The organism is Cloacibacterium normanense (genome assembly GCF_002943105.1).
Taxonomy (GTDB): domain Bacteria; phylum Bacteroidota; class Bacteroidia; order Flavobacteriales; family Weeksellaceae; genus Cloacibacterium.
Genome location: NZ_PTPZ01000001.1, coordinates 230,686 through 346,028 on the forward strand (window position 1 = coordinate 230,686; position 115,343 = coordinate 346,028).

General features: G+C 33.2%; 107 protein-coding genes and 1 tRNA gene (2 of these 108 only partly in view). 54 read left to right on the forward strand and 54 right to left on the reverse strand.

From position 1 onward, the window contains the following. On the reverse strand, positions 1-1,407 hold the 5' portion of the coding sequence (gene ligA, locus C3729_RS01055; RefSeq protein ID WP_104792441.1) for an NAD-dependent DNA ligase LigA. It extends 600 nt beyond the left edge of the window; only the first 1,407 of its 2,007 coding nucleotides appear in the window; the start codon lies at positions 1,405-1,407; the stop codon falls past the left edge of the window. 487 nt (positions 1,408-1,894) lie between these two features. Here ligA and C3729_RS01060 point away from each other — a divergent pair, with 487 nt between their 5' ends. Further along, complete coding sequence (locus C3729_RS01060) at positions 1,895-3,235, forward strand: ammonium transporter (RefSeq protein WP_104792782.1); 1,341 nt, start codon at positions 1,895-1,897, stop codon at positions 3,233-3,235. A 119-nt stretch (positions 3,236-3,354) separates the two neighbouring features. Here the strand turns inward: C3729_RS01060 and C3729_RS01065 are convergent, their stop codons facing one another. The 3 genes from C3729_RS01065 to C3729_RS01075 all read right to left on the reverse strand — a co-directional run bounded on the left by C3729_RS01065 (position 3,355) and on the right by C3729_RS01075 (position 8,242). Continuing rightward, the gene (locus C3729_RS01065; RefSeq protein ID WP_104792442.1) at positions 3,355-3,930 is read right to left on the reverse strand and encodes a Crp/Fnr family transcriptional regulator; all 576 of its coding nucleotides are present in this window, start codon (positions 3,928-3,930) and stop codon (positions 3,355-3,357) included. A 3-nt stretch (positions 3,931-3,933) separates the two neighbouring features. After that, positions 3,934-6,012 (reverse strand): thiamine pyrophosphate-dependent enzyme, encoded by a 2,079-nt coding sequence (locus tag C3729_RS01070; RefSeq protein ID WP_104792443.1) that lies wholly within the window; start codon positions 6,010-6,012, stop codon positions 3,934-3,936. A 100-nt stretch (positions 6,013-6,112) separates the two neighbouring features. Next, positions 6,113-8,242 carry a S8 family peptidase gene (locus C3729_RS01075; RefSeq protein ID WP_104792444.1) on the reverse strand — a complete coding sequence of 710 codons (2,130 nt, stop codon included), beginning with the start codon at positions 8,240-8,242 and terminating at the stop codon, positions 6,113-6,115. A 125-nt stretch (positions 8,243-8,367) separates the two neighbouring features. Here C3729_RS01075 and dnaE point away from each other — a divergent pair, with 125 nt between their 5' ends. The 8 genes from dnaE (at position 8,368) to C3729_RS01115 (ending at position 22,840) form a co-directional block, all read left to right on the forward strand. Then, complete coding sequence (dnaE, locus tag C3729_RS01080; protein ID WP_104792445.1) at positions 8,368-12,972, forward strand: DNA polymerase III subunit alpha; 4,605 nt, start codon at positions 8,368-8,370, stop codon at positions 12,970-12,972. A 121-nt stretch (positions 12,973-13,093) separates the two neighbouring features. Beyond that, on the forward strand, positions 13,094-13,708 hold the full coding sequence (locus C3729_RS01085; protein WP_104792446.1) for a TetR/AcrR family transcriptional regulator: 615 nt from the start codon (positions 13,094-13,096) through the stop codon (positions 13,706-13,708). Beyond that, the gene (locus C3729_RS01090; RefSeq protein ID WP_104792447.1) at positions 13,692-15,014 is read left to right on the forward strand and encodes a TolC family protein; all 1,323 of its coding nucleotides are present in this window, start codon (positions 13,692-13,694) and stop codon (positions 15,012-15,014) included. Before C3729_RS01085 ends, C3729_RS01090 begins: the two co-directional genes overlap by 17 nt. A gap of 42 nt (positions 15,015-15,056) precedes the next feature. Continuing rightward, on the forward strand, positions 15,057-16,298 hold the full coding sequence (locus C3729_RS01095; RefSeq protein ID WP_104792448.1) for an efflux RND transporter periplasmic adaptor subunit: 1,242 nt from the start codon (positions 15,057-15,059) through the stop codon (positions 16,296-16,298). Between the two features lie 85 nt (positions 16,299-16,383). Beyond that, positions 16,384-19,869 (forward strand): efflux RND transporter permease subunit, encoded by a 3,486-nt coding sequence (locus tag C3729_RS01100; RefSeq protein WP_104792449.1) that lies wholly within the window; start codon positions 16,384-16,386, stop codon positions 19,867-19,869. A gap of 122 nt (positions 19,870-19,991) precedes the next feature. Further along, complete coding sequence (locus tag C3729_RS01105; protein WP_104792450.1) at positions 19,992-21,410, forward strand: hypothetical protein; 1,419 nt, start codon at positions 19,992-19,994, stop codon at positions 21,408-21,410. Positions 21,411-21,531: 121 nt separating this feature from the next. After that, positions 21,532-22,326 carry a threonine/serine exporter ThrE family protein gene (locus C3729_RS01110; RefSeq protein ID WP_104792451.1) on the forward strand — a complete coding sequence of 265 codons (795 nt, stop codon included), beginning with the start codon at positions 21,532-21,534 and terminating at the stop codon, positions 22,324-22,326. Between the two features lies 1 nt (position 22,327). After that, a complete protein-coding gene (locus C3729_RS01115) occupies positions 22,328-22,840 on the forward strand; it encodes a threonine/serine exporter family protein (RefSeq protein ID WP_104792783.1) in 513 nt (170 codons plus the stop codon). Here C3729_RS01115 and C3729_RS01120 read toward each other — a convergent pair. After that, positions 22,837-23,547: an ABC transporter ATP-binding protein gene (locus tag C3729_RS01120; RefSeq protein WP_104792452.1), complete on the reverse strand. Its 711-nt coding sequence runs from the start codon at positions 23,545-23,547 to the stop codon at positions 22,837-22,839. The genes C3729_RS01115 and C3729_RS01120 overlap by 4 nt on opposite strands. 144 nt (positions 23,548-23,691) lie before the next feature. Continuing rightward, positions 23,692-23,765, reverse strand: a tRNA-Arg gene (locus C3729_RS01125). A 45-nt stretch (positions 23,766-23,810) separates the two neighbouring features. On the opposite strand from C3729_RS01125, the gene C3729_RS01130 reads away from it, so the two are divergent. The 3 genes from C3729_RS01130 to C3729_RS01140 are packed head-to-tail and all read left to right on the forward strand — an operon-like array spanning position 23,811 to position 27,588. After that, on the forward strand, positions 23,811-24,857 hold the full coding sequence (locus C3729_RS01130) for an ABC transporter substrate-binding protein (RefSeq protein ID WP_104792453.1): 1,047 nt from the start codon (positions 23,811-23,813) through the stop codon (positions 24,855-24,857). A gap of 45 nt (positions 24,858-24,902) precedes the next feature. After that, the gene (gene mtgA, locus C3729_RS01135; protein WP_104792454.1) at positions 24,903-25,547 is read left to right on the forward strand and encodes a monofunctional biosynthetic peptidoglycan transglycosylase; all 645 of its coding nucleotides are present in this window, start codon (positions 24,903-24,905) and stop codon (positions 25,545-25,547) included. Positions 25,548-25,560: 13 nt separating this feature from the next. Further along, positions 25,561-27,588, forward strand: a complete 2,028-nt coding sequence (locus tag C3729_RS01140) for a recombinase (protein WP_104792455.1) — start codon at positions 25,561-25,563, stop codon at positions 27,586-27,588. Here C3729_RS01140 and C3729_RS01145 read toward each other — a convergent pair. The 4 genes from C3729_RS01145 to C3729_RS01160 all read right to left on the reverse strand — a co-directional run bounded on the left by C3729_RS01145 (position 27,566) and on the right by C3729_RS01160 (position 30,199). Then, a complete protein-coding gene (locus tag C3729_RS01145) occupies positions 27,566-27,856 on the reverse strand; it encodes a hypothetical protein (protein ID WP_104792456.1) in 291 nt (96 codons plus the stop codon). The genes C3729_RS01140 and C3729_RS01145 overlap by 23 nt on opposite strands. Before the next feature lie 58 nt (positions 27,857-27,914). Then, on the reverse strand, positions 27,915-28,205 hold the full coding sequence (locus C3729_RS01150; RefSeq protein ID WP_260204292.1) for a four helix bundle protein: 291 nt from the start codon (positions 28,203-28,205) through the stop codon (positions 27,915-27,917). 164 nt (positions 28,206-28,369) lie between these two features. Then, positions 28,370-29,449, reverse strand: a complete 1,080-nt coding sequence (recF, locus tag C3729_RS01155) for a DNA replication/repair protein RecF (RefSeq protein WP_104792457.1) — start codon at positions 29,447-29,449, stop codon at positions 28,370-28,372. A gap of 9 nt (positions 29,450-29,458) precedes the next feature. Next, complete coding sequence (locus C3729_RS01160) at positions 29,459-30,199, reverse strand: hypothetical protein (protein WP_104792458.1); 741 nt, start codon at positions 30,197-30,199, stop codon at positions 29,459-29,461. Between the two features lie 113 nt (positions 30,200-30,312). On the opposite strand from C3729_RS01160, the gene C3729_RS01165 reads away from it, so the two are divergent. The 11 genes from C3729_RS01165 (at position 30,313) to C3729_RS01215 (ending at position 44,879) form a co-directional block, all read left to right on the forward strand. Then, entirely contained in the window at positions 30,313-36,318 is a 6,006-nt protein-coding gene (locus C3729_RS01165) for an alpha-2-macroglobulin family protein (protein ID WP_104792459.1), read from the forward strand. Positions 36,319-36,430: 112 nt separating this feature from the next. Continuing rightward, on the forward strand, positions 36,431-37,837 hold the full coding sequence (locus tag C3729_RS01170) for a TolC family protein (RefSeq protein WP_104792460.1): 1,407 nt from the start codon (positions 36,431-36,433) through the stop codon (positions 37,835-37,837). A 36-nt stretch (positions 37,838-37,873) separates the two neighbouring features. Continuing rightward, positions 37,874-38,833, forward strand: a complete 960-nt coding sequence (locus C3729_RS01175; RefSeq protein ID WP_104792461.1) for an HlyD family secretion protein — start codon at positions 37,874-37,876, stop codon at positions 38,831-38,833. Between the two features lie 149 nt (positions 38,834-38,982). Further along, complete coding sequence (locus C3729_RS01180) at positions 38,983-40,179, forward strand: ABC transporter permease (RefSeq protein WP_104792462.1); 1,197 nt, start codon at positions 38,983-38,985, stop codon at positions 40,177-40,179. 91 nt (positions 40,180-40,270) lie between these two features. Further along, on the forward strand, positions 40,271-40,831 hold the full coding sequence (locus C3729_RS01185) for a Crp/Fnr family transcriptional regulator (protein WP_165785696.1): 561 nt from the start codon (positions 40,271-40,273) through the stop codon (positions 40,829-40,831). Between the two features lie 107 nt (positions 40,832-40,938). Beyond that, the gene (locus tag C3729_RS01190) at positions 40,939-41,394 is read left to right on the forward strand and encodes a DUF1569 domain-containing protein (RefSeq protein ID WP_104792464.1); all 456 of its coding nucleotides are present in this window, start codon (positions 40,939-40,941) and stop codon (positions 41,392-41,394) included. Between the two features lie 98 nt (positions 41,395-41,492). Continuing rightward, positions 41,493-41,915 carry an SRPBCC domain-containing protein gene (locus C3729_RS01195; protein WP_104792784.1) on the forward strand — a complete coding sequence of 141 codons (423 nt, stop codon included), beginning with the start codon at positions 41,493-41,495 and terminating at the stop codon, positions 41,913-41,915. Between the two features lie 83 nt (positions 41,916-41,998). Further along, on the forward strand, positions 41,999-43,018 hold the full coding sequence (locus tag C3729_RS01200) for a glutaminyl-peptide cyclotransferase (RefSeq protein ID WP_104792465.1): 1,020 nt from the start codon (positions 41,999-42,001) through the stop codon (positions 43,016-43,018). A gap of 59 nt (positions 43,019-43,077) precedes the next feature. Further along, positions 43,078-43,839, forward strand: coding sequence for a hypothetical protein (locus C3729_RS01205; protein ID WP_104792466.1), 762 nt, complete (start codon positions 43,078-43,080; stop codon positions 43,837-43,839). 5 nt (positions 43,840-43,844) lie between these two features. Next, positions 43,845-44,459, forward strand: a complete 615-nt coding sequence (locus tag C3729_RS01210) for a deoxynucleoside kinase (RefSeq protein ID WP_069796688.1) — start codon at positions 43,845-43,847, stop codon at positions 44,457-44,459. A gap of 78 nt (positions 44,460-44,537) precedes the next feature. Further along, on the forward strand, positions 44,538-44,879 hold the full coding sequence (locus C3729_RS01215; RefSeq protein WP_104792467.1) for an ArsC/Spx/MgsR family protein: 342 nt from the start codon (positions 44,538-44,540) through the stop codon (positions 44,877-44,879). Between the two features lie 51 nt (positions 44,880-44,930). On the opposite strand, the gene C3729_RS01220 is transcribed toward C3729_RS01215, so the two are convergent. From C3729_RS01220 to C3729_RS01275, 12 genes are all read right to left on the reverse strand, one after another. Further along, positions 44,931-45,830 (reverse strand): TIGR01777 family oxidoreductase, encoded by a 900-nt coding sequence (locus tag C3729_RS01220; RefSeq protein ID WP_104792468.1) that lies wholly within the window; start codon positions 45,828-45,830, stop codon positions 44,931-44,933. A gap of 79 nt (positions 45,831-45,909) precedes the next feature. Beyond that, positions 45,910-46,218 carry a DUF493 domain-containing protein gene (locus tag C3729_RS01225; protein WP_104792469.1) on the reverse strand — a complete coding sequence of 103 codons (309 nt, stop codon included), beginning with the start codon at positions 46,216-46,218 and terminating at the stop codon, positions 45,910-45,912. Then, entirely contained in the window at positions 46,215-47,612 is a 1,398-nt protein-coding gene (locus C3729_RS01230; RefSeq protein ID WP_104792470.1) for a TolC family protein, read from the reverse strand. The genes C3729_RS01225 and C3729_RS01230 overlap by 4 nt, the downstream gene beginning before the upstream one ends. Next, the gene (locus C3729_RS01235) at positions 47,599-48,900 is read right to left on the reverse strand and encodes an HlyD family secretion protein (protein ID WP_104792471.1); all 1,302 of its coding nucleotides are present in this window, start codon (positions 48,898-48,900) and stop codon (positions 47,599-47,601) included. The genes C3729_RS01230 and C3729_RS01235 overlap by 14 nt, the downstream gene beginning before the upstream one ends. Before the next feature lie 4 nt (positions 48,901-48,904). Beyond that, positions 48,905-50,560, reverse strand: coding sequence for a peptidase domain-containing ABC transporter (locus C3729_RS01240; RefSeq protein ID WP_104792472.1), 1,656 nt, complete (start codon positions 50,558-50,560; stop codon positions 48,905-48,907). 89 nt (positions 50,561-50,649) lie between these two features. Continuing rightward, on the reverse strand, positions 50,650-51,327 hold the full coding sequence (locus tag C3729_RS01245; protein WP_104792473.1) for a DUF4197 family protein: 678 nt from the start codon (positions 51,325-51,327) through the stop codon (positions 50,650-50,652). 276 nt (positions 51,328-51,603) lie between these two features. Beyond that, positions 51,604-53,583: a thiamine pyrophosphate-dependent enzyme gene (locus tag C3729_RS01250; RefSeq protein ID WP_104792474.1), complete on the reverse strand. Its 1,980-nt coding sequence runs from the start codon at positions 53,581-53,583 to the stop codon at positions 51,604-51,606. A 165-nt stretch (positions 53,584-53,748) separates the two neighbouring features. Next, positions 53,749-54,225: a 50S ribosomal protein L9 gene (gene rplI, locus C3729_RS01255; protein ID WP_104792475.1), complete on the reverse strand. Its 477-nt coding sequence runs from the start codon at positions 54,223-54,225 to the stop codon at positions 53,749-53,751. A gap of 73 nt (positions 54,226-54,298) precedes the next feature. Then, positions 54,299-54,601, reverse strand: a complete 303-nt coding sequence (gene rpsR / locus C3729_RS01260; protein ID WP_069796669.1) for a 30S ribosomal protein S18 — start codon at positions 54,599-54,601, stop codon at positions 54,299-54,301. A 27-nt stretch (positions 54,602-54,628) separates the two neighbouring features. Beyond that, positions 54,629-54,970: a 30S ribosomal protein S6 gene (gene rpsF, locus C3729_RS01265; RefSeq protein WP_069796667.1), complete on the reverse strand. Its 342-nt coding sequence runs from the start codon at positions 54,968-54,970 to the stop codon at positions 54,629-54,631. A gap of 118 nt (positions 54,971-55,088) precedes the next feature. Next, entirely contained in the window at positions 55,089-55,565 is a 477-nt protein-coding gene (locus C3729_RS01270) for a GNAT family N-acetyltransferase (protein ID WP_185117720.1), read from the reverse strand. Between the two features lie 364 nt (positions 55,566-55,929). Then, positions 55,930-57,237, reverse strand: coding sequence for a dihydrolipoamide acetyltransferase family protein (locus C3729_RS01275; RefSeq protein ID WP_104792477.1), 1,308 nt, complete (start codon positions 57,235-57,237; stop codon positions 55,930-55,932). 179 nt (positions 57,238-57,416) lie between these two features. Here C3729_RS01275 and C3729_RS01280 point away from each other — a divergent pair, with 179 nt between their 5' ends. After that, on the forward strand, positions 57,417-57,707 hold the full coding sequence (locus tag C3729_RS01280; protein WP_104792478.1) for a putative quinol monooxygenase: 291 nt from the start codon (positions 57,417-57,419) through the stop codon (positions 57,705-57,707). 16 nt (positions 57,708-57,723) lie between these two features. Here C3729_RS01280 and lipB read toward each other — a convergent pair whose 3' ends face one another. Then, positions 57,724-58,437: a lipoyl(octanoyl) transferase LipB gene (gene lipB / locus C3729_RS01285; RefSeq protein ID WP_104792479.1), complete on the reverse strand. Its 714-nt coding sequence runs from the start codon at positions 58,435-58,437 to the stop codon at positions 57,724-57,726. 156 nt (positions 58,438-58,593) lie between these two features. Here lipB and C3729_RS01290 point away from each other — a divergent pair, with 156 nt between their 5' ends. The 5 genes from C3729_RS01290 (at position 58,594) to C3729_RS01310 (ending at position 64,777) form a co-directional block, all read left to right on the forward strand. Beyond that, positions 58,594-58,986, forward strand: a complete 393-nt coding sequence (locus C3729_RS01290) for a c-type cytochrome (RefSeq protein WP_104792480.1) — start codon at positions 58,594-58,596, stop codon at positions 58,984-58,986. Between the two features lie 134 nt (positions 58,987-59,120). After that, entirely contained in the window at positions 59,121-60,818 is a 1,698-nt protein-coding gene (lysS, locus tag C3729_RS01295; RefSeq protein WP_104792481.1) for a lysine--tRNA ligase, read from the forward strand. A gap of 273 nt (positions 60,819-61,091) precedes the next feature. Continuing rightward, positions 61,092-63,026, forward strand: coding sequence for a DNA topoisomerase (ATP-hydrolyzing) subunit B (gyrB, locus tag C3729_RS01300; protein ID WP_069796649.1), 1,935 nt, complete (start codon positions 61,092-61,094; stop codon positions 63,024-63,026). A gap of 83 nt (positions 63,027-63,109) precedes the next feature. Then, a complete protein-coding gene (locus C3729_RS01305) occupies positions 63,110-63,910 on the forward strand; it encodes a DUF3298 and DUF4163 domain-containing protein (protein ID WP_165785698.1) in 801 nt (266 codons plus the stop codon). An 18-nt stretch (positions 63,911-63,928) separates the two neighbouring features. Then, a complete protein-coding gene (locus tag C3729_RS01310; protein WP_104792483.1) occupies positions 63,929-64,777 on the forward strand; it encodes a diacylglycerol/lipid kinase family protein in 849 nt (282 codons plus the stop codon). Here C3729_RS01310 and C3729_RS01315 read toward each other — a convergent pair. The 9 genes from C3729_RS01315 to C3729_RS01355 form a co-directional block, all read right to left on the reverse strand. Beyond that, positions 64,769-66,073: a cryptochrome/photolyase family protein gene (locus tag C3729_RS01315; RefSeq protein WP_104792484.1), complete on the reverse strand. Its 1,305-nt coding sequence runs from the start codon at positions 66,071-66,073 to the stop codon at positions 64,769-64,771. The two genes, C3729_RS01310 and C3729_RS01315, sit on opposite strands and share 9 nt — an antisense overlap. Positions 66,074-66,075: 2 nt before the next feature. Further along, positions 66,076-66,723 carry a MarR family winged helix-turn-helix transcriptional regulator gene (locus C3729_RS01320; protein ID WP_104792485.1) on the reverse strand — a complete coding sequence of 216 codons (648 nt, stop codon included), beginning with the start codon at positions 66,721-66,723 and terminating at the stop codon, positions 66,076-66,078. Between the two features lie 5 nt (positions 66,724-66,728). Beyond that, positions 66,729-67,427, reverse strand: coding sequence for an SDR family NAD(P)-dependent oxidoreductase (locus C3729_RS01325; protein WP_104792486.1), 699 nt, complete (start codon positions 67,425-67,427; stop codon positions 66,729-66,731). 70 nt (positions 67,428-67,497) lie between these two features. After that, entirely contained in the window at positions 67,498-67,779 is a 282-nt protein-coding gene (locus C3729_RS01330) for a TIGR03643 family protein (protein WP_104792785.1), read from the reverse strand. Continuing rightward, positions 67,779-69,260, reverse strand: a complete 1,482-nt coding sequence (locus C3729_RS01335; RefSeq protein WP_104792487.1) for a cryptochrome/photolyase family protein — start codon at positions 69,258-69,260, stop codon at positions 67,779-67,781. Before C3729_RS01335 ends, C3729_RS01330 begins: the two co-directional genes overlap by 1 nt. Further along, positions 69,242-70,543: a DASH family cryptochrome gene (locus C3729_RS01340; protein ID WP_104792488.1), complete on the reverse strand. Its 1,302-nt coding sequence runs from the start codon at positions 70,541-70,543 to the stop codon at positions 69,242-69,244. The genes C3729_RS01335 and C3729_RS01340 overlap by 19 nt, the downstream gene beginning before the upstream one ends. Continuing rightward, the gene (locus tag C3729_RS01345) at positions 70,495-70,650 is read right to left on the reverse strand and encodes a DUF2256 domain-containing protein (protein ID WP_104792489.1); all 156 of its coding nucleotides are present in this window, start codon (positions 70,648-70,650) and stop codon (positions 70,495-70,497) included. The genes C3729_RS01340 and C3729_RS01345 overlap by 49 nt, the downstream gene beginning before the upstream one ends. Further along, the gene (locus tag C3729_RS01350) at positions 70,643-71,968 is read right to left on the reverse strand and encodes an ABC1 kinase family protein (protein WP_104792490.1); all 1,326 of its coding nucleotides are present in this window, start codon (positions 71,966-71,968) and stop codon (positions 70,643-70,645) included. Before C3729_RS01350 ends, C3729_RS01345 begins: the two co-directional genes overlap by 8 nt. A gap of 3 nt (positions 71,969-71,971) precedes the next feature. Next, positions 71,972-72,628, reverse strand: a complete 657-nt coding sequence (locus C3729_RS01355) for a TetR family transcriptional regulator C-terminal domain-containing protein (protein ID WP_104792491.1) — start codon at positions 72,626-72,628, stop codon at positions 71,972-71,974. 176 nt (positions 72,629-72,804) lie between these two features. Here C3729_RS01355 and ribA point away from each other — a divergent pair, with 176 nt between their 5' ends. Genes ribA through C3729_RS01395 form a run of 8 tightly spaced genes read left to right on the forward strand, consistent with a single transcriptional unit; the run spans position 72,805 to position 79,390 of the window. Then, positions 72,805-73,407, forward strand: a complete 603-nt coding sequence (gene ribA, locus C3729_RS01360; RefSeq protein ID WP_104792492.1) for a GTP cyclohydrolase II — start codon at positions 72,805-72,807, stop codon at positions 73,405-73,407. 14 nt (positions 73,408-73,421) lie between these two features. After that, positions 73,422-74,882, forward strand: coding sequence for a phytoene desaturase family protein (locus C3729_RS01365; RefSeq protein WP_104792493.1), 1,461 nt, complete (start codon positions 73,422-73,424; stop codon positions 74,880-74,882). A 7-nt stretch (positions 74,883-74,889) separates the two neighbouring features. Further along, complete coding sequence (locus C3729_RS01370) at positions 74,890-75,738, forward strand: phytoene/squalene synthase family protein (RefSeq protein WP_104792494.1); 849 nt, start codon at positions 74,890-74,892, stop codon at positions 75,736-75,738. An 11-nt stretch (positions 75,739-75,749) separates the two neighbouring features. Continuing rightward, entirely contained in the window at positions 75,750-76,205 is a 456-nt protein-coding gene (locus tag C3729_RS01375) for a hypothetical protein (protein WP_104792495.1), read from the forward strand. Between the two features lie 9 nt (positions 76,206-76,214). Next, positions 76,215-76,685 (forward strand): sterol desaturase family protein, encoded by a 471-nt coding sequence (locus C3729_RS01380; protein WP_185117721.1) that lies wholly within the window; start codon positions 76,215-76,217, stop codon positions 76,683-76,685. A gap of 56 nt (positions 76,686-76,741) precedes the next feature. After that, on the forward strand, positions 76,742-77,461 hold the full coding sequence (locus tag C3729_RS01385; RefSeq protein ID WP_069796622.1) for a lycopene cyclase domain-containing protein: 720 nt from the start codon (positions 76,742-76,744) through the stop codon (positions 77,459-77,461). 19 nt (positions 77,462-77,480) lie between these two features. Then, complete coding sequence (locus C3729_RS01390; RefSeq protein WP_104792496.1) at positions 77,481-77,966, forward strand: SRPBCC family protein; 486 nt, start codon at positions 77,481-77,483, stop codon at positions 77,964-77,966. Further along, positions 77,963-79,390 (forward strand): SDR family oxidoreductase, encoded by a 1,428-nt coding sequence (locus tag C3729_RS01395; protein ID WP_104792497.1) that lies wholly within the window; start codon positions 77,963-77,965, stop codon positions 79,388-79,390. The genes C3729_RS01390 and C3729_RS01395 overlap by 4 nt, the downstream gene beginning before the upstream one ends. On the opposite strand, the gene ggt is transcribed toward C3729_RS01395, so the two are convergent. After that, the gene (ggt, locus tag C3729_RS01400; protein ID WP_104792498.1) at positions 79,391-81,079 is read right to left on the reverse strand and encodes a gamma-glutamyltransferase; all 1,689 of its coding nucleotides are present in this window, start codon (positions 81,077-81,079) and stop codon (positions 79,391-79,393) included. Between the two features lie 144 nt (positions 81,080-81,223). Between ggt and C3729_RS01405 the strand changes: the two genes are divergently transcribed. Together C3729_RS01405 and C3729_RS01410 are read left to right on the forward strand one after the other, a co-directional pair. Next, entirely contained in the window at positions 81,224-82,192 is a 969-nt protein-coding gene (locus tag C3729_RS01405) for an NAD-dependent epimerase/dehydratase family protein (RefSeq protein ID WP_104792499.1), read from the forward strand. A 111-nt stretch (positions 82,193-82,303) separates the two neighbouring features. Then, complete coding sequence (locus tag C3729_RS01410; RefSeq protein ID WP_104792500.1) at positions 82,304-83,056, forward strand: polysaccharide deacetylase family protein; 753 nt, start codon at positions 82,304-82,306, stop codon at positions 83,054-83,056. 6 nt (positions 83,057-83,062) lie between these two features. On the opposite strand, the gene C3729_RS01415 is transcribed toward C3729_RS01410, so the two are convergent. Both C3729_RS01415 and C3729_RS01420 read right to left on the reverse strand, forming a co-directional pair. Beyond that, positions 83,063-84,268, reverse strand: a complete 1,206-nt coding sequence (locus C3729_RS01415) for a metallophosphoesterase (RefSeq protein WP_104792501.1) — start codon at positions 84,266-84,268, stop codon at positions 83,063-83,065. 74 nt (positions 84,269-84,342) lie between these two features. After that, entirely contained in the window at positions 84,343-85,410 is a 1,068-nt protein-coding gene (locus C3729_RS01420; protein ID WP_104792502.1) for a 3-oxoacyl-ACP synthase III family protein, read from the reverse strand. Between the two features lie 106 nt (positions 85,411-85,516). Between C3729_RS01420 and C3729_RS01425 the strand changes: the two genes are divergently transcribed. The 6 genes from C3729_RS01425 (at position 85,517) to rny (ending at position 90,175) form a co-directional block, all read left to right on the forward strand. Beyond that, on the forward strand, positions 85,517-86,083 hold the full coding sequence (locus tag C3729_RS01425; RefSeq protein ID WP_104792503.1) for a hypothetical protein: 567 nt from the start codon (positions 85,517-85,519) through the stop codon (positions 86,081-86,083). Positions 86,084-86,137: 54 nt separating this feature from the next. Beyond that, complete coding sequence (ubiE, locus tag C3729_RS01430; RefSeq protein ID WP_104792504.1) at positions 86,138-86,854, forward strand: bifunctional demethylmenaquinone methyltransferase/2-methoxy-6-polyprenyl-1,4-benzoquinol methylase UbiE; 717 nt, start codon at positions 86,138-86,140, stop codon at positions 86,852-86,854. Between the two features lie 6 nt (positions 86,855-86,860). Further along, positions 86,861-87,637 carry a porin family protein gene (locus C3729_RS01435; protein ID WP_104792505.1) on the forward strand — a complete coding sequence of 259 codons (777 nt, stop codon included), beginning with the start codon at positions 86,861-86,863 and terminating at the stop codon, positions 87,635-87,637. Positions 87,638-87,783: 146 nt separating this feature from the next. Next, positions 87,784-88,086: a hypothetical protein gene (locus tag C3729_RS01440; RefSeq protein ID WP_069796602.1), complete on the forward strand. Its 303-nt coding sequence runs from the start codon at positions 87,784-87,786 to the stop codon at positions 88,084-88,086. Continuing rightward, positions 88,086-88,373, forward strand: a complete 288-nt coding sequence (locus tag C3729_RS01445; RefSeq protein WP_104792506.1) for a cell division protein ZapA — start codon at positions 88,086-88,088, stop codon at positions 88,371-88,373. The genes C3729_RS01440 and C3729_RS01445 overlap by 1 nt, the downstream gene beginning before the upstream one ends. 230 nt (positions 88,374-88,603) lie before the next feature. Further along, on the forward strand, positions 88,604-90,175 hold the full coding sequence (gene rny / locus C3729_RS01450; protein ID WP_104792507.1) for a ribonuclease Y: 1,572 nt from the start codon (positions 88,604-88,606) through the stop codon (positions 90,173-90,175). Between the two features lie 274 nt (positions 90,176-90,449). Here rny and C3729_RS01455 read toward each other — a convergent pair whose 3' ends face one another. Continuing rightward, on the reverse strand, positions 90,450-90,914 hold the full coding sequence (locus C3729_RS01455) for an acyl-CoA thioesterase (protein WP_104792787.1): 465 nt from the start codon (positions 90,912-90,914) through the stop codon (positions 90,450-90,452). A 69-nt stretch (positions 90,915-90,983) separates the two neighbouring features. Here C3729_RS01455 and C3729_RS01460 point away from each other — a divergent pair, with 69 nt between their 5' ends. After that, positions 90,984-91,331, forward strand: a complete 348-nt coding sequence (locus C3729_RS01460) for an arsenate reductase family protein (RefSeq protein ID WP_104792508.1) — start codon at positions 90,984-90,986, stop codon at positions 91,329-91,331. A gap of 49 nt (positions 91,332-91,380) precedes the next feature. Here the strand turns inward: C3729_RS01460 and gcvT are convergent, their stop codons facing one another. Both gcvT and idi read right to left on the reverse strand, forming a co-directional pair. Further along, positions 91,381-92,463 (reverse strand): glycine cleavage system aminomethyltransferase GcvT, encoded by a 1,083-nt coding sequence (gene gcvT / locus C3729_RS01465; RefSeq protein ID WP_104792509.1) that lies wholly within the window; start codon positions 92,461-92,463, stop codon positions 91,381-91,383. Between the two features lie 100 nt (positions 92,464-92,563). Beyond that, complete coding sequence (gene idi, locus C3729_RS01470; RefSeq protein ID WP_104792510.1) at positions 92,564-93,073, reverse strand: isopentenyl-diphosphate Delta-isomerase; 510 nt, start codon at positions 93,071-93,073, stop codon at positions 92,564-92,566. Positions 93,074-93,362: 289 nt separating this feature from the next. On the opposite strand from idi, the gene C3729_RS01475 reads away from it, so the two are divergent. Then, a complete protein-coding gene (locus tag C3729_RS01475; RefSeq protein ID WP_104792511.1) occupies positions 93,363-94,319 on the forward strand; it encodes a D-2-hydroxyacid dehydrogenase in 957 nt (318 codons plus the stop codon). Between the two features lie 37 nt (positions 94,320-94,356). Here the strand turns inward: C3729_RS01475 and mscL are convergent, their stop codons facing one another. Beyond that, a complete protein-coding gene (gene mscL, locus C3729_RS01480; RefSeq protein WP_104792512.1) occupies positions 94,357-94,746 on the reverse strand; it encodes a large-conductance mechanosensitive channel protein MscL in 390 nt (129 codons plus the stop codon). 135 nt (positions 94,747-94,881) lie between these two features. Here mscL and C3729_RS01485 point away from each other — a divergent pair, with 135 nt between their 5' ends. Then, a complete protein-coding gene (locus C3729_RS01485; RefSeq protein ID WP_104792513.1) occupies positions 94,882-96,381 on the forward strand; it encodes an NAD(P)H-hydrate dehydratase in 1,500 nt (499 codons plus the stop codon). A 35-nt stretch (positions 96,382-96,416) separates the two neighbouring features. On the opposite strand, the gene lgt is transcribed toward C3729_RS01485, so the two are convergent. Together lgt and yidD are read right to left on the reverse strand one after the other, a co-directional pair. Next, on the reverse strand, positions 96,417-97,274 hold the full coding sequence (lgt, locus tag C3729_RS01490) for a prolipoprotein diacylglyceryl transferase (protein ID WP_104792514.1): 858 nt from the start codon (positions 97,272-97,274) through the stop codon (positions 96,417-96,419). A gap of 28 nt (positions 97,275-97,302) precedes the next feature. Further along, complete coding sequence (gene yidD / locus C3729_RS01495; protein ID WP_104792515.1) at positions 97,303-97,548, reverse strand: membrane protein insertion efficiency factor YidD; 246 nt, start codon at positions 97,546-97,548, stop codon at positions 97,303-97,305. 62 nt (positions 97,549-97,610) lie between these two features. Here yidD and C3729_RS01500 point away from each other — a divergent pair, with 62 nt between their 5' ends. Beyond that, positions 97,611-98,015, forward strand: coding sequence for a hypothetical protein (locus C3729_RS01500; RefSeq protein ID WP_104792516.1), 405 nt, complete (start codon positions 97,611-97,613; stop codon positions 98,013-98,015). A 26-nt stretch (positions 98,016-98,041) separates the two neighbouring features. Further along, positions 98,042-99,322: a replication-associated recombination protein A gene (locus C3729_RS01505; protein ID WP_104792517.1), complete on the forward strand. Its 1,281-nt coding sequence runs from the start codon at positions 98,042-98,044 to the stop codon at positions 99,320-99,322. Positions 99,323-99,473: 151 nt separating this feature from the next. Here the strand turns inward: C3729_RS01505 and C3729_RS01510 are convergent, their stop codons facing one another. Next, positions 99,474-99,971, reverse strand: a complete 498-nt coding sequence (locus C3729_RS01510; protein WP_104792518.1) for a hypothetical protein — start codon at positions 99,969-99,971, stop codon at positions 99,474-99,476. A gap of 80 nt (positions 99,972-100,051) precedes the next feature. Between C3729_RS01510 and C3729_RS01515 the strand changes: the two genes are divergently transcribed. The 3 genes from C3729_RS01515 to C3729_RS01525 are packed head-to-tail and all read left to right on the forward strand — an operon-like array spanning position 100,052 to position 101,429. Continuing rightward, positions 100,052-100,411, forward strand: a complete 360-nt coding sequence (locus C3729_RS01515; RefSeq protein WP_104792519.1) for a hypothetical protein — start codon at positions 100,052-100,054, stop codon at positions 100,409-100,411. A gap of 52 nt (positions 100,412-100,463) precedes the next feature. After that, a complete protein-coding gene (locus C3729_RS01520; RefSeq protein WP_104792520.1) occupies positions 100,464-100,730 on the forward strand; it encodes a YHS domain-containing protein in 267 nt (88 codons plus the stop codon). A 9-nt stretch (positions 100,731-100,739) separates the two neighbouring features. Then, positions 100,740-101,429 (forward strand): SCO family protein, encoded by a 690-nt coding sequence (locus C3729_RS01525; protein WP_260204303.1) that lies wholly within the window; start codon positions 100,740-100,742, stop codon positions 101,427-101,429. Between the two features lie 36 nt (positions 101,430-101,465). Here the strand turns inward: C3729_RS01525 and C3729_RS01530 are convergent, their stop codons facing one another. The 12 genes from C3729_RS01530 to C3729_RS01585 all read right to left on the reverse strand — a co-directional run bounded on the left by C3729_RS01530 (position 101,466) and on the right by C3729_RS01585 (position 114,401). Next, the gene (locus C3729_RS01530) at positions 101,466-101,915 is read right to left on the reverse strand and encodes an Hsp20/alpha crystallin family protein (protein WP_104792789.1); all 450 of its coding nucleotides are present in this window, start codon (positions 101,913-101,915) and stop codon (positions 101,466-101,468) included. Positions 101,916-102,081: 166 nt separating this feature from the next. After that, positions 102,082-102,921 (reverse strand): prephenate dehydratase, encoded by an 840-nt coding sequence (gene pheA / locus C3729_RS01535; protein ID WP_104792521.1) that lies wholly within the window; start codon positions 102,919-102,921, stop codon positions 102,082-102,084. 85 nt (positions 102,922-103,006) lie between these two features. Next, a complete protein-coding gene (gene acs, locus C3729_RS01540; RefSeq protein ID WP_104792522.1) occupies positions 103,007-104,917 on the reverse strand; it encodes an acetate--CoA ligase in 1,911 nt (636 codons plus the stop codon). A gap of 45 nt (positions 104,918-104,962) precedes the next feature. Next, complete coding sequence (locus tag C3729_RS01545) at positions 104,963-106,855, reverse strand: acetate--CoA ligase (protein ID WP_104792523.1); 1,893 nt, start codon at positions 106,853-106,855, stop codon at positions 104,963-104,965. Between the two features lie 76 nt (positions 106,856-106,931). After that, entirely contained in the window at positions 106,932-107,294 is a 363-nt protein-coding gene (locus C3729_RS01550; RefSeq protein ID WP_069796560.1) for a response regulator transcription factor, read from the reverse strand. A gap of 35 nt (positions 107,295-107,329) precedes the next feature. After that, the gene (locus C3729_RS01555; RefSeq protein ID WP_104792524.1) at positions 107,330-107,683 is read right to left on the reverse strand and encodes a four helix bundle protein; all 354 of its coding nucleotides are present in this window, start codon (positions 107,681-107,683) and stop codon (positions 107,330-107,332) included. Between the two features lie 51 nt (positions 107,684-107,734). Next, positions 107,735-110,395, reverse strand: a complete 2,661-nt coding sequence (locus C3729_RS01560; protein WP_104792525.1) for an ATP-binding protein — start codon at positions 110,393-110,395, stop codon at positions 107,735-107,737. Next, positions 110,388-110,582 carry a hypothetical protein gene (locus C3729_RS01565; protein WP_104792526.1) on the reverse strand — a complete coding sequence of 65 codons (195 nt, stop codon included), beginning with the start codon at positions 110,580-110,582 and terminating at the stop codon, positions 110,388-110,390. Before C3729_RS01565 ends, C3729_RS01560 begins: the two co-directional genes overlap by 8 nt. Positions 110,583-110,671: 89 nt before the next feature. Then, entirely contained in the window at positions 110,672-110,899 is a 228-nt protein-coding gene (locus C3729_RS01570; RefSeq protein ID WP_104792527.1) for a DUF6814 family protein, read from the reverse strand. A 116-nt stretch (positions 110,900-111,015) separates the two neighbouring features. Continuing rightward, on the reverse strand, positions 111,016-112,599 hold the full coding sequence (locus C3729_RS01575) for an MFS transporter (RefSeq protein WP_104792528.1): 1,584 nt from the start codon (positions 112,597-112,599) through the stop codon (positions 111,016-111,018). A 45-nt stretch (positions 112,600-112,644) separates the two neighbouring features. After that, positions 112,645-113,886 (reverse strand): hypothetical protein, encoded by a 1,242-nt coding sequence (locus tag C3729_RS01580; protein WP_104792529.1) that lies wholly within the window; start codon positions 113,884-113,886, stop codon positions 112,645-112,647. 95 nt (positions 113,887-113,981) lie between these two features. Next, on the reverse strand, positions 113,982-114,401 hold the full coding sequence (locus tag C3729_RS01585; RefSeq protein WP_069796548.1) for a helix-turn-helix domain-containing protein: 420 nt from the start codon (positions 114,399-114,401) through the stop codon (positions 113,982-113,984). A gap of 233 nt (positions 114,402-114,634) precedes the next feature. On the opposite strand from C3729_RS01585, the gene C3729_RS01590 reads away from it, so the two are divergent. After that, on the forward strand, positions 114,635-115,343 hold the 5' portion of the coding sequence (locus C3729_RS01590) for an aspartate carbamoyltransferase catalytic subunit (protein WP_104792530.1). Its footprint extends 182 nt past the window's final position; only the first 709 of its 891 coding nucleotides appear in the window; the start codon lies at positions 114,635-114,637; its stop codon lies off the right edge, out of view.

Below are 115,343 nucleotides of genomic sequence, written 5' to 3' on the forward strand. Positions count from 1 at the left end.
TGCAATGTTGGTCAATAAACCTTCACGGTAGAGTTGTTCTATGGTTTCGCTGCCTAAATTTTCTATATTCAAAGCTTTTCTGGAAACGTAATGAATCATTTTTCCCACAACTTGTGGTGGACAATGTGTTTCATTAGGGCAAAAATGAGCAGCCTGATCTTCTAAACGAATCAGCCCACTGCCACATTCTGGACAATGCGTTGCATACTGAACTTCTGTAGCAAAAACATTTCGTTTTTCTAGATTTACGCCTACAATTTTCGGAATAATTTCTCCGCCTTTTTCTACATAAACGAAATCGCCTACATGCAAATCCAGTTTTTTGATAATATCTTCGTTGTGCAGAGAAGCGCGTTTTACAATGGTTCCAGCCAATAGAACGGGAGCCAAATTCGCAACAGGTGTTACTGCGCCAGTTCTTCCCACTTGATAATCGATGCTGAGCAATTCTGTTTCTACTTTTTCGGCTTTAAATTTATAAGCCATCGCAAAACGTGGAGATTTGGCGGTATAACCCAATAATTGCTGTTGTTTTAGGGAATTTACTTTAATAACAATTCCGTCAATGTCGAAATTCAAATTCTTGCGTTTTTCGTCCCAGAAATTAATGAAATCTTGTACTTCTTGAATATTTTTACAGAGTTTGGCGTTTTCAGAAATTTTAAAACCCCAAGTTTTTGCCTGTTGAAGCAGTTCGAAATGCGTTTCCGCAGGACTGTTTTCGCTTACAAATTGATAGAGCACCGCTGAAAGATTTCTCTTTCTTACTTCACCAGAATCTTGCAGTTTCAGACTTCCAGAAGCAGTATTTCTAGGGTTCATAAAAGCGTCATAACCTTCTGCCAATCGCTCTTCATTAATTTTGTTGAAGTTATTATGCGTAAGATAAATTTCGCCACGCATGTAAAATCTTTCTGGGAAATTTCCCTGCAACTGAAGCGGAATGTCTTTAATGGTCTTCACATTGGCAGTGATTTCATCGCCTTGGAAACCATCACCTCTTGTTACGGCTTGAGAAAGTTTACCGTTTTCAAATAAAATGGAAATAGAAGCACCATCATATTTCAGTTCGGCGACAAATTCTATGTCTTCGGTTTCTAAAATTTTAGAAATTCTGGTGTGCCAATCCTGTAAATCATTGAAATCATAAGAGTTATCCAAAGAATACATTCTGAACTGATGCTGAACGGTAGGGAAATTTTTGGTGATTTCTCCACCTACTCTCAGTGTAGGAGAGTGTGGGTCATAAAACTCTGGGTGCGCTGCTTCTAGCTCTTGCAGTTCCTTGAGTTTGGCATCAAATTCAAAATCCGAAATCGTAGGCTCATCTAACACATAATAATTGTAATTATGCTGATGCAGTTCTTCTCTTAATTCTTCTATTCTTTGTAGGATATGTTCAGGCATTTTCTGTAGAAAGATTTTAGCAAAAATAACTAAAATAGTTGGAAATTGGGTTACCGAAAAGAGCAAGTATCCTGCCTTTATCCTGTAAGTATCTAGCAAGTGTCTAGGATTTATAATCCGAATGTTGAAAACATAACCTTTTCATTCTGAACGAAGCGCAGCATAGTGAAGAATCTCTACATCAAGAAACAGATTTTTCGCTTCATTCTTCCGCTCAAAATGACAGAATATTCTTCATATCTCGCAAACTTATAACCCGTGACTTTACAAAAATAAAGCACAGCAATCTACGCTGTGCTTTTTTATGTAAATCAAAAAATAAATAGTAAAAATATTTTTCTTGTGATATTTTTTTTGGGGGTGTAATGGTATAAAGTTTTATAAATGTTAAAAATTTATATAAAAATATAGGGGTTGTGTTTCAAAAAATATATTTTTTTAAATAAAATGTTTACATTTGCAGGGGTTAAAACAAAAAAATATGTTATTGAAAGTAGAAAAACGTTGGGTTATTGCTTTTATCATCACAGCGATAGTAGCAATGGTAAGTTTATTCTGGCCAACAAAGTTGCCAGATACTAGTTCGGGAGTTTTTTTAGAAGAGAATAATTTAGTAGGAGCAGATATTGCTTGGTTATTGGCTTCATCAGGTTTAGTCCTTTTAATGACGCCGGGATTATCTTTTTTCTATGGCGGAATGGTGGGCAAAAAAAATGTAATTTCTACTATGTTGCAAAGTTTTATTGCACTGGGAGTCATTAGTTTGGTTTGGGTAGTCGTTGGTTTCTCGCTTTCTTTCGGAGATTCTCTCGGATTTTACATTGGCAAAGAACATTACGGAATCATAGGCAATCCCTTTAGTTTTACTTTTTTTAACCAAGTAGGTGTTTTACCGCATTCTAAAATGGCTCCTACCGTTCCTTTTATCCTTTTTGCATTGTTCCAAATGAAATTTGCAGTGATTACTCCTGCTATTATCACAGGAAGTTTTGCTGAGAGAGTAAGATTTGTAAGTTACCTTTTATTTATCGTACTGTTTTCACTGTTCATTTATGCACCTTTGGCTCACATGGTTTGGAGCGGAGACGGATTCTTAGTTAAATTCTTCGGAATTAAAGATTTCGCTGGTGGAACTGTAGTACACATGAGTGCTGGTTTTGCAGCTTTAGCAGGCGCTTTGATGATTGGGAAAAGAAAAAATGACCATCACGAACCTTCTAATATTACGTATGTTATTTTAGGAACAGGAATGTTGTGGTTTGGTTGGCTCGGGTTTAATTCGGGTTCAGCTTTAGCAGCCAATGCCACTGCAGCGATGGCTTTTGGAACTACCACCATTGCTTCCGCTTCAGCGATGATGACTTGGATATTTTTCGACAGAATTAATGGAAGAAAGATTTCAGCATTGGGAGCGTGTATTGGAGCAGTAGTAGGATTGGTGGCGATTACGCCAGGTTGTGGTTACGTAAGCATTGCAGAAAGTATATTTATCGGTTTTATCTCGGCAATTATTTCTAATATGGCGGTCAACTGGAAAAAACTGAAAAGCGTAGATGATACGTTAGATGTTTTTGCCTGTCACGGAATAGGTGGAATTATGGGAATGATACTCACCGCTATTTTTGCACGAGGAGAGAACGCGAGTCTTCTGCATGGTGGAGTAGGCGTTTTTGCACATCACATGACGGCGCTACTTTTGGTGTCTGTGTTTACCTTTTTTGGAGCTTTGGTTATTTATAAGATTACAGATTTTATTATTCCACTTCGAGTAGAAGAAACCTCCGAAGAATTAGGATTGGATATTTCGCAACACAATGAATCTATATAAAACTAAGAAAGCCTTCTTTTAACTTAGAAGGCTTTCTTTTTTAAAAGGCAATTTTCATTCATTTGTGTTTTCCTTTTTGCAAATATATTGTATAATGTTTTATTAAAAATTAACATTTGTTAATTTTCTAATCTTTTTTTAATTCTGCTTAATGATACAGGGGTTATTCCTAAGAATGAAGCTAGATGTTTGTCGGGAATTCTTTCACATAAATCGTGGTAGGTGCTTTGAAGTTGTATAAATCTTTCTTCAGGGGTGTTAATAATAAAACTTTCTAATCTCTCGTATAATCTGTACAATATTTTTTGATTAGTGACTATTCTTAGTTTGAGTAATGCAGCATTTCTTTTGCTTAATTCTTCAAATTTTAGCATGTCAATCTCTAGAATATCACTATCTTCTACGGCAATCCAAGTAAGTCTGGCGGGCTTTTTATGAATTAAACAATCTGGGTCTGCACCAAATTCTTTTTCCCAACGGAAGAAAATGGTTTTTTCTTCGCCTTTTGAATCTGTATAAAATCCTCTTAATAATCCTTTTTTGATATAGAATATTTTGAAGTGTTGCTTTCCTTCACTAAAATATACTTCATTTTTTTTTATTTTAACTTTCTTGAATAATCCAAAAAAATTGGTCAAATCTGTTTTGGGTATGTCTTTTATAAGGTCAATTAAAAAATTATCTAAAATTTCCATGCTTTAATTGTTGAGAAGTTCATTGATTTTAAGGCTTAGTTTTTCTGCATTGGGAAGCATTTCTTTTTCTAAAATCAAATTGATAGGAACCGCTGGTAAATCCAGTGAACCCATGATTTCTACAGCTGCATCGAGGTATTTAAAGCAATTTTTAGAAATTCTTGCCCCGAAAGCTTCCATCATGGAGTTGTTGAGAGCTTCTTCTGTCAAAAGAATACATTTTCCATGGATTTTAACCCTTTCGAAAACCAATTCTTCATCTATCGGCTTGATGGTTCTTAAATCTATAATTTCTACTTTTCCTTCAAAATTTTTAGCGGCTTCTTTTGCCCAATAAACACCCATTCCATAAGTAACGAGCACTAGAGTTCGACCTTTCTGTATTTCTTCTTCATTGGCAAATTTTACAATATTGGCTTTCCCGAAAGGTAAAATGTAATCTTCTGCAGGTTCTACGGTTTTAGCGTCTTCAGTTCCCGGAACTTTACTCCAATAAAGACCTTTGTGTTCTAAGAAAATGACAGGATTTGGATCGTAAAAAGCAGCTTTAAACAAGCCTTTGAAATCGGCAGCGTTACTTGGATAAGCGATTTTAATTCCTTTGATTTGAGCTAACATGGTTTCTACGCTTCCACTGTGATAAGGACCGCCGCCTCCATAAGCTCCAATCGGAACTCTGATGATGTTAGAAACAGGATATTTTCCGTTGCTGAGGTAGCAAGATTTAGAAACCTCTGTCACCAATTGATTGATTCCCGGATAAATATAATCGGCAAACTGTACTTCTACAATAGGTTTAAGACCTACTGCGCTCATTCCTACAGTAGAACCAATGATGTATGCCTCTTGAATGGCGGTGTTAAAAACTCTTTTATTTCCAAATTTTTGTTGAAGCGTTACTGCTTCTCTGAAAACTCCACCAATTCTTCCGCCTACATCTTGACCATAAAGCAATGCTTCAGGATGTTTGTGCATCAATTCTTGTATGGCGTGAATTCCTGCATCTACCATTGGGATTTTTTCTCCATTTTCTGGAATTCTAGTTCCTTTTTCTTCTGTGATAGGAGTAGGAGCGTAAACATGCTCTTTTACGGTTTCAGGTTTTGGCTCTGGAGTGAGAATAGCTTTGTTAAAGTCTTCTTCTATTTGTTTTCTGGCTTCAATTTCTATTTGAGATAAGGTCTCTTCGTTAAAACCTTCTTCTAATAAATATTTTTTGAGAATAATTCCCGGGTCTTTTGCTCTGTGTTTGGCTAAATCTGCTTCGTCTCGATAAAATTCTCTTCTTACACCAGAAGTATGATGCCCAATCAATACGGTTTTAGCACAAACTAAAAGAGGTTTTCTTTCTTCTCTTACAAAATGTATCGCTTTTTGCATCTGAATGAAACTTTCTACAAAATCAGTTCCATCAATTCTCATTCTATTTAGCCCTACGAAACCAGCTGCATAATCATAAGCGTCAGAAGTTCTGGCTTCTTCCTTGGTTACGCTGATTCCCCATTCATTATCTTGAACTAAAAAGATAATGGGAAGTTGATGGAGTGCTGCAAATTGAAAAGCTTCTGCTACTTCTCCTTCTGTAACGGAATTATCACCCAAACTACAAACTACGACAGGATTTTTTTCAAAATCTTTAAGTTTGAAATCTTCAATATATCTTATTCCTTGAGCTACACCAGTGGTGGGAATTGCTTGCATTCCTGTTGCGGAGCTTTGGTGAATAATTTTAGGAAGTCCTTCTAATTTACTGGATGGGTGTGAATAATAAGAACGACCTCCTGAAAATGGGTCTTCCGCTTTTGCTAATAATTGAAGCATTAATTGATAAGGAGTGAAGCCTATTCCCAATAATAAAGATTCGTCTCTGTAATAAGGAGATACCCAATCTTCTTTGGATAATTGATAAGCCGTTGCTAATTGTATGGCTTCGTGGCCTCTAGAAGTACTGTGTACGTACTTGCAAATATTTCTGTTTTCTTCGTAAATATCGGCCATTGATTTTGCCAGCATCATTTGATTATAAGCTTTGAGCAAAATCTCTTTTGAAATAATTTCTTTTGTTGTAAAGTCAGATTCCATAGAAAACAAATATAAGCATTCTCACTGTTTGTTGAAAATAAAAAACGCTAACTAGTAAAGTTAGCGTTTTCAATCATTTAGGAGTTTTTATGACTCAAAATTATTCTTTAATAAACTTGTGAGAGCTTACACTTTTATCGGTCTTCACATTGATAATGTAAGTACCTTTTGGTAATTGGCTTACATCAATGGTTTGGAAACTTTTCGCTTCTGTTTTCAGAACTGATTTTCCTGATAAATCAAAAATATCTATTGTTTTAGCACCTTTTGGAATGAGTACGTTTACAAAATCTTTAGTTTTGGTAGGATAAATAGTCACTAATTTTTCTGCAGAAATCTCTGCTGTTCCTAATGAAGATTCTTCTACACCTGTAATGATAAGTGCATAATCTTGTGGTACAGTTGCAGGAACTGGAGTGGCACCATTATTAAGTGTTCCTTTGTTAGAAACTTCAATTCTGTAAGCTCTACCTGCTATAGGAGTTTCAAGAAGTATTTGTTCTACATTGTCTACAGTATTATCACCCTTAGTTGCGTTATCCATAGGAGAAGCTACATTAAGTTTCCAAGGGTAATATATCGTGTTTGTGGTAGTGTCAATAATTCTTAGGTCTAAGTCATTTACTAATCTAGAGGTAGTATTGTTTTGCAAGTCATTATCTGTAGTAAAAGGAACAGCCGCTGGATCAATCCAAGAAATAGTTGCTTTTAACGATTCTCCAGCTTTAGCGGTAATCGTTTTGGTAAATTTTACACCAGAAGTGAGTGTATTTCTTTCAAAATATGCTTTTTTGTTTTTCTTATCAATTACTAACTGAGCCGCTTTAGTAGCATCAGCAAATCCCCAGCCATACCAAACGTCTGGTCCAGGATTACCTGCTTCATTTGCAGTATGTGTTAATAATGCTTTTATTTCGTCTGCTTTAAACATAAATCCACTATCATTATTAATAACCCTACTTACTTGTGTTAATGCACCAATAATTCCAGAAATCATTGGAGCAGAAAAAGACGTTCCTGTAGATTTTGTATAATATCCATTGTTAGTGGGATAAGTTGAACTATAAGTTGGAGCTAAAAGTTCAACTCCTACAGCGGTAATGTCTGGCTTTATTGCACCGTCTTTTCTTGGTCCCGCACTGCTAAAACTTGCTTTAATAACATCATTTGCTGAAGTATAGGTGTTATCTATAGTTCCAATTTGTTGAGTTGCTCCTACTACAATTATGTTTTTAGCAAGAGAACCCCAGCCAATACAATTATATCCTAAGCTACAATTAGGTTCTGGGATGATATCGTTGGCGGCAAATGGGACATAGCTTTTAGTATTGTTGTCGTATTTAAATTTAGCTTTTGAGGGGTCATTGTTTGGATGTGTTCCGTAGTAATTTCCTGCAGATTTTACAACGATTTGATAAGGATTGCTGTAAACAATTTTGTCAAAATTTGCATCTTGAGTATAATAGCTGCCATTATATGTGTCTCTTGTATTTAAATCATAATTACCAATCCAATAAAATCCAACTTGAGGATAGGTAGAGCTTGCACTACTAGCGTAAGTCCAACCTAAATTAATTCCATAGGAATGATTGGAAATATTTTGAGAATACCATTCTAATTTTTGGTAATTAGTACCCAAATCAGTATTGTCAAAGGCGTAATTTGTTGTAGTTGCATTTCTAATTATTCCTCTTACATCAGAAACATTAGAAGATGTTCCATTACTCCAATTAATAATTCCTGAATATGCTCCCGAGGCTAAGATTACTCCTGTAACATTAGTTGCGTGTGATGATTTTAAAACAGATTCAGCTTCTGCATTAGTTACTTGGAAGGTACCATCAGAATAAGATTTAAATTCTTGATGGGTATTATGTGCTCTGCCTCCATCCATGACTAGAATATTAATCCCAGTGCCATTAATTTCTGTTCCATTAAGCCCTAAAAGGGTACCATTTTGTAAAGCAGTTAAATTTGCACTTCGGTTAGAAGGTTGATCATCCGTTTGTAGAAATACAGGAATGTTTCCAGCAAATCCAGCAATTTTTGCTTGCATTTCTTTTATTTGCTCATTGGTAAATTTTCCTTTATTTTGGTTTAAATATTTCTCAAGTTTTTTTTCGTTTTCAACTCTTTCTGTTGAGAATTTTTTTTGTAATTCATTGTTTTTTTGACCAAAAACAAAGTTAAGAGCGGATATACTCAATAAAAATATAAATGTTTTTCTCATATCAAATTAATTTTCAACAAATATAAAAAAAGAGATACTAATAGCTTAAAGAAAATATAAAATATTAAATAGATTAATTAAATTTTAATTTTTTTTCGATTAAATTTGAACAAATTTTCTAAAGAATGTACTTGATTTTTGATACGGAAACTACTGGTTTGCCCCAAAATTTTAACGCACCCATCTCAGATTCAGATAATTGGCCAAGGATGGTGCAGATTGCGTGGCAATTACATGATGATGAAGGTAAATTAATTGAAAATCAGGATTATATCATTAAACCTGAAGGGTACGATATTCCTTTTAACGCGACCAGAATTCACGGGATTTCTACCAAAATGGCCAAAGAAGAAGGAAAAGATTTAGTATGGGTTTTAGAAGAATTTAAAAAAGCATTAGAGAAGACAAAAGTTGGTGTTGGTCACAATATTGATTTTGATTATAAAATTGTAGGTGCAGAGTTTTTTAGAAAAGAAATCGAAAATAATCTTCAAGAAATTCCCAAAGCTGATACCATGGAATTGGGAACCGATTTCTGTGCTTTGCCAGGAGGAAGAGGAGGAAGATTTAAATCTCCAAAACTAGGCGAGCTTTTTGAAAAATTATACGGTTACCAGTTTGATGAAGCGCACAATGCTGCTGCAGACGTAAATGCAACGGCTCAGATTTTCTTCGAAATGGCGAGACAACGTATCATTCCTGCAGAGAAAATGCTTTGGAGTGATGAGCAATTCCAAAATTTTCAGAAAATTTGGAGTGAGCCGATTAAACCTTTTGATATTGTTATCAGAAGGCAAGTTGCAGACTCTAAGAAGAAGAAATCTACCGTAGATTTTGGCGATACCAAGGATGTAGAAATTGGCGATTATTTCCATTTTCATAATCATACCATTTATTCTACACTTGCCGCGACTTCTCATTTTAATGAACTGATAAAAGTAGCTGCCGAAAACGATTTTAAGGCAGTCGGAATGGTAGATTTAGGAAATTTGATGGGTGCTTTCAAGTTTGTTTCCGAAGTTGAAAAATACAATGGAGATATCAAGAAAAAGAAATCAGAAGCCGAAGAAAAAGGTGAAGAGTTTACTAAAACACCTTTGGTTCCAGTTTTGGGTTGTGAATTTTATATTTCAGAAAGACCAGAGCAAAAACAATTTACCAAAGATGATCCAGATAGAAGAACAAACATGGTTCTTTTGGCAAAAAATTTTCAAGGATATAAAAATCTTGCAAAACTTTCGAGTTTAGGTTATACCAACGGTTATTATGCGGGTGTACCAAGGATTTCTAAGAAACAAATTGCCGAATATAAAGAAAATCTTATCGCTATTACAGCGGGTATTTATGGAGATGTTCCAAATGCCATTTTGAATTTCGGGGAACAAAAAGGAGAGGAAGTTTTTCTTTGGTGGAAAGAGCAGTTTGGAGACGATTTCTATGTGCAAATTCAGAATCATGACATAGAAGAAGAAGAGCACTTAAACGAAGTTTTATTAGAACTAGCCGATAAACATGATGTGAAAATTTTAGCACAAAATGAAACTTTTTATACCAAAAAAGAAGATGCTAAAATTCAAGATATTATTACCTGTATCAAAGACGGAGAAAGAGTTTCTACGCCTATTGGTAAAGGTTTTGGGAAACGAAAAGGTTTAGCTAATGACCATTATTTTGTGCAAAATGCAGAAGAATTGAAACAAACTTTTCGTCAGTTTCCTGATGCTTTCGAAGCATACACAGACTTTTTACAAAAATTTGAACCTTATACTTTAAAGCGTGATGTTTTGCTTCCAAAATTTGATATTCCAGAAGAATTTCAAAGCGAAGAAGACGAAAAGGACGGGGGAAAACGTGGCGAAAATGCCTATTTAAGACATCTGACTTATGAAGGTGCAAAGAAAAAATACGAAGAAATTACCGATGAAATCAGAGAAAGATTAGATTTTGAACTAGAAGTTATTGCCAATACAGGTTATCCTGGTTACTTTTTGATTGTTCAGGATTTCTGTAATGAAGCCCGAAAAATGGGCGTTTCAGTTGGTCCTGGTCGAGGTTCTGCAGCAGGTTCTGCAGTTGCGTATTGCATCGGAATTACCAATGTAGATCCGATTAAATATGATTTACTTTTTGAGCGTTTCTTGAATCCAGAGCGTGTTTCGATGCCCGATATTGATATCGATTTTGATGATGAAGGTAGAGATGCGATTATAAAATGGGTAATTGAAAAATACGGACAAATGAACGTGGCGCAGATTATTACGTACTCTGTTTTGGGAGGGAAATCCGCGATTAAAGATGCAGGAAGAGTTCTGGATGTTTCGATTCCTGATACGAATGCGATTGCGAAATTAATTCCTGAAACTCCGGGAATGAATATTGCAAAAGCACTCAATAAACCAGAAAAATTAAAACCAGAAGATAAACCTTTAGCCGAAGAAATGAAGGCGATTTTAGCGAATCCGAATGATTCTAGACATCAAGTTTTGGCTTCGGCGCAGAAAATGGAAGGTTGCATCAGAAATACTGGAATTCACGCTTGTGGTGTGATTATTACGCCAGAAGACATTTCAAATTTAGTTCCGATTTCTATCGCTGCAAAAGATGCGGGAATTTTGGTTTCTCAGTTTGATAACTCTGTTGCAGAAAGTGCTGGTTTGTTGAAAATGGACTTTCTAGGTTTAAGAACTTTAACCATTATCAAAGATGCAATAAAACTCATTAAACAACGTCACGGAATTGAAATCAATACGGATGAAATTCCTCTTGATGATAAAAAAACGTACGAACTTTTCAAAGAAGGAAGAACGATTGGGATTTTCCAATACGAAAGTGCGGGAATGCAAAAATACATGCGCGAACTGAAACCTACGGTTTTTGCGGATTTAATTGCGATGAACGCTTTGTACAGACCTGGACCGATTAAATACATTCCGAATTTCATCAACAGAAAACACGGTTTAGAGGAAATTGTTTACGATTTAGAGGAATGTAAAGAATATTTAAAAGAAACCTACGGAATTACGGTTTATCAGGAGCAGGTAATGTTGCTTTCTCAGAAATTGGCGAATTTTACTAAAGGTGAAGCCGATACACTAAGAAAAGCAATGGGTAAAAAACAGAAAGACGTTCTGGATAAAATGTACCCGAAATTTATTGAAGGTGGAAAAAAGAATAATCTTAACGAAGAAAAGCTCAATAAAATTTGGAAAGACTGGGAAGCATTTGCAGAATATGCATTTAACAAATCTCACTCCACTTGTTATGCCTTAATTGCTTACCACACTGCTTATCTCAAAGCCAATTATCCTGCGGAATATATGGCGAGTGTGATGAGTAATAACATTAACAACACAAAGCAAATTACGCTTTTTATGGAAGATTGTAGAGCGATTGGGGTAGATGTTTTAGGGCCAGATGTTAATGAATCTCAGTTCCAATTTGCGGTGAACGAAAAAGGACAAATCAGATTTGGGTTGGGAGCGATTAAAGGAATGGGAGAAGCACCTTCTGAAGCCATTTATATGGAAAGACAAAACGGTAGATTCAAAGATATTTATGATTTTTTTGAAAGAATGCCATCTTCACAAGTCAATAAAAGAGTGGTGGAAAGTTTGGTGATTGCAGGTGCTTTTGACGAATTAGATTCTTATCACAGAGCGCAATATTTTGATGTGGATAATGCTGGAAGAACCAATATTGAAAAGCTTTTGCGTTACGGACAATCGTTTCAAGATAATAAAAACTCGGTGGAGAATTCACTTTTTGCTGATTTTGCAGATGAGGTTCAGATAGAAAGACCGAAACTTTTACCTTGTGCAGAATGGCAAAATATGCATAAACTGAATCGTGAGAAGGAAATCATCGGTTTCTATCTTTCGGCGCATCCTTTAGATGAATATAAATTCCAGTATAAGTTTATCAACGGAGAATTTTCTAAAAATTTCGTTTTAGAAGACAATAAAAAAAATGAAATTGCTCCAAATGACTTGTCAGCCAAAATTTTAGATGAGGAAACAGACGATGATGAAAGCATTGATATAAGTTTAGAAGTTTCAGAAGATGAAGAATTGGTAGAAGAATCTTCTGCGAAAAAAGCTGAACCAAAAGGAAACTTCAATTTCTTGAATTTAGATGAAATTGATGCGTTCAAAGAACAATTATTTCCAGCTGGAAGTCTTTTTGAAGCGCCAAAAGATTGGAAGGAAAGACAAAAAATGTTTGATAATGCTAGAGAATACACGGTTTCTGGCTTGATTACCGAAATGATTTTGCGAGATGGGAAAAATTCTGGCGAAAAGATTTGTTTCTTGACTTTAGAAGATTATACGGGAAGTTACAGTTTCAGATTAGGGGATAGAGATTATATGAAGTTGCGTGAGAAAATTGCCAAAGATCGTTTTGTGATCGTGAAAATGAAGTTTACTCAAGGTTCTGAAGGAAGAGTTTTTACCAATGTTACAGATATTATGGATTTGAAAGATGCTTTCGAAAAGTATGCTAAATCGCTGTCGCTGATTATTCCTGTAAATGAACTGAATAAAACCGATATAGAATTTTTCAAAACGCAATTGTTGGCAGAAAAAGGAGAACATAAATTGAATGTTTTTCTCCAGAATCCTTTAGACAATACTTTTGTAGAAGCGAGAGCCTTGCATCAAACGATTAATATTAATAATCAATTGCTTGAAAAAATTCATGAATTTGGAAAATTTGAAATTTATTTAAATTAACATTAAGCCGAGATTTGTCTCGGTTTTTTTTGTGATTGATTTTATCTAAAACGAAATAGATAAAAACTTGGAAACTTTTTTTGTTTTTTAGTTTCCGTTTTCTATCTTTGCACCCGTAATTATGAAAAATACAAGATGTACATTAGATAGATTGTTTGATATGTTTCGTACTCACGGTGCGAAAACACTTACAATGGATGATATTGCAAGAGAGTTTTGTATTTCTAAGAAAACCCTTTATCAAAAGTATAAAAACAAAGAAGAATTACTGACCGAAGTTCTAGAGCATATTTCTAGTAAGGCGATTGAGGAAGTAGAAACCGTAAGAAAAAATCATCAGTGTCCTATAGAAATCATGTTTATTTCTGGAACGAGAATAGACGATGCAACAAGTCAGGAGAAAAATGCGTTTGTATTACAATTGATAAAATATTATCCGGAAGTATTTCATCAGCATCAGAAATCAATATCAATAAAAATTGAAGAAATTTTAAAACAAAATTTCGAAAGAGGAGTAGAATTAGGATATTACAGAACAGATATTCCTACTGATTTATTTATTAAATTTTTGACCACATTATTATTTTCTGTAGATGTTTCTCCGTTATTTGAAGATATTAAAGATAAAAAATACATTTCCACAGGAATTAAGTTTTTTTATCTAAACGCCATCGTAACAGAAAAAGGACAACAACGACTAAAAGAATTAAAAACAAAGTATGAAGAATTGGATTAAAATCTTCGCGCTCACCGCATTTTCTACGCAAATGTATGCACAGAAAAACCTCACAATAGATGAGGCAGTTTCTTATGCGCTAGAAAATAACGTCAACGTAAAAAAAGCAAAAATTGATCAAACCATTGCTCAGCAAAAAGTAAAAGAAACGGTAGGTATTGGTTTACCTCAAGTTAATGGACAGGTAAGATATCTTAATGGCGAAAACCAAGTGCAATTAGTAGATGTAAGTAATTTTAATAATACATTTCCTAAAGGAACCATTGTGCCACTTAATTTTGGATTGCCTCATAATTTTAATGCGGGTTTATCAGTGACTCAATTATTATTTAATGGTTCTTATATTGTAGGGTTAGAAAGTGCTAAAACGTACAAAGAAACGGCATCATTAATCAAAGAAAAAACAGATGTTTCGATTAAAGAAGCAGTGATGATGATGTACGCAGGTATTCTTGCAACAGAAGAAAATATCAAGACTTTAGAAGAAAACAAAAAAGTACTTGAGAAAAATCTAAATGATACTAAACAAGTATACAAAACAGGTCTTACAGAATTGCAAAGTGTAGAACAATTAGAATATTCTTATAAAAATCTATCCACAGTAATTGATAATCTTAAGAGAACAAAAGATAAGTTGAATGTTGGCTTAAAATACTTAATAGGATATCCACTTGATGAAAAGCTTGTGCTTTCGTCTTCTTTTGATGAGGTTTTAGATAAAAATAAACAATTAATTGCGAGAGATAGTTTTGATTTCAGCAATCATGTTGATTTAAAATTGAAACAAAATCAAGTAAGGATCAATCAGTTGTTATTAAAATTAGAAAAATCTAAAGCTTTGCCTTCATTAGCAGCATTTTTTAATCCAAGTTATGTGAGTGGTGGGTATGATTTTAAACCATTTAGTTCAGATTGGTTTTACAGTTCTAATTTCGGAATTCAAATAGACATTCCTGTGTTCAGTGGTTTACAAAGACATTGGAAAACAGAACAGGCTAAACTAAATTTAGTAAAAGCACAATTAGATAAAGAAGATGCCGAAAAACAACTGCAAAGCGAATATTATCAAAAAGCAACAGACTACGAAAACGCTCTAGCTTCTTATAATACAGCAGAAGATTTGGTAAAACTTTCTTCTGAAATCTACAGAAAACAAAATGTGAAATTTAAAGAAGGCCTGGGTACAAGTTTTGAGCTTTCACAAGCAGAAAACCAATTGTATGAGGCTCAAACTAAATATTATCAAGCCGCTATAGAATTAATTCAAGCAAAAGTTCAACTAGACAAAGCAAAAGGAATTCTATAATCTTTATTAAATTATTTTTCAAAAAATTTGAAATCTACTATTATGAAAAAAATATTTTTACCCATCTTATTATCTTTAGCAGTAATTTCTTGTAAAAAAGAAAATACAGATGACAATTTAGCAGACCTTATCGCTAAAAAAGACGTAAAAGGTTTGCAAGCTTACCGTGATCAACAGCAAAAAAGAATTGACAGCATTAATGCTTTAATGGAAAATGTAGACCAGAATTTGTCAACTTTTGGCGTAAACCAAACTCAAGGTTTTGTTTCTATCTTGCCATTAGAACTTACTAATTTTGCTCACTATATAGAACTTCAAGGAAATGTTACTACAGACCAAGATGTAGCAGTTCAGCCACAAATGCCAGGAACTTTAACATTGTATGTTCGTCAAGGTCAATATGTAGGTGCTGGTCAAGTCATTGGTAGAGTAGCAGATGGAGGTTTGGCAGACCAATTAAAACAAGCACAAATTCAAGTTTCTGCAGTAAACGCTCAATTACAACAAGTGAAATCTGCTTCGGAATTGGCTAAAATCACCTACGAAAAACAAGCTTCTCTTTGGAAACAAAAAATCGGTTCAGAAATTCAGTTTTTACAAGCTAAAACCAATTATGAATCAAGCGTAAAACAAGTTTCTGCGGTGCAAAGTCAAGTGGCGGCCACTCAAAAAGCTGCAGACGCAGTAGCAGCTACACTGAGCAAAACAGCAATTAGAGCTCCATTTTCTGGTGTGATAGATGAAGTAATGCAACAAACAGGACAGGTGGTTTCTCCAGGAATGCCAATTGTGAAGTTGATTAATCTTACTGCAATGAGAGTAGAAGCAAAAGTTCCAGAAACTTACCTTTCCAACGTAAAAGCGGGAACTTCTGTTATAGTAGATTTTCCAATGTTGAAGAAAACGGTAAATTCTAGAGTAAGATTAACTTCTAATTTTATTAACCCAGCGAATAGAACTTTTACCATTCAAGTTCCGATTGCTAACCAAGGTGGAATTATTAAACCAAATCTTTTGGCTAAAGTAAAAATTGAAGATTATTTTAATCCAAATGCGATTGTAGTACCATCGCAGTACATTTATGAAGATGCTGCTTATAAATCTTTCGTATTCGTGGCGAAAAATGTAAACGGAAACCAAGGTGTGGCTAAAAAAGTATTCATTACTAAAGGTGAAAAATCTGAAAACTCTATAGAAATCAAGAGCGGATTAAACAAAGGTGATATCTTAATTACCGATGGTTCTAAAACTTTAGTAGACGGACAAAAAATTAAAATTCAATAATAATGCTATCTGCAATCAGCTATTGGCAATCAGCATAAATTGAATCGCCAAAAGCTGAAAGCTGAAAGCCGAAAGCTAATAAAATATGAGTTCAAATAATAATCATAAAAAAGAATTTTTCTTCTCAAGCTGGGCTGTAGATAATAGAGTAACCGTTTATTTGCTTACTTTTATCATCGTAGTTCTAGGTATAGTTGCTTACTTTTCTATGCCAAGAGAATCTTTTCCAGAAGTAGTAGAAAATAAGGTTTACATTTCATCTGTTTATCCAGGGAACTCGGCTGAAGATGTAGAGAAACTGATTACTAAAAAATTAGAAGATAAATTTAAGAACGTTTCGGGCGTAATTAAGGTAACTTCTAATTCATTTCAGGATTACTGTTTAATTATCGTAGAATTTGATGATAAAACACCGCTTCAAGAGGCGAAAATTAGAATAAAAGATAAGGTAGACGAAGCAAAAGGAAGTCAGGACTGGCCTAATCTAGACAGTGGCTCTAAGGTAGAGCCTTCCGTTTTTGACTTAAATATTGCCGAAGAATTTCCGATTCTAAATATTAACGTAAAAGGAAATTATCCGAAACAAACCCTCAAAAAATACGCAGAACAGTTAGAAGATGACATGGAAGATATTCCAGAAATCAAAGATGCTGTTATTTTAGGAGTAGACGAAAACGAAGTAGAAGTAGCACTTGATTTATATAAAATGAATGCTGCTCAAGTAAGTTTTGATAACGTTATCGGAGCGATTAAAAATGAAAATATTACCATTTCTGGAGGTAACCTTACTACTGATGGTTATAGAAATAATGTAAGAATTAAAGGTCAAGTGGTTTCGCCAAGTGAAATCAATGATTTTGTGGTGAAAGAAGGCGTGAAAATTTCAGACATTGCTACGGTTTCTTTTAAAGAAAAAGAAAAAACGACTTACGCCAGAGAAATGGGGCAAGATGTGGTGATGATTAACCTGAAAAAACGTTCGGGTTCTAACATGATTGATGCCATAGAACAAGCCAACGAAAAAATAGAAAAAGCTAAGGAAACCTACATTCCGAAAGATGTAAATATTACCACTACTTCAGACCAATCTACGCAAGTAGAGCATCAGGTAAATGAATTAGCCAATCACATTATTATTGGTATTCTTTTGGTAATGGGAGTTTTGAGTTTCTCTATGGGAATGAAAAATTCACTTTTCGTAGGAACTGCGATTCCTCTTTCTATGTTGATTGCATTTGCCATTCTTCATGCGATGGGAATTACCCTGAATACCATGGTACTTTTTGCAATGGTAATGGGATTAGGAATGTTGGTAGATGACGGAATTGTGGTGGTAGATAATGTTTATGCCAATATGGAGAAAGGACTTTCCAGAAGTCTAGCTTCTAAATATGGAATTGGCGAGATTGCGTTCCCAGTAATTTCTTCTACATTAACTACTCTTGCTGCTTTCTTCCCGATGTTATTCTGGCCAGGAATTATGGGTAATTTCATGAAATATTTCCCAATTACGATTTCTGTAACCTTATCAGCATCCTTATTTGTAGCGATGATTATCAACGCATCGATGACAGGTGGAAGTATGACGCTGAAAGACGAAAATTTAACCACAGAAACCAATAAAAAGCTTACCATAATCTTTGGTGGAATAGGTTTATTAGGACTTATTTTAGGAATTTTTGTAGGAAAAGCATATTTCGCATTGGCTACCCTTTCAGTTTTAGCCATTGCCGCGATTTGGTTGTACAAAAATTATTTCTTTGGAAAAATTGTACATTTCCAAGAGACTTTCTTCCCTAAATTAGAGTTGAAATATCAAGATTTCTTAAGAAAATTGTTAGATGGTAAACCGAAAAAAGCGTTAATGTATGTAGTAGGTTTATTGGTGGCATCGTTTATTATTATGGGAATTTCTTTTGCTACAAAATGGACAAAAGTATTATTCTTTCCAGATTCTATGCCGAAGCAAATGTATGTTTACATGGATTTTCCACAAGGAACAGACATTGGCAAAACCAATCAAGCTACAAAAGTGATTGAAAAAAGCATCTTGAATACCATTTCTAAGTTTAAAGACAAAAAAACTGGAGAAAATTTCTTGATAGAAAGTATGGTGACTCAAGTAGGAAAAGGTGCGGTGAATCCTCAAGTAGATGCAGGTTCACAAGCAGAAACGCCTCATAAATCTAAAATTACCATCAATTTTGTGGAGTTTGCAGACAGAAGAGGAGTAGATACCAAAGAAGTTTTAGAAGAAATTAGAACTACAGTTCCTCAAATTGCAGGAGCAAATATTACCGTAGAACAACAAGCTTCTGGTCCTCCTGTTGGTTATCCTATTTCCATTGAATTAAAAGGAGATGATTACAACCAATTGATTGATGAATCTCAGAGATTAATTGCTTTTATCAATTCTAAAAATATTCCAGGTATTGAAAAACTTCAGGCAGACGTAAATAAAGATTCTCCAGAGTTGATTATTGACATTGATAGAGAAGTTGCTGGTAATATGGGTGTTTCTACCGCTTATACTGGTATTACACTGAGAAGAGCCATGTTTGGTCAAGAGATTTCTACTTTTAAGGATATTAAAGATGATTATCAAATTGCAGTAAGATTACAGGAAGATCAACGTAAAAATCAGAGTGCGTTATTTAACCAACCGATTACTTTCCAAAATAATAAAGGACAGTTGTTGCAAATCCCAATCTCTACTTTTGCTAGATTTAATGAAGAAAAAACCTTCAGCAAAATCAAGAGAAAAGACAATACCAGAACCATTATGGTCTATTCTAACATCACAAAGGATGCTAATGCCAATGAAATTGTGCAGAAGTTAAAACAGGATATGAAGAATTACCAATTGCCAGAAGGTGTAAGCTTCAAATTTGCTGGAGAACAAGAAGAGCAAGGCAAAAACCAAAGTTTCTTATTGTTAGCGCTTTTCTTAGCAATGAGTTTGGTAACCGGTATTATTGTATTCCAGTTTAATTCATTATCTAAAACATTCATCATTATGACGACCATTTTGTTGAGTTTTAGTGGAGTGTTCTTAGGATTAACAGTCTTTAAGATGGATTTCGTAATCTTAATGACCATGATGGGAATTATTTCTCTTGCAGGTGTGGTAGTGAAGAATGGTATTGTATTGATGGACTTCTTCGTGCTGAGATTAGACGAAAAAATCGCTGAAAAAGGTGTAGAAACGCATGATGATTTGACTATTGAAGAAGTAAAAGAAGTGATAATAGAATCTGGTAAAGCGAGATTAAGACCAGTATTATTAACCGCAACTACTGCAGTATTAGGACTTATTCCATTAGCAATCGGACTTAACTTTGATATTTGGAGTTTCCTTACTACGCTTAATCCGCATCTTTCTATTGGTGGTGATAACGTAGCATTCTGGGGACCACTTGCTTGGACGATTATTTTTGGTCTGACTTTTGCAACGTTTTTAACATTGCTTATGGTGCCAGTAATGTTCTACTTGGTGAGTAAGCTAAAAATAAGAAGAAGAGCTAAAAAATTAGAAAAATTGAGATTGAAAGATAATTTGAGTAACGCTTAGTTGCTTTAATTACACTATTCATAGTTTTGTTTTAATAGTTTATTTTGATAATTCTCACTCCTAAATACTGGAGTGAGAATTTTTTTTACGAAATTTACGTTTAATATGAAGATAGTGTTATTATGAAAAAATATTTTTTATTAATCTTGTTACTATATCAGAGTTTTTTCTCTCAAAATACTACAGGAGTTTTTAATGATGGTTTTATATTTACCAACGCAATTCAAGGAAATCCATCATCTTTTTTACAAAGCTCTAATCCTTGGGAAATAAATATTATTTCTTTAGATTCTTATTTGTATAATAACTATGGGTATGTTTCTAAACAAAGTCTTTTAGGCATTTCTGGAGAAAATGATTTTACTATTAGCAATAAGAAAAGTTCTAATGATTTACCCAAAAACACTGTTGGTTTTACCGTTCATGATAAGTTTGACGGTCATTTTCAAGCAGACGTTCTAGGTCCTGCAGTGGCTGTCAAATTCAAGATTAAAGATCACGAATTTGCGGCAGGATTTTATACTAGATTAAGAACTTTTGGAAATGCTTTTAATGTAGCTGAGCCCTATAAACACGATAATTTTGTAGATCAGCCTTCTTATAATAGATTGTTTGAACCCTTTTCCGTAAATATGGCATCTTTGCAAGAAAATAATTTTTTTCTATCTAAATCTTTTCTGCAAACCAAAACTTCAGAATTTAATGTTGGAGTAAATTTTAAACATTCTAAAATTTGGGATGCATTAATAGTAAAAGAAAACAAATCTTTTCATATTGATTATAATAGAGATGAAAACTCTCTTGTTTTTAACAATTTTGATGGTGAAATTCTCTTTGCAACATCTTATGATTTTGATAAAAATAATTATAAGCCAAAAGATTATGGACATGCAGTAGGAGGTGATATAGGTTTTACATATATAGATTACGGAGATTATGACAAAGAAGAAGGGGAATATCTTCAAAAATTGGCGTTTTCTGTTACGGACATAGGTTTTATTAAAGTCAATGGAGAAAAGCATGTTTTTAATGGAGATCCGTTTACTATTAATAGAAAAAACGATTTTCAACACTTAACAAGCATCTCTGATTTTTTACAAGAACTAAGTTCACATGTTTATAGTGATCCAACTGCTTCTCTTGTTGGAACTCAGTTTACAGTTGCTTTGCCTACTGCTCTACATTTTTCTTATAGTGGAAATCTACGCAGAAATAGATATTTAACTCTTGGAGTTAATCAAAGAGTGCCACTGTATAAGTATGCTTTTAAAACGCCTAATCTGTTTTATGTTAATTTAGCTAAAACACACCATTTAATAACCTACTCAGCACAATTATCTTTATTTGAGTATAAAAAACCTCAATTGGGCGCATATCTTAGATTTGGACCATTTTTTATAGGAAGCGATAATATTTTGCCCGTTTTTTTTAGACAAGATAAGTTTAATTCTTTTGATGTCTATTTTGGATTTAAAATTTATCCTTTTTGGGACAGTTCAGAATCTCGAAGATCTAGAAAGGAATGTTATTGTGATAAATAAAATTAGAATATAAAAATAGTTGCAATGAAAATTGCAACTGTTTTTTTATGATATAAAATAGGTTTAATTATTAATCTTAGCATTTTAGGAATTCCTAACTTTGCGCAGTAAAAATTTAAAGATGAAATCAGAAATGTTGCAAGAGAAACCTTTAATCGAAAAATATAATGATTTACTCTTAGATATAGGCTCTACATTAATGGTTGCTGGTGCGCATTGTGGTAGAATAGACCGAAATATAAAGCGTATTGCAGATGTTTTCGGAGTAGATATAGAAATCTTTTATTCTTTCAATGGAATTATTCTCACCACTAAAATGAGAAACAACCCTTCAGAAACCGCCACTCATTATAAAAGATTACCAACTCATGGTGTTCATTTCGGGATTCTCAACGAAATAAGTTTGCTTTCTTGGAAGGTAGTGAGCGATCATCTAGATTATCCACATATTAAAAGAGAGTTTGAAAAAATTAAAAAACTTTCTCATCATAAACGAATTCAAATTATTCTAGGAGTAGGAATTGCTTGTGCGTCTCTTTGTATTTTAGCCAAAGGAGATTTCATAGATGCCACTTTTGCGTTTTTTGGTTCTATGCTGGGATTAATTGCGAGACAAGAAATTTCAAAACGAAAATTTAATGTGATGTTAGCGATTAGTGGTGGAGCATTTGTCACCAGTTTTATTGCTTCCATTAATGTTTTTTATGGAATAGGAGCGCTCCCCGAAAAAGCATTGGCTACTTCAGTGCTGTATTTGGTACCGGGTGTTCAATTGGTGAATGCCGTTATAGATTTAATCGAAGGATACGTTGCAACAGCGATTGCAAGAGGTTTTTATTCGGGATTTCTCTTATTGTGTATTGCTGCTGGAATGGCTTTGAGTATTCTAATTTTTGGAATTAATAATTTTTACTAAAATGGATTTTTTTCTATTAATCATAAAAGATTTTAGCTTCGCATTTTGTGTAGCCATTGGTTTTGGAAGTTTGTTTAACACTCCAAACAGAGTTTTATTAATCGCAGGATTATTAGGTGGTTTAGGTCATGCTTTGCGTTTTACTTTGTACGAAGGAGTTGGTTTAGGGTTAATAACTTCTACACTTTCCGGAACAGTGCTTATAGGTTTATTAGGAATCGTTTTGGCGCATAGAGTTCACACTCCGCCTATTGTTTTTACCATGCCAGCTTGTATTACCATGATTCCCGGAATGTACGCCTATAAAACCATGTTGGGCTTCATTCGATTGACAGACGAAAGTGGATTAGTCAGAAATCCTCAAGATTTAGACAATACTTTTCACAATTTGGTTCTTACCGCTTCTTTATTGTTTTGTTTGGCTGTGGGAATTTCCATCAGTGTATTGCTTTTCAGACAGTCGAGTGTGAAAATGCTGAAATTTGCTCACAAAAGAAAAATAGAAAACGATTAGTCTTCTATTTTTACGCTGGTATAATGAGCAAAAGCTTCTTCTAAATTATTGAATTTTCCTTTGAAATCTGCAATGTCAGCATCTTGAACAATGTTTCCTTGATGAATCAAAATCACTCTAGTACAGAGTGCTTCTACTTCTTGCATAATGTGAGTAGAGAGAATTACGGTTTTTTCTTTGCCAATTTCTTTAATTACATTTCTAATTTCTAGAATTTGATTCGGGTCAAGACCATTGGTAGGTTCATCTAGAATCAATAAATCTGGAGCGTGAAGAATCGCTTGAGCTAAGCCAACACGCTGTTTATAACCTTTTGATAACTGAGAAATTTTCTTTGATTTTTCAGGAGTTATTCCTACTAAATCTATGATTTCATCTACTTTTTCTTTAGAAATTTGGTGAATATCTGCCACGAATTGCAAATATTCTTTCACATACATTTCCAAATAAAGTGGATTATTTTCTGGCAAAAAACCGATGTTTTTCTTTACTTCCGTTTCGTTTTCGGTAATGTTTTTTCCATCAAAAATAATTTCTCCCTCATCTATTTTTAGAGCACCCACAATAGATTTCATCAAGGTAGACTTTCCTGCACCATTCGGTCCTAGAAGTCCTATGATTTCATTTTTGTGAATATCTAAATTGATGTTATTAAGCGCTGTTTGTTCGCCAAATTTTTTTGTAAGATTTTTGATTTCTAAAGACATAAGTAATCCGTAATAAGAAATTGTAATTTGTTAACGCAAAAATAGAGATAATATTTTGAAAATAGAGTTCCGTAAGAACGATTGATTTTATAAAATTGAATTTCTTCCAAAAATAAAATCCCAAGAAATTTCTTGGGATTTTTGTGACCTCGACAGGATTCAAACCTGTAACCTTCTGAGCCGTAATCAGATGCGCTATTCAGTTGCGCCACGAGGCCGAAATTCGGTTTGCAAATATAATGCTTTTTTGCTTTCTTTGAAGAATGAAATCATATTTTTTTGCTTTTTTTGCGTTATTGATGGTAATTTCTTGTAAAAAAGAAACTTATCAATTGTCCACAGATTGGATTGTTATTTCTAAAAACATTCAGTTCAAAGAAAATGGCGATTTTTTACTCTTAAAATCAGGAAAACATCAGTATAAAATTCCGCATTCTAAATTGCCGTACCAAAAAATTATGTTGCTCAACGCAAGTTTGGTAGGATACATTACAGAATTAGGCGCAGAAGAAAAAATCATTGGCGTTTCTAGTCCAGAATATATTTTTTCAGAGAAAATACAGAAAAGAATCCAAGAAAATAAAATTCAAAACATCGGAAACGAACAGAAATACAATGTAGAAAAAATCATTGCGTATCAACCAGATGCTATTTTCACCAATTACGTTGCCAGTTTCGAGAATACTTACGAAGTTTTAAAGAAAAACGGAATAGAAATTATCTTTATTGATGAATATTTAGAAGAGAAACCTTTAGAAAAAGCAAAAACAATAGAGGTTTTCGGTAAACTTCTCGGTAAAGAAAAAGAAGCATTAGAAAAATATTCAGAAATTGAAAAAAAATATAATTCGTATAAGAATTTAGCAGCAAAATCTATGAATAAACCGCAAGTTTTAACCAATGAAATCTACGGAAATCAATGGTTTGTAGCAGGTGGAAACTCTCAAATTGCACATTTTATAAAAGATGCAAATGCCCAATATATTTTTGGAGACAATTCAGAATCTAAATCTACCCCGAAAAGCTTTGAAGAAGTCTTTTCTAGAGCCGAAAATGCAGAATTTTGGGTAAATGTAGGAAATCATAAAAACAAGAAAGATTTACTTCACATCAACCCGAATTATGCGAAGATGAAAGTCTACCAAAAAGGCGATATTTACACGATTTCTGGTAGAGAAAAAGGTTCTGCCAATGATTATTTCGAAAGTGGAGTAGTTAGAGCAGATTTAGTTTTGAAAGACTATATTAAAATTTTTCATCCAGAGATTTTTCCAAAAGATTCATTATTGTATATGAAAAAACTGAATTAGTCGTTATTTTTGCAACTTAAATCAACTATTATAGATTACATTTTTATGTGGAAATTTATTAAGAAACTATTTTATACCATTGCTATCATCAGCATTTTTTCTATTATTTGGGGAAGATTTTTTAATCCGATTATTACCATTACGCAAATAGAAGGTTTGGTGAAATATCAAAAACTAGACAGAGATTACATCAGCTTTGATGAAATGGGAAAAAACGTAAAAAAGGCTGTCATTGCTAGCGAAGATCAGAATTTTTACAGACATAATGGTTTTGATTTTCAAGCCATCCAAAAAGCATTTGCAGATAATCAAAAAGGAAAAAAATTAAAAGGAGGAAGTACCATTTCTCAGCAAACCGCTAAAAATGTCTTCCTTTGGAACGGCAGAAGTTATGTGAGAAAAGGTCTGGAAGCTATTTTCACCTTTATCATAGAAAAAGTTTGGAGCAAAGACATTATTTTAGAACGCTACCTGAACTCCATAGAAATGGGACAAGGTGTTTTCGGGGTAGAAGCAGCAAGTCACTACTATTTTGGGAAATCTTCGGCAGATTTAACCAAGTCAGAAGCAGCTTGGATTGCGGTTTGTCTTCCAAATCCTAAAAAATATGACCCGAAAAATCCTAGTTCTTATCTTTCTAGAAAACATTCTTGGGTGATGAGACAAATGAATTACGTAAATTTGGAGTAAATAAAGACAATTCGTGAGGTTTCAATTCAATACATCGCAAAGTTCAGCAGAGATTCTTGATAAATATTTTTCTATCAAGAACGAAACGCGTGATTTAAAACCTCTTACAGAGCTTTTTCATTCTTTACAAAAAGAAAATTTCTCTGATTTTTTAACTTTTCTTAAAGAACACGAAGAAATAAGACAAAACTTGGTGTATTACATCAATACAGTCTTTATGGGAAGAGCTTTTAACCTTTCTCTTACCGAAGCCAATATTCTTTCAGAAGACGCTTTTTTTCCGGAATTAAGAAAAAGAATTTTGTCAAAATTTCTACCACCAGTAGAAGATGATAATAATATTTCTAACGTCATCTCAAACGTTTTTTTCAGAGATAATGCTGATTTTAAATTCATCAAAAAAGTTTCTAGACAAGAATCTGATGAACTTTTCAGAATGTTAGAAATTGACCGCATGATTCTACAGCCAAAAGTGAAAAAAGAACTTCTTTTTTCGATGAATATTTTGGCGTGGAGAGCTATTGGAAACGCTTTAGATGTAGATGTGCTAAAAATGGCTCCAGAATATAAAAATTTCGACAATCCATTTTTGGCATTACAAGATGAGCTAGACATTCTTATCAGCGATTTCAAAAAGAATCAAGCCATCGTTCTTACTTCTAAAGATAGTCATTATAAGCAAATTAAAATTTATCTTCAGCAATGTTTTGCTTTCATCAGCAAAGCGTTCAAAAATGCTTCTAAATACGGCATTTCAGGTAAAACCAATCAATCTTTATTGAAAATTCGTCAACAATTACAGCGTATTTCAGAAATTTTAGAACTTCTAGTCATTGATGATGAAAAGGACGTGATTAGAAAGTCTAAAAATTTGGTTATCAATATTTTAGATTATAAATCTCACCGAAATAACATCCGAGATTTATTCAATGATAGCACCACATTGCTTTCGCATCTCATTACTACACATACCGCAGAAACAGGAACCAATTACATTACGACTTCGCCAAAAGAATATCTTAAAATGTTCAAAAAAGCAAGTGGAGGCGGAATTATCGTAGGTGCGCTTTGTGTCATAAAAATGTTGTATGCTTATGTTCCAGGCAGTGAATTTTACCATGCATTTTTATACTCTTTTAATTATGCGATGGGTTTCATTATGATTTATTTAATGAATTTCACGCTGGCTACAAAACAACCAGCCATGACTGCTGCAACGATGGCTAAAGTGCTTTCTGAAGGGAAAAATAATTCTAAAAATTATCTAGATTTTGCCCATTTGGTTTCCAAATTATTCAGGAGTCAGTTCATTGCGTTTGTAGGAAATGTATTGCTGAGTTTCCCGATTGCTTTGGCCATTATTTATGGTTTAGAAATTCTTTTCGGACAGAATTTTGCCATTGAAAAATCTTCCACTCTGCTCAAAGATTTAGACCCATTTCATTCTAAAGCCTTATTACATGCCGCTTTAGCGGGAGTTTATCTTTTCATTTCGGGGATTATTGCAGGGAATGTAGGAAACACCTCTGTTTTTTATAAAATACCAGAGAGAATTGCCAAAAATCCTTATATCCATTATCTTTTCGGAAGAAATTTTGCCGAAAATCTTTCACAATATTATTCTAAAAATTGGGCGGGAATTATGTCTAACCTTTGGTTAGGGATTTTCTTAGGTTCTACAGCTACCATCGGTAAGTTTTTTGGACTGGATTTAGATATTCGTCATATTACTTTTGCGGCCGGAAATTTTGCCTTAGGATTATATGGAAAAGAATTTTCAATTGATACCCAAACGTTTATTATTGCTTTTGTAACGGTATTTGTAATTGGGTTCTTAAACTTTATTGTAAGCTTTGGATTGTCAATGTTTCTGGCATTCCGTTCTAGAAAAGTGAATTTTGGTGAGGTGAGAAACCTTAACCGAAGCATCATTAAATATTTCTTTAAAAATCCGCTGATTTTCTTTTTCCCAATTCGTTCTGTGTTAGACGAAAGAGCCAAAAAATTAATTTCAGACACTACAAAACATACACATCCATAAATTGGTCTGCGCCAAATTCTTCTTGAAATTTCTTGAGAAAAAATGACTTTTTCATTCTAAAATCATTTCTGAAAAGTGGAGATTTTATTCTGATTTCTAGAATTTTTTCATTCAGATTTACGCTTTCAATTTCTTTGAAAAAAGCCTCGTCTAAATAGCTTTTCAAAAAATCCTTGACTTGTAAAGCCAATAATTTATCCTCAAAACCATACAACTTGGCAAAACTTTTCACCAATTCAGAACTTTGATATTCTCTTTTCTTTTTCATTTTTGAGTTACGAGATTCGGGTTACGAGTTACGAGATTCTTGGTTTAAAGTTAGTGGTTTAATTCTCTTCTTTTCCTTTATTCCAATTGAGTTTTACCCACTTCAAATAATTATTTATTTTTCCACCAAGTAAGTCATATTCATCTCTTAGTATTTTAAATTCCGAATTAATTTCAGGATAAAGCAAAATAATTTTTTCTAGATGATTAATGGTTTCGTCACAACTTGAATGTGTGAAAACTAAAAATCTTTCATATTCTTTTTTATAAACACTCCTCCCATAACCTTCTACAATATTGGTTATTACAGAATCTGCGGAACGTCTTAATTGACTTCCTAATTCATACAATTAATGTTTTGGAAGTAAAAATGAAGTTTTATGTGTTTTAATAAATAACTCGAAACTTATCTTATAAATGTCTAAATCTCTATAACTCATGGTAATTTAGTTTTTTATTATGTTGAAATTCAATACACATTTTACATCTCGTAACTCGTAACTCGAAACACGAATCAGATTTGAAAAATCTTACTTTCCTCATTAATCCTTTTCACCACAGATTCTGTTCGTTCTCTGTGTGTGTCTGTAATGAAAATCTGTCCGAAATTCTGCTGGTTCACCAATTCTATCATCTGAGAAACTCTATTGTCATCTAACTTATCAAAAATATCATCCAAAAGAAGAATAGGATTTTTATTCGTGATGTCTTTTATTCTTTTGATTTGAGCCAATTTCAGAGCGATGAGGAAGGATTTTTGTTGACCTTGACTTCCGAATTTTTTAATCAAATTTCCGTTCATTTCGAAGCGCAAATCATCCTTATGAATTCCTCGTGAAGTGTAAGTGAGAACTCTGTCTTTTTCGAGGTTTTCGCTTAAGATTTCTTCAAAATTTTGTTCATTCAGATTACTTTCATAAATCACGGTAACTTTTTCGTTTCCTTTTGAAATAATCTCATAAAAATGTTGAATTGTAGGAAGGATTGATGCAACAAATCGTTGTCTTTTTTCAAAAATTTGAGTTCCAAATTTGGTCAAGGGTTCGTTGTATATTTCTAGAGAATCGAGGTCGAAAGTTCTGTTTTTAGCAAAATATTTGAGCAATGCATTTCTTTGTTGAAGCGTTTTTTGGTACTGAATCAGCGCAAAAAGATAATCAGAATCGGTCTGAGAAATCATGGCATCTAGAAACTTTCTTCTGCTTTCGCTGCCATCAGAAATGAGATTTGCATCATAGGGAGAAATCATTACACTTGGCAAAAATCCAATGTGGTCTGCAATTCTTTCGTAGGTTTTATCATTTTTTTTAATGATTTTTTTACCTTCTTTTGGCAATTGCACTTTGATGATGTCATTTTTTTCTTCTCCTTGAATTTCTGCTTCTATCGCAAAAAAATCACTTTCGTGTAAAATGTTTTGAGCATCAAGATTTCCCAAAAAACTTTTTGCCATCGAAAGATAATGAAGTGCATCTAGAATATTGGTTTTTCCAGCGCCGTTATTTCCCACGAAACAATTGATTTCTGGCGAAAAATCGAATGATTTTTCACTGTGATTTTTGAAATTGAATATTTTCAGATTTTTGATGATCATGTAGCAAAATTACTTCAATAAAACGAGAATTAAAAACGGCATTAGGCTTAAACTTTCCATTAAAAAAGAATAATACCAATCTTCACGTTTTTGATGAGAAAAATAAATTAAGATAAAGGCAAAGGTAAAGGTTAAGAACAGCGAAATTGCAAATTCAAATTTCATAAAATATATCGCCAGAACTGAACTCAAACATAAAAAAATATAACTCAAATATTTGGTGTTTTGAATGCCGATTTTCATAGGTAAAGTCGTAAAATCATCTCTTTTTAAATCTCTAATTTCGAATGGGAAAGTAATGGCAGAAGTATAGAAGAAAATAATAAAAAACCACGCCCAATTCATCTCTTTCAGAGGAAACCAGACTAAACTCAGCGCCCAAATAAATCCCACATAAAAAGTTTTGACCAAAGAAAATTGTCGAAGATTAATGTTTAGAAAATCTGCATTGTAAATAAAACCAAGAATTAAAACAATCAGCCATTTCAAGTAAAAATTCAAGTCAAAATATTTCAAAAGAATTGAACTGATAAGAACAAATCCTAAAATATTCCAAATTTTAGCAAATTTTCTTTTGTGATAAACGGTGAAAAAATATCCATTCCAAAACGTAAGGAAAAGTATGAATGCTAAAGTGTTTTGGTAAGATTCTTGCTCTTGCAAGATGAAAACGCCTAAAAGCGTTGCGCACAGAGAAACATAAATCTGCGATTTTAGTAGAATATTTTTTAGTAAATTTATAACGTTCATTAAGCAAATATAAAAACACTTTGTCATTCTGAATGAAGCAAAGCGAAATGAAGAATCTATTTTTTGATTTTTCGTGACATTTTATTCTAATGCAATAAAAATCTTTTTTGATTATGAAAAAACTAACCCAAATCTTCATTTTACTATTCCTTATTTGGAATATTACTCCTATGAAAGCTCAAAAATACTATGACCAACAATGGAAGAAAATTTCTGAAAATTATAAGAAAGGAACTTATAAATCTAATCTTCCGCTCATTTTAGACATTCAGAAACGTGCGATTTCGGAAGACAATGCTATTCAATTGATTAAATCTTTGAAAGCGGAATTAAGCGTGATAGACCTTACCGAAGATGATACTCAAAATGATACCGCTTCTCAATTTTTCAAAAAATTACAATCTTTTGACCAAAAATTAAAAGGCGAACAAAAATTGGTTTTTCAAGTATTGTTGGGAGACTTTTTTCAAGATTATTACGATGAAAATCAATGGAAAATTAACCAAAGAACGAATGTAAATACTGGCGAAAAGCAAGATTTTTCTCAAATCGAAACATGGAGCAAATTAGATTTTAAAAATTATTTTGCACAACATTTTTCTGAAATTTCAAAACAAGATGCAGCTTTACAAAAAATAACGATTTCAAAATATGTAGAGATTTTTGATGGAGTAGAAGATATTTCTTATTTCCCTAGTTTTTTTGATTATAAATCAATGCAATATGTTGATTATCTTCAAAATAATCATTATTTTACTAAAAATGAACTGAAAGAAAATCAGCATAAAATTTTAGGAATTTATGATGCGTTGATTGCTAAAAATTCAGGAAACGCACAATTGTACTTCAAACATCAAAAACTGAATGACGATTGTGCTTTTACCAACTGTAAAAACAAACAAGAACAATTAATTTCTCTTTATAATTCAGCAACAGAAGGCGATTATAAGGTTTTAATTGCTCAAGAAATCATTTCCAGTCTTCAAGGAGAACAAAAATTTGATGAAGCGCTTTCTTGGATTGAAAAAGTGAAAAAAGCCTATCCAAAATCTAAATTTTTAGAAAACATCAAAAATCAAGAAAATCAAATCAAACAGCCTTTTGTCAATATAAAATTTGAAACGTCCACTTTGCCGAATCAACCGATTCATTTGGTTGCAGAATACAAAAATACTTCACAGTTTTCGCTCAATATTTATGAAGTGAAATCTGATTATCAAGGCTTTTTGAAGTATATTTATAATTCTTGGAATAAAGATTATTTTTCTCAACTCAAGAAAACTTTGGTAAAAAAAGAAACTTTTCCTTTGAAAAATTTCAAAGATTACACTTCTCATAAAACTTCGCTGGAAATTGCGGCACTTCCTTCGGGAATTTACGTGGGAGAATATTTGGTAGATGGCAATGTTCAAGATCATTTTTACTTTATTGCCACCATTTCTAGAATTATTTTTAAGAATAAATCAGACCAACAAATTTTCGAAAATGAGTTGCAATTGGTGTTCAGAAATAATGGGAAAATTTTGCCAAAAGAAAGCTTAGAGTTTTATGAATATGTTGCTCAACAAAATATAGAAAAATCTGCGGGAGTTACAGATGCTAAAGCTGGTTTCAAAATTCCAGAAAATGATAAAAAACGCTATTATCGCTATGTTTTGGTGCGACAACCTTCTACCAATGATGTGAATCTTTTGCAAGTTTACGGGAATCAGTATGATACCTCTTTTAATACTAGAAATGAAGTAGAACAAGCGCAAATTTTCTTAGACAGATCGATTTACAGACCAGGACAAAATGTTTATTTTAAAGTAATTGGAACCGCTTTCAGTAGTGAAACCAACAAAGAAAAAGTAACACCAAAAGTGAAATTAAATATCACTTTGAAAGATACAAATGGCGAAGAAATTTCTACTCAAACATTGACGACCAATGAATTTGGTTCTGTGAACGGAAGTTTTACGCTTCCACAAGGAAAACTGAACGGACAATTTTCTATAGAAGTAGATAATGACGACGATAATGTGTCGGATTACGTAATTGATGGATATAAAAGTTTCAGAGTGGAGGAATACAAACGTCCGAAATTTGAAGTGAGTTTTGAACCGGTAAAACAAGAATACCAGTACGGGCAAACCATTGAGTTGCAAGGAAAAGCGATGATGTTTTCGGGAGTTCCGCTCAGTAATGCTACCGTAAATTATGAAATCAAAAAACAGAATATTCGTTGGAGATATTTCTGGTGGTATCCTCGTGGAAATGACAATGAAAACTCAATTCTTGGCGAAGTAAAAACCAATGAAAAAGGTGAATTCATTATAAAAATAGACCTTAAAAAAGATGAAACTTTAGAAGGAATTCAGATTGATAATTATCAAATCAATGCTTCGGTTACAGATATTAACGGAGAAACACAATCTGACCAAACCAATCTAAAAGTGGCTTCGGTTTCGCATTATATTTCACTCTCAGAAGCAAACACTTCGACTCCGCTCAGTGTGACAGATTATTTTACGGATGAAAATATAAAATTTAAAGTTGAAACCAAAAATTACAACGACCAGATTTTAAAGAAAAGTTACACCGCAAAATTATCAAAATTATCACCTCAAGAAAGAGTTTTTAGAACCAATTTTGAGAGTGAAATTCAGAATGCGCCTTTCTTTAGCAAAGAAGTCTTTGTACAGAAATTCCCTCATGATTATTTTGAAAAATCGGAGAAAGAAAATAGAGTAGAAAAAGTAATTTTTGAAAAAACTCCAGATTCTAAAATTATTAGAATGACAAGTGATAATTTTGAACTAATTAATCAGCAAGGAACTGCAACTGACTTTGAAATAGGGAAACTTCCGACTGGAAAATACAAACTCGAACTCTTTAATATCGAAGGAAAAGATACCATCAAAACGGAGAAAATTTTTGAAGTTTTTGATAAAGCTAAACTTTCTGAAAATCAAAAACCGTTCTTAAAAGTAATTCCTGTAAAATCTGAATACAACAGAACTGAAAAGGCTAAATTCTATATTTATTCAGCCATTCCAAATGCTTTATTGAATGTGTATGTGCAAAACGGTGATGGAAAAACGCAGTTTGAGCAATTACCGATTAAAAACGGAATTTTAGTTTATGAAGTTCCACTTCCGAAAGATATTAGCATTGAAAATCTGAATGTTCAGTTTCAAATGATTGCTTTCAATGATGTGCAAACTGTTTCGCAAGATGTGAAAATTTCTTCGGATAAAAAGCCTTTGAAAATAGAATTGGTAACGTTTAGAGATAAATTACAACCGAATTCCAAAGAAAAATGGAGTGTGAAAATTTCTGGCAGTTCGACTTCGCTCACCGACCAGATTACTGCCGAAGTTCTAGCGAATATGTATGATAAATCTTTAGACCAATTTGCGGTAAATACTTATTCTTGGCAAAGTCTTTACAGCAAACCTTACTGGATTTCTCAATACGGCATCAATGAAAGTTTAGACCAAAAATATTACAGCAAAAGACTAAAATATTTTGATAATTTCGGTGTGAATAGACCGGATTTTGATTGGTTTGATGGTTCAATAATAACCGATAAATTGCAAGGAAGAACTCCTGGACTTCAGGTTTCTTCAGCGGTTCCTGGTGCAAATAAAGAAATAAAAATTAGAGGAATGGCTTCAATGAAGGCAGAAGCTGTAACAGATTCTGCACAATCTAAGGAAATTGACCAAGTTGTTGTGGTAGGGTATGGTAAAAAAGTTGTTAAAAATGATTTTGAAAATATAAAAGTTCGTCAGAATCTGAACGAAACCGCATTTTTCTATCCAAATTTAATGACGGATAAAAACGGAAATGTATCGTTTGAATTTACATCTCCAGAAGCGCTTACACAATGGAAATTGATGTTTCTAGCACATACCAAAAATGCACAAGCCGCAACTTTAGAAAAAACGGTGGTTACACAAAAAGAATTTTCAGTAACACCGAATTATCCTAGATTTTTGAGAAAAGGTGATGAATTGGTTTTCAAATCTAAATTGAGCAATTTAACGACTCAACAACTCAACGGTTTTGCGAAATTGCAAATATTAGACGCTTTCACCAATGAAGATATTACTGAAAAATTTGGAATTAACCAGTTAAATGCAGCAGCGGGTTACAATGTAGAACAATCATTTACACTCAATGCTAATGGAAGCACAAGCGTTCAATGGAATATAAAAGTTCCGAATGGAGTTTCTTCAATAATTATCAAAAATGTAGCAAAAGCAGGCGAATTTTCTGATGGCGAACAAAAAGCAATAGCAGTTTTGCCAAATAGAATGTTGGTGACTGATGCAGTTCCGGTTTTTGTGAAAGAAGGTCAAACCAAGACCTTTGTTTTAGAAAATCTGAAAAATAATTCGTCTAAAACAGCAACTAATGTTTCCAATACTTTAGAATTGACGACCAATCCAATTTGGGAAGTGATTTTTGCGTTGCCAAGTCTTAAGAATGATAACAGTCTTTCTGCGGATGTGGTTTTCAATAAATGGTTTGCTGATGTTTTGGCGTCTGAAATTTTCAAAGCCAATCCGAAACTGAAAACTGTTTTTGATGAATATCAATCTAAAGGTTTATTGAATTCAAATCTCGAGAAAAACCAAGAATTGAAACAGTTGTTGTTGGAAGAAACACCTTGGGTTTTAGATGCTAAAAACGAAACCGAACAAATGGCGAAACTTTCTCGTTTATTTGATGTCAATATGATGCGCAATTCCATCAATGAGGATTGGAGTGAGCTAAAAAAATTGCAAAATCCTGATGGCGGTTTTTCGTGGTACGCTGGTTACCCAAGTTCCTACTACAATTCGCTGTATATTTTGAAAAATTTAGGCAGAATTAATGAATGGTTGAAAGGAAATCTGGCAGATTATCAGTCTTCTGAGCAAAAAGAAATGGTTTCTCAATTGGTGAAATATGTGGACAATGAAGTGAGCAGATATTTCGATGTAAAAGCGGTTGCTGAGCGTAGTCGAAGCAATGTTTGGAGCAATTATGTGTTAGATTATTTGGATACTCGTCATTATTGGGAAAAAGAATATCCATTGAAAGGTGATGGCAAGAAAATGAAAGATTTAGTCATTTCAAAAGCGAAAACAGCTAAAATAACCGACTTCACTTTCTTTGGTTTACATAGAGCAGCGTTGCTTTTCGATGCTTACAATTTAAAAGATATTTCTAAAAAATTGATGACTTATCTGAAAGAAACTTCTGTACAAAGCGAAACGCAAGGTGTTTATTGGAAACAAAATCTCAACGATTGGGGTTGGTATTCCTCAAAAACCGTAAATCACGCTGGTGCTTTGGAAGCTTTCAATAAATTGACTACCGACCAAAATTTTGTAGAAGAAATGAAAATTTGGCTGATTACCCAGAAAGAAGTTTCTAATTGGGATACTTCTAGAAGTACAGCAGAAGTGATTTATACCATTTTAAATTCAGGAAAATCTTGGACGTCCGCTGAATCTGATAAAACCACCATAATTTGGGGAGGAAAAGATTTGGTAAATCCTGATTCAAAAGCAACGGGTTATGTGAAATCAGCGGTAAATTCAGATAAAATAGATAAAAATTTAGCAAGCGTAACCATTACAAAACCAGGAGCTGGAATTGTTCAAGGTGGTTTATTCTGGCAATATTATGAGGATTTAGATAAAATCAAATCTTCGGAAAGTTATATTTCTATTACCAAAGAATTGTACAAAAAAGTGAAAACCGTAAATGGTGAAGAATTGCAGAAAATTACAGAAAATGCTCCTCTTAAAATCGGGGATAAAGTAACGGTAAGAATGATTCTGAACACCGATAGAAATATGGAATTTATTCATCTGAAAGATATGAGAGCGGCAGGTTTTGAACCAGTTGACGTACTTTCTGGCTATCAATGGAAAAATAATTTGGGCTATTATCAAGTCACCAAAGATGCTTCTACCAATTTCTACATCGAGTATATGCCGAAAGGAAAATACGTTTTCGAGTATGATTATATTTGTAATGCAGCGGGAACGTTCAGCAACGGAATTACAACGATGCAGAATTATTATGCGCCACAAATGAACGCTCATACACAAGGAACGAAAGTTTCTATTTCAGAATAATTGAAAATGAAATCGCCCACAAATTTTTTGTGGGCGATTTTATTTTTTGACAAATGTCAAAGGAATATTTTTTCAATCGTCGCAACTTTGCATCTGTAAACAAACATTAAAAATGAAAAACTATAAAACATTAATTTTTACTGCAATGATGGGCTTTCCTTTGTCCTTCTCTGCGCAAACTGCTCCTTCATTCAAGGAATTGGTAGACGCAGCGATGACCAAAGATGCTGCCATAGAACAACAAAACTTAGAGTCTAAAGCAAATGGATTAGACCAACAAAAATTAAAAGACATTTTTCTTCCCACCGTTGAAATTTCTGGAAAAGGAGGTTATCTAAATGCAACAGCGAGATTTATTTCTCCCGAAATTGCCATTCCTGCGATTAAACCTATTTTTCCGGGTGCGGTTTTTCCAGAAGGAACTTTTGATAATAATTTTACTTTGTCTGGTTTTGATGCAGCCGCAAAAGTTGAAGCAAAAGCGCTTCTTTATTCTGGCGGAAAAGTAAAATATCTGAAACAGGCTTTGACCGAGAAAAATAATGCCACTCAAGCTTTACAAGTCAAAAATCAAGACGAAGTCATTACTCAAATTTCTAAAGCTTATGATCAATTTGCACTTGTAATAGAATCTAAAAAAGTTTTAGATGAAAGCAAAAAACGTCTCGATGCCAATAAAAAAACAGCAGAAAAAGCTTTAGGTTATGGCTTAATCACTCCTTATGATTACAAAAAAATAGAATTGGCACAAGCTACTTTGGATTCTAAAATGGTAGAATACGAAGGCAAAAAAGAGTTGCTGATTACGCAATTACATCTTTTAACAGGAATTGACAAAGAGAGAATTGCTCTCATCCATCCTGATTTGGAAAAAATAGATTATTTGCTTACCAATGAAACCATCGAAAATAGAGCAGAATTAAAAGCTTTGGATTTTGGGATTAAAGCCATTGATGCCAAAATAAAAGCAGAAAAAACCTGGTGGATTCCGAAAGTTCAAGCCATGACTTCACTTTCATACATGGGATTTTATAATACCAATCTTTCTTCATCTAAAGAATTAATGCCGGGAACTGGTGCAAAGTTAGATTATGACTTGACCAATCTTAATTTATTGCCGATTTTTCAAGCAGGAATTGGTTTTAAATGGGATGTTTTTGATGGAAATGAAGGAAAACATGAAGTAGAAAAAGCAAAAATTGAAAGAGAGATTTTAGAAAGTAAAAAATCTGATGCCGAAAGAAAATTACAACTCAATTTAGCCAATAATCAAACCAATTATAACATTGCAAATGCGCAAGTAGAATTAAAAGCGAAGGCGAAACAAATTGCTAAAAATGCAATGACACAAGCCGAAAAAGAATTCAGATATGGTTTGATTAAGTCTACTCAATTGATAGAGGCAGAAAACGATTTAGAAAACGCAGAATTAGAATATCAAACTGCTGTTTTCAATCAAAGAAGAGCAGCGGTAGAACTCATGAAATCTACTCAAAATTTAAACTTAGAAAAACTATAAAACGATAAACATTAATTAATTAAATATTTTAATCCAATGAAAAACTATATTGTAAAATCTTTATTTTTAGTAACCTTACTTTCTCTAGGAGCTTGTAAAAACGAAACTCCACAACAATTAACCGAAGGAAAAACTAAAAAAGAAGTTGTTTCTTTCGCGCCAAAAGTTACCGGTAGGATTTTAAAAATTTATGTAGAAGAAGGACAAACCGTAAAAGCAGGAGATACCCTCGCAATGTTAGACGTTCCCGAAGTTTCAGCGAAAATTGCTCAAGCAAAAGGAGCAACTGCAGCAGCAACTGCACAAGCACAAATGGCAAAAAACGGCGCAACTGCAGACCAACTTCGTCAGTTAAAAGCCAAACAAAAAGGTTTAGCAGAACAATATGAATATGCTCAAAAATCTTTTAAAAGAGCGCAAAATATGTACAAAGACAGTTTGCTTTCTCCACAAAATTACGATGAGGCTTTCGCAAAATTACAAGGCGCAAAAGCGCAATATGATGCAGTGAATGCAGAATTACACGATGTAGAAATTGGTACAAGATTAGAAAAAATAGAAATGGCAATAGGTCAAGAAAATCAAGCGAGAGGCGTTCTTCAGGAAGCCAATGTTGCCTATTCTGAAAGATATATTATCGCAACCAATGATATGGAAATTGAAACCATTTCTCTAAATGTTGGCGAATTGGCAACTGCTGGTTATGCTCTGTTTAATGGCTATATTCCGAATTCGACTTATTTCCGTTTTACCATTCCAGAAAGTAAAATTTCTAAATATCAAAAAGGAATGACCGTGAATATGAAATCTACTTACGGAAATCAAGAGTTTTCAGGGAAAATAGTTTCTATCAAGCAATTGACAAAATACGCAGATATTACCACTGCTTTCCCAGATTATCAACCAGAAGATGCGGTTTACGAAATTAAAGTAATACCTACAGATAGAGCAAAAGTGAATAATCTATTGGTGAATTCTAGCGTAACTTTAAAATAATCTTAACTAAAAACCGCAAAAGCTCCAAAAGAAATGTTTGAAAATAAGCAATTCAAAAGTAAAAAAAGTCTTTTTTTTTCTTTTGGAAAACTTTAAAACGGAAAAGCTTTTGTCTCTTTTGAGGTTAAAAAAATTAAAATTTAGAAAAAATGAAACAGTTAAGATACCTTTTAAAAAGAGAGTTTCATTTGTTCTTCACGAACAAAACCATGCTTTCTGTATTTTTTATGGCTCCCATATTCTACGCGCTTTTGTTAGGTTTTACCTATGAAAAGGGAAAAGTGACAGATATTCCTGTGATTGTAATTAATCATGACCAAACTCCTTTGTCTAATCAAATTGTAGACATGTTAGATGATAATCAAACGCTGAAAGTACTGAATTATGTAGAAGAACCAGCGATTTTGAAAGATGAGGTCATCAAAACAGAAGCAGGAGCAGTAGTGATTATTCCTGAGCGTTTCGAAGCCAATATGTTGCAAAAGAAATATCCAGAAATTAACGTGTATCTCAATACTTCGAATGTGTTGACCGCTAATTTTGCTTCAAAAGCGATTCAATTAACCTTAGGAACTTTTTCAGCAGGTGCAGAAATGAAAGCTTTGCAGAAAAAAGGAATGAATGCAGACCAAGCAAAAGCCAATATAGAACCTTATAAAGCCAATTATATTACGCTTTTTAACACCACGAGTAATTACTTAATTTTTATGTGGCCAGCAATGATGGCGGTGGTTTTACAGCAAGTTATTCTTTTGGCGATGGCAGTTACGTTTTCCGAGGAATTTAAAAGAGATTCTTTTATAAAAGATTTTGCAGGGAAACATAAATATGCGATTTTGGTAATGGCGATTAAATGTTTACCCGTTTGGATTTTTTCCAATTTAAATATTTTATTCTTTTACTTGTGTAGCTTGTATTTTAAAATTCCAGCTCCAGAAAACGCTATGAATTTCTTTTTGATAACAGCAATTTTTGTAGTAGCAGCAACCAATTTAGGCGTTTTGGTAAGTATTATGGTTCCAGATGCGCTCAAAGCGACTCAGATTTTAATGGTAATTGCTTCTCCTGCGTTTATCATCAGTGGATTTACTTGGCCAAATTATGCGATGCCAGATTTCATTACTTATTTCACTAAAATTATTCCTTTAACACCATATTTAGAAGCTTTGAAAATTATGGTTGTAGAAAAAGGTTCAGATTTTTTAACCAAAAAATATTTCTGGCACTTATTTATTTTAGGTTGGGTTTATTTCCTTTTAGGTTGGATAGCTTTGAAAATCAAAATCAAAATGTTGTTCAAAGAATATCATCTCTCTGAAGATTATGACGACCAGAGGTTCGTTTAATCCATATAGTTTTTTTATTAATGTTTATTCGAAGGCGTTTCAGTTTACTGAAACGCCTTTTTTGTGTAATTTTGCCAGAAATTTGGTTTTCATGAAATTAATTCAAGAACTTAATAAGCACATTAAGGTAGATGCAGAAATAGAGCGTTTTTTAAATGAAGAATGTGAAACGAAAGTCTTTGAAAAAGGTGAAATATTGAGCAAGCAGAATCAATACAATCATACTGTTTTCTTTGTAGATGAAGGTTTGCTAAGAATGTTTTATTACGAAAATGGAAAAGATATCACCACCAATTTTTATTCTGAAGGCAAGATTACCGCTAATATTGATACCCTCTTTAAGAACCAACCTACTCGAAATAACATAGAAACTTTAGAAAAATCTGTAATTACCACTTGTAATTTCAATAAATTAGAGGAATTATGTTCGGTTTCGCTTACTGCGGCAAATTTCAGCAGATATATTCTAGGAAACTTAATGATAGAGATGTCTCACAGAATTTTTTCTTTGCAATACATGACAGCAAAAGAAAAATATATTCAACTTTTAGAAGAAAATCCTAATATCATTCTCAGAGCTCCATTAGGAATGATTGCTACTTATTTGGGGATTTCTCAGGAGACTTTAAGCCGTATCAGAAGTGATATTTAAGGTCCAAAACGGTTTTTATTTTCTAAATTTTATCATATTTTTAAGATTCTTTTGGTAGGCGTTTTAGAAATTTCAATTAACTTTGAGATTCTTTAAAAATAAAATCCATGCAAAACGTTTTTGATGCACAAGATGCGCAAGAGTACATCAATAGAATCAATAATTTAACACCAGAAACCCCAAGAAAATGGGGGAAAATGAGTGTAGACCAAGTTTTAGCACATTTAAATGTAGCCTATGACTTGACTTTCGCGCCAGAAAAATTTCCAAAGCCTAGTTTTATTGCTAAATTTTTACTTTCGAAATTTGTAAAACCGAAAATTACCAACGAAATTCCTTATAAACCTAGTTTGCCAACAAGTCCGGTTTTTATCATTGCAGATGAGAGAAATTTTGAAGAAGAAAAAGCCAAATTAATTGGCAATATTCAGCGTGTGCAACAATTGGGTAGAGAAGCTTTCGAAGGAAAAGAAAACATCAATTTTGGGAAAATGACGGCTCAAGGTTGGAATAATATGTTTGCGAAACATCTCAATCATCATTTAGATCAATTTGGAGTTTAAATTCTGAGAGAAGGCTGATAAATTTCAGCAACATTAATCAAGATATTTTTTGTAAATTCGAGTATAAATAATTGTTCAATCTTAAAAATGATAACGCTATGCACGATAATGTTAAAATCAGCGTAAAAGTAAACGCACCAATAGAAAAAGTTTGGGATGCGATTACGAATAGAGAACAGATGAAAGAATGGTATTTTAATATACCAGACTTCGAATTAAAAGAGCATACCGCTTTTAATTTCTTTGAAGGAGAAGATAAAAAATTACACCATCACTGCGAAATCGTAGAGATTATTCCTCAGAAAAAATTAAAACATTCTTGGACATATCCTGATTATACCCATGATAAAACGTTAGTGAAATGGGAACTTCAACCAGAAAGCAACGGAACGCTGGTTACTCTTACACACAAAGGTTTAGAAAACTTTGATCATCTAGGCGCTGATTTTAAGAAAGAAAATTTCCAAAACGGTTGGGACGAAATCCTAAACAAAGCTTTGAAAAATTTTGTTGAAAACTAAAAATTCTTAAAATTTATTAAATATTAGGCATCATTCTTATAGAGTGGTGCTTTTTTTGTAATTTTGAACTAAATAATTTAAGAATGAAAAAAACACTTTTCGTAAGTATATTTGCCCTATTTTTATTGACTTCATGTAATAAAGACAAAGAGATTTTAGACGCTCTCAATACCTATAATACAGAAATGGAAACCAAAGGTTATCATTTCGGGGACAAAATAAACCTACCCAAAGAAGTTACAGAAAACGCAGAAAGCATCAGCATCAGCTTCGGAGACAAAGAAACCAGCGATTTAGTAGTAGATCCAGCATTTTTTACTTTAGGAGATAATGCGGTAACCATCAATATTACCAGAGATGGAAAAGTATTGAGTCAAGATGCTACCATAAACGTTTTCGCTAAAAATCCAGAAGCGCAATTGACTTATGAAATCGTAGCAGAATATCCTCATGATAAGGCTAATTTTGTACAGGGATTTCAGCTAGAAGGAAATACTATTTATGAAAGTGATGGACAAACCGGACAATCTAAAATTTTAAAATATACCTTAGGTCAAACCAATGCTACAACTTTTACCGCACAACCAGCAGATGTTTTCTCTGAAGGAAGCACGATTGTAGGAAACAAAGTGTATCAACTGACTTGGCAAAATAAAAAAGGTTTTATTTATGATAAATCATCGCTTAAACTTTTGTCAGAATTTCCTTATCCTAATGTAATGGGAGAAGGTTGGGGTTTAACGTATGATGGTAAAAATCTTATCGCTTCAGACGGAACTAAAAATCTATATTTCTTAGATGTAAATGACCCTTCTAAAATGGTGAAATATATCTCTGTAGCTGGAAATACTGAAGTGTATGACCAATTAAATGAATTAGAATATGATAACGGTTTTGTTTACGCTAATGTTTGGCAAAAGCCGATTATTCTAAAAATTAATCCAAAATCTGGAGAAGTGGTGGCGAGAATAGATTTCTCAGAAATTGTGAAAAAACACAACACAGGAACAGATGATGTTCTCAACGGAATTGCCTTCAAAGGGCAGAATATGCTTATTACAGGAAAAAATTGGGACAAAATTTATGAAGTAAAAATAAAGTAAATTTCATGCTGAAAGTTTCTGGTTTTTTCTTGACAATACATTTTATAAACACAAATGCCATGAAACGATTATCACTTATTTTTACATTTATTTGTTCTGCACTTTTTGCACAAAAAGAATTTCCTATTATCATAAAAGATAGTATTAGAGATGTTCTTATAGATGATTATGAGAACATTTATGTGTATCGCAATAGCGATTTGAGTATTCTGAAATATGATTCTCTTGGTCATAAAAAAGCACAAGTCATGTTTCCGCAACCGTTTAAAATACAATCGGTTGAAAACCCTCTGAATATTTTTTTATTCTCAGAAAACGGACAGGAAATTAAAATTCTAGACCAGAATCTTAATGAAATTCAGTACCTTAATTTATACCAAAAATTCGGACATGTAAAAGCGGTTTATTCGCAAGATTTACAGTTTATTTGGGTGTTAGATTCAGCTCGAAAGCAATTGATACAGTACAATTATCGAGAGGATAAAATCATCAATATCTTTCCTTTTGACATGGATTTGAGTACTGTGGTAGATTTTATCGTGTATCAAAATCACTTATACTTACTCAGAGAAAAATGTTTCAGCGTTTATAAACTCAAAGGTGCTCAGAAATATTCTATCGACATAGATAATGGTAAAAGATTAAGACGCGTAAATGATAAAATTTACGTGATAGAACAAAATACCATTTCACTCTACACACCAGCTCAATTATTCTATCCAGTATTTTCTAAAGAAAATTTTATCATTGTGGAAAAAAACAGCAATCATTTTTTGGCTTTGATAGAAGACAAACTTTATCTTTACGGAATAGAAAAATAGAATCGATGCATATTGCTGTTACTGGAAACATAGGCGCGGGAAAAACTACTCTAACTACCATGTTGTCAAAACATTATGGTTGGGATGCGCAATTTGAAGATGTAGATCATAATCCATATTTAGAAGACTTTTACGAAGACATGAGCAAATGGAGTTTTGCGCTCCAAATCTATTTCTTAGGAAGCAGATTTCGCCAGGTAAAAGAAATTAGAGAAAGTGGTAAAAATATAGTTCAAGACAGAACCATCTACGAAGATGCGTATATTTTTGCGGAAAACTTAAATGATATGGGCTTGCTTACCGAAAGAGATTTTAACAATTATTCTTCGGTGTTTCATCTGATGAAATCCTTTGTTTCGGCACCAGATTTGCTTATTTATTTAAAGTCAGATGTTCCTAATTTAGTAAAGAAAATCTACAAAAGAGGAAGAGATTATGAAGCCAGCATTAGCATAGAATATTTATCTAAACTAAACGAAAAATACGAAAAATGGATTTCTAACTACAAAGAAGGTAAACTACTCATTATAGAAGTTGATGATTTAGATTTTGTAGAAAGACCAGAAGATTTCGGGTATATTTTAGAGAAAATAGAAGCAGAATTGCACGGACTTTTTTAAGCAGTAGCGTTGTAGAATGATTGAGAATTAGAGAACATTGATAAAAATTCATCATTAAACATCTAATATCCAAAATATATGATCACTATCTTACATAATAATCGCTGCGGAAAATCTAGAGCTGCCTTGCTGTATTTAGAATCTAAAGGTGTGGCATTTGAAGTAAGAAATTACTTAGAAAACCCATTATCTGAAGTAGAAATAGAAGATTTATTATCTAAACTAGATACTTCAATACATAACATTATCAGAAAAAATGAAGATTTGTGGAAAGAAAATTTTTCAGAAACAACTTATTCTGATAGTGGTTTAGTTTCTATTTTGGCAAATTATCCTAAACTTTTGCAAAGACCAATTGTGATAAAAGATAATAAAGCTATCATCGCAAGAGAAATAGAAAAATTAGAAAAATTTCTATAAAATAAATGAAAAGCGAACTCGAAAGAGTTCGCTTTTTTGATTTAAAGTTTTTTATTTGTTGATTAAATCTTCTAAAGCAGCATTTAAATCGGCATATTTAAAAGTAAATCCTGTTGATTTTATTTTCTCGTTTGACGCTCTGATTCCTTCTAAAATAATAGAAGACATTTCTCCCATAATCAGTTTCATCATAAATGCTGGAACAGGAATAGGCAAGAAAAATTTATTTGATTTTTGAGCCATACTTTTCATGAAAGCTTCATTGGTAACGGTTTCATCTGCTACCGCGTTGTAACTTCCATTGTATTGAGAATTTTCAATCGCTTCTACATACATATTCGCCAAATCTTCTATGTGAATCCAGTTCATCCATTGTTTTCCTTTTCCTACAGGTGAAGCCAAGTTGAAATCCGTTAATTTTTTCAATGGAACAAAACTTCCGCCTTCTTTTGCCAAAACCATTGCTGTTCTTAGACAAACCACACGTTCTGAAATTTCAGAAAATTGATAAGCAGATTTTTCCCAATCTACTGATAGTTCAGCCAAAAAATCTAGTTTTTTGATGGGCGAATTTTCAGTGAGAATTTCATCACTCGTAAAAGTTCCGTAATAATTTATTCCAGAAGCTGAGATAAAGCTTTTTAGTTTGATTTGATGCTTTTCGCAGTAAGATTTAAGAAGATTAGCAGCATTAATTCTAGAGCTGTAAAGTTCTTTTTTATATTCTTTCGTCCATCTTTTGGCAATGGTAGCACCAGCTAAATGAATGATGGCTTCTATGTTTTCAAAAGCTTCATCTTCTATGAAATTTTGATCTGGATTCCATTGGAATTCATTAGGTTTTCCCGATTTTTTTCTGGTCAAAATTACAATTTCATGACATTTTTCTTTTAGTTTTCGAACTAAGTATTTCCCGATTAAACCAGTGGCTCCTGTTACTAAAATTTTCATAGATTTCAAATTATAAGATTTCAGATGTGAGATGTTAGATTTGAGAAGTTTTTACTTTGTACTTTTGTCTTACAACATCCTACAACATAATTACGCCCTCAATTTTGGCAACTTCTTGATAAAGTCTGATCACATGTTCCGCATCCAGTACGAAACATTGTATCGTAACGCTGATGTATTTTCCGTTACTGCTTTCTCTGGTAGAAAAAGTATTTTTGGTGCCGTCAAAAACCTTATAAATTTCGGTAAGTTTTTCTTGATTATTGAGAATGATGAATTTATAAAGATAATCTTCAGGGAAATTGTGATTTTTCTCTAAATTTATTTTTAAAGAAGCATAAAATTCTGCTTGTTCATCAAATGGTTCGTTTCCTGTTACTTCTATCATTGTTTTAAAGTGTTGTTTTCCAGCCAGTTCAGTTTAAAATAAGTTTTAATCGTTTTGGCTTTCAGTTCTAAAAATTTTTCTTGAGTTTCTAATAGTTTGTTTTCTCTGCTGTTAATTAAGAAAAGTGAACTTTCACCATTAGAAAATTTTATTTCTTCGGCTTTTAAAAGCCTTTTATAATTCTCAATGAGCGATTCATTATTTTGAGTTAAAGATAAGAAATTGCCCATTTCTGCATTGTAAGTCTGTATTTTGGTTTTTAATTCTTGGTTTTTAAATTTTATATTCTCATCATTCTGGAGAATTTTCAGCTTAATATTTTGATAATCAGCACGAGCTTCTCTCATGAATATGGGTAACTCCAATTTTATACCATATTGATAATTATTGTCAAAAAGTGGCAGAATGTCCTGATTTTTAAACTCTTTATTGTACAAATTGTAGTTGAAATTGATTTTAGGAAGAAAATTTTGCCATTTTAGTTTCCTTTCCAGTTCCAAAGATTTAGATTTTTCAAAATAATAATTCAGCGCATATTGTGCATCAATATTTTGTAAAAGTTTTTCGGTGATGATAAAATAATCTTGGGTAAACTGTGTGTTCAGTTGTTCACTTGGTTTAGTAAACAGCGGAAGATTGTAATTTTCACCGTTTTCTTTCCAAAGAAATTGTGAAAGTTCTATGGTAGAAATATTATACTTGTTCTGAGATTCTATGGTTTTGGCTTCGAAACTTTGCAGTTGCGTGAAAGCTTCTACAGTATCAATGGCTGGTCTTTCTCCCAATTCAAAAGATTTTTTGACCAATTGATATCTTTTTTTGTTGAGGTCTAGGACTTTTTTGTTCAATTCTAAAATTTCGTAATTTTTTACCCATTCCCAAAAACTAAAATTAGCTTCCAAAAGGATTTCATTTTTGAGCATTTCTTGCTCGTAAAAGGTCATTTTGCTGAAATTTTTAGATTGCTGAATAGCGGTTCTTCTTTTATTGTAAACCAAATCTCTTGCAAGCGGAATGCTTATTCCTACATGATTCAGAACGCCTTTAGTTTCTTCATTATTCAGTTTATTTCCAGTCAAATCATTGGTGCCAATGTTGAAATCGATTCCGTACCAAGTTGGGAGATTCATTTCTATGTTTTTTTGATTGTAATAAAGCGTGTTGTCTATTTTTTTTTCGCCAATTTTTGCTGAAATATTTGGGTCAAGTAAAGCTTTAGCTTTCAAAATATTATTTTGAGCAATATTTTTTTCCCAATCAGAAATTTTAATAATCGGATGATTTTTTTGAACCCAAGAAATATAATTTGCATAACTCAAAGCAATAGAATCTTGAGCGAAAAAATGATAAGACGTGAAAAGAAAAATAAGCAATAAAATTTTATTTTTTCTCATTCTTTTGGGTGTTTACTTGATAATAATCTGGCGGAAAACCATTGATATTTCTCCATATTTCGTACCAAATCGGCACATCATTCAGAATGGCAATTCCACTGGCTCCTGTTCCAATTTTCATGTTGGGTGGCCATCTTTTTTGAGTTTTATCTTCGGCAACAATCGCTTTAAATAAACCGTTTTCACTGATGGAATTTTCTATGGCAATAATTTTTCCAGAAAAAGTTCCGTAGCTAGAATTAGGCCAACCTGAGAAAACAATCGCAGGAAATCCGTCGAAAGTGAGCATCACCTTTTGATTTTCTCTAATCAGCGGTAAGTCTACAGGTTTTACATAAATTTCTGCGATGTAATCTATCTTTTTCGGAACAATAATTCCGATGGTTTCTGCGTCTTTTACAATTTCGCCAATTCCAGCTTTCGTGAGTTGTGTAATTTGTCCGTCTTGTGTTGCCAAAATGTAATACAAACCTTTTCTCACTTTATAGGTTGCCACTTGATTTTCTAATTTTGCAATGTCACCAGTGCTTCCTGCAACTTGTCCCATACTTTGGAAGCGATCACCTTCAGTTTTACTCAATTTTTCTGTATATTCTTGAATAACAGCGTTTTGTTCTATGTTTTGAGCCGTGATTTCTTGTTGAGTTTGTGCCAGTTTATTCTCCGCAGAAGTTTTCTTGGCGAGAGCATTTTGATAACTTACATTTCGTTGTTGCAACTGAGTAAGAGAAACCAAACCTTCTTCATACATTTTATTCTGACGATTAAGCTGGTCTTGAGCAATTTTTAATTCGTTGTTTACGGCGGTAAGTTCGGCTTGTTCTGCTTTTAATTTATTTTGTAACTGAGCAATTTTAATTTTAATTTGATTCAGTTTTAAATCTTTAGTGGCAGTAATGGCTGCAATTTGGTTTTCTGTGGTAGAAATTTTGGCATTATAATATTCTCTGACTCCTTTTTTTGCTTGAACTTGTTCCTGAGTTCTTTCTACCAAAAGTGGGTCTAAATAATCGTCTTTAATTTCAGAAATTTGAAGAATAGTATCACCTTTTTTGACTACATCTCCGTTTTTCACGTACCATTTGATGATTCTTCCAGGAATAGGAGAGTTGAGTTTTTGAGGTCTTTGTTCCTGAAATAAAGTATTAACATTTCCTTGAGTTTTAATATTCTGAGTCCAAGGCAAAAACATAATGAAAACAAATGCTAAAAAAGTAAATAAAAACCATTTGGCAACATTTGATTTCTTATTGATATGATAAATATTTTCGAGTGATTTGAGTTGCATCGTTTTATTTTTTAGTTTCTAATAGGCCATTAATCATGTGAAAATGTTGATGAGCTTTTTGGATAAAGTCATCATCTTGAGTAACCACAATAATGGTTTTTTCCTTGGCTAATTCTTGTAAAAACGCTATCATTTTTTCTTTGATTTCTTTTGAAAGTCCATCATAAGGATCTTCTAAAATGATGATTTTATTATCCGTAGCAAGAGCTCTTAGCAGAAGGATTATTTTCTTATTGCTGTAAGAAAGTTGAGAGTTTCCATCTTGAATTTTGGTCAAAAATCCGTTGGTAAACTTAGTCCCGAAATCATCAATTCCTATTTTTTGAGCAATATGATTGATTTTTTCTACAGTTATTTTTTCATTTCCTAGTTGAATATTTTCCAGTACTGTTCCTTTGAAAACATCTATATCATCTGTGTGAATACTGATTCCTCTTCTGATTTGGTCTTGAGTTAAATTTTTAGAAGAAACATCATTGTATAAAATGTGACCAGAAGTAGGGGCGTAAATCCCAGACATTAAATTGATAAGCAAAGATTTACCTGAAGAAAGCTCTCCCGAAATCACATTGATACTACTTGGTTGAACTTTGAAATTTAAATTTTTCAGAATATCTTCATCTCCAAAACCAAAAGAAACATTTTTAAATTCAATAGATTGAATATCATCTTTGATATGGATAATATCGCTTGTTTCATTTTCTTGTGGTAAATCGGTAACCTTCGAAAGTTTGCTGAGCGCCGTAATGACATCATAATAACTTTCTAAACTTTTAATGAGTTTTTCTACGGCGGTTAAAATGGTAAGCACTACAATTTCTGCAGCGATAAACGCACCAATATTCAATTTTTGATTTACCAATAAATAGGTTCCGATTACTAACATAACCAGTGTAATCAAAACTTTGAAGAAAATGATGGTTTTATATTGAAATAAAAGAACTTTGAAATGATGCGTTCTGTAACTCAGATAATCCAGAAGTCTGTCATCCGTTTCTCTAAGGTGAAGGTTGGTATGTTTATTGGCTTTGAAAGATTTCACCGAACTGGCAATATCTTCTAACCAAGATGCGACAAAATATTTCTTATCACTTTCGATTAAACTTGTTTGTATCCCTTTTTCTGAAGTATAATTAAAAATCAAAACGACTCCTACCAATACAATTCCGCCAAAAGCTAAAAACCATGGATGATAAAAAGAGAGGAGAATAATCCCAAATAAAATATGAATAATAGCAGTCGGAATTTCGAGGAGAATTTTAGAAATTCCTTTTTGTAGATTTTGAGTGTCAAAAAAACGATTGATAAGTTCTGGTAAGTAATATTGATTGGTCTTTTCGAGTTTTATTTTTGGTAAAGTTTCCGAAAAAGAAATGGCATATTCTACGAATATTTTCTGCTGAATTTTTTCGATGATTTCCATTACTTTCACCCTAAAAAATCCTACCAACCACGTTCCAAGAACTACAAATGCAATGAGAATATAGATAGAAGTAACCATAGTTGCACCCATCGCAAAACTGATGATGGCTTGTATTCCCAGTGGTAAACTCAACTGAACCAGACCACTTAATATAGCATAAAAGTAAATATTCAGAACATCTTTTCTTTCTTTAGTTATATACTTCAGAAGCCTTTTTCCTTGCTCTTTTGCCGTCATTGTGTTTTAAATTTTGTCAAAAGTAATGCACAAAAAAATCAATTGCAATAGCTCGCAATTGATTTTACATATTATTGTGATGAAAACCTCTATTTCAGAATATTCATAGGATTTTCTGGATTTGTTTTTTCGTAATTTTCTACAATGTTGAACAGTCCATTCACCATTTGTTCAGCCGCTAAATTGCTCAAACTTAAACTTGCAGAAGAACTAGAATTTTGATTTCCTAATAGACCGCCAAGTAAATTATTTCCTTGTAAAGCAAGATTTACACTTCTTACAATTCCGTATTCATTGAGTTTAGCGTCTACTTTTGGAGCGATGGCAGCCATGAGTTGTGCACTGGTTTTTTGTTTAAGATAAGCAGTTGCAGCGCCACTTCCACCTTGTGCAATTTGTTGAGCTTCTGCTGATGTCATATCATTAATCGCATTGATTAAAATAGGTTCTGCAATCGGAGCAACAAATGCTGCAGCATCTGCAATGTATCCTTTTTCTTTCTGAACCAAATTGCTTAATCCTAATTTTTCTAGAGTAGAGTTAATGTCTTTCAGCTGTTGTGGAAGCGCAGCGTTAATCAATTCATTGCCCAAGAAACTGTTTTTATCTTTAAAAATTCCTAAACCTTTAGAAACGCCACCAATTAAAATCTTTTTAAGAACCGAAAGTCCTACTGTAGTGGCAATCGTCATACAAGATTGTGTGGTAGTGGTAATAATTCCCACTGAACCCAATGCTAATCCTGCTGCTAAAATATATTTTTTCATAATTTTTTTTTTTTAAGAGAAGTTTTCAAATATCAAGCCAAAGTTACAATTTTTTGGGCGTGTATTTTTTTCCTTTGCTTTTTCCATGCCAAAAAATACCGCGCTTTTCGCTGCAATTCCTCGTGAAAACTAACGCTCGCTTCGCTCGCGCCATTTTCACTGCGGGATTTCCGCTGCAATCGCTCACGCAAAACAATTCCGAGTTTCGACATCCGACATCCATCATCTAACATCTAACATCTAACATCTAACATCTAACATCCAACTTCTAGCTTCTCAATATTTCAAAATTTTCTCTACAGCTTCTGCCAATTCTTCATTGGGCATAAATTGGTCTTCGAGCTTTTTATTGAACGGAATTGGCGTATCCATAGAAGCTACACGTAGAATAGGAGCGTCTAAATCCTCAAAACAATGTTCAGTAATGAGTGCAGAGAGTTCCGCTCCGAAACCACAAGTTAAAGTATCTTCATGCAATATAATCACTTTATTGCATTTTTTCACTGATTCGTAAATGGTTTCAGTATCGAGTGGAACCAGCGTTCTTAAATCTATAATTTCTAAAGAAATTTCAGGATTTTTTTCTGCAAATTCCATTGCCATATGAACGCCTAAACCATAAGTGATAATGGTAATGTCATTTCCTTCTTTCACTGTTCTGGCTTTACCAAATGGAGTAGTGTAGAATCCTTCTGGAACGTTTCCTTTCAGACTTCTGTATAATTTTTTATGTTCGAAAAACAATACTGGATTTGGGTCTTCAAAACTTTGAATCAATAAACCTTTTGCATCATCTGGAAACGCAGGATAAGCGATTTTCAATCCTGGAGTTTTGGTAAACCATGCTTCATTACTTTGAGAGTGAAAAGGTCCCGCTCCAGTTCCCGCTCCAGTTGGCATTCTTACCACTACATCTGCTTTTTGGTTCCATCTGTAATGTGTTTTTGCCAAATTATTAATGATTTGATTGAAACCTTCTGTCACGAAATCTGCAAACTGCATTTCTACCATAGATTTGTAGCCATTAATGCTGAGTCCTAAACCAGAACCTACAATCGCAGCTTCACACAATGGTGTATTTCTCACTCTTTTTTTGCCAAATTTTTCAACAAAACCTTCTGTAATTTTAAAAGCGCCACCATATTCTGCAATATCTTGTCCCATCAAAACAAGATTGGGATGGTTTTTCATGGAAATTTCTATCGCTTCAGAAATCGCATCGATGAATCTTATTTCTCTGTTTTGTAATTTTTGTGGTAAGATTTCTTGATTATCAAAAGGCGCATAAACATCTTCTAATTCTGTTTTTTTATTCGGAATGATTTCTGGTTCTGCGATGGTTTGGTCAAGTGCATCGTCAACTTGCTTTTTATAGGATTCTTTTATTTCTTCAATCAAATTTTGGGTTAAAATTCCTTCAGAAAGTAAGAATTGTTCATAGTTAGCAATTGGGTCTTGTTTTGTCCATTCTTCAATCATTCCTTCTGGATAATAGGCCGTTCCTGAAGCTTCTTCATGACCTCTGAGTCTAAAAGTATTGCATTCTACCAATATAGGTCTAGGATTTTTTCTGATGCTTTCTGCTAAATTTTTGAAAGTTTGGTAAACTTCCAAAATGTTATTTCCATTAATAGAATGGGCTTCTATTCCGTAGCCAATTCCCTTATCTGCGAATGATTTGCATCTAAACTGTTCACGAGAAGGTGTAGAAAGTCCCCACTGATTATTTTCAACGACGATGATCACAGGCAAATTCCAAACAGCGGCAGTGTTTACCGCTTCGTGAAAATCGCCTTCAGAAGCGCCACCATCACCAGTGTAAACTAGTGTGCATTTTTCTTCTTGATTCAATAAATGAGAAAGTGCAATTCCGTCTGCAACTCCCATTTGTGAACCCAAATGCGAAATCATTCCCACAATTTTGAATTCCTGAGTCCCGAAATGAAAACTTCTGTCTCTTCCTTTGGTGAAACCATTCATTTTTCCTTGAAACTGAGAAAAAAGTCTATCCAATGGAATTTCCCTTGAAGTAAAAACGCCTAAATTTCTATGCATGGTCAAGATGTATTCTTCTTTGTTCATCGAAAGAGCAGAACCTACAGAAGTGGCTTCTTGTCCCCAACTAGAAAACCATTTCGAAATTTTACCTTGGCGCAAAGCAATGAGCATTTTTTCTTCTATGGTTCTAGGTAAAACCATTGCTTTGTAAAGGTGGAGTAGTGTTTCATTATCAAGATTTTCGGTGTTGAAATTCATAAGGAAAGTTTAAATTCAAAAATAATCAAATGTGATGAGAGCAACAATTTATAAATTGCCAAATTTTCAATAAAGTCTAGATAAATTATCTATTTGTGAAATGAAAAGCATAAAAAAACGCTCTCAAAATTTTGAGAGCGTTCTTAATATTTATAAGTCTGAATTTTAAGCTTCAGTGTTTGCTTCTTCAGCAACTACATCAGAAACAACTTCGAATTCATATTCGAATTCTACGTTTCTGTGAGGTCTTACTTTAGCAGAGAATTTACCTGTTCTCTTGATAGTGTTTCCAGGGATTTTGATGTATTTTTTGTCTACTTCTACACCAGCTTTAGCTAATTCTTCAGCTAAAGTAGCATTGTTAATAGAACCAAAAATCTTATCACCTGCACCAGCTTTAGCAGAGATAGAAATGGTAGTAGCTTTTAATTTTTCGATGATTGCAGTTGCAGCAGCGATTAATTTAGCTTCTTCTTCTTTTCTAGCTTCTAAAGTAGCTTCTAGAGCAGCTTTATTCTTAGGAGTTGCAAGAAGTGCATAACCTTGAGGAATTAAGAAGTTTCTTGCGTAACCTGGTTTTACATTTACTGTATCAAACTCAAGACCTAAGTTTTCTACGTCTTTTTTTAGGATAATTTCCATTGTTGTTGTCCTTTTTTGTTTTAAAAAGTTAGGTTTAGTGAGCTAAAACCAACAATTTATTTTTTGTTAATAATTATTTTAATAAGTCTGCTACGTAAGGCATTAAAGCTAAGTGTCTAGCTCTTTTGATTGCTGCAGAAACTTTTCTTTGATATTTAAGAGAAGTACCTGTATATCTTCTTGGTAAAATTTTACCTTGTTCGTTTACGAACTGTAATAAGAAGTCAGCATCTTTATAGTCTACGTATTTAATACCGAATTTTTTGAATCTACAGTATTTTTTATCAGATTTAGTATTGATATCAAGTGGAGTAAGGAATTTTACTTCTGATTCACCTCCAGCTGATGCTTGTTTTGCCATGTCGTCGATTGCCATTTTTGTAAATTTTTTAAGGGTTAAAAATTAAGCTTTAGCAGTTTTTACTTTAGCTCTTCTTTTCACTGCGTATTCTACGCCATGCTTATCAAGTTTAGTAGTTAAGTAACGGATTACTCTCTCGTCACGTTTGAAAGCAGTTTCTAAACCTGCAACTACAGTACCTTCACCTTTGAATTCAATCAAAGTGTAGAATCCATTCTTTTTTAATTGAATAGGATAAGCTAATTTTTTAAGACCCCAATTTTCTTTAGCAACGATTTCGCAGTTGTGCTCTTTTAAGAAGTCTTCGAATTTTTTAACTGCTTCCTCCACCTGAGCGTCAGATAGAACGGGAGTTAAAATGAAAACAGTTTCGTAATTGTTCATAATGTTAAAAATATTTGTTAATTATTTCGAGGTGCAAAAGTATTGAAACTTTTTTAAATACACAATATTGATGTGATAATTTGTTGATTTAATGATGTGTTAATGCCAGAATTTAGATTTATTTCGCTAAATTTTCTATTCCATCTTTGTCTAAACGGAACACCGTCCATTCGTCCATTGGTTTTGCACCAAGAGATTTGTAAAATTCTATAGAAGGCGTGTTCCAATCAAGTACGCTCCATTCTAATCTACCACAGTTTCTATCTTTGGCAATTCTAGCCAATTCTACTAAAAGTGCTTTTCCGTAACCTTTTCCACGCATTTCTGGTTCTACGAAAAGGTCTTCTAAGTAAATGCCTGGTTTGCCAACAAACGTAGAAAAATTGTGAAAATAGAGTGCAAAACCAACTGGTTTTTCGTCTTCTTCTGCGATGAGAACTTCTGCAAATTTTTTCTCAAAAATATTGGTGCGAAGTTCTTCTACTGAAGTAATGACATCATTTTCTAGTTTTTCGTAAACTGCGAGTTTGTAGATTAAATTAAAGATAGTTTCTGTGTCTTCTGGTGTTGCTTTACGGATTTGGAAGTTAGGCATTATTATTTTAATTTATTAAGTGTTTATTTTGTTATTCCGAAGGAATCTCTACAAAGATTATTCATTGTGAAATCTACATTCCTACGCAATGACAAACAGTATGATTAAGTTAATGAAAGTTCAATTTTTTTCAAAAATAGCAATTTTTTGACGAAAACGTAACTAGCCCCGATTGCAGCGACATCCTTTTTCTTAGATTGGGAATTGCGGTTGCAAGAAAAAGATATAGCGGAAAGCGGGAAATGCTTCTAAAACACCCCGTCAATCTCGCTAAAGCGGATTGACACCCCTCTAAAAGAGGGGAATCCACAAAAAAAAACCTCCGAAAAATTTCGAAGGTTTCTTTTATCTTTTTACTTGACTCTTAAATTTCTGTATTCATGTCCCAATTTTGTAGGTAATCATGAACATGTTTTAGGAACATTCCTCCAAGAGAACCGTCTACAACTCTGTGGTCATAAGAATGACTCATAAACATCATTTGACGGATGCCAATCATGTCGCCATCTTTGGTTTCAATAACTGCTGGCTTTTTCACAATCGCACCAATTGCCAAAATCGCAACTTGCGGTTGAGGAATAATAGGCGTTCCCATTAAATTTCCGAAAGTTCCTACGTTTGAAATGGTGTAAGTAGCACCTTGAGTATCTTCTGGACGAAGTTTTTTGTTTCTTGCTCTGTACGCTAAATCGTTAATTGCTTTTGCCAATCCAGAAAGTGATAATTGGTCAGCATTTTTAATCACAGGAACGATAAGGTTTCCGTCTGGTAAAGCAGTTGCCATACCAATGTTGATATTTTTCTTTTTGATGATTTTGTCGCCATCTACAGAAACATTAATCATTGGGAAATCCTGAATAGCTTTTACCACAGCTTTCACGAAAATAGGCATGAAAGTTAATTTTTCGCCTTCACGTTTTTCGAAAATATCTTTATGTTTAGCTCTCCATTTTACCACATTCGTTACATCTGATTCTATGAAAGAAGTTACGTGTGGCGAAGTTCTCTTAGAATTAACCATAGCATCTGCAATGATTTTTCTAACTCTATCCATTGGGATAATTTCGTCACCTTCTGAAACCGGAACTGGCGCAGATTGCGGAGCAGCAGCAACTGGAGCAGTTACTTGAACTGGCGCAGCAACTGGAGTAGAAGTGCCTCTGTTTTTTACAAAAGCCAAAATATCTTCTTTGGTAATTCTGCCTTCTAAACCAGAACCTTTAATGGTTTTAAGTTCTGCTTCAGAAATATTTTCTTCTTGAGCAATAGATTTTACGAGTGGAGAAAGATAAACATCTCCAGAAAATTCTTGAGGAGTAGAAGTAGTAGCTAAAGGTTTTTCTAATACTTTTACTACTTCTGTAGCAGGAACTTCAGTTTTAGGCTCTTCTGCTTTCGGAGTTTCTACAACTGGTGCAGCTTCTCCTTCACCTGCAATGTCTAAAATAGCGATTGCTTCACCGATTTTAGCAACTTCGTCTTTATGTTTTAAAATTTTTACAATTTTACCAGAAACTGGTGTAGGAACATCAGAGTCTACTTTGTCGGTAGCAATTTCTACCACAGAATCATCTTCATTTACGGTGTCGCCTTCATTATATAACCAACTGATAATAGTAGCTTCCATCACGCCTTCTCCCATGCTTGGAAGGATTAATTTGTATTCTGCCATTTTACTTTTTGAATTTTCACAAAGATAAAAATTTTTTGGAATTACGAATTAATAAAAATTAGATACTTTTTTTATGAATTTTCTAATGGGGAGGTTTTAGGATTCTGAGAAACTTTCAAAAATTTATTTCTGAGGTTTTTTAAAAATCAATACTTTTGTTTTAGAAATTACAGTCAGTTATGAATTTACACATTGTAGCATTATTTAGATTTAAAGAGAATCACCTTTTTGATGCGATAGAATTATTGAAAAAATTAGTAATAGAAACCAGAAAAGAAGAAGGTTGTCTTCAATATGATTTAATAGAAGACCGAGAAAACAAAGGCACTTTTTTCTTAATTGAACTTTGGGAAACCGAAGAACATCATCATTTACATGCAGGAACAGAACATCTTTTTGCTTTTAGACAAAACGCAACTCCGCTGATGGAATCTCAAACGGAGGTTTACAGAGGAGCGAAGATTTTTTAAAAAGAAAAAGCGAAACTTAAAAAAGTTCCGCTTCGAAAACATCTTGAAAATGTTTTTTTATTTTTTCTTTTACTTCTTCTACGTCTATTTCACGTTCAAGCTCTCTTTTTAGAGAAGTAACGGCTTTGTCCTTAATTCCGCAAGGAATAATGTATTCGAAATATCGTAAGTCTGTATTGATATTGATGGCAAAACCGTGCATAGTCACCCATTTTGAAGTTTTAACGCCCAATGCACAAATTTTTCTAGCATAAGGTTTTCCTACATCGAGCCAAACTCCAGTTTCGCCCACACTTCTTTCACCTTTTAAACCGTATTCTGCAATGGTTCTGATGATTACTTCTTCTAGATTTCTCATATATAAATGAATATCTGATTTGAAGTTGTCTAAATCTAAAATCGGATAGCCTACAAGTTGACCAAAACCGTGATAAGTAATGTCTCCACCGCGATTGGTTTTTACGAAAGTGGCGTCTATTTCTTTTAGTTTACTTTCATTAGCAAGCATATTGTGCTCATCACCAGATTTTCCTAAAGTGTAAACATGTGGGTGTTCTACAAACAGTAAATAATTAGGAGTAGTTTCGGGTTCTTGGTCTTCGTTTTCTCTGTTTTTGATTTTAATGGCAATGATTTCATCCATTAAAGATTGTTGATATTCAAAAGCCTCAAGATAATTTTTAAGACCCAATTCTTCGAATTTTATTTTTTTGTTTTGTGAAGCGTTCATTTCTAATTTTTGGTTCACAAAAATAAGTTTTTTTTAATAATTATGCTTCGAATAAATTTTAAAAAAATCTGATATGATTTTTAGCATTTTGAAAAAAGGGAAGGCTTTATTCGCTAAATTTGTGAAAATTTAAAAATAAATAAAAATATTATATCTATGAAAAGAGTAATTTTAACACTAGCTTTCGGTGCATTAGTAGCGGTTTCTTGTTCTAAAAAAGAAGAGCTAGTAAAAGAATCAAATGTAATGTTGCCAGAACCTACAGAGCAAACTGCTGCTACAGCTGCTGCAACTCCTGAAGAAGAAGGTAAAGCATTAATTGCAGGTTCAGATTGCCTTACTTGTCATAAAGAGGATGCTAAATTAGTAGGTCCTTCTTATCAAGATGTAGCGGCTAAATATACTGAAGCAGATATTGATATGTTAGCAGATAAAATCATTAACGGTGGTAGTGGAGTTTGGGGAGAAGTTCCTATGTCTGCTCACGCTGGAATGGATAAAGAAAATGCTAAAAAAATGGTGAAATATATTCTTACCTTAAAAAAATAAACAATTGTACCAATTGTGATTTTAACAGAAGGCAACCTTTTTGGGTTGCTTTTTTCTTGACCAAGCTAATTTTTAAGAAATTTAAAAATTCGTAAAAAATCCTTATTTTTGCAATTCCAAAAAATTGAAAAACAATGTCTTTATCAGAACAGGAAATCATCAGAAGAGAGAAATTACAGAAACTGACCGAAATGGGGATTAATGCATTCCCAGCAGATGAATATAAAATTACGGATACTACTAAGTCTATCAAGAACGATTTTGCTGAAGGAAAATCAGTGAAAATCGCAGGTAGATTAATGTCTAGAAGAATTCAAGGGAAGGCTTCTTTTGCAGAATTACAGGATTCTGAAGGTAGAATTCAGGTGTATTTTAATCGTGATGAAATCTGTACTGGCGAAGATAAAACGCTTTATAATGAAGTCTACAAACATCTTTTAGATATTGGTGATATCATCGGTGTAGAAGGAGAGTTGTTCAAAACGCAAGTGGGAGAAATGACGGTAATGGTGAAAAACTTCACCTTATTGACCAAAGCACTTCGTCCGCTTCCGCAACCTAGAACTGATGAAAATGGAGTAACTCATGATGCTTTTAATGACCCAGAACTTAGATACAGACAGCGTTATGTAGATTTGACGGTGAATCCTCACGTAAAAGAAATTTTCGTAAAGAGAACAAAATTGTTCAATGCGATGCGTGAGTTTTTCAATAACGCAGGTTATTTCGAGGTAGAAACTCCTATTTTACAGGCAATTCCTGGTGGAGCTGCGGCAAGACCTTTCATTACGCATCATAATGCACTAGATATTCCATTGTACATGAGAATTGCAAACGAATTATATCTGAAAAGATTAATCGTAGGTGGTTTTGATGGGGTTTATGAATTTTCTAAAAATTTCCGTAACGAAGGAATGGACAGGACCCACAATCCAGAGTTTACCGCGATGGAAATTTATGTGGCTTACAAAGATTACAACTGGATGATGGATTTCACTGAGAAATTGTTAGAATTCTGTGCGGTTTCTGTTAACGGAACTTCAGAATCTCAATTTGGTGAACATACTATCAATTGGAAAGCTCCATATCCTAGAGTTTCGATGACAGAAGCGATTCAGAAATTCACAGGTTTTGATATCACTGGAAAAACTGAAGATGAATTGCGTGATTTTGCAAAATCTATCGGAATAGAAGTAGATGAAACGATGGGGAAAGGAAAATTAATTGATGAAATTTTTGGAGAAAAATGCGAAGGAAACTTCATTCAGCCGACTTTCATTACCGATTATCCAATCGAAATGTCGCCTTTAACTAAAAAACACAGAAGCAAAGAAGGTCTTACTGAGCGTTTTGAATTAATGGTTTGTGGTAAAGAAATTGCCAATGCATATTCAGAGTTGAATGATCCAATTGATCAAAGAGAACGTTTCGAGTCTCAAATGGCGCTTTCTGAGCGTGGTGATGACGAGGCGATGTTCATAGACCAAGATTTCTTAAGAGCTTTAGAATATGGTATGCCGCCAACTTCAGGTTTGGGAATTGGTATGGATAGATTAATCATGTTCTTAACTAATAATGCATCTATTCAAGAAGTATTGTTCTTCCCACAAATGAGACCAGAAAAAGCTGTTCCAAAAGTTGAATTAAATGAAGATGATAAAATTATCATCGAGATTTTAGAAAAAAATGGAGGTGAAATGAGTTTAGCTGAGGTAAAAACGCAATCTCAATTTTCAGGAAAAAAATGGGACAAAACCTCTAAAAACCTTACCAAACTGAATGTAGTGAAGGTAGAGAAAACAGATGATGATTTGTTAATGAAATTAGTGTAAAACTATATAGATAGAATCAATAAAAGCGGACATCAGTTCGCTTTTTTGTTTGGAAGAAATTGAATGAGTTTTTCCAATAATTTTTGTATTATTGTTGATAACTTTTTATGATTTTTAAAGCCGTTTTTTCTTTCATATCTCACTAATTTTTACGATATTTGTAAGTCTTTGCGAAATGAAGATTTTAGCCGCGAGATTTTAGATTTCATACCTTTTGAAATCTATTTTTTAAACTCAAATCTAAGCTTCAAATTCCAAAATTAAAATTTTATTATGAGTCAAAAACAATATACAGCAGACAGTATTCAGGCATTAGAAGGAATAGAACACGTACGTCTTAGACCTTCTATGTACATTGGTGATGTAGGTGTTAGAGGTTTGCATCACTTGGTTTATGAGGTAGTTGATAACTCTATTGACGAAGCTTTGGCAGGTCATTGTGATACCATTGCAGTAACCATTCACGAAGGAGACGGAATTTCTGTAAAAGATAATGGTAGAGGTATTCCTGTAGACTTTCACCAAAAAGAACAAAAATCTGCGCTAGAAGTAGTAATGACCAAAATTGGTGCAGGTGGTAAGTTTGACAAAGATTCTTACAAAGTTTCTGGTGGTCTTCACGGAGTTGGGGTTTCTTGTGTGAACGCACTTTCTACTTCACTTATCGCTACTGTTTCTAGAAACGGAAAATTATACCAACAAAAATATTCTCAAGGAAAAGCATTAGCAGATGTACAAGAAATAGGCACTTCTACTTCTACAGGAACTGAAGTTTTCTTTCAACCAGATGGAAGCATTTTCCAAGAATTGGTGTACAATTATGATACTTTAGCTGCTAGATTAAGAGAATTGGCGTTCCTCAATAAAGGAATTACTATTACTTTAACAGACGAAAGAAGAAAAAATGAAGATGGAAGTTTCCCAACTGAAACGTTCCATTCAGAAGGTGGTCTTAAAGAATTTGTTGCCTACATTGATGGAAACCGTGAATCAATCATGGAACACGTAATCTTCATGGAAGGTGAGCGTGATGATATTCCGGTAGAAGTAGCCATGCGTTACAATACTTCATTCAACGAGAATTTACACTCTTATGTAAATAATATTAATACGCACGAAGGTGGAACGCATTTAGCAGGTTTCAGAAGAGCTCTTACTAGAACTTTAAAGAAATATGCTGATGAACTAGGTCTTCCTGCAAAAGAAAAAGTAGAAATTACGGGTGATGACTTTAGAGAAGGTCTTACAGCGATTATCTCAGTAAAAGTAATGGAGCCTCAGTTCGAAGGGCAAACCAAAACCAAATTAGGAAACTCAGAAGTTTCTGGTGCTGTAGATAAAATTGTAGGCGAAATGCTTACCAATTTCTTAGAAGAAAACCCTAATGAAGCGAAGCAAATCGTACAAAAAGTAGTTCTAGCTGCAAAAGCAAGACAAGCTGCGAAAAAAGCTCGTGAAATGGTTCAGAGAAAATCTCCAATGGGAGGTTCTGGTTTACCAGGAAAATTATCTGACTGTTCTTCTAAAGATCCAGAAATTTCAGAAATATTCTTAGTAGAGGGAGATTCTGCAGGTGGAACTGCTAAACAAGGTAGAGATAGACATTTCCAAGCGATTCTTCCATTAAGAGGTAAAATCTTGAACGTAGAAAAATCTATGCTTCATAAAGTTTATGATAATGACGAAATCAAGAATATTTATACTGCTCTTGGTGTTTCTGTAGGAACTGAAGAAGATTCTAAAGCTTTGAATTTGGCAAAACTAAGATATCACAAAATTGTAATCATGACCGATGCTGATATTGATGGTTCTCACATTTCTACGTTGATTCTTACGTTCTTCTTTAGATATATGAAAGAACTCATTGAACAAGGATACATTTACATTGCACAACCGCCTTTATATTTATTGAAAAAAGGAAACAAAAAAATGTATGCTTACAACGAGAAAGAAAGAGAAGCAAAAACATTAGAAATGGCTCCAGATGGAAAAGGAGTAGAAGTACAGCGTTATAAAGGTCTTGGGGAAATGAACCCAGAACAGTTATGGGAAACGACTTTAAATCCTGAAAACAGAATCTTAAAACAGGTAACCATAGAAAGCCTTGCAGAAGCAGATAATGTATTCTCTATGTTAATGGGTGACGAAGTTCCACCAAGAAGAGAATTCATCGAGAAGAATGCAATCTATGCAAATATTGACGCTTAAAATCAATATTTTATCAATAATTTCAAAACCGTTCAATCTTTGGACGGTTTTTTGCTATATTTAAGTTCACAAATATGAATTCCATGAAAACCATTTTTTTAGCTTTAGCTACTGTTTTCGTAGTTTTTTCTTGCAGCCCAAAAACCACAGGAAATAAAGGGATAATTCCAGAAAATGCCAATGAATTGGCTTCTGAAAATTTGCCTTTTGCGGTAGATTCTCTTCAATTGCAAGATTCTATTGCTGTAGCAAAAACTTTGAAATTAAGAACTTCATCAACCATTTTGTTATTTCCTACGCTTCATAATAAAACTTTATTAGACAGCATTTATAGTACATCAGGAATCAAATTAGAGACATATTCTAAAGAAAAATTGAAGAAAGAATTAGAAAATCAAAAAGAAGCTTATTTTTCTCAAGCTCAAGAAGATGCTAAAGAATATACTCCAGATTTTGAACAAACTTGGGAAGAAAATTCTTACATGAAGGTTTTCTCTAATCAAAATGATATTCTTACCATTTCCTATGAAAATGATGGCTATTCTGGTGGAGCGCATGGTTATTACAATATATTGTTCAAAAATTTTGACTTAAAAACCAATGCAGTGATTCAACTTTCTGATGTTTTTATGGATATCACTAAAGTAGATTGGAATAAAGTTTTAATGAAAAATTTTAAAAATCCAGACCAAAAAGAAATGCTTTTAGTTGATAAAATTCCTGTAAATAACAATTTTTATTTTGATTCCCAAAACATCACTTTTGTGTACAATCAATACGAAATTACAGCTTATGCAGCAGGAGTAGTAGAAATTTCTATTCCATTTCCTGAGTTGAAACCTTATTTAAAACCGGAATTTATTTCGAGGAATAACATTAAATAATTCCGTACTTTTGCACCCATGCAAAACGTAGCATTTATCATCAATCCTTTTTCTGCAAAGAAAAATTATCAGCCTTTTCTTAATTCTTTACAAGCAAAGGTTGAAAATCCGTTGTATTTGATTTCTAAATCCATTCAAGATACTGAAGATTTCATCAAGGAAAATTTTGAAATAGTAGATATTTTCGTTGCTATTGGAGGTGATGGAACCATTTCTACAGTGGCGAAAAATTTAATTCACACGGATAAAATTCTCGGGATTTTCCCAGCAGGAAGTGGAAACGGTTTTTCTAATGAAACCAAGTTTTCTAAAAATTTAGACGAACTTTTAGCGAAAATCCAGAGAAAGAATTTCAAAGAAATAGATACGTTTACGGTAAACGAAAGATTTTCGATTAATGTAGCTGGAGTAGGATTTGATGGAGCAGTTATTGAAGCTTTTGAAAAGACTTCCAGAGGTTTCAAAAATTATATCAAAACTTCTATCCAGACTTTTTTTAAATACCAACCAATTTCCATCAAATTCGAAGAAAAATATAAAAAATTTGACGGAAAATATTTGATGCTCAACGTTGCAAACACCCGTCAATTCGGGAATAACGCCTACATTGCTCCTCATGCAAGTAAAAGTGATGGCTTGTTAGAAATTGCTTTGGTAAAGAAGTTTCCTTTCTCGCATTCTGGCGTTTTTGCCTACAGAATGTTTACCAAAAAATTGGTTCCCAATCAGTACATTCATTATTTGTCAGTTCCAGAAATTGAATTTTCTGTCGATTCAGATTTGTGGCATCTCGACGGCGAGTTTAACCAAATTTCATCTCCAGTTAAAGTAAAAGTGCTTCCAAAAAGTTTAAGAATTTTAGTCTAAATTATCTAAAGCTTCTTTGTATACTTTCAGTACTTTTTCTCTGGCTTTTTTATGCTCTAAGATAGGTTTTGGATAGTATTTTGTCCCAAATTCAGGAATCCATTTTTTAATATATTTAAAATCTGGATCGAATTTTTTCTGTTGTTCATCTGGATTGAAAATTCTAAAATAAGGAGCGGCATCACAACCAGAACTTGCGCACCATTGCCAGTTTCCATTATTCGCACTTAAATCGTAATCCATTAATTTTTCCGCAAAATACGCTTCGCCAATTCGCCAGTCGGTAAGCAAATGTTTGATGAGAAAACTCGCCGTAATCATTCTCACTCTGTTGTGCATAAATCCTGTAGCGTTCAGTTCACGCATTCCCGCATCTACAATAGGAAATCCCGTTTTACCAGCTTTCCATTTTTCTAAAAATTCAGCATTGTTTTCCCAAGGAATAGCATCATATTTTGGTTTGAAAGAATGATTGACCACTTTCGGAAAATGATACAAAATCTGCATGAAAAATTCTCTCCAAATCAATTCTTTCAGGAAAGTAAGATTATTTTCTTTGGCAATTTTGGCTAACTTTCTTACGCTAATGGTTCCAAATCTCAGATGAACGCCTAATTGTGTAGTTCCTTTTACCGCAGGGAAATTTCGAGTTTCTTCATAAGTTTTGATGATGTGAAGATCTGCTTCTGGAACTTCAAATTTTAAATCTGTTTTTTGAAATCCCATATCTTCTATTTTGAGTTCTTTAAATGAAATATCTAGTAAATTATCTAGTTTTTTTTCTGATGGAAATCCTTGTAAACCAACTTTTTGAAATTCATTGAGCCAAAGTTTTGAATATGGAGTATAAACGGTGTAAGGTTTTTTATCGGCTTTTACAATTTCATCTTTGTGAAAAATAACTTGGTCTTTAAACTGATGAAAATTGATGTTTTTTGAAGCCAAAAAATCGGCAATTTCTTGGTCTCTTTTTATGGCGTAAGGTTCATAATCTTCATTGCTATAAACCGCCTCTATTTCGTAGTTCTGGGATAGTTTTTTGTAGATTTCCAGAGGTTTTCCTTTGAAGATTTTGATGCCTTTATTCTTTGATTTTAAAAAAGAATTCAGGGTTTGTAAAGCTTGTACAATGAAATCAACTCTTTTATCCGACTTATTTTCTAATAAATCTAAAATATCTTCGTCAAAAATAAAAATCGGCAATACCTTTTTTCCCGATTCTAATGCTTGAAATAAACCGTGATTGTCTTTTAACCGAAGGTCTCTTCTGAACCAAAAAATAGAAACTTTATCCATGCTTATTCTATCAAATGAAGGAGTTCTTTAATCTCAGAGTTTTTGTATTCTGTGTACAAAGTGTAATGAAAATCGTTTACTTTTTTCAATAATTCTAGCAATTTTGTTTTTTCATCATTTTTAAGATTAGCCGAAAGAATTCTAGAAGTGGTATTGACTTTTTCTACCGATTGATGGAAGGCTTCTTCTCCTTTTTTGGTCAATGTCAATCTTTTGGCACGTTTGTCATTTTCATCCACCATTTCTTGAATCAAACCATCGTCTAGAAGTCTTTTGATGATTTGAATTCCCGTTTGTTTTTCGTGACCGTTTCTTTCGATGAGTTGCATTTTGGTCAAAGAAGGCTCGTCTTTGAGTCTGTAGAGATAAGTAAATTCTTCGTTCGCTAAAGTCGGAAAATCGCTTAAACCCTTGCGAATCATTTGTTTAGAAAATCTACCCAAAAGCAAAACCTGTTTGCAAATTTCATTTTCTGTGAAACTTACATCGTGGTTTTCATTTTTAAAAAGTTTGGTCGGACTTTCCGTAGTATATTTTTTTTCGTTGAGCCAAATTCTGAAATCTTCTACCGTAGCATGATTTTTAAACGACTTAGAAAGTTCGTATTCCTGAACTTCTAGTAGGAGATTAATTAAAAAACTGGTTTCCATATTGCTTATAATTTAATAGTACTCATTCCTCCGTCAATGCCAAAAATCTGTCCGGTAATCCAAGAAGAAGAATCAGAAAGTAAAAATACAACCATTTTTGCAATTTCTTCAGGATTTCCTATTTTCTGAAGCGGATGTCTTTTCGCAGCGGCTTCTCTTTTCTCTGGCGATGCCAATAAAGCAGTGGCTAAATTGGTGTCTGAAAGTGATGGCGCAATAGCGTTAAATCTTATTTTTTGAAGCGAAAATTCTGCCGCTAAACTTTTTACCAAACCTTCTACAGCGCTTTTACTTGCTGCGATAGAAGAATGAAAAGGCATTCCTAATTTTGCTGCAACGGTGCTGAATAAAACCACACTTGCACTGTCAGATTTTTTAAGATTTGGCAATAATTTCTGAATGATTTTAATAGCGCCCAAAACATTAATTTCGAAATCTTTTTTGAAATCTTCTTCAGATAATCTGCCGAAAGGTTTCAGATTAATGCTTCCTGGTGCATAAACCAATCCATCAATTTTTTCAGGAAAAGAGACATCATCCAAACTGTCCTCTAGAATGTCTTTTTGGTAAAAATGAAGTTTTACATTATTCAATTCTGGAGTTTCTGTTCTAGAAATTCCGATGATTTGCGCTTCGTTTTGTAATTGTTTTGCGGTGGCTAAACCTATTCCGCTTCCACAACCGATGATGACTATATTTTTCATATTATTTTAATTTTATGTTTTATTTTTTATCACAGATTTTAAATCTAAAATCTTACATCTAAAATCTCATTTATCTCTTTGATATTTTATTTAAACTTATGGTTCTCTGTCTGGTACATTTAAATCTCTCAATTTCTGGATTTCTTTTTTTCAGATGTTTTTGACTAATGCCAGAATTTACTCTTTTTCTCCAAAGATTGAAAGAACTTCTTTTCAGTTCAGTTCTCATAATAGCGATGGTTTCAGCTTCAGAAATTCCAAACTGAAAAGTGATAGCTTCAAATGGCGTTCTATCTTCCCATGCCATTTCTATAATTCTGTCGATTTGTTCTACACTAAAATTTTTTTTCATCATTGGTCTAATTTTTCTAAAAAGTTTTGAGCTCTCACGAGATGTAATTCTTTTTGCTGTTCAGTCATTTTATTCCAAGTGATGAGCATCATGTTCAATCTTGGATTTTTTCTAAAAAATTCTTGATTTTTAGAGATGAAATTCCAAAAAAGAGCATCCCAAATTTCTCCCCAATTTTCGGTGGAATAATCACTCATTTTTTTGAGGTAATTGCTTCCGCTGATATACGGCTTTGTGCTCATGATTCCGCCATCAGCAAATAAACTCATACCATAAACATTAGGAACCATCACCCAATCATACGCATCGATGAACATTTCCATAAACCATTGATAGACATCATTTGGATGAAACTCACACAAATTCATAAAATTGGCGAGAATCATCAGTCGTTCAATGTGATGAGCATAGCCAGTTTTCAATATTTTTTTAATGGTTTTGTCAATCGGAGCAATTCCTGTAGTTCCATCGTAAAAAGATTTTGGAATTTTTCGTTGATGATTCCAAAAATTTCGGGTTCTTTCAAAACTACCTTGGTACAAATATATTCCTCGAATAAATTCTCGCCAACCTAAAATCTGACGAATGAATCCTTCTAATGAATTGAGTGGAATTTCATTTTTTTGAGCAAATTCTATGGATTTTTCGATGATGTAATTTGGAGTTAAAAATCCAATGTTCATCAATGGAGACAACACACTGTGATGCAAAAAATGCTCATGTTCTACAATGCTGTCTTCATAAATTCCAAATTCCAAAAATCTATTTTCCAAGAAATTTTCAAGCCAAATTTCTGCTTCTGAATAGGTAGTAGGATAGATTTGATAATCTGTTAATTCCCCGTAATGATTTCCGAAATTTTCAGAAACATAAACTTTCGCTTCTTCGTAAAAAAGGTTATTCTGAGGAAATGAAATAGAAGGCGATTTTTTATTTTTTGGATATTTTTTTCGGTTTTCTGTATCGAAGGTCCATTTTCCGCCAACTGGTTTTCCATTTTCTAAAAGAATGTTTCTAGAAATGCGCTGTTGCTTGTAAAAATCGGTTTGATGATAATGCTTTTTGCTTTGAAAATATACCTTTAAATCTTCTTTTGAATTGATAAAACTTGGGTTTTCAATAATCTCAACTTCTAGTTTTGTCTTTAAAATTCTCTTTTCCAACCAATCGTCACAAACATCTATGATTTTGATTTTTTCAAAACCTTCTTGTTCTAAAAATCCAATTAAATTTCGAATGTCTGAAAGCTCCGAAATGCTTTCTATATAATGAACTTTGAATCCTTTTTCGAGTAGAAAATTTTCATAGAATTTCATCGTAGCTCTGTGAAAAGCCAGTTTCTGTTGGTGAAATGTATACTGTTTGAAAAACAAAAATTCTTCAACTAAAAACACAGGAATTTCCTTTTCAAGAAATGAAATCTCTTGAAACAACTGATGCGGAAATATCAATTGTGCCGTTTTTAGTGGTTTTTCAGCCATAAATTTCTAAATTTTTTATCGCTATCGTATTGTTCTGCTTGTTTTTCTGTGTTGAAACTTCTGTCTCGTGCATCATTGCCTATTCCTGCCAAATACAACCAGTTTCCGTAATTGCTGTGAACATCATAATCGATGAGCATTTCCTCGAAATAGGCAGCGCCAATCCGCCAATCTAGTTTTAGATTTTTACAGAAATAGGAAGCTACATTTTGTCTTCCTCGGTTGCTCATGAAACCCGTTTTTTGGAGTTCAATCATGTTGGCATTCACAAATTCTGAGTGCGTTTTTCCAGAAATCCATTGTTCTAATTTTTGAGGATTGTTCTGAAATTCTACATTTTTATAAGGTTGAAGTCCGTTTTTGTGAAAAATTTCATTGCGGTGTTGCAAAGCAATAAATTTGAAATAATCTCGCCACAGCAATTCGAAAATCAACCAATACGTAGATTCATTGGCTCCGAATTTTTGTTCAATTTTTTTCACTTCATCATAAATGGAAACTGCAGAAATGCTTCCATTGGCTAACCACGCCGAAAATTTAGAGCTGTAATCACTTCCTACCAATCCGTTTCTGGTATTTTTATAATCTTTAAGCAGTTGAGTTTCCTCAAAATAATAACGCAATCTTTCCCAAGCTGCGTTTTCACCGCCAGAAAAAGGAAATGCTGAATAAGGATGAGTCTCAAAATTTTCAAAACCTAATTTTTCTAAATCAATTTTGTCTGATGGAATTTCTAGTTTAAAAAACGTTTCCTTTTTTTCGATTTTGAAAGGTTTTCTTACGCTGAAATTCTTTTCAACCTTATTTCTGAAGGTGGTAAAAAGCGCAGGAATTTTTTCTAATCTTTCGAAAACAAAATCTGGTTCTAATAAAAATTGTGAGTAAGATTTTTCAAATTTCACATTGGATAGAGCAGAAGCAACACTTTTTTCTAAATCCACTTCTTCTTGGGTAAATTCTTCTTCACAAAAGATTTTTTGAATAGAGTAGTGTTCATTCAACTTTTCAAAAATCTCCTTTGTTTTTCCAAATTTTATCAAAAAAGTGATGTTGAGTTCAGCAAGATTGTGTTGTAAATCTAGAACACTTTCCAACAAAAATTTTGCACGAAATTTCCCGATTTTTCTAAAACCAAACTGCTTTTTTTGATAAAAATCTTCATCGAAAATATACAAAGCTATAAAAGGCAAATCTCCTTGATATGCCTTAAATAGTGATATTTGGTCTTTGGTTCTTAAATCATTTTTGAACCAAACGATGTTGATTTTTTGTTTTTCCTGCATTTTTCGCTACAATATTTCACTTCTTCCCAGTCTTTTTTCCATTTTTTGCGCCAGTTAAAGGGTAAACCGTAAACTTCACAGATTTTTGAGGGCAAATTTTTAGGCATTTTCTACCATAAATTTTTTGAAATGATTAATTTCTATTCCTTCAGCTCTTAAATCGTGCATCATATTATATAAACCAAAAAACGTTCGGTTCAGATAAATAAAATGTCTAGAACCACGATTGGTATTCATGTTTTTTAAATCGCTGAGTTTAGCATAACGCTGACCTAAATCGGCAATTTCTTGGAAGAAACTCTCATCAGAAAAGTCAAAGAACTCTTGATTAAAAGGTCTTGTAAAGAGTTCTAACATTTCATGGAAAAGTTTACTGAAAAACACTTTTTCTTCAGATGAATCTTCTGCTTTTAGAATTTCTAATTCATATAATTTTTGTTCAAAAAACGCTTGATTCATTAAGTTTTCTACTTTTGCCAATTCAAAATAAGGCTCATAAAAATCACTCGGAATTTCCTTTACACAACCAAAATCAATCACCATTAATTCGCCTTTTTCCGAAATCAAGAAATTTCCTGGATGCGGATCTGCATGAACTTGCTTCAAAACGTGCATTTGATACATGTAAAAATCCCAAAGTGTTTGTCCGATTTTATTCAGCGTTTTCTGTGGATGTTTGGTTTTGATAAATTCAGAGAAATGTTTTCCGTGCAACCAATCCATCGTGATGATTTTTTCACAAGAAAATTCTGGATAATATTTTGGGAATTTTATATTTTCTAAGTGAGCACATTCTTCCGCAATTTGCTCGCTTCTAGAGAGTTCTAAATCGTAATTGGTTTCTTCATACAATTTATCTTCTACTTCTTTAAAGTACGATTCAGAGCCTTCTTTTCTGATGTTGAACATCTTCATTGCGATAGGTTTTACCAATTTCAAATCGCTGGAAATACTTTCCTGAACTCCAGGATATTGAATTTTAACGGCCAATTCTTGACCGTTTTTCTTGGCTTTATGAACCTGACCAATACTCGCTGCATTAACTGATTCTGGTGAGAATTCATCAAAAATATCTTCAGGATTTTTGCCAAAATATTTTCTAAAAGTCTTTTTAACCAAAGCTCCAGAAAGTGGCGGAACCGAAAACTGCGAAAGCGAAAATTTTTCTACATAAGCTTGTGGCATGATGTTTTTTTCCATACTCAGCATTTGTGCTACTTTCAGCGCAGAACCTTTTAGTTCTTTTAAACTGTCATATATGTCTGCAGCGTTATCTTCGTTTAGAATTTTTTTGGCTTCTTCTTCGTCTTTGGTGATTTTATTGCCGTAATATTTAATGTAATTTACGCCAACTTTTGCACCGGCTTTCAGTAAATTGCTGGCGCGTTCTATTTTTCCCGTGGGAATTTTATTGAGGGTTTTCATTTTTTACGATTTTTGAAATTTTTCTTTCCACAAGAATTTGCCTAAATCAATGATTTTTTTCAAAGGTTCATTGTTTAAGAATTCAAAACCTGTGTCAATGGTTTTTTCGATGAATAAATCTGTTTTTTCAAAACTTGGAGATTCGTCTTTTTGCCAAAATTCAATGATGGATAAAAAGTGTAACCAAAGCGCTTCTTCTCTAGATTTTTCATTGAAATTTTTAATAGAATCTTTAGCTTTTTCTAAAATTTCTAAATCATTAAAGTCTAATGTTTTAATAAATTTTTGATGTTCAGATTTTAGTTCATGTAGTTTTTGTACAGTAGAAAGATTCTTTTTTCCTAAAATCATTAGAACTAAAGACCTATTCATGGTAAGGTTTTCAAAAAAGATGAAATAAAGATTTAGTAATCTTTCTTTAGCGCTCATGTCTTCATAGCCTTCGATTTCTAGAGAAAGTTCTAAAGATTTTTGAAAAAAATGCTTTAAAATTTCTTTCTCCAGATGTTCGAAGCTTGAAAAGAATTGATAAAATTCTTTTTCATCAAAGTGATTTTCTTGTGCAAAAACGAAGATATTTTTAGGTCTTTCTCCGTGAGTAAGTAGATAATTTCCGTAATCGGATAATATTTTTTCTGAATTGATGGTTTTATTTTTCATATTTCAATTTTTTTAAATCGGTTTGTATTCCTTTAATAATGAGTTTTTTTGAGTTAATTTCTATTAATTGATACATTCGATAGAATTTATTGATGACAAAAATAGTAAAATATTTTACTACTTAATAAAATAAAGTATAAATTTGTACAATAATTATGATTTAAAAAATAGATAATATGATCAAGATACAAGCAGAATCAAAATTGCCTACAGATTTTGGAAAGTTCAAAATTGTAGCATTCTCAGAATCACAAGAAGATTGGATGCCGCACATTGCATTAATCTCTGAAAACACAGATTTTAACGGAGTGGTAAACGTAAGAATTCATTCAGAATGTATTACGGGAGAGATTTTTCATTCTCAAAAATGCGAGTGTGGTCAACAATTAGATGCATCTATGAATTATATAGATGAAAATGGCGGAATTATTTTATATCTTCGTCAGGAAGGTAGAAATATTGGGATTATCAATAAAATAAAGGCTTATCAGTTGCAAGAATTAGGTCTTGATACGGTAGAAGCTAATCTTCAGTTGGGTTTACCAGCAGATGATAGAGATTTTAATGTAGCGATAGAAATTCTTAATATTTTAGGTGTTAAAAAAATCAATCTTTTAACGAATAATCCCGAGAAATTAAGTTTTGTAGAAAACAGTAATATTCAATTGGTTAAGAGAATTCCACTGAATATTAAGGCTAATCACATCAATAAATCATATTTAGAAACCAAAAAAAGTTATTTTGGACATCAATTAGAAGAAGCATTATCATCAATATAAAAAATTAAATACCCTTGAAAACAACAGTAATTATTGGTTCCGGATTTTCTTCGCTAGCTTCTGCTTGTTATATGGCAAAAGCTGGTTACAAAGTGACGGTTTTAGAAAAAAATGAACAATTAGGAGGAAGAGCTTCCATGATGGAAATTGATGGCTATAAGTTTGATATGGGCCCAAGTTGGTATTGGATGCCAGATATTTTCGAGAGATTTTTTGCAGATTTTGGCAAAAAAGTTTCAGATTATTATGAGCTAGAAAAACTTTCGCCAGCTTATAGAGTGGTTTTTGGCGAAAATGATTACATCGACATCGAAGATACTCCAGAAAAAATCATTGCAACTTTCGAAAGAATAGAACCAGGCAGCGGAAAACATTTGAAAAAATTCATGGATGAAGCTCAAGAAAACTACCGAATTGCGATGCAGGATTTGGTGTATAATCCAGGTTTATCATTGCTAGAATTGGTTTCTGTAGAAAGTGCTAAAAGACTAAATTTATTTGTCAAAAATATTTCTGAGCAAGTAAGAAAGGAAATAAAAAATCCTAAATTGAGAAGTATTTTAGAATTTCCTGTATTGTTTTTAGGGGCAAAACCGAATAAAACTCCAGCTTTTTACAATTTTATGAATCATGCAGATTTCGGGTTGGGAACTTGGTATCCAAAAGGAGGTTTCAATGCGGTTGCACTTGGAATGGTGAAATTAGCCAAAGAATTAGGCGTAGAATTTCATGTGAATGAAGAAGTTATTGGAATAGATTATGAAAATAATCAAGCCAAAAAAATCAGAACTCAAAACGGAGTGTATGAAGCAGATGTTTTCATTTCTGGTGCAGATTATGCACACACCGAAAAACTCTTGAACGGAAACCGAAATTACAGTGAAGAATATTGGCAAAAGAAAACTTTTGCGCCGAGTTCATTCTTATATTATGTAGCTTTTAACAGAAAAGTGAACCATCTTTTGCATCATAATTTGTTCTTTGATACAGATTTTGAAGCTCATGCAAAAGAAATTTATGATACCAAAGAATTACCAAAACAACCTTTATTTTATGCTAATTTTTCGAGCAAAACAGATGATTCCCTTTGTGAAGAAGGTAAGGAAGTTGGATTTTTCCTTATTCCAGTTGCGGTAGATTTAGAAGACAACGAAGAAATTCACGAAAAATATTTCCAGTTGATTCTCGATAGAATTAAAAAATGTACGGGAGAAGATTTAAGTGATGCCATAGTTTTCAAAAAATCATTCGGTGTAAAAGATTTCAAAGAGCGTTATCATTCTTGTAGAGGAAACGCTTATGGTTTGGCAAATACCTTATTGCAAACATCGGTTTTAAGACCAACGATTAAGAATAAAAAATTGAAAAATTTCTTTTATACAGGGCAATTAACTGTTCCAGGACCTGGAGTTCCACCTGCATTAATTTCTGGAAAAGTAGTCACAGATTATATTTTAAAAAACACAAAATCTTAAAAGTAATATGAATAATTTTCAAATTTTTAATCACATTTCTGGATTAACCTCGAAAATGGTTACCGAAAAATACAGTACGTCTTTTTCCAGAGCTTCTACTTTATTTAAGCCAGAAATTAGACAACATATTTATAATATTTATGGTTTTGTGCGATTTGCAGACGAGATTGTAGATACTTTTCATGATTACGACAAAGCAAAATTGCTAGAGGAATTCGAGAAAAACTACAGAGATGCACTGGAAAATGGTATTTCTCTCAATCCTATTCTTCATTCTTTTTGTACCACACAAAGAGAGAAAAATATTCCTCAGCATTTGGTAGATGCGTTTTTGCATTCTATGAGAATGGATTTGGGCGATATCAAGGATTTGAATGACGAAAAATACAATGAATACATCTACGGAAGCGCAGAAGTAGTAGGTTTAATGTGTTTGAAAGTATTTGTAGATGGCAATGAAGAAGAATATCAAAAACTGAAACCTTATGCACAAAGTTTAGGAGCGGCGTTCCAAAAAATAAATTTTTTAAGAGATATTTCTGCAGATTATACAGATTTAGGAAGAACTTATTTCCCGAATGTGAATTTCAGAAATTTTTCTCAACAGGATAAATTAGAAATCGAAAAAGACATTGCTAAAGATTTTGAACATTCTTTGATCGGGATTAAAATGTTGCCGATGTCTTCAAGATTAGCGGTTTTTATGGCGTATAAATACTACACGAATTTATTCAAGAAAATTAAAAAATGTAAGCCAGAAATATTGATGCACAAAAGAATCAGTGTTTCTAATGCGAGGAAAGTTTATCTTTTTGGAGAGATGATTTTGTTTAAAAATCTTAACTTCGTAAGATAAATTTAAAATCTATGAAAAAGTTAGTTCTTGTATTTTTATTGTTTTGCAGTTTTATCAATGCACAAAGTTTAGTAGAGTTAAGAGGTTATCTTCAAAAAGGTGAAAACTCAGAAGAAGTAAGTAAAACCCTTATTTCAAAATCTAAAAATGCTTATGATACAACTAAAAAGCCTATTTACATGGCATTTTATGCGGTAGGTAATTTTTTTATGGCAAAACACGCATCTAATCCTTTGAATAAATATTCTTATTTCAATAAAGGGAAAAAGTTGCTTGAAGATGCAATTAAAAAAGAACCCAACAATATAGAAATCAGATTGATGAGATTGATTTCTCAAGAAAAAACACCAAGTTTTTTGGGTTACAATAAAAATATAGAAGCAGACCGAAATTTCATTATTAAGAACTATAAAAATTCAGATGATGAAAATCTAGTGAAATTCATCAAAAACTATCTAAAAATCTAAAATTAAAAAATGGAAGTATTGCAATATTTTTTCATCACATTAGGCGTTTTCGTTACCATGGAAGGCATTACTTGGCTCACGCACAAGTATATTATGCATGGTTTAGGTTGGTATTTTCACGAAGATCACCATCAACCAGGTTATCCTCATGTTTTTGAAAAAAATGATTTCTTTTTTGTGATTTTTGCGATTCCTAGTATTCTATTATTCTATTTCGGAACGGTAAATGGAATCAACTATCTTTTTTTCATAGGACTAGGAATTTTACTGTACGGAATGGCTTATTTTTTAGTGCATGATGTTCTCATTCACAGACGTTTTAAATGGTTTGATAAAACCAATAACTGGTATTTACGTGGATTGAGAAAAGCGCACAAAATGCACCATAAACATCTTGGAAAAGAAGAAGGAGAGTGTTTCGGGATGCTTTTCGTGCCTTTGAAATATTTCAGAGAAGCAATGAATTCAAAAATAGCTTAATCCATTTTTCTTTTTGAATTAACTGGTTAATTATTCATTAATTTAAAATCAAAGTTTTGCAACAATATTATTACATAGCTCTAGATATCTTGAGTTTCAGCATTCCTTTTATCTTCAGTTTTGAGAAAAAATGGATGAATTTTATCCGTTTTTGGAAACCTTATTTTTTGGCAATCATTACAGTGGGAATTTTCTTTATTCTATGGGATATTTATTTTGCTTACCAAAATGTTTGGGGTTTTAATGACGAATATTTAATGGGAATCAGATGGTTTAAATTGCCACTCGAAGAATGGTTATTTTTCTTGCTTATTCCTTATTCCAGCAATTTTATTCACTATTCTTTAGAATATTTCTTCCCGAAATTGCAGTTGACCAAAAAATTGACACAATGGATTTCTGTTCTTCTATTAATCGTAAGTGCAAGTGTTTTTGCCACCAATTTAGATAGAATTTACACCGCAGCAAGTTTTGGTTTGTTTGCATTATTGATGATTTTCCAAATTTTTTATCAATGGGAATATGCACGAAAGTTTTACATCAGTTTTGTGCTGATTTATGTGCCGTTTTTCTTTGTTAATTCCGCTTTGACGGGAAGTTATTCAGAAAATCCAGTGGTTTTTTATGATAATAATGAAAACCTCGGAATCAGAGTGGGAACCATGCCTTTAGAAGACAGTTTTTACTGTTTTTCGATGCTTTACGGAAGTGTTTTATTGTTTGAATATTTTAGAAGAAAATGGAACTATTCATTATCAATGTCTGTAAAATCTTAATTTAAAATAAAATTCAAAGATGAAAATCAATATAAAAAAGCAGTCAGGAATTTATACACTTACTTCGGAACAGATTCTTCCTATTTCTTTAGAAAAAGCTTGGGAATTTTTTACCCATCCTAATAATTTAGACAGAATTACGCCGAAAGAAATGCAGTTCAAAATCACCAATAATCCGCCAGATAAAACGTATCTTGGTCAAATTATTACCTATAAAATTGGGATTTTGCCAATGGTAAAAAGCAATTGGATTACAGAAATTACGCATTTCGAAGACCAAAAATTTTTCGTAGATGAACAGCGTTTTGGACCTTATGCAATGTGGCATCACGAACACCATTTCGAAGCTACAGAAGATGGAAGAGTAAAAATGACGGATATTGTCAATTTCAAACTTCCTCTTGGAGTTTTTGGAGATTTATTGGCAGGTTTTTATGTTAAAAATAAAGTGAAATTTATTTTTGAAAGTCGTTTTAAAATTTTAGAAGAAATCTTTAAATCATGAAAATTTTTCTTACAGGAGCCACAGGTTATATCGGGAAAAGACTTCTCATTCAGTTGTTAGAAGAAGGTCATGATGTAGTATGTTCTGTAAGAGACCAAAAAAGATTAAGCCTAAAACTCTATCAAAATCATCTTGAAAAAATTCAAATTATAGAAAATGATTTTCTAGATGAAAATTCTTTACAAAATATTCCACAAGATATAGATTTTGCTTATTATCTGGTGCATTCTATGTCTTCTGGTAGTGGGAATTTCTCAGAAAAAGAGAGAATTTCTGCCGAAAATTTCAGAAAAGCATTAGAAAAAACTTCAGTGAAACAAGTCGTTTTCCTCACTGGAATTATCAATGAGGAAAAACTTTCAGAACATCTTCAGTCCAGAAAAAACGTAGAAAAAGCGCTTAAAAGTGATAATTATGCTTTAACCTGTCTCAGAGCTGGAATTATTGTAGGTTCTGGTAGTGCTTCTTTTGAAATTATCAGAGATTTGGTAGAGAAACTGCCGATTATGGTTGCTCCAAAATGGTTGAAAACAAAATGTCAACCGATTGCCATCAGAAATGTGATTCAGTTTTTGACCAAAGTTATCGGCGTAGAAAAAACCTACAATCAAAACTATGATATTGCAGGTCAAGATGTTCTTACTTACAAAGAAATGTTGCTTCAATACGCCGAAGTTAGAGGTCTGAAACGGTGGATTTTTACCGTTCCTGTAATGACGCCTAAATTGTCTTCGTATTGGTTATACTTTATTACTTCTACCACCTATTCTTTGGCGGTGAATTTAGTGGACAGCATGAAAATAGATGTGATTGCAAGACAAAATTCTTTGGCTTCGGACTTAGGAATTCATTTATTTTCTTACAAAGAAGCAATTAACATGGCTTTTGACAAAATCAAGCAAAATGACGTGTTAAGCAGTTGGTATGATTCTTTTAACAATCAGTTTCACAAGCGAAATGTTTGGCAATATTTAGAAGTTCCAGAGAAAGGTTGTTTTACAGATTTCAGAATTATGAAAGTAGACAATGAGGAATTGGCGTTGGAAAGAGTTTTCAGTATTGGTGGAAAAACAGGTTGGTATTATGCTAATTTTCTTTGGAAAATCAGAGGTTTTTTAGATAAATTAATCGGTGGAGTAGGATTAAGAAGAGGCAGAAGAAATCAAAACGAATTAGAAGCAGGAGATTCTGTAGATTTTTGGCGCGTTTTATATGCCAACAAAGAAGAAAAACGCCTTTTACTTTTCGCCGAAATGAAAGTTCCTGGCGAAGCTTGGTTAGAATTTTATATTAAAAATGGAGAGTTGTACCAAGAAGCAACTTTTCGTCCATTAGGATTATCAGGAAGGTTGTATTGGTATTCAGTTTTACCATTTCACGGTTTAATTTTCAATGGAATGCTTCGTAAATTAGCTGGGAAATAATTATTCTACGGCAACAGAATCATCGCCACGACTGTCTGCAACTGCGGTTGCATTACCATTTTCGTCGATTACAATCATTTCTGTTCTGCCAATTCCGCCACGTTTTTCAAATTTGTAATTTTTTTGTTCTAAAATTTTCAAAGTACTTTCAGGAAAATTTTTCTCTACAAAAACCACTTCGGGCAACCATTGATGATGAAATTTTGCAGAATTCACCGCTGACTTAGGAGCCATTTTAAAATCAATCACATTCACTATGCTTTGATAGACAGAAGTAGGAATCGTAGTTCCACCAGGAGTTCCCACCACAATGTAAGGTTTTCCCTTTTTCAAAACGATAGTTGGCGTCATCGAAGAAAGCATTCTTTTGTTGGGTTCAATTTTATTGGCTTCACCACCTAATGCACCAAACATATTCGGAACGCCCGGTTTTACAGAAAAATCATCCATTTCATTATTCAAGAAATATCCGCCACCTTTTACCACGACTTTGCTTCCGTATAAACCGTTTAAAGTGGTCGTAACAGCAACTGCATTTCCAAATTTATCAATAATAGAAATATGCGTAGTTTCGGTAGATTCTTGAGGTTGAGCAATAATTTTCCCTACTTCTGCACTTGGGGTAGCTTTTTCAAAACTAAAATTTTTCCAACGATTTTTTAAATATTCTTCAGAAATAAGCATTTCGGTTTTGTCTTCTATAAAATCTGGGTCTCCCATAAATTCTGCACGGTCTGCAAAAGCTCTGCGTTCTGCTTCTACCATTACTTGAACTGCTTCTGGAGAGTTTTGTTGATATTTTTCTAAATTTTCAAAACTGCTCATTTTAAGCATTTGAGCCAAAAGAATTCCACCACTCGAAGGAAGCGACATCGAAACAATTTCGTGATTTTTATAATCGAATTGTAATGCTTTTCTTTCTTTGGTTTTATAATTTTTCAGATCTTCAAGGGTAATAATTCCGTTTCCTCGCTTCATTTCGGAAACTAAAAGTTGAGCGTTTTTACCTTCATAGAAAGCTTTTTGACCTTGTTTTTGAATTAATTTTAAGGTTTGAGCCAATTCTTTTTGAACTAAAATATCTCCTTTCTTCCAAGGAATTTCTTTGGTAAAAGCTGTTGGATGTGAATTGTGTTTTAGAAAATCTTCTCGGGTTTCATTAAGTAAATTCGCTTCTCTTTCTGTAAGGGCAAATCCTTTTTGTGCTAAATCTATGGCAGGTTGAATTAAAACTGACATCGGTAATTTCCCGAATTTTTGATGCGTGTAAAACATTCCAGAAACCGAACCAGGAACACCGACTGCCAATCTTCCGTTTTGTGATAAATCAGTATTGGCTTTTCCTTTTTCATCGAGATACATATCTCTGGAAGCGTTTTTAGGAGCAGTTTCTCTATAATCCAATGCGATTTTTTCGCCATCTTTAGTGTAACCTACTAAAAATCCTCCACCTCCAATATTTCCAGCTTGTGGATAAACAACTGCCAAAGCAAATTGCATAGCAATCACAGCGTCAAAGGCATTTCCACCCTTTTTTAGAATTTGAGCACCTGCTTCACTTGCGAGAGGATGTGCAGAAACCACCAAACCTTTTTCTTTTGCCTTAACTTCTTTGACAATAGAAATGTTAGTGAATTGAGCAGAAACTGTTTGTGCTAAAAAGAGGAGAAGGAAAAGTAGATTTTTCATTGGGAAATATTTTTATCAAAAATAATCGAAAATTTTAAATGTTTTTCAAAAGACAACAGAATTGAGCTCCGAAAATATTTTAGGTATAAAATTTTTAATAACCCTTTAATTTTTCTAAATTTGTGAAAATCCTAAAATTTAAAAATGGAAACCGATACGCACACGGAAAAAATTCTTATTACTGGTGCTTTAGGACAAATAGGCACCGAACTGACCAATAGATTAGTGGAAATTCATGGCGCAGAAAATGTGATTGCTTCTGGACTAGATAGATGGGACAAGAAGTTGACTTCTGCGGGATTTTATGAAAGAATGGACGTTTCTAACACGCAATTGGTAAGACAAGTTTGTAAAGATTACGAAATTACTACTGTTTATCATTTGGCTTCTTTATTGTCTGGAACTTCGGAAAGACAGCCACAATTTGCTTGGAAACTGAATGTAGAGCCGCTACTGAATTTATTAGAAATGGCGAAAGAGGGTTTGATAAAAAAAGTTTTTTGGCCAAGTTCTATTGCGGTTTTCGGGAAAGGAATTCCAAAGGAAAACGTGGGGCAAGATGTGGTTCTAAATCCTACAACGGTGTACGGGATTTCTAAAATGGCAGGAGAAAAATGGTGCGAATATTACCACGAAAAATATGGTGTAGATATTAGAAGTATCAGATATCCTGGTTTAATTTCTTGGAAAACTCCAGCTGGTGGTGGAACTACTGATTATGCAGTAGAAATCTTCTATGAAGCTATTGAAGAAGGAAAATACAAATCTTTCATCTCTGAAAATACAGCAATGCCAATGTTGTATATGGATGATGCGATTAATGCAACATTGCAATTAATGGATGCTCCATCTGAAAATCTTACGGTAAGAAGTTCATATAATTTGGGCGGAATGAGTTTTACTCCAAAAGAATTGGCAGAAGAAATCAAAAAAGAAATTCCAGGATTTGAAATTTCTTACGAGCCAGATTTCAGACAAGCCATCGCTGATTCTTGGCCAGCTTCTATAGATGATTCTGTGGCGAAAAAAGATTGGGGATTAACCTATGATTTTGGCATTACAGAAATGACCAAAGATATGATTAAGAACCTAAAAGTGAAATTGGGAAAATAATCAGGTGATAGAATTTTAGAATGCTGAGTTCTAGAGAACTTAAATTCTTCACCACAAAATAATTTTAAACTTTGTCTGCAGATTGTAGACAAAGTTTTTTATTTTTACGATATGGTTTTACTTACTTTTAACATCATCGCTCCCGAAATTCCAGTTTCTTATCAAAAAATAGTTACTGAAGAGGAACTATTAAAGATTACAACAGATGGAACACAGAAAATTCTGGAAATTCTAGAAAAATATCAAGTTCACACTACTTTTTTTGTGGAAATTTCTCTGGTGGAAAAGTTACCAGAACTTTTAAAAACCATTGCTAAAAAAGGTCATGAATTGGGTTTACTCAATAAATATTCTTATCAAAAAGAAATAGAAACGGCTAAAGATTTCTTAGAAGAACTGACAGGAAAAATCATCAGAGGAATGAGACAGTTTCCCGAAAAAAGGCTAAGTTCTGAAAAACTCAAAGCCATGCAATTTATTTATCGTTCACCGATGGACTTTTCTAATATTTTCTTTTTTAAGAATACTTTAGAAAGAAAAATTGCTTACGAAGAACATGAAATTATGGTGATACCAGAAAGTGTTTCGCCGTATTCTAGACTTCCGTATAATGATTTTACGTTTCAGATGATTCCTATGAAATTTTATCAAAATATGGTAACGGAAACGTTGCAAAAAGAAGAATATGTGATGATTTATCTTAATTCTTGGCAGTTTGTAGAACTCAATGATAAAAAGTTTGGATTGTCTTTTTACAGAAAATACAATCTTGGCGTACAAATGGAAGAAAAACTTGATCGTTTTCTAAAATTTGTAGAAGAAAATGATTTGGCCATTACCAGAATGAAGGATTTCTTTTTCTAAATTAAATTATACCAATTCTATAACGGTAATTTCTGGATTGATGCCCACTCTTCCAGGATAAGCTATAACTCCGAAACCTCTGTTTACATAGAGATATTTTCCTTCTGATTCATATAAATCTGCCCATTTTTTATATTTGAATTTTACAGGCGACCATTTGATGTTTTTCAAATCTAAACCAAATTGCATTCCGTGAGTATGACCAGAAAGGGTAAGATGAATATTGGTTTTGTGTTTTTTTACCACTTCGTCAAAGTGAGTTGGGTCGTGACTCATCAAAACTTTAATCGCATCTTCAGGGACGCCCTTCAAAGCTTTGTCTAAATCACCATATTGTGGAAAAGGTTTGATTCCCCAATTTTCTACGCCCAAAAGATAAATTTTCTCTCCATTTTTTTCTAAGGCAATATTTTCATTGCGCAGCATTTTAAAACCAGCTTCTTCTTGATAGTTTTTCAAAGTTGGAATGTTTTGCGCTTTTTCTTCTCGAGAATTCCAAGCGCCATAATCGCCATAATCATGATTTCCTAAAATAGAAAATTTTCCATCTTTGGCTTTAATGCTTTTAAAAAGTGGAATAAATGGTTTGAATTCATCAGCATAATTATTCACCATATCACCGGTGAATAAAACCACATCTGCATCTTGTTCGTTAATCAAATCAATCGCTTTTTGTAATTTTTGAGGATTGAAAAAACTTCCACTGTGAACATCTGAAATTTGTACGATTTTATAACCTTTAAAATTTTCAGGGAGGTTTTTAAATCTCAATTTTACTTTTCTTACCGTGTGTCTGTATTTTCCGAAAATTATACCATCTATTACCAATGCTGAGAAAATTCCTGCAGCTGCAAGAGCGGTAGTAGAAATGAATTTTCTGCGCTCAGGGAAATAGTTTTCTTTAGCGGTGAAATATTTAAAACCAAATTCTACAAATCTGGTAAAATCTCCAATCAATAAAAATATTACAGACAATAGTTTCGGAAGAACGAAAATCATCATCGCAGAAACCATTAATTGAATTTGTTGATGGTCTCTAGAAGCTTTATTAAATGTTAAAATCCAAAATAAGATGATACCATAAGCCAAAAGTGTAAAAACCCAATATCCGATTCTGATGTAATTATTGGTAGTAATATTTCTAATCGCTTGATAAACATATATTTCGATGATGAAAAATACAGCGAGTAATATTATAAAATTTGTTTTCATAAATAATTTTTCATAAAAAAAACTCCGACAAGTTAAGTAGTCGAAGTTTTGTATATTTTGTTTCAGAATTCTGATTAAGGCATTTTGTAAACAATACAGTTGATGTTCATTCCTGCACCTACAGAACCCATTACTACGTAACCACCTTTTTTGAAAGAATGACCTTTCATTTCTCCTTTTGCAATTAAATCAAACATCGTAGGAATAGTGGCTACAGAAGAATTTCCTAAATATTGAATCGTCATAGGAGACACATTTTCATCATATTCTGATTTTCCGTATAATTTGTACAATCTAGAAACCATTGCATGATCCATTTTTGCATTGGCTTGGTGCATTAAGATTTTATCAATGTCTTCTATGCCAATTTGAGCATTATCCATTGTTTCTTTTACCGCAGCAGGAACATTTTTGAGAGCATATTCGTAAATTTTACGACCATGCATTCTGATATACATTTTTTCTTGGTCTGCTTCTGGATTAAGCGAATGAGAATTTTCTAAATACAAAAGTTCTTCTGCATTGTCACAAACGGTATTGGTAGCAATAATTCCCACGTTTTCTTGTTCAGATTTTTGTAAAACTACAGCTCCAGCTCCATCTGCGAAAATCATTTTATTTCTGTCAAATGGGTCAGTTACACGACTTAATGTTTCACCACCAATTACTAAAATGGTTTTTGCTTTTCCTAGTTTAATTAAATCGTCTGCTAAAATCATCGCTTCTACCCAACCTGGACAACCGAAAATCATGTCATAAGTGATGCATTTTCTGTTCTTAATGCCCAATTTGTGTTTTACTCTTGCCGCCATATTCGGCATGAAATTCGCCATTCCGTTAGCAGAAACTTCTCCAAAATTACTCGCGAAAATGATATAATCGAGGTCTTCTTTTTCTATTTTAGCGTCATAAATGGCTTCTTTAGCAGCTTGTACACCAAGGTCAGAATTAAATTGGTCATTTCTCAGATATCTTCTTTCTTCAATTTCTGTGATGTCTACAAATTTTTTAATAATTTCTTCATTGGGTTTATCAATAAAATCTCCTGCGTCTGTATAAAACTTAGAGTTGATAAAATGAGAGCCATCAATTACTCTTTCTGGAATGCAACTACCTGAACCTACAATTACTGAACTTGGCATAATTTCTATATTACATTTATAATTAAGGGGCAAATTTATAAATTAAATCATAACAAACGCATAGAAAATAATTATTAACTTTGCAATTCTCAATATTTTTTTAAATATGAAAAAAAATGCTCCTCTTATTGGGCTTATTGTCTCGGCAAGTGTAATGCTAATTGCCTTTGGAATTTATTATTTATTTTTAGCAAAGAAAAATGAATATTTAGTAGATAATCCTACTACTAAAACCTTTTATTTTAAGATTAATAACGGCGAAGAAAAAATCATTACTTCTGGTCAGTTCGTAAAAGTAGACCTTAACAGAGGGAAACAAAACAGTATTAAGGTTTTCGATGATAAAAAGAAGCTTCTTTTTGATTCTGCTTTCAATGTTTCACAATACAGAGGTTTATTGAATATTGCCGGAGAAGAATATTTTGTACACCGTCAGTTTTATGGCTATATTCCTAATAAAGATTCCCTTTTAATGGCGAGTACTTTTGAAATGGACGGCGTAAAACTTCCTGGGCATGTTACCAAGCATAAAAAATTATACATAGAAGATTTTTATTATAATGTAGACGAAGATTATGATAAAGTCATTAAAAATATTGATAAAGTAGAATCTAGAACTAAAATTTATAGAAAAGAAGATTTTAAACTGTTCTACAAAGAAAATTATCAATAATACACCTAGGAAAAAGTTAGCTAAAAATATTACTCAATACTTATTAATAAATACATGCAAGTAAAACCATACAATACCGATCAAAGTAAAAAAACGGAAGTAGAAGATATGTTTGATAACATCGCTCCGAAATATGATTTGTTAAATCATGTTTTATCGATGAAAATAGACGTACTTTGGAGAAATACTTTAGTGAAATGGATGAATAAAGATGCTCCAAAACTCGTACTAGATGTAGCGACAGGAACAGGAGATCTTGCTATAGCTGTACAAAAAGGAACTGGAGCAGAAGTAGTAGGTTTAGACCTTTCTCAGCAAATGCTGAACGTAGGAATTGATAAAATTAAAAAACTAAATTTAGACCAAAAGATATCAATGCAAAAAGGAGATGCAGAAAATCTTCCTTTTGAGGATAATAAATTCGATGCAGTTTCCGTTGCATTTGGAGTAAGAAATTTCGAAAATTTAGAAAAAGGTTTAGCCGAGCTAAGAAGAGTTGTGAAAGAAAATTCTAGCGTTTATATTCTGGAATTTTCAAAAGTAGAAGGGTTTTTAGCGCCATTTTATATGTTTTATTTTAAAAATATTTTACCGCAAATCGGTAAATTAGTTTCTAAAGATAATAGAGCATATACGTATTTGCCAGATTCTGTAAATGCTTTTCCTTTTGGCGAAAAAATGAAACAAATTTTACTAGACACAGGATACAGCAAAGTAGAATATAAAAAACTAAGTTTAGGGATAGCTACCATTTATAAAGCGACCAAATAATCACCCATGAAAAAAACGTTAATCAAAACATTCTCGCTCCTTTTTTTAGGAATGTTTTTGTTTACTCAAGCTCAATTTAGAAACCGAGATAGACAAGATAGAAGACAAGAGCAAGATTCTTATCAATACAGTTATGGTTTTTATTTAAATCTTAACCAATTTGACTATAAACTCGTTCTAGACCCAAAATATGGAATGGAAGACAAAGTAAATCTTGTTCAAACCAAACCTACTTACAGTTTTGGAGCTGGTTTAATTGGGAGAATGAGATTGAATGACAACTTTGATTTAAGAATAGAGCCAGGTTTACAATTTGTAGAAAGAGAACTTACTTTTAATACACAATCAAACGACCAATATGCTGCAGATGCTAGTAATCCTTTTACACCAAAAACGCTTACTGAAGCAGATATGGTAAGAAGAGTGAAATCTACGTATGTAGACATCCCGATTATGCTAGAAATTCATGCAGACAGATGGTATAATTCTAGACCTTATGCAGCAGCTGGACTTAATTATATGGTGAACTTACAGTCTAATTCTAGTGCTACAGATGACAATCAACAAGGAATTTTCAGAAGTACAACCCATAATTTTGCATGGAGCGCAGAAGCAGGAATACAGTTTTATTTCTCAAGATTTAAGTTAACTCCAGCTTTTAGAGGAACCTTTGCCTTTAATAACGAAATTGTAGCAGATAACGCTGGAACGCCACCTTATTGGACGGCAGCAATCTCTACCATGCAAACAAGAGCTTTCATGTTTGTATTGAAATTTGAATAAGAAAAATTTTTCTAAATATTTGATTTAAAGAAGATTCTAAGGAGTCTTCTTTTTTTATTTAAAGTTTTGCTTTAAATTATTATTAAATTTCTGTTTAACTGATTATTTTTTTTATATTTTTGCATTAGTTAGAACTAACACCTGAAATGCTTAAAGAATTAGAGAATAATTTTTCTTTACTTGAAAAAAAGATTTTTGAGATGAATAAAAGTTATCAAAATCTTTTAGAAAAGCATGCTATTCTCTCAGAAGACTTTGAAAATCTGAAAGTTAAATATGAAGAAGAGCATAAGAGAAATCAGGAGTTAACAGAAGAGCAAAAAAAAATAAAATTAATCTCAGCAATATCTGGCAATCCAGACCACAATCGATTGATGAAAAATCATATCAATAGATTGGTCAAAGAAATAGATGCTTGTATTGCACAACTTCAAAATAGTGGCTTGTAATGGAAGTAAGAAGAATTACCATAAACATTGCCGGAAGAAATTATCCTCTTAATGTTCCTGCCGCCGAAGAAGAAACACTTCGTAGAGTAGGGAAACAGATAGAAGGAATGATTAGAGAATTTGAAGCTAATTTTGATGTTAAGGATAAACAAGATGCACTCGCAATGTGCGCCCTAAAATTAGGAGCAAATGCAGAAGTACATCAACTTAACTCAGAAAAAATTATAAAAAATGCTAATGATAGATTAATGCAAATTAATCAGCAATTAGATGAATTAGAAAAGTAAAAACTTTTCTATAAAAACTTGCCTACAATAGTTCTAACACATTACAGGTAAACTCAACGCTAAACAATTACCGAACGAATGTCTTTGCAATGGCGTGCTGCTTTACGCAGATTACAGAGCATAGAAAACAGTTCAAATCGTGTTGATTAGGAGTTTACTCTATATCACTGAACTGTTGTAGGTTTTTTATTTTTAAAAATTAAGTAATTGACAATTAAAACTCGATATATATGGATTTAACCACTATTATTATCGGTGCTGTTTGCCTGATTTTAGGTTTGGTTGCAGGAACGTTGTTCGCAAAAAGTTCCCTAAACTCTAAAGCTAAATTCATCGTGAAAGATGCTAAAAAAAGCGCCGAAAACATTATAGAAAACGCGAATGTAAAGGCTGAAGCTATTAAAAAAGAAAAAGAAGCTCAAGCAAAAGTAAAATTCTTAGAACTCAAATCTCAGCATGACGAAAACATTAACAGTCGTGAGAAAAAAATGCAAGAAGCTGAGAAAAGAATTAGAGACAAAGAACAAAAACTAAATGACGAACTTTCTAAAACCGGAAAACTAGAAAAAGATTTAGAAAGACAAAAAGCAGAGTACGATAAAAAACATGAAATCGTACAGAAAAAACAACAAGAATTAGACGTAGCAATTGCTCAAAAAGTAGAAATGTTAGAAAAAATTTCTAACTATTCGGCAGAAGAAGCAAAAGCAGAACTCGTAGAGTCTATGAAAGCTGAAGCGAAAACCAAAGCTCAGGCTCACGTTCAATCTATCATGGAAGAAGCGCAATTGAACGCTAAAAATGAGGCAAGAAAAATTGTGATTCAAACCATTCAGAGAATTGGTACAGAACAAGCAGTAGAAAATTCAGTGTCTGTATTTAATATAGAATCTGATGAGGTAAAAGGTAGAATCATCGGTAGAGAAGGTAGAAATATCAGAGCGCTAGAAGCTGCAACAGGTGTAGAAATCATCGTAGATGATACTCCAGAAGCTATTTTGCTTTCTTGTTTTGACCCAGTAAGAAGAGAAGTGGCTAGATTATCACTTCACAGATTGGTAACAGACGGTAGAATTCACCCAGCGAGAATAGAAGAAGTTGTAGAAAAAACGCGTAAACAAATAGAAGAAGAAATCATAGAAGTGGGGAAAAGAACCATCATTGATTTAGGAATTCACGGTTTACATCCAGAATTGGTTAAAATCGTAGGTAGAATGAAATTCCGTTCTTCTTATGGTCAAAACTTACTACAGCACTCTAGAGAAGTGGCAAATATCGCTGCTACTATGGCTGCTGAATTAGGCTTAAACGTAAAATTAGCAAAAAGAGCAGGTTTATTACACGATATTGGTAAGGTTCCTGAGCAAGAATCAGAACTTCCTCACGCACTTTTAGGAATGCAATGGGCTGAGAAATTTGGAGAAAATCCAGAAGTAGTAAATGCAATTGGAGCGCACCATGACGAGGTAGAAATGACTTCTTTATTATCACCAATAATTCAAGTAGCCGATGCGATTTCTGGAGCAAGACCAGGAGCTAGAAGACAAGTTTTAGAATCTTATATCCAAAGGTTAAAAGACTTAGAAGCTGCTGCATTAAGCTTTGATGGCGTGTCTAGTGCATTTGCGATTCAAGCAGGTAGAGAATTGAGAGTGATGGTAGAATCTGCAAAAGTAACAGATGAAGTGGCTCATCAACTTTCTTATGACATTTCTGAAAAAATTCAGAATGAGTTAACTTACCCTGGTCAGGTAAAAGTGACGGTAATCAGAGAAACGAGAGCCGTAAATATCGCAAGATAATTACTCTTCAAAATAACAAATTAAAACTCCTTTCAAATTTTCGAGAGGAGTTTTTTTATTGCAAATTTTTACAAATAATAGATTCTGAGAGTGTAAAAATAATTTGATTTAACCTTTCCTGAATTGGGATGAAGAGAAATTCTTTTGATTGAAACTTTCCCAACTTGGGACGGAGAGAAATTGTTTTACTTTAAACTTTCCTAATTTGGGATGAATAGAAATATTTTTGGTTCAACTTTTCCCAACTTGGGACGGATAGAAACTGTTTTGCGGCTTACAAGAACGGTTTCATTTCGTCTTCTATTTGTTTCCTTAGATCCATCAGTTTGATGGCGTATTGTTCCATTTGTTTTTCCTGTTCAGTTTCAGGGATGAATTTGGGAACTTCTATGGTGTTTCCTTCGTCATCTACTGCCACAAAAACGATGATGCAATGTGTTTTTTTCTCAAATTCTTTGCGTTTTATATTTCTAGAAAATACATTGATGGCAATATGCATACTGCTTTTGCCGGTGTAAATTACTTCGGCTTCTACTTTTACAATGTGACCAATTTTTATAGGCGAAAAGAACCTGATTCCACCTACATAAACCGTGACACAATAACTAGAACTCCAAGAACTTGCACATGCATAACCAGCTTGGTCTATCCATTTCATTACGCTTCCACCGTGTACATTTCCGCCATAATTTACGTCTCCAGGCTCAGAAATAAACTGAAAAATAGTCTTGTTGCTCATTTGCTCTAAAATTTGAATAAAGATATTCAATAATTTTTGAAATATAGAGATTAATCTTATTTTTGAAAGATGAAAAAAGTATATTTTTTAAAGACTTGCAGCACTTGCAAAAGAATCATGTCTGAATTCGACTTAACTGATTTTGAACAAAGAGAAATCAAATCAAAAGCTGTTTCTGAGGAAGAATTACAAGAAATGTATGACTTGTCCAATTCTTATGAAGCGCTTTTTAGCAAAAAATCTACTCAAATCAAGGAACGAAATATAGAGGTGAAATCTTTACAAGAAGAAGATTTTAAAAAACTGATTTTAGAGGATTATCGTTTTCTAAAACGCCCAGTTTTTATCATCAGTCAAGAGATTTTTATAGGAAGTGACAAGAAAAATATTGAACTTTTAAGAGAAAAATTAAAATAAAAAAGCAGTTCGAAAAGAACTGCTTTTTGAGTATGTTATAAAAATTTCCTTATACAAATGGTAATTTTACCACTTTAGCAGGAATATTTTTATTTCTGATTTGAATAAAGATTTCAGAATCTAATTTGAAGTAAGGTTTAGCTACATAAGCAAGACCAACTCCTACTTTTTTCAAAGGACTCATGGTTCCAGAAGTTACTTTCCCGATTTCATTTCCTTTTGCATCTACCACCAAATAATCATGTCTAGGAATGGCTTTTTCCTGCATTTCGAAGCCTACTAATTTTCTAGAAACGCCTTCTTCTTTTTGTTTTAAAAGGAATTCTTTATCTACAAATTCTTTGTCGAATTTAGTAATCCAGCCTAATCCAGCTTCTAATGGAGAAGTGGTATCATCAATATCATTTCCGTATAAACAGAAACCTTTCTCTAGTCTCAAAGTATCTCTAGAAGCCAAACCACAAGGAATAAGTCCGAATTCTTCCCCTGCTTTTGTCAATTCATCCCAAAGTTTTTCTGCATTTTCGTTTCCGAAATAAATTTCAAAACCGCCACTTCCTGTATAGCCAGTGTTTGAAATAATTACATTTTCTACACCTGCTACAGTTCCTACCGTAAAATGATAGTAAGGAATTTCAGAAAGATTGGTGTCGGTAAGTTTTTGAAGGGTTTCTACAGCTTTCGGACCTTGAATCGCAATAAGAGAAGTTTCATCTGAAATATTGCTTAATTGAGCTCCGAATTTTTCATTATAATGAGAAAAGTGATTCCAATCTTTTTCGATGTTAGAAGCGTTTACTACTACAAAATATTTTTCGTCATTCATTTTATAAACGATTAAATCGTCTACTATTCCGCCTTTTCCATTCGGTAGACAAGAATATTGTGCTTGTCCGTTCGTCAGTTTTTCTACATTATTGGATGTGATAAATTGGAGTAAGTTTTTAGCTTCTGATCCTTCTACATAAAATTGTCCCATGTGTGAAACATCAAAAATTCCTACTTTTTCGCGTACAGCAAAATGCTCTTCTGTAACGCCAGAATATTGTACAGGCATTTCAAAACCTGCGAAAGGAACCATTTTAGCTCCTAAAGAAACGTGCTTGTTATACAGCGCTGTTTTTTTATCCATTTTTTATTTTTTTAACTTGATAAAAGATATTATTTAATTTTTAACCTTTGCCTCTACCTTTACCTTTACCTTTACCTTTACCTCTACATCTACCTCTACCTTAAAGATGATGCTTGTATTCTTCTAAAATGATTTTAAACCATTCAGTAAAATGTTCAGGGTTTTGTTTCATTTCTTGGTCTAAATTTTCCATAGAAATATATCTTACTTCGGCTACTTCTTCTAAATTGAGTTGAAAATCTCCCTCGTAATTTCCTACGAAAACATGGTCTAATTCGTGCTCCCAAAGATTTCCACCTACATCTGCTTTATAAATAAAATAGAATTTTTCAGAAATTTCTGTATCTATTCCCAATTCTTCTTTTAATCTTCTTTTGGCTGCTTCTTCATAGGTTTCATTCGCTCTAGGATGGGAGCAACAAGCATTCGTCCATTGATTGGGAGAATGGTATTTTTCGGCAGCTCTTTTCTGGAGTAGCATTTCGCCTTTTGAATTAAATAAAAATACAGAAAACGCTCGGTGCAACAAACCATTGATATGTGCTTGCTGTTTTTCCATCAAGCCTAGAACTTCATCATTTTCGGTAACTAAAACTACTTTTTCTTCCATAATTGTTCGACTTCTCAAATTTAATGATAATCTACGAGATAAAGAATTGATTTTAGAAATTTGAATTTTTTATACTTTACATAGCTTTTTTGTGCGTAAAATTTTTAAAAAACCTTTATTAATTAGGGATTTAATATCTATAATTTTCTCTAACTTTGCAACTTGAAAATCAGATATTGGAGCATAATATACAAATGCTGCGGCTGAAATTCTTGTTAAAGACAAAATTTTTGAGCAACAAGAATTTATAGATTCTAAATTTTTAACGATTAATCTAAAAAAAATATAAATGAAGGTATTAGCAAATGATGGATTGACACTATCAGGAATCAATGCTTTAGAAGAAAAAGGATTCACGGTAATTACAGAAAAAGTTCCTCAAGAAGAACTTGTTTCTTACATCAATGCAGAAAAAATCAGCACACTTTTGGTAAGAAGTGCAACTAAGGTGACTAAGGAAATCATAGATAACTGCCCATCTCTACAAATCATAGGAAGAGGTGGAGTAGGAATGGATAACATAGAAGTAGCATACGCTAGAGAAAAAGGACTTCATGTAATCAATACACCAGCTGCTTCCTCTGAAAGCGTGGCAGAATTGGTTTTTGCACATTTATTTACAGGATGCAGATTTTTACAAGATTCTAATAGAAAAATGCCTTTTTCGGGTCAAGCAGAATTTGCGAAACTTAAGAAATCTTATGAAAAAGGTTTAGAATTAAGAGGGAAAACCATTGGTATTGTTGGATTGGGTAGAATTGGTCAAGAAGTAGCAAGAATCGCGCTAGGATTAGGAATGAAAGTAGTTGCTTCTGATGTAATGATTGATAAAACAAGTGTAAGAGTAGATTTCTATAACAATCAATATATCGATATAGAAATTGTAACCGAACCTTTCGGTGAAGTGATAAAAAAAGCGGACTTTATAACGCTTCATGTTCCTGCTCAAAAATCTGCGATTATCGGCAAAGAAGAAATCGCTAAAATGAAAGATGGAGTAGCGTTAATCAATTGTGCAAGAGGTGGCGTAATAGATGAAGAAGCCTTAATAGAAGCATTAGACGCGGGTAAAGTTTCTTTTGCGGGATTAGATGTTTTCGTAAATGAACCTACACCATCAGAAAAAATTCTTACCCATCCTAAAATTTCATTAACACCTCATACTGGAGCGTCTACGTTAGAAGCTCAAGACAGAATTGGTGAAGAATTGGCGATGCAGGTTGCAAGTATTTTAAAAATTTCATAATAAAAAACTCCGAAAATTTTCGGAGTTTCTTTTTGTATTAAATTTTTGATTTGTTTTTTAATAAATCTCTTATTTCTGCTAAAAGTTCTTCTTGTGTTGGTCCTGCAGGTGCAGATGGAGCTGGTTCTTCTTTCTTTTTCATCGTATTAATTACTTTTATTAATAAAAAGATGACAAAAGAAATGATCAAAAAGCTGAGTACAGCAGCAAGGAAATTACCATATAAAATTCCACCATCAGTTTTTAATTCTTGGATTTTTTCTAAGTTTGCAGCCTTTAGAGCTGGTGTTAGTAAAGCAGGTGTGATGACATCATCTACCAATGAACTAACGATTTTTCCGAAGGCAGCACCTATAATTACTCCTACTGCTAAATCCATTGCATTTCCTTTAGCAATAAATTCTCTAAATTCTTTTATTAATCCCATAGTTTTATAATTTATATTTTAACAAATGTAAAAATTTAATCTAAACATTCTTTGAAATTTGTTAAAAATTTTAGATAAAAACAGTCTCTATATTGATTAGTTTTTGTTGTAAATTTGTAAAACACAATCCCTGTTATGAAAATTTTTTCAGCTGCTCAAATTAAAAATGGAGATTTATTTACCATCAAAAATGAACCCATTGCTTCTGTTCATTTAATGGAAAAAGCAGCGATGGCTTGTACAGATTTTATTCACCATAAGTATCTTAAAACGCAAAATATTCTTATTTTTTGTGGTCATGGAAATAATGGAGGAGATGGTTTGGCAATAGCCAGATTGCTTTATCAAAAAGGTTTTGATGTAGATGTATTTATGGATAAATCGAAAAAGGAATTGTCTAAAGATGCGGAAATCAATCACCATAGATTAAAAGAGTTTTTAGGAATCAGAATTCTAGATTTTACCGATTTTAATGAGAGTTTCATTAATGAAGATTCCATCATTGTAGATGCTTTGTTCGGTACAGGATTGAACAGAAAAATCGAAGGTGAAGTAGCCAAAATCATTCTAAAACTCAACCAAATTCATGCTCATAAAATTGCGATTGATATTCCTTCAGGAGTCTTTGCCGATGGAAATATGCCCGAAAATGCGGTCGTTTTCAAAGCAGATGAAACTTTGTCTTTACAGTTCTGCAAACAATCATTTTTGCATCCAGAAATCAGCGAATATTGTGGTAAAATTCATATTTTAGAAATCGGAATCAGTAAAAAATATATAGAAAATACTGAAACGCCACATTATATTATAGACGAGGAAATTATAATAAAAATTTATAAAAAAAGAAAAGATACTTCTCACAAAGGAAATTATGGCAAAACATGCATTGTAGCGGGAAGTTTTGGGAAAATTGGAGCTGCGGTTCTGGCCACGAAATCAGCTTTGTATTCCGGGAGCGGATTAACCTATGTTTTGGCGCCAAAATGCGGTTACGAAATTCTGCAAACCACTTGTCCAGAAGCCATGTATTTATACGGTGGAGAAGATTTTATTAAAAATTTTTCGGTAGAGAATGATTTTACGAATGGAATAGGTCCTGGATTGGGAACAGATTACGAAACTGAGGAAAAATTAATGCATTTTCTCAAAAATTATAATGAGCCATTGGTTTTAGATGCAGATGCGTTGAATTTGATTTCCAAAAATCCAGAAAATTTAAATTTAATTCCAAAAAAATCAATTATTACGCCTCATCCTAAAGAGTTTTCTAGACTTTTTGGAGAATCCAAAGATTCTTTTGAGCGATTAGTATTAGCCAAATCAAAGGCAAAAGAATTGAATATTTATATCGTTCTCAAAGGTCATCATACCCAAATCATCACTCCTGAAGGAAACGTATTTTATAATATTACAGGAAATTCTGGCTTGGCAAAAGGCGGAAGTGGAGATGTTTTGTTGGGGATTATCACCTCGTTTTTAGCACAAGTTTATTCGCCTGAAAATGCAGCGATTTTTGGTGTTTGGCTTCATGGGAAAGCTGCGGATTTCACCGCCGAAAAATATTCTAAAGAAGCGATGCTTGCTTCAGATGTCATTCAGCATATTGGAGAAGTCTTTAAATATTTACAAAAATAAAGGGAAACAATTTACTGTTTCCCTTTTTTATGATGTTAGAATTTGTCTTCGTATTTGAAATTTTTAGAATAAAGCATTACCGCTAATCCTATAATGACCAGTGGAATTGATAAAACCTGACCTGTATTGAGAATTCCAAGGGTAATTTTTTCTTCTCCTTGAGGTTCTTTTAAGAATTCTACTAAAAATCTGATGGTCCAAAGTACAGCAAAGAAAAACCCGAAAAGCCAACCTTGACTGTATTTTTTCTTCGTGTAAAGATAAATTCCCCACATTACAAAAAATAATGCTAAATAAGAAAATGCCTCAAACAATTGAGTAGGATAGCGTGGAACAATTTCTCCGTATTCCATACTTTGTTGATGAAATAATACAGCAAATGGTGAATCTGGTGCTGGTTTTCCTACGATTTCTGAGTTGAAAAAATTTCCCATTCTGATAAAAAATCCAGCTAAAGCCACAGTAATCGCCAATCTATCTAATAACCAAAGTGGATTTTTCTTCAAAACTTTTATCGCAATAATAATGGTAGAAACTACCAAAACAATCGCCGCACCGTGACTTGCAAGTCCTGAAAATCCCGTGAATTTAAATTCTGGAACCGTCTGAATAGGCAAGAAAACACTCCAGAAATCTTGTTTAAATAATTCTGGTTGATAGAAAATTACGTGACCTAATCTTGCGCCGAGAATCGTTCCGATTAAAGTCCAAGTGAAAATGGTGTCTAAACTTTTTTCGCTTTCGTGGTCTATTTTAAACATTTTTACAAATAAATAGTAACCAATTCCGAATGCTAAAACAAACATTAAACTGTAATAGTGTAAGGTAAAAGTCCCGATTTCTATTCCTTTAGAAGGATCCCAAGTGAAATATAATAGCGTAGCTAAATTCATATATTTTTATTGATTTGTTAGTATTTTTTTAATGTTGATGCTCTTTTTTGGGCGGAACAGGATCGTAACCGCTTCCTCCCCAAGGATGACAGCTAGAAATTCTCTTTGCACTGAGATAAATTCCTTTAAAAAATCCGTGAACTTTTAATGCTTCCAAGGTATAATGCGAACATGTTGGCTCATATCTGCAATTTTTTCCCAACCATGGAGAAATTCCGTATTGATATATTTTGATCAATACAATGAGCGGAAATATGAGAATTTTATTGAGCATTACCTTGCAAAAATAGGATAATAATTGATAAATTTGAAATTTAAGAATTCAAAATATTCTCCATGACAGTTAATTACAGCAAAAAGAGACTTTTTTTCAATTTATTTTTAGGAATTCTCTGGTTTTTTATTGGCGCAAGTTATTTAGTTGGCGAAGAAAAACTGATGTGGCATCATTATGGATTTGTAGTTATAGGATTACTTTATTTGTCGACTTTCTTATTTGAATTTTTCAAAAAATATTTTAAAATTACTTCTCAAGAAATCGTTTTGTTTGGACTAAAAAATAAAAAGATAGCTTTTAAAGATTTACTGGAAATCAAATATTTTGCAGGAGATTATATTTTGAAAGATAAAAACCAGAGCATTAACATTGTCAAGACACAAATAGAAAAAAATCAATTAGAAGATTCTGAAAATATGTGGAACGAAGTAAAATCTACTTTTGAAAATTCGACTCAGCCTTAACCTTAACCTTAACCTTAACCTCAATTTTGAACCCAAACATACCTTTAGCCGAAAAACTCAGACCTAAAACACTCGACGAAGTTTTAGGGCAAGAACATCTTTCTGGAAACAACGGAACCATCCGTAAAATGCTAGAAAATGACACGCTCAATTCTCTCATTTTATGGGGACCTCCCGGAACTGGAAAGACTACTTTGGCAGAAATTATTTCTTCTACTTCTGGAAGGAAATTTTTCAAGCTTTCGGCGGTTTCTTCTGGAGTAAAAGAAGTGAGAGAAGTGATAGAAGATGCTAATAAACAGAATCTTTTCACAGGGAAATCACCGATTTTGTTCATAGACGAGATTCACCGTTTTAATAAATCTCAACAAGACTCACTGCTTCAAGCGGTGGAAAAAGGTTGGATAGTCTTAATTGGAGCCACTACGGAAAATCCAAGTTTCGAAGTGGTTTCGGCGTTGCTTTCTCGTTCACAAGTGTATGTTTTGAAGTCTCTAAGTTTTGAAAAATTAGAAGAACTCGCAGAAATAGCGCTTTCCAGATACAATGAAGAAGAACAAACACATTTTACACTCAAAGAAAAAGAAGCGCTGATTCAATATTCTGGTGGCGATGCTCGAAAACTCATTAATTCTATAGAATTGGTTCTCAATCAATTCAAAAATGTAAAAGAAAAAGAAATCACCAACGAAGATGTACTTTCGGTTTTACAAGAAACGATGGCGCTTTATGATAAAAATGGGGATCAGCACTATGATATTATTTCGGCGTTTATCAAATCTATGCGCGGTTCTGACCCAAATGGAGCGGTATATTGGCTTGCCAGAATGATTTCGGGTGGTGAAGATGTAAAATTTATAGCACGCAGAATGCTCATTTTAGCAGCTGAAGATATTGGTTTGGCAAATCCAAATGCTTTGACGGTTGCCAATAATTGCTTTCAAGCGGTAAATGTCATTGGAAATCCTGAATCTAGAATTATTTTGAGTGAAACAGCGGTTTATTTGGCTTGTTCACCGAAATCTAACTCTACTTATAAAGCGATTGATGCTGCTCTTGCTGTTGTAAAACAAACCGGGAATTTGCCAGTTCCGTTGCATCTGAGAAATGCACCTACAAAACTGATGAAAGACTTAGATTATGGCAAAGAATATCAATATGCCCATTCTTACGAAGGAAATTTTGTAAACCAAGAATTCTTGCCCGATGAAATTTCTGGAACGCAATTCTATGTTCCTGGCGAAAACGCTACAGAAAGAAAAATCCGCGAAGAATTGCAAAAAAAATGGAAGGGAAAATATTCTTAGGAAGCTAGATGATAGAGATTAGATTTTTATGAAGCGTTCCATAGGAACGCTATATGTGTAGAAAATTTTCCCAAATAAAATAAGTTCCATAGGAACGAAAGGTTTGTAGAAATAATGACCAACTAGAAAGGCGTTCCGTAGGAGCGCTATATTATTTTTTCAAAGAATACATTAAATTAGTAATTCGCAAAAAAACGCCATCAAAACCTTTTCCTGTTTGAGGGTTGTTTCTCGTAATCACATTGTATTTCCCGTTATAATAATATTGAAATCGATATTTTATACCATCATCAACTGCATTTTCTTTATATCCTTCTAAATTTTCAAAGTTTAACTCTTTAAGTTCTTTGATGAATTTTTCATATTTTTCTCTACTGATATTAACCTTTGAAGTTTTTACCTTTTTAAATTCTTTTTCTAGATAATAAACCGAATAAACATCATTTTTGTTTTCAATCACAAGAATATCAGAACTTCCAGACATTTCAACTTCCGAGATTAGTCTGAAAATTTCAGTGTCATTAGTTTCAATAATTTCTTCTAATGATTTGTCTAAATTAAATATTTCATCATTTTTGCTAATGTAATTTGTTGATTTGCAAGAATTGAATGTTAAAATAGTGATGACTAAGAAGAGGAAATTTTTCATGGATTAAAAGCTTTAATCAAAGTTACAAAAATCACAAAGAGTTATATTTAAAATTCCTTAAATTTGTTATTCTTTAAAAAATGAGAATTGTAATTGCTATATTTTTATTTCTGGTGATGTCAGTACGTTCTGTGCTGCCATTATTAGATTATGTGGTGAATTACAACTATATTTCTACTCAGCTTTGCGAAAACCAATCTGAGCCTGATTTGCGATGCAACGGAAAATGCTACGTGAAACACGAAATGGCAAAATCTTCTGAAAATGAGTCGACAAAAATTCAGAAAGTGGAGTTTTTACAATTATTTCTTCCTACGGAAAGTTTAGTGATACAAGAACAGGAACATCAGGATTTTTCAAAAACGAAAGTTTTTATCCATCACTTTAATTTTACTTTTCAAGATTTTTACCCTGAGTTTTTTCATCCACCTTTAGTTTGAAATTAATTTTCGTACTTTTATTCAATTAATTTTAACTTAAAAAAATCAAAAAATGAAATATACATTAACCGTTGCTTTTGTAGCAATTTCTATATTATCTTCTTGTCAACAGACTCCAGAAACCAAAAAAGTTCATGATCATAAAAAAACTACCCAAAAACTAGACGTAAAAGTGGTGAACGAAGAAGACCCAATTTGTGGAATGAAAACAGCACAGTTTTTAAAAGATACTGCTGTTTATAAAGGAAAAACCTATGGTTTCTGCAATAAACTTTGCAAAGAAGAATTCAAAAAAAATCCAAAAAAATACGCGAAATAATTTCTGAACATGACGAAACCTAAAAAAGCGTCTGGTTTTGGAATGAATAAAATGCTGGTATACCAAATGATAGCTTTAGTGGCTATTGTTCTGGCATTTATCGCAGGAAATTACTTTTTCAAGAAAAGTCTTCATACGGTAATGAAGGCGCCAAATTTTGAATTAATCGACCAGAATAATCACAGAATTTCAAATACAGATATGCTGGGAAAAGTCTATGTAGTAGAGTTTTTCTACGCGAGATGCCCTACAATTTGCCCGATTATGAATAACAATCTGAAATTCGTAGATAAAGCGATTAAGAGCAAAGATTTTGGAATTATTTCCATTTCTATAGACCCAGAAAATGACACGCCAGAATTTTTAAAAGCACATGCCAAAAAACTTGGAGTTACCAATCCCAATTGGCATTTTTTGACAGGAAATAGAGATTACATCGGTGATTTAGCCAATGAATTTGATATTTATGTAGGCGATAAAGATGACCAATCAGAAAGTCTTAATCACAGCGGAATGCTGGCTTTGGTAGACAAAGAAGGCAATGTGAGATGCAGATTTGGAAAAGATGGCATGCCAATTCTTTATTACTCTGGATTGAATTATGATGATCAAGAAGGGAAAAATGCGAGTTTAAAAGGCAAATTCCAGCCAGACAGAAAATTATTGATAGAAGATATTCAGACACTTCTAGAAGAATAAAAAAACGGTGAGAAATTTTCTCACCGTTTTCATTTGTTATTTAATTTCTATGGATTTCACTTCTTTTTTAGCGTTTTCTCTTTTAGGAACCGCCAATTTCAGAATGCCGTTGTCATATTTTGCTTCGATGTGTTCTACATCTACAATATCAGAAGGCATGGTAAATGAACGGGTGAATGATTGATAATTAAATTCTCTTCTGGTGTAGTTTTTCTTCTCATCTCTTTCTTCGTTTTCGGTTTGAGATTCCGAAGAAATGGTGAGAATATTTCGATCGATGTTAATTTTAAAATCTTCTTTTTTCAATCCTGGAACCGCCATTTCAATTTCGTAATGGTTATCGGTTTCTTTCACGTTTACAGAAGGCATAGTAAATCCCATTTCTGTAAGGTTTTTTTCATTCCAGTTAAATAAATCTTTGGTAAAAAAATCATCAAAGAAACTATTTAACCCTGTCATTGGATTTCTTTTCATTAAAGTTGACATTTTTTTAAGTTTTAAGGTTAAACTTCCGTGATGAAACAGCAATAAAAAATCGCTGAATTTTCAAAACAAAATTACAGCGATTAAAAGATTTTAGAAAGTGTTTTTAGATAAATTTAGATTGAAAATTTCTATAATTTATAAATTTAATATTCTAAAAATCAATAGTTTAACTTTCTATTAAATATTCGTTATAGTGACCTAAAAATTTCACTTCTGTATCGAGAGATTTCAGTTCTTCTAATGCATTATTAGACAAGACAGGGTGCCATTCATTCGCCACATTAATGAAGAAAAAGTAATTTCCTAGTCCTGTTTTCAGGGTTCGGCTTTCAATTTTAGTTAAATTCATTTTTCTCCATGCAAAAACAGAGAGAACCTGATGTAAACCTCCTGCATGATCTTCTGGCAAAGTAATGATAAGAGAGGTTTTTTCGGTGATTTTATTTTGGGAAAGATTCAGTCTTTCTCCCTTTTTAGAAATAACAATAAACTTGGTGTGATTTTGTTCAATATCTTGAATATTCTGGTGAATGATTTTCAGTCCGTATAATTTTGCGGCATAAGAATTGGCAATTGCAGCATATTTTTTTTCAGGATTTTCGGCCACTCTTTTAGCAGCAGCAGCAGTAGAACCGAATTCTTGCTTAATCACATCTTTATATTCTTTGTCCAAAAAATGATAACATTGCGCCAAAGCTTGAGGATGAGAATAAATTTTCTCAATTTCGGTATTATCTGGGTGAATCATCAGTTGATGAGAAATGGGCATTACTACTTCTGTTTCTACAAAAATTCCGTCAAAATCATAAAGATAATCCAGCGTCATAGAAACAGTTCCTTCGATAGAATTTTCGAGGGGAACAACGGCTTTTTCTACCAAATCATCTTGAACTGCCTTGAAACAATCTAAAATATTAGACTGTGGCAAGAGTTCTTCATTGGGGAAAATTTGTGAAGTAGCAAGCTGTGTAAAACTAGCTTGTGGTCCGAGGAAAGCGATTTTCATAGAACAAATGTAAAAATTTTGAACGGAAAATAAAAACCTCCCAAAAATGAGAGGTTTTCGTGTGACCAAAAATTAACAATAATCATTAGTTGATCCTTCCATCTTTTATTTCGTCTACAATTTCTGGATTGAGTAGGGTAGAAATATCTCCGAAGTTGCTGAAATCTCCTTCGGCAATTTTTCTTAAAATTCTACGCATAATTTTTCCAGAACGTGTTTTTGGCAGGCCAGAAACAAACTGTATTTTATCTAATTTAGCTATTGGACCGATGGTATCAGAAATCAGCATATTGATTTCTTTTCTCAAGTGGTCTTTGTCTCTGCTTTCACCAGTTTCTTTTAGAATGACAAATCCGTACAATGCATTTCCTTTAATATCATGAGGGAAACCTACAATTGCAGATTCTGCAACAGCAGGGTGTAAGTTGATGCTATCTTCAATAGGTGCAGTTCCTAAATTATGTCCAGAAACGATGATCACATCATCTACACGACCTGTAATTCTATAATACCCTGTTTCGTCTCTTAATGCGCCATCACCTGTGAAATATTTCCCTGGGAAAGCAGTGAAATACGTTTCTTTATATCTTTGATGGTCGCCCCAAATTGTTCTGGCAATTCCCGGCCAAGGAAAACGGATACAAAGGTTTCCATCTACTTGATTTCCTGTGATTTCATTTCTTTTTTCATCCATTAGAACCGGTTGAATTCCCGGAAGTGGAAGGGTAGCGTAAGTTGGCTTAGTTGGCGTAACAAAAGGAAGCGGAGAAATCATAATTCCGCCTGTTTCGGTTTGCCACCAAGTATCTACTATTGGACATTTTTTCTTGCCAACATGGTCATTATACCAATGCCAAGCTTCGTCATTAATAGGCTCACCTACTGAACCAATCACTCTAAGACTTGATAAATCATGTTTTTCAACCCAAGAAGAAGATTCTTTAGCCAAAGAACGAATCGCAGTAGGAGCGGTGTAGAATTGCGTTACTTTATGCTTTTCAATCACAGCCCAGAAACGGTCTGGCTCTGGATAAGTAGGAACGCCTTCAAAAATAACCGTAGTTGCTCCGTTAGTTAGGGGTCCGTAAAGAATGTAAGAATGACCTGTAATCCAACCAATATCTGCAGTACACCAATAAATATCATTTTCTTTATAATTGAAAACATTTTTAAAGGTATAACCGGTGTAAACCATGTAACCAGCAGTAGTGTGCAACATTCCTTTTGGCTTTCCTGTAGAACCAGAAGTGTAAAGAATGAATAATGGATCTTCTGCATCCATAATTTTTGTAACGAAATCAGCAGAAGCTTTTGGATAATAATCATCTAACCAAACATCTCTTCCTTCTTTCATTTTCACTTCGGTGTTGGTTCTTTTTACCACCAATACTTTTTCTACAGAAGGTGTTTTTTCTACGGCTTCATCGATGATTCCTTTTAGGTCAATAGCTTTGTTTCCTCTGTAACTTCCGTCTGAAGTAATAATCATTTTTGCTTCACAGTCATTCACTCTAGAAGTTACTGCAGAAGCAGAAAATCCAGCGAAAATAACAGAATGTACTGCACCCATTTTAGCACAAGCCAACATAGTAACCGCCAATTCTGGAATCATCGGTAAATAAATACAAACTCTGTCACCTTTTTTTACGCCCAATTCTGTAAGAACATTCGCCATTTTGCAAACTCTCTCGTGAAGTTCACGATAAGAAATGTATTGCGCTTCTTCATTTGGATCGTTAGGTTCCCAGATAATCGCGGTTTTATCACCTCTTTCTGCTAAATGTCTGTCTAAACAGTTTTTGGTAATATTGAGTTTTGCCCCTTTAAACCATTCGATTTTGGCTTCTTCCATGTCAAATTTTACCACTTTGTTCCAGCGCTGATACCAAACAAAGTTTTCATCTGCAATTTTGTCCCAGAATTTTTTAGGATTCTTGATTGATTTTTTGTACTGCTTGAAATAATCAGGCAAATCGTGAATTACATAATTTTTCATATCAAATTTTAATTTTTTTAGATTCCTTGTGAAAGGAAAGTATCTTTATTTTCTATATTCTTCGAATTTTTCTTGAAGTTCACCAATGATTGCTTCATCATCTATGGTAGAAGGAATTTGGAATTCTTTTCCGTCTAACATAGTTCTGATGAGCTTTCTCAAAATTTTTCCACTTCGGGTTTTTGGGAGTCGTTTTACCACGACAATGTTTCTTAATGCGGCAACTGCTCCAATTTTTTCTCTAACCAATGCTATGACTTCTTTTTCAACTTCGGTTTCAGAAATTTGAGTTCCAGATTTTAAAACCACCAATCCGAAAGGAATTTGACCTTTTAAATCATCTTCTATTCCTACTACACAGCATTCTGCTACATCTTTGTGCCCAGAAACGGCTTCTTCCATTTCTGCGGTCGAAAGTCGGTGTCCTGCTACATTGATGATGTCATCTACTCTTCCAGTGATGAAAATATATCCGTCTTCATCTCTGATGGCGCCATCTCCAGAAAAATAATATCCTGGGAATTTTGCTAAATAACCATAGTGGAATCTTTCATAATCTCCCCAAATTCCCATTAAAGCTCCTGGAGGAAGCGGTAGTTTTATCACCAAATAACCTTCGTGATGTGCTTCTAGTTCGTAACCTTCTTCGTCAAAGATTTTAATATCATAACCCGGTATTGGTTTTCCAGCGGAAGCACGTTTTACGCCATCGTCTTCTACGCCGCGCATCAGTGATAACATAGGCCAACCAGATTCTGTTTGCCACCAATGGTCAATAGGAGTGATGCCTACTTTTTCTTCGTACCAGTCTAACGTGGCTACATCGCATCTTTCACCCGCTAAAAACTGGGTTCTGAAATGGGATAAATCGTATTTTTTGATGAATTCACCATCTGGATCTTCTTTTTTAATCGCTCTAATAGCAGTAGGAGCGGTAAACATCACAGAAACTTTATATTCAGAGAGAATTCTCCAAGTAATTCCTGCATCTGGCGTCATAATCGGTTTTCCTTCGAAAATAATAGAGGTATTTCTGTTGATGAGCGGTCCGTAAATAATGTAACTGTGACCAACTACCCAACCAATATCTGAAGCAGCCCAGAAAACTTCGCCGGGTTTTGCTCCATAAATTTTTTCAATGGAAAATTTAAGTGCGGTGGCATAACCTCCCGTATCACGTACTACACCTTTCGGTTTTCCTGTAGTTCCTGAGGTATAAAGAATATAAAGTGGATGTGTAGATTTTACAGGAACGCAATCTGCAGGTTCTGATTTTTCTAACAATTCTTGAAAATTGGTCAGTTGAGGTTCGTTTTCCCAATCTACTTTATTTCCCCAAAGTTGACGGTCAAAAACCACAATATGTTCAGGTTTATGAGCAGCCATTTCATAAGCTTCTTTCACGAAAGGCAAATAAGGAATTCTCTTTTTTACTTCTACACCAGCGCTTGCAGTAATAATTGCTTTTGGATTACAATCATCAATTCTAATGGCTAATTCATGTGGCGCAAAACCTCCAAAAACCACAGAATGAGTGATTCCTAATCTAGCACAAGCGAGCATTGCATAGGCAGCTTGAGGAATCATAGGCATGTAAATAATGGCATTGTCACCTTTTTTTAACCCTAACGATTTCAAACCTCCTGCGAATTTTGATACATTTTCTTTTAACTCGTTAAAAGTAATTTTCTGTTTCGTATCCGTAACAGGGGAGTCATAAATGTAGGCAACTTGGTCACCATAACCATCTTCTATGTGCTTGTCTATGGCGAGATAACATGCGTTCAACTCTCCATCTGCAAACCATACAGGATAGTTGTTTTCTCCTTGAGAAAGAATCGTTTGAGGTTTTTTGAACCAATGAATTTGGTCGGCTTGTTCTGCCCAAAATTGTTCCTTGTTTTCAATACTGTTCAAGAACATTTCATGCGCTTTCATAATTTTAGATTTTTTTGGATTTGGATTTCAGATTTTACACTGAAACAATTAATATTTTGTAGATTTTTTTTAAATTTTAAGCTAACAATTCTTCCACTTGCTGAACCAGTTTCTTGATAGAGTAAGGCTTGGTAACATAAGCATCAGCTCCCAGACTCAAACCTTTTTCGATGTCTGCAGGATTGGTTTTTGCAGATAAGAAAATGACTTTACATTGATTGAGTTTTTCTTGTTTTTTTATTTCTTGCAACGTGGTGTAACCATCTACATTGGGCATCATGATATCGAGTAAAATAATATCTGGTGTTTCCTCCTTTAATAATTCTAAAACTTCCGAGCCATCTCTTGCGATGAAGACTTCATAACCTGCTTTTCGGAAGGTGTATTCTAAGGTCATGATGATTTTGTGTTCGTCGTCTGCTATAAGTATCTTTTTCATTTTTATTTTAGATTTCAGATGTTAGACATCAGATTTTAGATTTTTAAATTTATTTTAAAACTGTAAATCATTTTTTGAATTTCATTTAATTCTGATAATAAAATGTTTACTTTTTCTTCTTTCATTAATTCTAGTTCTTTAATTAAAATAAGTTGTGTTTGGAGTTCAAAAGAAGAACCATTTGCGATTCCTAAAAAATGATTGAACTCGGTATTGCTATTTCTACCAGCGCCTTCTGCAATATTCGAAGGAATAGAAATGGCAGCTCTTTTTATTTGAGAAATTAATCCAAATTTTTCTTCATGGGGTATCTCTGTACATGCTAAATATATATTTTTTGCGAGTTGAATTGATTTTTGCCAAAAAATTAATTTTTCAAATTGATGCATGGTTATTTTATGTTTTTATAATTGATATTCTTATATCTAGTATCTCAAATCTCATGTCTCAAATCTCAAGATAATGTTAAAAACCACTCCAATTTCTTTATTTTCTGCGGAGATTTCGCCTTTGTGCGCTTCAATAATTTTTTTACAAATGGCTAATCCTAATCCTGTTCCTATGGGTTTTCTAATGTTTTGATTTTTGGATTGATAAAACTTATCGAAAATCAGTTCTATATCTTCTTCAGGGATTTTTTTACCCGTGTTGAAAATGCTGATGTTCAGTTGTCCCTCTTTTTCTATAAATTTAGTTTGAATCATGCCACTTTCATCTGTGAATTTGTAAGCATTTCCTAAAATATTCTGAAAAACTTGAATCATTCTGGCTTCATCATATTCGTATTCTTTTTGGTTCAATAAATCAATTTCAGAATGGTGAATATTTTTCTGTTGAATCAAATGCAGAATAGGTTTTAACGCTTTGTGATAAGTCTCTACAATATTATTTTTCTGAATATTAAGTTGAATAATTCCTGATTCTAACTTGTCTAAATACAAAATATCATTGATGATTTCGTTCAATCGGTCAGACTCAGAAATGATGTTTCCTAAGAACTCTTTTTTAATTTCGGTAGGGATTTCGTCATCGTCTAACAGAATTTCGCTGGCAGCTCTAATTGCGGTGATAGGTGTTCTGAGTTCATGAGCTACAGAATCTAGGAAATCATCTTTTTGTTTGTCTTTTTCAATCAAATTGGTGTTGGCAACTTGCAAATCTTCAGAAAGTCTTCTGAGTTGTTTAGACTGTTCGGTGAGTTTTCTATTGAGGGTGATGTTTTCTTTAGATTCTTCTAAAATATTGAGTACTTCTGGCAAAGAAATTTTATCTTCTTTGGTGACGCCTTCCACCAAAATTTTGGCAGAAGCAGTACCGATTCTTCCCGCCAAAAGGTTTTCCGAAAACTTAATCAAACGTGAGTCAGCAGTATCGGTTTCATCTGTAATATTGTATTTCATATTAAAGATTTTCAGCGCTTGTTTGGTTTTTTTTTCGCCTAAAAATCTTACCAGAATTTTTTCAATATCAGAAATATTCGCTTTTCCTTTCCAGATGTATGCGCCTTCATGATTTTGAATGTATTGGTCTATATCAATATAAATTTCTGCAAAATTTCGCTCTCTGTAATTGCCTTTTACACTTACTGAAATCACTGCAAAAAGGAAAGAATTGACTAAAATGCTCCAGAAAAAAACTTGAGCAAGGGTAGACAGATAAGGAATTCTAAAAAAATCAAGAATTCTATAATTTTCTAATGAAAATTCAGGGTTAATGGTCTGGATATATTGTGGAATAATCAAATTCACATAACAAATAATAACTCCCGCGATAATTCCTGTTACAGCACCATAATAACTGCCTCTTCTCCAAAAGATAGCCCCAAAAAATGAAGGTGCTAATTGAGCAATGAGTACAAATGAAACCAAACCTACAGAGAATAAACTGGATTTGATGATGAGGTATTTGTAGAATAAAAACGCAGAAATAATCAACATGAAAATGCTTACTTTTCTGATGCTCACAATATTCTTCGTATTGAAATTTTCTGGATTTTTCTTGAAAGTATCAATCCAACCGTAAGGAATAATGACATTGTTCGAAAGCATGACAGAAAGCGTAATACTCGAAATGATAATCATAGAAACACTGGCACTTAATCCACCTAAAAATACCATCACAGAAACCAATATATTTCCAAATTTTTGAGGAATAAGAATAGGGAAAAGCTCTGGATTTACATTTTGACCTTCAAAGAGAATTCTTCCGCCCCATGCAATTGGGAATACAAAAAAATTAAAAATCAAAAGGTAAAGCGGAAACAACCAAATGGCTGTTTTCAAGTGTTTTTCCTTTCTGTTTTCTACAATTGTGGTGTGGAATTGTCTTGGCAATAGAAAAATGGCAGACATAGAAAGGAGAGACGTAATTGCGAAATTAATGCTTCCTTCTAATCCATTAAAAGTGTTTTTAGCAGCAAAATCCTCAAATTTTTGAGCCTGTTGATAGATGTCTTCAAAACCATTGAAAACTCCATATGTTACAAATAAACCGAGGACTACAAAGAATATCAATTTTAAGAAACTTTCTACAGCTACTGCAGAAATAATTCCCAATCTTTTTTCTGAAGCATCTACATACCTCGTTCCGTAATAAGATGAAAAAATAGCAATAAGAATCACCACATAAGTCGCAGTATCGGTAAAAACATTGTCCGAGTTTTCAGAAAGGGTAATCTGATGAAAAGTATCAGAAATCGCTTTAATTTGGATTCCGATATATGGAATAATCGCGAGAATACAAACGATGGAAATCAGTGCGCCAAAAGATCTACTGTTTCCGTATCTCAAAGAAATAAAATCGGCAATTGAACTGATTTTATTGACTCTAGAAATTCTAATGATTTTATTATTGATGACAATCCAAGCGGGAATAATAATAATAGGACCGATGTAAATTGCCAAATATTCTAAACCTTGATTAGCAGCAACACCAATACTTCCGTAATACGTCCAAGCGGTGCAATATACCGCTAATGAAAGGGAATAAATATAAGGATTATTCGCCCAAAAATTACTCTTCTTCTTCTCTGCCCAGTAAGCAATGAAGAACAAAAGTGCTAAATAAAGCATGATGATGGCAAATAACTGAAAATTATTCATCAAATTTTTTAAATATTACAAAAGAAATGATACTTGAAGCGAACCAAATTCCGAAAATGTAAATGTAAATAAACGGAAGCCCAAAATAGGCTTTTACCTGATTGAACAAAAGCAAAATAGGTGCATTGAACAATACAAAAAGCACCATACTTAGAATCACCAATTTTTGCTCGTGTCTTTTTTTCATTTTTCAGAAGGGTTATCTAAAAATCAGAATTGAGATTTCAGTTTTCCAATGACTGAAAAAGCTGAAATCTCTTTATCTGATACCAAAAATTATTTTTTATCGGCAGAATATTCGCCTTTCAGAGCATATAAACCGAAAGTTGCTAATCCACCTACCACAATAGGCATTAAAATAAAAACGATGATGCTCCCGAAAACCAAGTCTTCTTGTTTACCCGAAGTTATTTTTGGAATTCCTAGAACAGTCAATCCAAGGTAAGCTACCACTGCTGCTAGAGCTAGCCAAACGATACCTAATATTTTTTTTATTGCGTCCATTTTTTTGTTTTTTAAAGTTAGTAAAAATTTTTAAAATTTTGTTGGGTGATAGAAGTTAGATGCAGGGTGCTGTTTTTTTTGTGTAACTTCCTGCATCCATCATCTCTCATCCATCATTAATCCTCTACATTTCTATCTTTTCCGTCTAGATAAATTACCCCAATGATTAAACTCACCGCTGCTACGATGATTGGATACCAAAGACCTTGTAAGTAATATTCTGGATTTCCGGCGTCTTTAGCCGAGGTTACCAAATAAGTAGCTACTGCAGGCAATAAACCTCCGAAGATACCATTACCAATGTGATAAGGAAGCGACATAGAAGTATATCTAATTCTGATAGGGAACATTTCTACTAAGAAAGCAGCAATAGGTCCATAAACCATCGTTACGAAAACAACTTGTAAGAAAACCCAGAAAGCAAGTGTCCATTTGGTAGTACTGTCTATTGTTTTCGTGATTTTAGTTTCTACTTTATCTTTTCCTTTTTCGTCTAGTAAAACTTTTCCGTTTTCTAGATGTTTAGTCACTACTTCTTTTACATTGCTTCCGTCTGCATAGAATTTTTGAGTAGTGTAAATAGAGTCTACTTTAGTTCCTTCTAGAACTTTAGCAGTTGCTTCAGAAGTGAATTTGTCTTTTAATTCTTGTTTTTGAGAAAAATCACCTAGTTTAAACATTTGGTTATAAATAGGTCTGTATGCGAAAATTGCCAATAAAAGACCAAGCATCATAATTGGTTTTCTTCCTACTTTATCAGATAACCAACCGAATAATACGAATAATGGAGTTCCGATAAATAATGCGGCTGCCATCAATGAGTCTACTTGTGCAGATTCTATATTCATTACTTTTTGCATGAAAGACATCGCGTAGAACTGACCAGTGTACCAAACTACACCTTGTCCCATTACAGCACCGAATAATGCTAACAATACATATTTAAAGTTGTATTTATTCCCGAAAGATTCTTTTAATGGATTGGTAGAAGTTTTTCCTTCTTTTTTAGCTTTTGCAAAAAGTGGAGATTCTTTCATGTTTTTTCTAATGATATAAGAAACGCCCACCATTAAAATAGAAATCCAGAAAGGAACTCTCCATCCCCAATTGTCAAATTCTTCTGCAGTTAATGAACTTTTAGTCACCAAAATCACGATAAGTGAAATGAATAAACCAGAAGTGGCAGTGGTCTGAATCCAAGAAGTCCAGTAACCACGTCTGTTATGCTCTGCATATTCTGCTACATAAGTTGCAGCACCTCCGTATTCACCACCAAGTGCTAAACCTTGTAATAAACGAAGAATTAATACTAAAACTGGAGCCATAAAACCGATGGTTTCATAACTTGGGATACACCCGATTAAGAAAGTAGAGAATCCCATGATTAATAAAGTAACCAAGAAAGTATACTTTCTACCAATAATATCCCCTAATCTTCCGAAAAATAAAGCTCCGAAAGGTCTTACTACGAATCCAGCTGCAAAAGTGGCTAGTGTAGATAAAAATGCTGCAGTAGGATTATCTGCTGGGAAAAATTTAGTAGATAAAACTACAGCTAAACTCCCGAAAATATAGAAATCATACCATTCGATAAGCGTTCCCAGAGAAGACGCCATGATAATACTCCAAAGAGTTGAAGATTTTTTACGTTCATCTACGTAAGCATCATGCTCTGCTTGTGTGTTAAATTGATGACTCATGTGTTTATTTTTTTAGTTTTGTTAATAATTTATTGATAAATTTTTTTAGAAAGAATAAGAAGCACTTACCAATGCGCGGAAATTTCCTACATTGGTTTCATTGTTTCCAGAAGTTGCATCGGTTTTTAAATCGCCCCAAGTTGCGGCAGTGTATTCTAATTCTGGCGAAATTTTAAATTTATTTTGCTTGAAATCTACTCTAGCTGAAGCTCTCCAAACATTATCTACCACTCTGGTTCCAGAAACACCTCTTACATAAAGTGATTTGTAATTAGCATCTTCTAAACCACTGTTTTTCGTGTATCCAAAGAAAACTCCAGGGGCTACATTCGGTTTATTACTCGCAATGTCTACCCAAAAAGCTGAGGTTTTAGTAGGTTTGTAAGAATCTATTCCGTTAGTTTCAGCATAAGAAGCATAACCACCAAGCATCACCAAATGATGCAAATTTCCACCAGAAATTCCATAGAATTTTGCAACTACATTTTCATTAGAATATTTAAAATATCCCATGAGCATGGTAGAATTGAGTTTTTCATCAGAAGCCAATCCACCACTGGTAATCACAGGTTTTAAAGATTGATATTCTGCACCTACACCTGCAATCACATTTTTGGTTTTGTATTGCAATTGTGCGTGTAAAGTAGGAGTAGTAGAATTAAAAGTAGGAGAGTTATTAGCGTTTCCAGAAACTACAGGAGCTTGAAACTCTCGGTCTTTGTAAGCGACTAAATCTAAAGAAAGATTTGAGGTTAAACTTTGTCTGAATCGAATTTGACCCACCCAGCCAAAAGGATTAAACATAATTCCCGTGCTGAAATTGGCAACTCCCGGGAAAACTTCAGGAACAAAAGAAGGGTACCAAGTCTGTCCTAAAGTAAGGGAAGATTTTTCCCAAGCCAATTGTGCATAAGCATGTCTTAATCTGAAAAGACCAATGCTTTCTTGAGTGTTTCCAAAGAAGTCGCCTTCTAATTTTCCACTCGCTTTTGCGCCCCAAACATTGGGACCTTTAAAATTTACACCCAATCGAGAAACTACTGATAAAAAATTACTGGCACCAGTAGCATTAATATCATCACCATTTGCATCTAATTTTTTGTCTAAAGGATAAAGGTTGAGATGGTATTCTCTCACTTGTGCAGACTGTCTCGAATCGAAAATATAATCTGCTCTTGCAAAACCATAGAGACTTACATCCCATTCTTTTGGTTTCTCTTGAGAGAATAAAGCATTGCTAAATAATAAACTAGCAATACCAGCGAAGATTAATTGAGTTTTCTTCATAATATTAAACAGTTTTTTGTGATTTTAACATCGCTAAACTGATAATAAAAAAAACTCTATAAAAATTTTGTATATATTTTTGTAAATAAGTATAGTTACTTTTTAAAACGTTCCCATTTTATCATCATAAACTTATCTCCGAATTCGGTAATGATGAGCCCAGAACCTTTGAGATTTTCTTCATTTCTGATGTATTCTGCCAGTTCTATTTGTTTGAAAACCTTATAAGTAGCATGGAAATCAGAATGTGGAGGTTTTTTTATATTGTATTCCTTAATCCAGGAACTGATGGTGACATGAGAAATACCCAGAATACGCTCTATTTCTCGTAAACTGAGGCCTTCTAAATAGAGTTGTAAAGCTTTCGTTACATAGTAATCATCTATCTTTTTGCCAATTTTATTGACGGTGAAATAGTAATTGCAGTCTCTACAAAAATAGCGCTGTTTTCCTTTAACAATGCCACTTTTTACGATTTCGGAGTTTTCGCATTTCGGGCAACAATTTATTTTCATATATACATTTTTAGCAAAGATATACTTATTTTGCAATAATAATGTTAAATAAAATTAATTTTTTCTAAAAATTTTGAAGGCAAAAAGTTAATATGTATATTTGCAACCAATGAAAACGATAAATTTTTTATTGAACATAAATATCGGACTTCAATCCGACGGACAAAATATTTTTATTTATTGAAAACGAAGCTGTTGGGGCTTCGTTTTTTTTGCTTAAAAACCAGAAAATCATGATTAAATTATCCAGATTGTCACTTGAAAGCGTTGAAAAATTATTAAATCAAGCGCTAGAATTCGCAAACGGCAAAACAGTAAAGGCCAAATCAGACATTTTTGTAGCGAATCTTTTCTTTGAAGACAGCACCAGAACGAAAATAAGTTTTGAGGTGGCTGAGAAAAAATTAGGATTGCACGTAGTGCATTTTGATGAGTCAAAAAGTTCTATCAATAAAGGCGAAAGTCTTTTAGATACGATTAAAACGCTGGAATCAATTGGGATAAACCTTTCCGTAATCAGACACCAAAAAACCAGATTTTATGATGAATTGAAAGGTGTGAAAATGGGTGTGGTAAATGCAGGAGACGGAATTGGACATCACCCAAGTCAAGCGTTACTAGATTTAATAACCATCAAACAAGAATTTGGTGATTTTAAAGATTTGAAAGTGGGAATCGTAGGAGATATCAAACACAGTAGAGTAGCCAATTCTGATGCAGATACACTGAGAAGATTAGGTGCGAAAGTATATTTTTCTGGACCAAGAGAATGGTTTGACGAAGGAAGTATAATGAATGGAACCTACAGAGATTTAGATGCAATGATTACTGATGTAGATGTGCTCATTTTATTAAGAATTCAGCACGAAAGACATGATGAAAAAATGAAATTGACGCCTCAAGATTATCTCAAAAAATATGGTCTTACCAAAGAGCGTGAGC

What these genes read in the sequence shown, in the direction of transcription:
- C3729_RS01455 (WP_104792787.1), bottom strand. Translation starts at nt 90,914, where the DNA reads ATGAGCAACAAGACTATTTTTCAGTTTATTTCTGAGCCTGGAGACGTA.
- C3729_RS01585 (WP_069796548.1), bottom strand. Translation starts at nt 114,401, where the DNA reads ATGAAAATAAATTGTTGCCCGAAATGCGAAAACTCCGAAATCGTAAAA.
- gyrB (WP_069796649.1), top strand. Translation starts at nt 61,092, where the DNA reads ATGAGTCAAAAACAATATACAGCAGACAGTATTCAGGCATTAGAAGGA.
- C3729_RS01185 (WP_165785696.1), top strand. Translation starts at nt 40,271, where the DNA reads ATGAAATTAATTCAAGAACTTAATAAGCACATTAAGGTAGATGCAGAA.
- dnaE (WP_104792445.1), top strand. Translation starts at nt 8,368, where the DNA reads ATGTACTTGATTTTTGATACGGAAACTACTGGTTTGCCCCAAAATTTT.
- mtgA (WP_104792454.1), top strand. Translation starts at nt 24,903, where the DNA reads ATGTGGAAATTTATTAAGAAACTATTTTATACCATTGCTATCATCAGC.
- C3729_RS01320 (WP_104792485.1), bottom strand. Translation starts at nt 66,723, where the DNA reads ATGGAAACCAGTTTTTTAATTAATCTCCTACTAGAAGTTCAGGAATAC.
- C3729_RS01275 (WP_104792477.1), bottom strand. Translation starts at nt 57,237, where the DNA reads ATGGCAGAATACAAATTAATCCTTCCAAGCATGGGAGAAGGCGTGATG.
- C3729_RS01500 (WP_104792516.1), top strand. Translation starts at nt 97,611, where the DNA reads ATGACAGTTAATTACAGCAAAAAGAGACTTTTTTTCAATTTATTTTTA.
- C3729_RS01580 (WP_104792529.1), bottom strand. Translation starts at nt 113,886, where the DNA reads ATGAAGAAAACTCAATTAATCTTCGCTGGTATTGCTAGTTTATTATTT.
- rpsR (WP_069796669.1), bottom strand. Translation starts at nt 54,601, where the DNA reads ATGGCAATCGACGACATGGCAAAACAAGCATCAGCTGGAGGTGAATCA.
- acs (WP_104792522.1), bottom strand. Translation starts at nt 104,917, where the DNA reads ATGAAAAATTATGTAATTCACGATTTGCCTGATTATTTCAAGCAGTAC.
- C3729_RS01570 (WP_104792527.1), bottom strand. Translation starts at nt 110,899, where the DNA reads ATGGACGCAATAAAAAAAATATTAGGTATCGTTTGGCTAGCTCTAGCA.
- C3729_RS01090 (WP_104792447.1), top strand. Translation starts at nt 13,692, where the DNA reads ATGAAGAATTGGATTAAAATCTTCGCGCTCACCGCATTTTCTACGCAA.
- C3729_RS01350 (WP_104792490.1), bottom strand. Translation starts at nt 71,968, where the DNA reads ATGAAAACCCTCAATAAAATTCCCACGGGAAAAATAGAACGCGCCAGC.
- C3729_RS01235 (WP_104792471.1), bottom strand. Translation starts at nt 48,900, where the DNA reads ATGCAACTCAAATCACTCGAAAATATTTATCATATCAATAAGAAATCA.
- C3729_RS01160 (WP_104792458.1), bottom strand. Translation starts at nt 30,199, where the DNA reads ATGAACGTTATAAATTTACTAAAAAATATTCTACTAAAATCGCAGATT.
- C3729_RS01425 (WP_104792503.1), top strand. Translation starts at nt 85,517, where the DNA reads ATGAAAAAAAATGCTCCTCTTATTGGGCTTATTGTCTCGGCAAGTGTA.
- C3729_RS01545 (WP_104792523.1), bottom strand. Translation starts at nt 106,855, where the DNA reads ATGAAAGCGCATGAAATGTTCTTGAACAGTATTGAAAACAAGGAACAA.
- C3729_RS01475 (WP_104792511.1), top strand. Translation starts at nt 93,363, where the DNA reads ATGAAGGTATTAGCAAATGATGGATTGACACTATCAGGAATCAATGCT.
- C3729_RS01380 (WP_185117721.1), top strand. Translation starts at nt 76,215, where the DNA reads ATGGAAGTATTGCAATATTTTTTCATCACATTAGGCGTTTTCGTTACC.
- C3729_RS01105 (WP_104792450.1), top strand. Translation starts at nt 19,992, where the DNA reads ATGAAAAAATATTTTTTATTAATCTTGTTACTATATCAGAGTTTTTTC.
- C3729_RS01370 (WP_104792494.1), top strand. Translation starts at nt 74,890, where the DNA reads ATGAATAATTTTCAAATTTTTAATCACATTTCTGGATTAACCTCGAAA.
- C3729_RS01250 (WP_104792474.1), bottom strand. Translation starts at nt 53,583, where the DNA reads ATGAATTTCAACACCGAAAATCTTGATAATGAAACACTACTCCACCTT.
- C3729_RS01395 (WP_104792497.1), top strand. Translation starts at nt 77,963, where the DNA reads ATGAAAATTTTTCTTACAGGAGCCACAGGTTATATCGGGAAAAGACTT.
- C3729_RS01110 (WP_104792451.1), top strand. Translation starts at nt 21,532, where the DNA reads ATGAAATCAGAAATGTTGCAAGAGAAACCTTTAATCGAAAAATATAAT.
- idi (WP_104792510.1), bottom strand. Translation starts at nt 93,073, where the DNA reads ATGGAAGAAAAAGTAGTTTTAGTTACCGAAAATGATGAAGTTCTAGGC.
- C3729_RS01525 (WP_260204303.1), top strand. Translation starts at nt 100,740, where the DNA reads ATGACGAAACCTAAAAAAGCGTCTGGTTTTGGAATGAATAAAATGCTG.
- gcvT (WP_104792509.1), bottom strand. Translation starts at nt 92,463, where the DNA reads ATGGATAAAAAAACAGCGCTGTATAACAAGCACGTTTCTTTAGGAGCT.
- C3729_RS01485 (WP_104792513.1), top strand. Translation starts at nt 94,882, where the DNA reads ATGAAAATTTTTTCAGCTGCTCAAATTAAAAATGGAGATTTATTTACC.
- C3729_RS01550 (WP_069796560.1), bottom strand. Translation starts at nt 107,294, where the DNA reads ATGAAAAAGATACTTATAGCAGACGACGAACACAAAATCATCATGACC.
- C3729_RS01215 (WP_104792467.1), top strand. Translation starts at nt 44,538, where the DNA reads ATGATCACTATCTTACATAATAATCGCTGCGGAAAATCTAGAGCTGCC.
- ggt (WP_104792498.1), bottom strand. Translation starts at nt 81,079, where the DNA reads ATGAAAAATCTACTTTTCCTTCTCCTCTTTTTAGCACAAACAGTTTCT.
- C3729_RS01120 (WP_104792452.1), bottom strand. Translation starts at nt 23,547, where the DNA reads ATGTCTTTAGAAATCAAAAATCTTACAAAAAAATTTGGCGAACAAACA.
- C3729_RS01435 (WP_104792505.1), top strand. Translation starts at nt 86,861, where the DNA reads ATGAAAAAAACGTTAATCAAAACATTCTCGCTCCTTTTTTTAGGAATG.
- C3729_RS01510 (WP_104792518.1), bottom strand. Translation starts at nt 99,971, where the DNA reads ATGAAAAATTTCCTCTTCTTAGTCATCACTATTTTAACATTCAATTCT.
- C3729_RS01555 (WP_104792524.1), bottom strand. Translation starts at nt 107,683, where the DNA reads ATGCATCAATTTGAAAAATTAATTTTTTGGCAAAAATCAATTCAACTC.
- C3729_RS01520 (WP_104792520.1), top strand. Translation starts at nt 100,464, where the DNA reads ATGAAATATACATTAACCGTTGCTTTTGTAGCAATTTCTATATTATCT.
- C3729_RS01240 (WP_104792472.1), bottom strand. Translation starts at nt 50,560, where the DNA reads ATGACGGCAAAAGAGCAAGGAAAAAGGCTTCTGAAGTATATAACTAAA.
- C3729_RS01440 (WP_069796602.1), top strand. Translation starts at nt 87,784, where the DNA reads ATGCTTAAAGAATTAGAGAATAATTTTTCTTTACTTGAAAAAAAGATT.
- lgt (WP_104792514.1), bottom strand. Translation starts at nt 97,274, where the DNA reads ATGAATTTAGCTACGCTATTATATTTCACTTGGGATCCTTCTAAAGGA.
- C3729_RS01230 (WP_104792470.1), bottom strand. Translation starts at nt 47,612, where the DNA reads ATGAGAAAAAATAAAATTTTATTGCTTATTTTTCTTTTCACGTCTTAT.
- ribA (WP_104792492.1), top strand. Translation starts at nt 72,805, where the DNA reads ATGATCAAGATACAAGCAGAATCAAAATTGCCTACAGATTTTGGAAAG.
- C3729_RS01165 (WP_104792459.1), top strand. Translation starts at nt 30,313, where the DNA reads ATGAAAAAACTAACCCAAATCTTCATTTTACTATTCCTTATTTGGAAT.
- C3729_RS01405 (WP_104792499.1), top strand. Translation starts at nt 81,224, where the DNA reads ATGGAAACCGATACGCACACGGAAAAAATTCTTATTACTGGTGCTTTA.
- C3729_RS01515 (WP_104792519.1), top strand. Translation starts at nt 100,052, where the DNA reads ATGAGAATTGTAATTGCTATATTTTTATTTCTGGTGATGTCAGTACGT.
- C3729_RS01310 (WP_104792483.1), top strand. Translation starts at nt 63,929, where the DNA reads ATGCAAAACGTAGCATTTATCATCAATCCTTTTTCTGCAAAGAAAAAT.
- C3729_RS01190 (WP_104792464.1), top strand. Translation starts at nt 40,939, where the DNA reads ATGCAAAACGTTTTTGATGCACAAGATGCGCAAGAGTACATCAATAGA.
- mscL (WP_104792512.1), bottom strand. Translation starts at nt 94,746, where the DNA reads ATGGGATTAATAAAAGAATTTAGAGAATTTATTGCTAAAGGAAATGCA.
- ubiE (WP_104792504.1), top strand. Translation starts at nt 86,138, where the DNA reads ATGCAAGTAAAACCATACAATACCGATCAAAGTAAAAAAACGGAAGTA.
- C3729_RS01575 (WP_104792528.1), bottom strand. Translation starts at nt 112,599, where the DNA reads ATGAGTCATCAATTTAACACACAAGCAGAGCATGATGCTTACGTAGAT.
- C3729_RS01200 (WP_104792465.1), top strand. Translation starts at nt 41,999, where the DNA reads ATGAAAAAAACACTTTTCGTAAGTATATTTGCCCTATTTTTATTGACT.
- C3729_RS01330 (WP_104792785.1), bottom strand. Translation starts at nt 67,779, where the DNA reads ATGAAAAAAAATTTTAGTGTAGAACAAATCGACAGAATTATAGAAATG.
- C3729_RS01210 (WP_069796688.1), top strand. Translation starts at nt 43,845, where the DNA reads ATGCATATTGCTGTTACTGGAAACATAGGCGCGGGAAAAACTACTCTA.
- C3729_RS01415 (WP_104792501.1), bottom strand. Translation starts at nt 84,268, where the DNA reads ATGAAAACAAATTTTATAATATTACTCGCTGTATTTTTCATCATCGAA.
- C3729_RS01115 (WP_104792783.1), top strand. Translation starts at nt 22,328, where the DNA reads ATGGATTTTTTTCTATTAATCATAAAAGATTTTAGCTTCGCATTTTGT.
- C3729_RS01340 (WP_104792488.1), bottom strand. Translation starts at nt 70,543, where the DNA reads ATGCAGGAAAAACAAAAAATCAACATCGTTTGGTTCAAAAATGATTTA.
- C3729_RS01410 (WP_104792500.1), top strand. Translation starts at nt 82,304, where the DNA reads ATGGTTTTACTTACTTTTAACATCATCGCTCCCGAAATTCCAGTTTCT.
- C3729_RS01245 (WP_104792473.1), bottom strand. Translation starts at nt 51,327, where the DNA reads ATGAAAAAATATATTTTAGCAGCAGGATTAGCATTGGGTTCAGTGGGA.
- C3729_RS01280 (WP_104792478.1), top strand. Translation starts at nt 57,417, where the DNA reads ATGAATTTACACATTGTAGCATTATTTAGATTTAAAGAGAATCACCTT.
- C3729_RS01205 (WP_104792466.1), top strand. Translation starts at nt 43,078, where the DNA reads ATGAAACGATTATCACTTATTTTTACATTTATTTGTTCTGCACTTTTT.
- C3729_RS01145 (WP_104792456.1), bottom strand. Translation starts at nt 27,856, where the DNA reads ATGAAAAAGAAAAGAGAATATCAAAGTTCTGAATTGGTGAAAAGTTTT.
- C3729_RS01065 (WP_104792442.1), bottom strand. Translation starts at nt 3,930, where the DNA reads ATGGAAATTTTAGATAATTTTTTAATTGACCTTATAAAAGACATACCC.
- C3729_RS01420 (WP_104792502.1), bottom strand. Translation starts at nt 85,410, where the DNA reads ATGCCAAGTTCAGTAATTGTAGGTTCAGGTAGTTGCATTCCAGAAAGA.
- C3729_RS01560 (WP_104792525.1), bottom strand. Translation starts at nt 110,395, where the DNA reads ATGAATAATTTTCAGTTATTTGCCATCATCATGCTTTATTTAGCACTT.
- yidD (WP_104792515.1), bottom strand. Translation starts at nt 97,548, where the DNA reads ATGCTCAATAAAATTCTCATATTTCCGCTCATTGTATTGATCAAAATA.
- C3729_RS01355 (WP_104792491.1), bottom strand. Translation starts at nt 72,628, where the DNA reads ATGAAAAATAAAACCATCAATTCAGAAAAAATATTATCCGATTACGGA.
- C3729_RS01100 (WP_104792449.1), top strand. Translation starts at nt 16,384, where the DNA reads ATGAGTTCAAATAATAATCATAAAAAAGAATTTTTCTTCTCAAGCTGG.
- rpsF (WP_069796667.1), bottom strand. Translation starts at nt 54,970, where the DNA reads ATGAACAATTACGAAACTGTTTTCATTTTAACTCCCGTTCTATCTGAC.
- C3729_RS01095 (WP_104792448.1), top strand. Translation starts at nt 15,057, where the DNA reads ATGAAAAAAATATTTTTACCCATCTTATTATCTTTAGCAGTAATTTCT.
- C3729_RS01075 (WP_104792444.1), bottom strand. Translation starts at nt 8,242, where the DNA reads ATGAGAAAAACATTTATATTTTTATTGAGTATATCCGCTCTTAACTTT.
- pheA (WP_104792521.1), bottom strand. Translation starts at nt 102,921, where the DNA reads ATGAAAATCGCTTTCCTCGGACCACAAGCTAGTTTTACACAGCTTGCT.
- C3729_RS01460 (WP_104792508.1), top strand. Translation starts at nt 90,984, where the DNA reads ATGAAAAAAGTATATTTTTTAAAGACTTGCAGCACTTGCAAAAGAATC.
- C3729_RS01375 (WP_104792495.1), top strand. Translation starts at nt 75,750, where the DNA reads ATGAAAAAGTTAGTTCTTGTATTTTTATTGTTTTGCAGTTTTATCAAT.
- C3729_RS01225 (WP_104792469.1), bottom strand. Translation starts at nt 46,218, where the DNA reads ATGATAGAAGTAACAGGAAACGAACCATTTGATGAACAAGCAGAATTT.
- C3729_RS01270 (WP_185117720.1), bottom strand. Translation starts at nt 55,565, where the DNA reads ATGCCTAACTTCCAAATCCGTAAAGCAACACCAGAAGACACAGAAACT.
- C3729_RS01305 (WP_165785698.1), top strand. Translation starts at nt 63,110, where the DNA reads ATGAAAACCATTTTTTTAGCTTTAGCTACTGTTTTCGTAGTTTTTTCT.
- C3729_RS01195 (WP_104792784.1), top strand. Translation starts at nt 41,493, where the DNA reads ATGCACGATAATGTTAAAATCAGCGTAAAAGTAAACGCACCAATAGAA.
- C3729_RS01345 (WP_104792489.1), bottom strand. Translation starts at nt 70,650, where the DNA reads ATGCCTAAAAATTTGCCCTCAAAAATCTGTGAAGTTTACGGTTTACCC.
- C3729_RS01180 (WP_104792462.1), top strand. Translation starts at nt 38,983, where the DNA reads ATGAAACAGTTAAGATACCTTTTAAAAAGAGAGTTTCATTTGTTCTTC.
- C3729_RS01565 (WP_104792526.1), bottom strand. Translation starts at nt 110,582, where the DNA reads ATGAAAAAAAGACACGAGCAAAAATTGGTGATTCTAAGTATGGTGCTT.
- C3729_RS01445 (WP_104792506.1), top strand. Translation starts at nt 88,086, where the DNA reads ATGGAAGTAAGAAGAATTACCATAAACATTGCCGGAAGAAATTATCCT.
- C3729_RS01220 (WP_104792468.1), bottom strand. Translation starts at nt 45,830, where the DNA reads ATGAAAATTTTAGTAACAGGAGCCACTGGTTTAATCGGGAAATACTTA.
- C3729_RS01315 (WP_104792484.1), bottom strand. Translation starts at nt 66,073, where the DNA reads ATGGATAAAGTTTCTATTTTTTGGTTCAGAAGAGACCTTCGGTTAAAA.
- C3729_RS01085 (WP_104792446.1), top strand. Translation starts at nt 13,094, where the DNA reads ATGAAAAATACAAGATGTACATTAGATAGATTGTTTGATATGTTTCGT.
- C3729_RS01390 (WP_104792496.1), top strand. Translation starts at nt 77,481, where the DNA reads ATGAAAATCAATATAAAAAAGCAGTCAGGAATTTATACACTTACTTCG.
- recF (WP_104792457.1), bottom strand. Translation starts at nt 29,449, where the DNA reads ATGATCATCAAAAATCTGAAAATATTCAATTTCAAAAATCACAGTGAA.
- C3729_RS01290 (WP_104792480.1), top strand. Translation starts at nt 58,594, where the DNA reads ATGAAAAGAGTAATTTTAACACTAGCTTTCGGTGCATTAGTAGCGGTT.
- C3729_RS01530 (WP_104792789.1), bottom strand. Translation starts at nt 101,915, where the DNA reads ATGTCAACTTTAATGAAAAGAAATCCAATGACAGGGTTAAATAGTTTC.
- lysS (WP_104792481.1), top strand. Translation starts at nt 59,121, where the DNA reads ATGTCTTTATCAGAACAGGAAATCATCAGAAGAGAGAAATTACAGAAA.
- C3729_RS01325 (WP_104792486.1), bottom strand. Translation starts at nt 67,427, where the DNA reads ATGAAAAATATAGTCATCATCGGTTGTGGAAGCGGAATAGGTTTAGCC.
- rny (WP_104792507.1), top strand. Translation starts at nt 88,604, where the DNA reads ATGGATTTAACCACTATTATTATCGGTGCTGTTTGCCTGATTTTAGGT.
- C3729_RS01175 (WP_104792461.1), top strand. Translation starts at nt 37,874, where the DNA reads ATGAAAAACTATATTGTAAAATCTTTATTTTTAGTAACCTTACTTTCT.
- lipB (WP_104792479.1), bottom strand. Translation starts at nt 58,437, where the DNA reads ATGAACGCTTCACAAAACAAAAAAATAAAATTCGAAGAATTGGGTCTT.
- rplI (WP_104792475.1), bottom strand. Translation starts at nt 54,225, where the DNA reads ATGGAAATTATCCTAAAAAAAGACGTAGAAAACTTAGGTCTTGAGTTT.
- C3729_RS01335 (WP_104792487.1), bottom strand. Translation starts at nt 69,260, where the DNA reads ATGGCTGAAAAACCACTAAAAACGGCACAATTGATATTTCCGCATCAG.
- C3729_RS01130 (WP_104792453.1), top strand. Translation starts at nt 23,811, where the DNA reads ATGAAATCATATTTTTTTGCTTTTTTTGCGTTATTGATGGTAATTTCT.
- C3729_RS01070 (WP_104792443.1), bottom strand. Translation starts at nt 6,012, where the DNA reads ATGGAATCTGACTTTACAACAAAAGAAATTATTTCAAAAGAGATTTTG.
- C3729_RS01170 (WP_104792460.1), top strand. Translation starts at nt 36,431, where the DNA reads ATGAAAAACTATAAAACATTAATTTTTACTGCAATGATGGGCTTTCCT.